The 115343-nt window shown below is 73.5% G+C and carries 95 protein-coding genes and 2 pseudogenes (2 of these 97 running past the window's edge); 46 read left to right on the top strand and 51 right to left on the bottom strand.

The features are described 5' to 3' along the window. The 3 genes from ACFYOU_RS04315 to ACFYOU_RS04305 all read right to left on the bottom strand — a co-directional run. Positions 1-217, bottom strand: partial view of an ATP-binding cassette domain-containing protein gene (locus ACFYOU_RS04315; RefSeq protein ID WP_391303781.1) — the start only. It extends 572 nt beyond the left edge of the window; the window shows 217 of its 789 coding nt (coding positions 1-217); the start codon lies at positions 215-217; its stop codon lies beyond the left edge, outside the window. 83 nt (positions 218-300) lie between these two features. Next, complete coding sequence (locus tag ACFYOU_RS04310; protein ID WP_391303472.1) at positions 301-1416, bottom strand: iron chelate uptake ABC transporter family permease subunit; 1116 nt, start codon at positions 1414-1416, stop codon at positions 301-303. Positions 1417-1462: 46 nt separating this feature from the next. Further along, the gene (locus ACFYOU_RS04305; protein ID WP_391303470.1) at positions 1463-2455 is read right to left on the bottom strand and encodes an iron chelate uptake ABC transporter family permease subunit; all 993 of its coding nucleotides are present in this window, start codon (positions 2453-2455) and stop codon (positions 1463-1465) included. A gap of 153 nt (positions 2456-2608) precedes the next feature. On the opposite strand from ACFYOU_RS04305, the gene ACFYOU_RS04300 reads away from it, so the two are divergent. Together ACFYOU_RS04300 and ACFYOU_RS04295 are read left to right on the top strand one after the other, a co-directional pair. Then, on the top strand, positions 2609-3286 hold the full coding sequence (locus ACFYOU_RS04300) for a haloacid dehalogenase-like hydrolase (protein ID WP_391303468.1): 678 nt from the start codon (positions 2609-2611) through the stop codon (positions 3284-3286). A 74-nt stretch (positions 3287-3360) separates the two neighbouring features. Next, positions 3361-4392, top strand: coding sequence for a phosphotransferase (locus ACFYOU_RS04295; protein WP_391303466.1), 1032 nt, complete (start codon positions 3361-3363; stop codon positions 4390-4392). Here ACFYOU_RS04295 and ACFYOU_RS04290 read toward each other — a convergent pair. Further along, positions 4389-4652, bottom strand: a complete 264-nt coding sequence (locus ACFYOU_RS04290) for a hypothetical protein (RefSeq protein WP_389765794.1) — start codon at positions 4650-4652, stop codon at positions 4389-4391. The two genes, ACFYOU_RS04295 and ACFYOU_RS04290, sit on opposite strands and share 4 nt — an antisense overlap. 561 nt (positions 4653-5213) lie before the next feature. Here ACFYOU_RS04290 and ACFYOU_RS04285 point away from each other — a divergent pair. Continuing rightward, positions 5214-5738 carry a GtrA family protein gene (locus ACFYOU_RS04285; RefSeq protein ID WP_391303463.1) on the top strand — a complete coding sequence of 175 codons (525 nt, stop codon included), beginning with the start codon at positions 5214-5216 and terminating at the stop codon, positions 5736-5738. Positions 5739-6140: 402 nt separating this feature from the next. Then, a complete protein-coding gene (locus tag ACFYOU_RS04280; protein WP_385489543.1) occupies positions 6141-6524 on the top strand; it encodes a cold-shock protein in 384 nt (127 codons plus the stop codon). Positions 6525-6564: 40 nt separating this feature from the next. Here ACFYOU_RS04280 and ACFYOU_RS04275 read toward each other — a convergent pair whose 3' ends face one another. The 4 genes from ACFYOU_RS04275 to ACFYOU_RS04260 all read right to left on the bottom strand — a co-directional run bounded on the left by ACFYOU_RS04275 (position 6565) and on the right by ACFYOU_RS04260 (position 10206). Next, a complete protein-coding gene (locus ACFYOU_RS04275) occupies positions 6565-7461 on the bottom strand; it encodes a 1,4-dihydroxy-6-naphthoate synthase (protein ID WP_389765790.1) in 897 nt (298 codons plus the stop codon). Further along, entirely contained in the window at positions 7458-8189 is a 732-nt protein-coding gene (locus ACFYOU_RS04270) for a futalosine hydrolase (RefSeq protein ID WP_391303460.1), read from the bottom strand. The genes ACFYOU_RS04275 and ACFYOU_RS04270 overlap by 4 nt, the downstream gene beginning before the upstream one ends. A gap of 13 nt (positions 8190-8202) precedes the next feature. Then, positions 8203-8721, bottom strand: a complete 519-nt coding sequence (locus ACFYOU_RS04265; RefSeq protein ID WP_385489536.1) for a DUF2771 domain-containing protein — start codon at positions 8719-8721, stop codon at positions 8203-8205. Positions 8722-8820: 99 nt separating this feature from the next. Further along, positions 8821-10206 carry an MFS transporter gene (locus ACFYOU_RS04260; RefSeq protein WP_385489533.1) on the bottom strand — a complete coding sequence of 462 codons (1386 nt, stop codon included), beginning with the start codon at positions 10204-10206 and terminating at the stop codon, positions 8821-8823. 419 nt (positions 10207-10625) lie between these two features. On the opposite strand from ACFYOU_RS04260, the gene ACFYOU_RS04255 reads away from it, so the two are divergent. The 9 genes from ACFYOU_RS04255 to ACFYOU_RS04215 all read left to right on the top strand — a co-directional run bounded on the left by ACFYOU_RS04255 (position 10626) and on the right by ACFYOU_RS04215 (position 23231). Beyond that, positions 10626-11609 (top strand): DUF3027 domain-containing protein, encoded by a 984-nt coding sequence (locus ACFYOU_RS04255; RefSeq protein ID WP_391303458.1) that lies wholly within the window; start codon positions 10626-10628, stop codon positions 11607-11609. 826 nt (positions 11610-12435) lie between these two features. Beyond that, positions 12436-15711: a sacsin N-terminal ATP-binding-like domain-containing protein gene (locus tag ACFYOU_RS04250; RefSeq protein ID WP_391303456.1), complete on the top strand. Its 3276-nt coding sequence runs from the start codon at positions 12436-12438 to the stop codon at positions 15709-15711. A gap of 243 nt (positions 15712-15954) precedes the next feature. After that, on the top strand, positions 15955-16725 hold the full coding sequence (locus ACFYOU_RS04245) for a calcium-binding protein (protein WP_391303454.1): 771 nt from the start codon (positions 15955-15957) through the stop codon (positions 16723-16725). A gap of 336 nt (positions 16726-17061) precedes the next feature. Then, entirely contained in the window at positions 17062-17916 is an 855-nt protein-coding gene (locus ACFYOU_RS04240; RefSeq protein WP_391303452.1) for a calcium-binding protein, read from the top strand. A 255-nt stretch (positions 17917-18171) separates the two neighbouring features. Then, on the top strand, positions 18172-18987 hold the full coding sequence (locus ACFYOU_RS04235) for a calcium-binding protein (protein ID WP_391303450.1): 816 nt from the start codon (positions 18172-18174) through the stop codon (positions 18985-18987). A gap of 283 nt (positions 18988-19270) precedes the next feature. After that, the gene (locus ACFYOU_RS04230) at positions 19271-20059 is read left to right on the top strand and encodes a calcium-binding protein (protein ID WP_391303448.1); all 789 of its coding nucleotides are present in this window, start codon (positions 19271-19273) and stop codon (positions 20057-20059) included. A gap of 255 nt (positions 20060-20314) precedes the next feature. Continuing rightward, positions 20315-21160: a calcium-binding protein gene (locus ACFYOU_RS04225; protein ID WP_391303446.1), complete on the top strand. Its 846-nt coding sequence runs from the start codon at positions 20315-20317 to the stop codon at positions 21158-21160. Positions 21161-21408: 248 nt separating this feature from the next. Then, positions 21409-22239 (top strand): calcium-binding protein, encoded by an 831-nt coding sequence (locus tag ACFYOU_RS04220; RefSeq protein WP_391303444.1) that lies wholly within the window; start codon positions 21409-21411, stop codon positions 22237-22239. Between the two features lie 191 nt (positions 22240-22430). After that, positions 22431-23231: a calcium-binding protein gene (locus ACFYOU_RS04215; RefSeq protein ID WP_391303442.1), complete on the top strand. Its 801-nt coding sequence runs from the start codon at positions 22431-22433 to the stop codon at positions 23229-23231. Between the two features lie 342 nt (positions 23232-23573). Here ACFYOU_RS04215 and ACFYOU_RS04210 read toward each other — a convergent pair whose 3' ends face one another. Then, positions 23574-25988, bottom strand: a complete 2415-nt coding sequence (locus ACFYOU_RS04210) for an HAD-IC family P-type ATPase (RefSeq protein WP_391303440.1) — start codon at positions 25986-25988, stop codon at positions 23574-23576. A gap of 156 nt (positions 25989-26144) precedes the next feature. After that, entirely contained in the window at positions 26145-26471 is a 327-nt protein-coding gene (locus ACFYOU_RS04205) for a DUF2530 domain-containing protein (RefSeq protein ID WP_391303438.1), read from the bottom strand. A gap of 209 nt (positions 26472-26680) precedes the next feature. On the opposite strand from ACFYOU_RS04205, the gene ACFYOU_RS04200 reads away from it, so the two are divergent. Further along, complete coding sequence (locus tag ACFYOU_RS04200; protein WP_389765763.1) at positions 26681-28135, top strand: NCS2 family permease; 1455 nt, start codon at positions 26681-26683, stop codon at positions 28133-28135. Between the two features lie 578 nt (positions 28136-28713). Here the strand turns inward: ACFYOU_RS04200 and ACFYOU_RS04195 are convergent. After that, a pseudogene (locus ACFYOU_RS04195) lies at positions 28714-28884 on the bottom strand (ribbon-helix-helix protein, CopG family); the annotation flags it as partial. Between the two features lie 141 nt (positions 28885-29025). On the opposite strand from ACFYOU_RS04195, the gene ACFYOU_RS04190 reads away from it, so the two are divergent. From ACFYOU_RS04190 to thpR, 3 genes are read left to right on the top strand one after another with little or no spacing between them, the layout of a single operon-like run. Further along, positions 29026-29463 (top strand): MarR family winged helix-turn-helix transcriptional regulator, encoded by a 438-nt coding sequence (locus ACFYOU_RS04190; RefSeq protein WP_387010770.1) that lies wholly within the window; start codon positions 29026-29028, stop codon positions 29461-29463. A 25-nt stretch (positions 29464-29488) separates the two neighbouring features. Then, entirely contained in the window at positions 29489-31036 is a 1548-nt protein-coding gene (locus ACFYOU_RS04185) for an MFS transporter (protein WP_391303435.1), read from the top strand. Between the two features lie 43 nt (positions 31037-31079). Further along, on the top strand, positions 31080-31661 hold the full coding sequence (gene thpR, locus ACFYOU_RS04180; protein WP_391303433.1) for an RNA 2',3'-cyclic phosphodiesterase: 582 nt from the start codon (positions 31080-31082) through the stop codon (positions 31659-31661). Positions 31662-31838: 177 nt separating this feature from the next. On the opposite strand, the gene ACFYOU_RS04175 is transcribed toward thpR, so the two are convergent. Together ACFYOU_RS04175 and ACFYOU_RS04170 are read right to left on the bottom strand one after the other, a co-directional pair. Then, complete coding sequence (locus ACFYOU_RS04175) at positions 31839-32828, bottom strand: aldo/keto reductase (protein WP_391303431.1); 990 nt, start codon at positions 32826-32828, stop codon at positions 31839-31841. Positions 32829-32904: 76 nt separating this feature from the next. Beyond that, positions 32905-34506: a protein kinase gene (locus ACFYOU_RS04170; RefSeq protein WP_391303429.1), complete on the bottom strand. Its 1602-nt coding sequence runs from the start codon at positions 34504-34506 to the stop codon at positions 32905-32907. A 266-nt stretch (positions 34507-34772) separates the two neighbouring features. On the opposite strand from ACFYOU_RS04170, the gene ACFYOU_RS04165 reads away from it, so the two are divergent. Continuing rightward, positions 34773-35993 carry a helix-turn-helix domain-containing protein gene (locus tag ACFYOU_RS04165; RefSeq protein ID WP_391303427.1) on the top strand — a complete coding sequence of 407 codons (1221 nt, stop codon included), beginning with the start codon at positions 34773-34775 and terminating at the stop codon, positions 35991-35993. A gap of 111 nt (positions 35994-36104) precedes the next feature. On the opposite strand, the gene ACFYOU_RS04160 is transcribed toward ACFYOU_RS04165, so the two are convergent. Continuing rightward, on the bottom strand, positions 36105-36860 hold the full coding sequence (locus tag ACFYOU_RS04160) for a GDSL-type esterase/lipase family protein (RefSeq protein ID WP_391303425.1): 756 nt from the start codon (positions 36858-36860) through the stop codon (positions 36105-36107). Between the two features lie 123 nt (positions 36861-36983). Here ACFYOU_RS04160 and ACFYOU_RS04155 point away from each other — a divergent pair, with 123 nt between their 5' ends. Continuing rightward, entirely contained in the window at positions 36984-37991 is a 1008-nt protein-coding gene (locus ACFYOU_RS04155) for a WD40 repeat domain-containing protein (RefSeq protein ID WP_391303423.1), read from the top strand. Positions 37992-38033: 42 nt separating this feature from the next. Here ACFYOU_RS04155 and ACFYOU_RS04150 read toward each other — a convergent pair whose 3' ends face one another. Then, positions 38034-38801 carry a TetR/AcrR family transcriptional regulator C-terminal domain-containing protein gene (locus ACFYOU_RS04150; protein WP_391303421.1) on the bottom strand — a complete coding sequence of 256 codons (768 nt, stop codon included), beginning with the start codon at positions 38799-38801 and terminating at the stop codon, positions 38034-38036. Between the two features lie 130 nt (positions 38802-38931). On the opposite strand from ACFYOU_RS04150, the gene ACFYOU_RS04145 reads away from it, so the two are divergent. Together ACFYOU_RS04145 and ACFYOU_RS04140 are read left to right on the top strand one after the other, a co-directional pair. Beyond that, positions 38932-39945 carry an ATP-binding cassette domain-containing protein gene (locus ACFYOU_RS04145; RefSeq protein ID WP_389765746.1) on the top strand — a complete coding sequence of 338 codons (1014 nt, stop codon included), beginning with the start codon at positions 38932-38934 and terminating at the stop codon, positions 39943-39945. Beyond that, a complete protein-coding gene (locus ACFYOU_RS04140; RefSeq protein WP_391303418.1) occupies positions 39942-40823 on the top strand; it encodes an ABC transporter permease in 882 nt (293 codons plus the stop codon). The genes ACFYOU_RS04145 and ACFYOU_RS04140 overlap by 4 nt, the downstream gene beginning before the upstream one ends. 79 nt (positions 40824-40902) lie before the next feature. On the opposite strand, the gene serC is transcribed toward ACFYOU_RS04140, so the two are convergent. From serC to ACFYOU_RS04110, 6 genes are all read right to left on the bottom strand, one after another. Then, positions 40903-42021: a phosphoserine transaminase gene (gene serC / locus ACFYOU_RS04135; RefSeq protein ID WP_391303416.1), complete on the bottom strand. Its 1119-nt coding sequence runs from the start codon at positions 42019-42021 to the stop codon at positions 40903-40905. A 148-nt stretch (positions 42022-42169) separates the two neighbouring features. Next, entirely contained in the window at positions 42170-43423 is a 1254-nt protein-coding gene (locus tag ACFYOU_RS04130) for a cytochrome P450 (RefSeq protein ID WP_391303414.1), read from the bottom strand. Then, positions 43420-44028, bottom strand: a complete 609-nt coding sequence (locus ACFYOU_RS04125; RefSeq protein ID WP_391303412.1) for an ATP/GTP-binding protein — start codon at positions 44026-44028, stop codon at positions 43420-43422. The genes ACFYOU_RS04130 and ACFYOU_RS04125 overlap by 4 nt, the downstream gene beginning before the upstream one ends. A 133-nt stretch (positions 44029-44161) precedes the next feature. Next, positions 44162-44521, bottom strand: a complete 360-nt coding sequence (locus ACFYOU_RS04120; RefSeq protein ID WP_389765738.1) for a DUF742 domain-containing protein — start codon at positions 44519-44521, stop codon at positions 44162-44164. Beyond that, positions 44518-45003: a roadblock/LC7 domain-containing protein gene (locus ACFYOU_RS04115; RefSeq protein ID WP_391303780.1), complete on the bottom strand. Its 486-nt coding sequence runs from the start codon at positions 45001-45003 to the stop codon at positions 44518-44520. Before ACFYOU_RS04115 ends, ACFYOU_RS04120 begins: the two co-directional genes overlap by 4 nt. A gap of 107 nt (positions 45004-45110) precedes the next feature. After that, positions 45111-47339: an ATP-binding protein gene (locus ACFYOU_RS04110; protein WP_391303409.1), complete on the bottom strand. Its 2229-nt coding sequence runs from the start codon at positions 47337-47339 to the stop codon at positions 45111-45113. 846 nt (positions 47340-48185) lie between these two features. On the opposite strand from ACFYOU_RS04110, the gene ACFYOU_RS04105 reads away from it, so the two are divergent. Further along, entirely contained in the window at positions 48186-51056 is a 2871-nt protein-coding gene (locus ACFYOU_RS04105; protein ID WP_391303407.1) for an FAD-linked oxidase C-terminal domain-containing protein, read from the top strand. 50 nt (positions 51057-51106) lie between these two features. Here the strand turns inward: ACFYOU_RS04105 and ACFYOU_RS04100 are convergent, their stop codons facing one another. Further along, positions 51107-52048, bottom strand: coding sequence for a LysR substrate-binding domain-containing protein (locus ACFYOU_RS04100; protein ID WP_391303405.1), 942 nt, complete (start codon positions 52046-52048; stop codon positions 51107-51109). Positions 52049-52233: 185 nt separating this feature from the next. Between ACFYOU_RS04100 and ACFYOU_RS04095 the strand changes: the two are divergent. Continuing rightward, a pseudogene (locus ACFYOU_RS04095) lies at positions 52234-53223 on the top strand (DMT family transporter); the annotation flags it as partial. 639 nt (positions 53224-53862) lie between these two features. Next, positions 53863-54900, top strand: coding sequence for an isopenicillin N synthase family dioxygenase (locus ACFYOU_RS04090; RefSeq protein WP_389765934.1), 1038 nt, complete (start codon positions 53863-53865; stop codon positions 54898-54900). Positions 54901-54985: 85 nt separating this feature from the next. Here ACFYOU_RS04090 and ACFYOU_RS04085 read toward each other — a convergent pair whose 3' ends face one another. Continuing rightward, on the bottom strand, positions 54986-56089 hold the full coding sequence (locus tag ACFYOU_RS04085) for a citrate synthase (protein WP_391303403.1): 1104 nt from the start codon (positions 56087-56089) through the stop codon (positions 54986-54988). A gap of 427 nt (positions 56090-56516) precedes the next feature. Here ACFYOU_RS04085 and pdxH point away from each other — a divergent pair, with 427 nt between their 5' ends. Further along, the gene (pdxH, locus tag ACFYOU_RS04080; RefSeq protein WP_389765933.1) at positions 56517-57161 is read left to right on the top strand and encodes a pyridoxamine 5'-phosphate oxidase; all 645 of its coding nucleotides are present in this window, start codon (positions 56517-56519) and stop codon (positions 57159-57161) included. 21 nt (positions 57162-57182) lie between these two features. On the opposite strand, the gene ACFYOU_RS04075 is transcribed toward pdxH, so the two are convergent. Together ACFYOU_RS04075 and ACFYOU_RS04070 are read right to left on the bottom strand one after the other, a co-directional pair. Then, entirely contained in the window at positions 57183-57344 is a 162-nt protein-coding gene (locus ACFYOU_RS04075) for a hypothetical protein (protein ID WP_391303401.1), read from the bottom strand. Then, positions 57341-57619 carry a hypothetical protein gene (locus ACFYOU_RS04070; RefSeq protein ID WP_391303399.1) on the bottom strand — a complete coding sequence of 93 codons (279 nt, stop codon included), beginning with the start codon at positions 57617-57619 and terminating at the stop codon, positions 57341-57343. The genes ACFYOU_RS04075 and ACFYOU_RS04070 overlap by 4 nt, the downstream gene beginning before the upstream one ends. Positions 57620-57923: 304 nt before the next feature. Here ACFYOU_RS04070 and ACFYOU_RS04065 point away from each other — a divergent pair, with 304 nt between their 5' ends. The 5 genes from ACFYOU_RS04065 to ACFYOU_RS04045 all read left to right on the top strand — a co-directional run bounded on the left by ACFYOU_RS04065 (position 57924) and on the right by ACFYOU_RS04045 (position 62611). Continuing rightward, positions 57924-59135: a helix-turn-helix domain-containing protein gene (locus ACFYOU_RS04065; RefSeq protein ID WP_391303397.1), complete on the top strand. Its 1212-nt coding sequence runs from the start codon at positions 57924-57926 to the stop codon at positions 59133-59135. A 418-nt stretch (positions 59136-59553) separates the two neighbouring features. Then, positions 59554-59919 carry a hypothetical protein gene (locus ACFYOU_RS04060; RefSeq protein ID WP_391303395.1) on the top strand — a complete coding sequence of 122 codons (366 nt, stop codon included), beginning with the start codon at positions 59554-59556 and terminating at the stop codon, positions 59917-59919. 104 nt (positions 59920-60023) lie between these two features. Further along, positions 60024-60767, top strand: a complete 744-nt coding sequence (locus tag ACFYOU_RS04055) for an ATP-binding cassette domain-containing protein (RefSeq protein WP_389765724.1) — start codon at positions 60024-60026, stop codon at positions 60765-60767. 3 nt (positions 60768-60770) lie between these two features. Continuing rightward, positions 60771-62036 carry a hypothetical protein gene (locus ACFYOU_RS04050; RefSeq protein ID WP_391303392.1) on the top strand — a complete coding sequence of 422 codons (1266 nt, stop codon included), beginning with the start codon at positions 60771-60773 and terminating at the stop codon, positions 62034-62036. After that, positions 62033-62611 (top strand): hypothetical protein, encoded by a 579-nt coding sequence (locus ACFYOU_RS04045; RefSeq protein ID WP_391303390.1) that lies wholly within the window; start codon positions 62033-62035, stop codon positions 62609-62611. Before ACFYOU_RS04050 ends, ACFYOU_RS04045 begins: the two co-directional genes overlap by 4 nt. Before the next feature lie 10 nt (positions 62612-62621). Here the strand turns inward: ACFYOU_RS04045 and ACFYOU_RS04040 are convergent, their stop codons facing one another. The 3 genes from ACFYOU_RS04040 to ACFYOU_RS04030 all read right to left on the bottom strand — a co-directional run bounded on the left by ACFYOU_RS04040 (position 62622) and on the right by ACFYOU_RS04030 (position 66724). Continuing rightward, positions 62622-63149, bottom strand: coding sequence for a hypothetical protein (locus ACFYOU_RS04040; RefSeq protein ID WP_391303388.1), 528 nt, complete (start codon positions 63147-63149; stop codon positions 62622-62624). Between the two features lie 107 nt (positions 63150-63256). Beyond that, complete coding sequence (locus ACFYOU_RS04035; RefSeq protein WP_391303387.1) at positions 63257-64114, bottom strand: alpha/beta fold hydrolase; 858 nt, start codon at positions 64112-64114, stop codon at positions 63257-63259. A 1917-nt stretch (positions 64115-66031) separates the two neighbouring features. Beyond that, complete coding sequence (locus ACFYOU_RS04030; protein ID WP_387009671.1) at positions 66032-66724, bottom strand: metal-dependent transcriptional regulator; 693 nt, start codon at positions 66722-66724, stop codon at positions 66032-66034. 368 nt (positions 66725-67092) lie between these two features. On the opposite strand from ACFYOU_RS04030, the gene ACFYOU_RS04025 reads away from it, so the two are divergent. Further along, a complete protein-coding gene (locus ACFYOU_RS04025; RefSeq protein ID WP_391303384.1) occupies positions 67093-67905 on the top strand; it encodes a sugar isomerase domain-containing protein in 813 nt (270 codons plus the stop codon). Between the two features lie 64 nt (positions 67906-67969). On the opposite strand, the gene ACFYOU_RS04020 is transcribed toward ACFYOU_RS04025, so the two are convergent. Both ACFYOU_RS04020 and ACFYOU_RS04015 read right to left on the bottom strand, forming a co-directional pair. Then, a complete protein-coding gene (locus ACFYOU_RS04020; RefSeq protein ID WP_391303382.1) occupies positions 67970-69391 on the bottom strand; it encodes a PAS domain-containing protein in 1422 nt (473 codons plus the stop codon). A 670-nt stretch (positions 69392-70061) separates the two neighbouring features. Then, positions 70062-70721, bottom strand: coding sequence for a bifunctional DNA primase/polymerase (locus ACFYOU_RS04015; protein WP_387009665.1), 660 nt, complete (start codon positions 70719-70721; stop codon positions 70062-70064). A 358-nt stretch (positions 70722-71079) separates the two neighbouring features. On the opposite strand from ACFYOU_RS04015, the gene ACFYOU_RS04010 reads away from it, so the two are divergent. Then, entirely contained in the window at positions 71080-72462 is a 1383-nt protein-coding gene (locus tag ACFYOU_RS04010) for a transcriptional regulator (protein WP_389765709.1), read from the top strand. Positions 72463-72831: 369 nt separating this feature from the next. Continuing rightward, the gene (locus ACFYOU_RS04005; RefSeq protein ID WP_391303379.1) at positions 72832-74628 is read left to right on the top strand and encodes a hypothetical protein; all 1797 of its coding nucleotides are present in this window, start codon (positions 72832-72834) and stop codon (positions 74626-74628) included. A gap of 39 nt (positions 74629-74667) precedes the next feature. Here ACFYOU_RS04005 and ACFYOU_RS04000 read toward each other — a convergent pair whose 3' ends face one another. Next, entirely contained in the window at positions 74668-75996 is a 1329-nt protein-coding gene (locus ACFYOU_RS04000) for an ABC transporter substrate-binding protein (protein ID WP_391303377.1), read from the bottom strand. Positions 75997-76177: 181 nt separating this feature from the next. On the opposite strand from ACFYOU_RS04000, the gene ACFYOU_RS03995 reads away from it, so the two are divergent. After that, on the top strand, positions 76178-76615 hold the full coding sequence (locus ACFYOU_RS03995) for a hypothetical protein (protein WP_389765706.1): 438 nt from the start codon (positions 76178-76180) through the stop codon (positions 76613-76615). Between the two features lie 48 nt (positions 76616-76663). Continuing rightward, entirely contained in the window at positions 76664-77533 is an 870-nt protein-coding gene (gene purU, locus ACFYOU_RS03990) for a formyltetrahydrofolate deformylase (RefSeq protein ID WP_389765705.1), read from the top strand. A gap of 119 nt (positions 77534-77652) precedes the next feature. Here the strand turns inward: purU and ACFYOU_RS03985 are convergent, their stop codons facing one another. Genes ACFYOU_RS03985 through ACFYOU_RS03975 form a run of 3 tightly spaced genes read right to left on the bottom strand, consistent with a single transcriptional unit; the run spans position 77653 to position 79720 of the window. After that, positions 77653-77892: a type II toxin-antitoxin system VapB family antitoxin gene (locus ACFYOU_RS03985; protein ID WP_389765704.1), complete on the bottom strand. Its 240-nt coding sequence runs from the start codon at positions 77890-77892 to the stop codon at positions 77653-77655. Between the two features lie 26 nt (positions 77893-77918). Then, entirely contained in the window at positions 77919-79142 is a 1224-nt protein-coding gene (locus ACFYOU_RS03980) for a zf-HC2 domain-containing protein (RefSeq protein WP_391303373.1), read from the bottom strand. Next, positions 79139-79720, bottom strand: coding sequence for a sigma-70 family RNA polymerase sigma factor (locus ACFYOU_RS03975; RefSeq protein ID WP_385494053.1), 582 nt, complete (start codon positions 79718-79720; stop codon positions 79139-79141). Before ACFYOU_RS03975 ends, ACFYOU_RS03980 begins: the two co-directional genes overlap by 4 nt. A gap of 470 nt (positions 79721-80190) precedes the next feature. Between ACFYOU_RS03975 and ACFYOU_RS03970 the strand changes: the two genes are divergently transcribed. The 4 genes from ACFYOU_RS03970 to ACFYOU_RS03955 all read left to right on the top strand — a co-directional run bounded on the left by ACFYOU_RS03970 (position 80191) and on the right by ACFYOU_RS03955 (position 83987). After that, positions 80191-80565: an STAS domain-containing protein gene (locus ACFYOU_RS03970; RefSeq protein WP_389765931.1), complete on the top strand. Its 375-nt coding sequence runs from the start codon at positions 80191-80193 to the stop codon at positions 80563-80565. Positions 80566-81092: 527 nt separating this feature from the next. Then, positions 81093-81605, top strand: a complete 513-nt coding sequence (locus ACFYOU_RS03965; RefSeq protein ID WP_389765702.1) for an EF-hand domain-containing protein — start codon at positions 81093-81095, stop codon at positions 81603-81605. A gap of 533 nt (positions 81606-82138) precedes the next feature. Then, entirely contained in the window at positions 82139-82597 is a 459-nt protein-coding gene (locus ACFYOU_RS03960; RefSeq protein ID WP_385494051.1) for an ATP-binding protein, read from the top strand. Between the two features lie 115 nt (positions 82598-82712). Then, entirely contained in the window at positions 82713-83987 is a 1275-nt protein-coding gene (locus ACFYOU_RS03955; protein ID WP_391303369.1) for an MFS transporter, read from the top strand. Between the two features lie 77 nt (positions 83988-84064). Here the strand turns inward: ACFYOU_RS03955 and ACFYOU_RS03950 are convergent, their stop codons facing one another. Then, the gene (locus tag ACFYOU_RS03950; protein ID WP_391303367.1) at positions 84065-84940 is read right to left on the bottom strand and encodes an alpha/beta fold hydrolase; all 876 of its coding nucleotides are present in this window, start codon (positions 84938-84940) and stop codon (positions 84065-84067) included. A gap of 160 nt (positions 84941-85100) precedes the next feature. After that, positions 85101-86144, bottom strand: coding sequence for a helix-turn-helix domain-containing protein (locus ACFYOU_RS03945; RefSeq protein ID WP_391303365.1), 1044 nt, complete (start codon positions 86142-86144; stop codon positions 85101-85103). Between the two features lie 53 nt (positions 86145-86197). Here ACFYOU_RS03945 and ACFYOU_RS03940 point away from each other — a divergent pair, with 53 nt between their 5' ends. Next, positions 86198-87586 (top strand): MFS transporter, encoded by a 1389-nt coding sequence (locus ACFYOU_RS03940; protein WP_391303363.1) that lies wholly within the window; start codon positions 86198-86200, stop codon positions 87584-87586. Positions 87587-87689: 103 nt separating this feature from the next. Further along, positions 87690-88757, top strand: a complete 1068-nt coding sequence (gene dapF, locus ACFYOU_RS03935) for a diaminopimelate epimerase (protein WP_391303361.1) — start codon at positions 87690-87692, stop codon at positions 88755-88757. A gap of 27 nt (positions 88758-88784) precedes the next feature. Here the strand turns inward: dapF and ACFYOU_RS03930 are convergent, their stop codons facing one another. Continuing rightward, positions 88785-89138, bottom strand: a complete 354-nt coding sequence (locus ACFYOU_RS03930; protein WP_387009638.1) for a YybH family protein — start codon at positions 89136-89138, stop codon at positions 88785-88787. Positions 89139-89200: 62 nt separating this feature from the next. Here ACFYOU_RS03930 and ACFYOU_RS03925 point away from each other — a divergent pair, with 62 nt between their 5' ends. Beyond that, positions 89201-90208 carry a WYL domain-containing protein gene (locus ACFYOU_RS03925; RefSeq protein WP_391303358.1) on the top strand — a complete coding sequence of 336 codons (1008 nt, stop codon included), beginning with the start codon at positions 89201-89203 and terminating at the stop codon, positions 90206-90208. A gap of 31 nt (positions 90209-90239) precedes the next feature. Here ACFYOU_RS03925 and ACFYOU_RS03920 read toward each other — a convergent pair whose 3' ends face one another. From ACFYOU_RS03920 to ACFYOU_RS03900, 5 genes are all read right to left on the bottom strand, one after another. Beyond that, a complete protein-coding gene (locus ACFYOU_RS03920) occupies positions 90240-91805 on the bottom strand; it encodes an alpha/beta fold hydrolase (protein ID WP_391303356.1) in 1566 nt (521 codons plus the stop codon). A 163-nt stretch (positions 91806-91968) separates the two neighbouring features. After that, complete coding sequence (gene erm / locus ACFYOU_RS03915; RefSeq protein ID WP_391303354.1) at positions 91969-92829, bottom strand: 23S ribosomal RNA methyltransferase Erm; 861 nt, start codon at positions 92827-92829, stop codon at positions 91969-91971. 248 nt (positions 92830-93077) lie between these two features. After that, positions 93078-94721: an ATP-binding cassette domain-containing protein gene (locus ACFYOU_RS03910; protein WP_391303352.1), complete on the bottom strand. Its 1644-nt coding sequence runs from the start codon at positions 94719-94721 to the stop codon at positions 93078-93080. Between the two features lie 80 nt (positions 94722-94801). Further along, positions 94802-96436 carry a ribosomal protection-like ABC-F family protein gene (gene abc-f / locus ACFYOU_RS03905; RefSeq protein WP_391303349.1) on the bottom strand — a complete coding sequence of 545 codons (1635 nt, stop codon included), beginning with the start codon at positions 96434-96436 and terminating at the stop codon, positions 94802-94804. A gap of 297 nt (positions 96437-96733) precedes the next feature. Continuing rightward, the gene (locus tag ACFYOU_RS03900; RefSeq protein ID WP_391303347.1) at positions 96734-97924 is read right to left on the bottom strand and encodes an NAD(P)-binding domain-containing protein; all 1191 of its coding nucleotides are present in this window, start codon (positions 97922-97924) and stop codon (positions 96734-96736) included. A 214-nt stretch (positions 97925-98138) separates the two neighbouring features. Here ACFYOU_RS03900 and ACFYOU_RS03895 point away from each other — a divergent pair, with 214 nt between their 5' ends. Together ACFYOU_RS03895 and ACFYOU_RS03890 are read left to right on the top strand one after the other, a co-directional pair. After that, positions 98139-98747 (top strand): GNAT family N-acetyltransferase, encoded by a 609-nt coding sequence (locus ACFYOU_RS03895; protein WP_391303344.1) that lies wholly within the window; start codon positions 98139-98141, stop codon positions 98745-98747. A gap of 36 nt (positions 98748-98783) precedes the next feature. Continuing rightward, on the top strand, positions 98784-99344 hold the full coding sequence (locus tag ACFYOU_RS03890) for an SMI1/KNR4 family protein (protein WP_389765677.1): 561 nt from the start codon (positions 98784-98786) through the stop codon (positions 99342-99344). A 244-nt stretch (positions 99345-99588) separates the two neighbouring features. Here ACFYOU_RS03890 and ACFYOU_RS03885 read toward each other — a convergent pair whose 3' ends face one another. The 3 genes from ACFYOU_RS03885 to ACFYOU_RS03875 form a co-directional block, all read right to left on the bottom strand. Further along, on the bottom strand, positions 99589-101655 hold the full coding sequence (locus tag ACFYOU_RS03885; RefSeq protein WP_391303342.1) for a hypothetical protein: 2067 nt from the start codon (positions 101653-101655) through the stop codon (positions 99589-99591). A 94-nt stretch (positions 101656-101749) separates the two neighbouring features. Then, positions 101750-103858 (bottom strand): hypothetical protein, encoded by a 2109-nt coding sequence (locus ACFYOU_RS03880; protein WP_391303340.1) that lies wholly within the window; start codon positions 103856-103858, stop codon positions 101750-101752. After that, positions 103855-105333, bottom strand: coding sequence for a hypothetical protein (locus tag ACFYOU_RS03875; protein ID WP_391303338.1), 1479 nt, complete (start codon positions 105331-105333; stop codon positions 103855-103857). Before ACFYOU_RS03875 ends, ACFYOU_RS03880 begins: the two co-directional genes overlap by 4 nt. A gap of 241 nt (positions 105334-105574) precedes the next feature. On the opposite strand from ACFYOU_RS03875, the gene ACFYOU_RS03870 reads away from it, so the two are divergent. Further along, entirely contained in the window at positions 105575-106498 is a 924-nt protein-coding gene (locus ACFYOU_RS03870) for an NAD-dependent epimerase/dehydratase family protein (RefSeq protein ID WP_391303336.1), read from the top strand. Between the two features lie 24 nt (positions 106499-106522). Here the strand turns inward: ACFYOU_RS03870 and ACFYOU_RS03865 are convergent, their stop codons facing one another. Continuing rightward, positions 106523-106666, bottom strand: coding sequence for a hypothetical protein (locus ACFYOU_RS03865; protein ID WP_389765669.1), 144 nt, complete (start codon positions 106664-106666; stop codon positions 106523-106525). A gap of 186 nt (positions 106667-106852) precedes the next feature. On the opposite strand from ACFYOU_RS03865, the gene ACFYOU_RS03860 reads away from it, so the two are divergent. Next, positions 106853-109144, top strand: coding sequence for a tetratricopeptide repeat protein (locus ACFYOU_RS03860; RefSeq protein ID WP_391303333.1), 2292 nt, complete (start codon positions 106853-106855; stop codon positions 109142-109144). Between the two features lie 11 nt (positions 109145-109155). On the opposite strand, the gene ACFYOU_RS03855 is transcribed toward ACFYOU_RS03860, so the two are convergent. The 5 genes from ACFYOU_RS03855 to ACFYOU_RS03835 form a co-directional block, all read right to left on the bottom strand. Continuing rightward, positions 109156-110394, bottom strand: coding sequence for a serine hydrolase (locus ACFYOU_RS03855; RefSeq protein ID WP_391303331.1), 1239 nt, complete (start codon positions 110392-110394; stop codon positions 109156-109158). Between the two features lie 235 nt (positions 110395-110629). After that, positions 110630-111310 (bottom strand): pyridoxal 5'-phosphate synthase, encoded by a 681-nt coding sequence (locus ACFYOU_RS03850; protein ID WP_391303329.1) that lies wholly within the window; start codon positions 111308-111310, stop codon positions 110630-110632. Positions 111311-111371: 61 nt separating this feature from the next. Then, a complete protein-coding gene (locus ACFYOU_RS03845) occupies positions 111372-111833 on the bottom strand; it encodes a hypothetical protein (RefSeq protein WP_391303327.1) in 462 nt (153 codons plus the stop codon). 76 nt (positions 111834-111909) lie between these two features. After that, positions 111910-112569, bottom strand: coding sequence for a peptidase inhibitor family I36 protein (locus tag ACFYOU_RS03840; protein ID WP_391303325.1), 660 nt, complete (start codon positions 112567-112569; stop codon positions 111910-111912). A 558-nt stretch (positions 112570-113127) separates the two neighbouring features. Beyond that, positions 113128-115343: the 3' portion of an FtsX-like permease family protein gene (locus ACFYOU_RS03835; RefSeq protein ID WP_391303323.1), read on the bottom strand. Its footprint extends 451 nt past the window's final position; only the last 2216 of its 2667 coding nucleotides appear in the window; its start codon lies beyond the right edge, outside the window — the gene reads right to left on this strand; the stop codon is at positions 113128-113130.

The following is a 115343-nucleotide window of genomic DNA, read 5'->3' as shown; positions in this document are numbered from 1 at the left end:
CGATCCGCTTGGTGGGCAGCTGGGCGAGGGCGGTGCCGTCCAGCAGCACCGAACCGCCGCTGGGCTTGAGCAGGCGGCCCAGGGCGCGCAGGGTGGTGGACTTGCCGCAGGCGTTCGGCCCCACGATGACGGTGACCTTGCCGTCGGGCACCGCGAGGTCCAGCTCGTGGACGACGGTGCGGTCGTCGTAGGCGAGCGTCAGCTCACGGGCCCGCAGTCGTGCGCCCGCGTCGGCGGCCTGCGCGGAGGGACCCCCGGTGGGGGAGGGGGACTGCTTGCCGGTCAGGGACGGTGACTGCGTCACGAGGTGCCTCCACTGCGGCTGCGGATGATGAGCCAGATCAGGTACGGGGCGCCGACGGCCGCGGTCAGCACGCCGACCGGGAGTTCCGTCGGCGCGAACAGCCGCCGGGCCAGCAGGTCGGCCGACACGACGACGACGGCACCGAGCAGCGCCGAGCACAGCAACGGGATCTGTGCCGTGCGGGTCAACCGGCGGGCGATCTGCGGGGCGAGCAGGGCCACGAAGTCGACCGGTCCGGCCGCTCCCGTCGCCACCGACGCCAGCACCACGCCCAGCGCCACCAGTCCGAGGCGCACCCGGCCGAGCCGGACGCCCAGGGCGGTCGCCGTGTCGTCGTCGACCCCGACCCGGCGCTGTGCGTGGGCCGCCCACAGCACCGCCGGCAGCAGCACCAGCAGCGTCCAGCCGAGCGGTGCCACCTCGGACCAGCCCCGCCCGTTGAGGGAGCCGGTCATCCACACCTGGGCCTGCTGGGCGACCAGATGGTCGCCCTTGGTCATGAACAGGCTCGTCACCGAACGCAGTGCCACCGCGAAGCCGATGCCGATGAGGACGAACCGGGTGGCCTGGAGACCGCCCCGCCAGGCGAAGAGGTAGACGAGGACGGCGGCGAGGATGCCGCCCGCGACGCTCAGGTACGGCATCACGGTGTACGAGGTGATGCCGAACGTCATGGCGCCGACGGTGACGGCCCCGGCGCCCTGACTGATCCCGATGATGTCCGGGCTGGCCAGCGGGTTGCGGGCGACCGTCTGGATCAGTGCCCCGGCGATGCCGAAGGCGGTGCCCACCAGGAGGCCCACCACCAGGCGCGGGGCCCGTAGCGTCTCCACGACGAGTTCGTTCTCCGAGGGTGCGCCGCTGAGGACCCGCAGCACCTCGGCCGGTGCCACGAAGGACTCGCCGACCGACAGGTAGAGGACGGACACCGCGGCGAGCAGCACCGCCAGTCCCGTGGCGGCGACGACGGCCCGCCGGTGCACCAGGAACGAGGCGTGCGCGCCGAACCGGACGGGGGTGTACCCGGCCGGGCTGGTGGTCCCCCGCGCGGGGAGCGCGACCGGTGCGCCGGTCGGGGCCGCGGGGGTGCCGTCCGCGGTGCGGAGCTTCATCGGCGTCTCGCCTCTCGGGTCGCTCGGCGGGGTTCGGCCTGCGGGTTCACGCGGCGACCGCCTTCCTACGGACCAGGGTGATCAGGAACGGCACGCCGATCAGGGCCGTCATCACCCCGACGGGGACCTCGCTCGGCGGGAACACGATCCGCCCCACGGTGTCCGCGACGAGGAGCATCGCCGGACCGAGCAGCGCCGACATCGGCAGCAGCCAGCGGTGGTCGCTGCCGACGATCGCGCGGGCCAGGTGCGGCACCGCGAGGCCCACGAAGGCGATCGGGCCGGCCGCCGCGACACCCGCACCGGTCAGCAGGGTCGCGCCGAGGCCGGCCACCACCCGTACCTTCCCGACGTTCTGCCCGAGGCCCTTCGCCACGTCCTCGCCGAGCGCGAGCGCGTCCAGACCGCGGGCCGCCGCGACCACCAGAACCGTTCCGACCAGCAGGAACGGCCAGATCTGACCGATCAGCTCCGCGTCCCTGCCGGACAGCGAGCCCACCTGCCAGAACCGGAACTCGTCCAGTGCGGCGGCCCGGGTGGTGAGCACCCCGGTGAGCACGGAGACCAGCAGCGCGTTGAGTGCGGCGCCGCCCAGAGCGAGTTTGATCGGGGTCGCGCCGCCCCGGCCCCGGGCCGCGATCGCGTACACGGCGACGGCCGCGACGCCCGCGCCCGCGAACGCGAACCACACGTATCCGGTCAGGGTGTGCACCCCGGCGAACGCGATCGCCAGCACCACGCCGACCGAGGCGCCCTGGCTGATGCCGAGGATGCCGGGGTCGGCGATGGGGTTGCGGGTGATGCCCTGGAACGCGGCGCCGGCGAGCGCGAGCCCCGCGCCGACCATCAGGCCGACGACGGTCCGCGGCACCCGCAACTCCCGGACGACCACGGCGTCCTCGCTGGTCCCGCCGTTCAGCAGCGCGTCGAAGACCAGGGACGGGGCGATCGCCCGGGCACCCACGGCGAGGCTCAACACCACTGCGAGCAGCAGGACCGCGGCGGCCGCGAGCATCGCGGCGACACGTCTGACCGACATGGGCGGGCACTCCCGTGGCTGCATGGGTTGGTTAGGCTTGGCTAAGTGTAAGGGGCGGTGTTTTCCGGCCGTACGGATGGTGGTCGGCCCGCCGGTGGTCGGCCCGCCCGTCCGGTTCGCCGCCGGGGCCGCCCCGATCGCCGGCCGGGCACAATGGAGTGCGTGACCTCCGCGACGCGACACCCCGGACGACCCGAATCGGCCCTGACCGGCGACCCGGTGGACGGGGCCCCGCTCGTCGTCGGATTCGACCTCGACATGACCCTGATCGACTCCCGGCCCGGCATCAAGGCGTGTTACGACGCCCTCGCCGCGGAGACCGGCGTCGCCATCGACACCGCACTCGTCGTCAGCCGGCTGGGGCCGCCGCTCGTCGAGGAACTGGCGAACTGGTTCCCGGCCCAGCGGGTCCCGGAGATCGCCGACCGCTACCGGGCGATGTACCCGCAGTGGGCCATCGAACCGACCCTGGTCATGGACGGGGCGCGGTCGGCCGTCGACGCGGTGCGCGCGGCCGGCGGCCGGGCGGTGGTCGTCACCGCGAAGTGGGAGCCGAACGCGCTGCTGCACCTGCGCCACCTGGGGATCGACGCCGATGCGGTGATCGGGGACCTGTGGGCCGAGGGCAAGGCCCGGGCCCTGCGGGAGCACGGCGCCGCGGTGTACGTGGGCGACCACGTCGGGGACGTGCGGGGGGCCCGGGCGGCGGGCGCGGTGTCGGTCGGGGTCGCCACCGGCCCCTGTTCGGCGGCGGAACTGCGGGACGCCGGCGCGGACGCCGTCCTCGCGGACCTCACCGCCTTCCCCGCCTGGCTCGCCGACCACGGCTGACGGCCCGCGGGGCCGCGGCGGGGGTGCGTAAAAACGATTGCTCGGGGCCGTCGCGCCATGGGCTGATGACACCCATGATGCCTCTCGTAGAGATCAACGACATGGCCCACGCCGTGGACGACGACACCTGGTGCAGCCCGGTGGCCGACGCGGTGGCGCACCACTGGGGGTGCGAGCCGGGAGCGGCGAAGTGGTGGCGCTCCAGCGCCTCCCACGTCTTCGTGGTCCCCGAGATGCCGGGCACCGGACTCCGCGCCTATCTGCGGTTCGTCCCCGCCTCCTCCCGGGCGTTCGACCGACTGGAGGGCGTGGCGGAACTGATGGACCGGCTCGCCGACCGGGGGACCGCCGTGGTGCGCCCGCTGCGGACGACCACCGGGGAACGGGTGGTCACCGCGAAGACCCCGGCCGGCACCGTGCGGGCGATGTGCGTGCCGGCCGCTCCCGGGGAGGAGGTCGAGGTCGACGGGCTCAGTCGGGACCGGGCCCGGTGTTGGGGCGCCCTGCTCGCCGAGGTGCACGACAGATCCGTCGACCTCGGCGGCGGGCTGTCCGACCTCCACGCCGAGTTGCCGCGGGCGGGCGAACTGTTCGGGGACGACACCGCACTCGTCGGGGCCGTGGAGACGCTCCGCGCCCACCTCACGCAACTGCCGCGCGACCCGGCGCGGTACGGGGTCGTCCACGGTGACTTCGAGCTGGACAACCTCGCCTGGCGGGGCGACCGGGCCACCGCCTTCGACTTCGACGAGGCGGCCCGCTCCTGGTACGTCGCCGACATCGCCTCCGCGGTACGGGACCTCACCACCGCCGGCGAGGCGTGTTCGGCCCGGCACGCGGACCTGCTGGACGCGTTCGTCACCGGCTACCGGGCGGTGCGCCCCCTGTCGGACGAGGACCTCGCGCTCCTGCCCCTGTTCACCGCGGTGAACGCCGCCCTCGGCCTGGTCGGGCTGCACGGGGTCCTGGACGCCCCCGACGACGGTCGCGAGGACAAGCTGAGCGACCTGCGCCGGAACCTCCTGACGTACCGGGCCGAGCAACGCGCGACGGTCCTGACGGTCACGGCGGGCCTGGACCTGGCAGGGGCGGGCGGCCCGGGCTAGCGGGGTGCGCCGGCGGTGTGGGCGCGGGCCTGGCTGCGCTGGGCGGCGATGGTGCGCAGCACGCCGGCGCCCGCGATGGCGAAGCCGACGCCCATGAGCATGCTCAGCCAGAACATGTACGTGGGGAACGGGGTCGTCCCGAGGAACAGGGGGGCGACGGTCACCAGGGTGGCCGCCGCGCCGAAGAAGAAGACGATCGCACCGGCGCGGACCAGTCCGTCGCCGGGTGCCGTGGAATTCGCTGGGGTTTCGTCGCGCACACCACCAGGGTAGTTCCCCGCGCACCCCCGTCGTGTGCGCCGTGGTCGCCCGCGCAGTTCCCCGCGCCCCTGAGGTGCGCCCACCTCGGCGTGCACTGTCCGGCGGGGCGCGTTCCGCTGGGCGTGTGCTGTCCGGTGGGGGCGGGCGGATCTGTGATGGGGCGGCGTGCCCCGATAGGGGCGCGGGGAACTGCGCAAAACGACCGCGCACCCGCACAGGGACAACGCACGCCCACCGGGGCGCACCGATAGGGGGCGCGGGGAACTGCGCGGGCAACCACCGCGCACCCGCACAGAGACAACGCACGCCCACCGGGACGCACCGATAGGGGGCGCGGGGAACTGCGCGAAACCGGGACGCACCCCGCAGGGCATCGCACGCCCACCGGGACGCACCGACAAGGAGCACGGGGAACCGCGCGGGCAACCGCAGCGCACCCGCACGGGACAGCGCACCGCGGCCGCAGCCCACCCCGAACGGCGCCACCAACCCCCACCAGAGCCCCGCGCAGCGCTTAGCATGCGTTCCCCACGACCGAATCGCCGGGAAGGCTGTGCACGATGGGGAACGCGCCGTCCGGATCCCGACGCAGATTCGGTTCGCTGAGCGCCGAGATCATCCGATTTGGTACGGTCGGGGCCTTCGGGTGGATCATTGACGTAGCGGTTTTCAATTTCTGCCTGCACGTCCTGGAACTCCAGCCCGTACGGTCCGGGGTGATGGCTTCGGCAGTGGCGATCTGCGTCAACTACCTGGGAAACCGGAACTGGACGTACCGCGACCGGAGCGGCGGTCGGCGCACTCGTGAAGTGACCCTGTTCTTTGTTTTCAGCTTTGTGGGAACGGGAATTCAGAACGGCGTCCTGGCTGTTTCCCACTACGGCCTGGACCACACGTCCGCACTGAGCGACAACCTCGCGAAGAACGTCGTCGGGCTGGCGATGGCGAGCCTGTTCCGCTTTTGGGCCTACCGGACCTGGGTGTTCCGGACGCCCGCCGAAGCCGCGGTGCGGCAGCCCGAACCGGCCAACTCCTCCGCGCCCGCGTCCCCCGCGTCCGAAGGCGAGAAGGTCGCCGGCCACTGAGCGGAATGCGGACCCGGCTCCCGCGCACTCCGGCGCATTCCACCTCCGTCCGGCGCGCAGGGCCCGTCCCATTCCCTTCCGCGCGCCGGCTCCGGAGGCCGGCACCACCGGCCGTAGGTCCACCTGGTGTTCGAGGTCGCGCCCCGCAGGACGCGGGTCTCCCGGCGCGGAGCCGAGGTGTTCCGCGCGCGGTCGGCGAGACGGGAGAACAAGGCCGGCGGAACCCGAGAAGCGGCTATTCCGCAAGCCCCCCGGACGGACAACGGCTGAAACCCTCCACGCCCCCCGAGCCCTTACCCGATCAGGTGGGGGTTCTGGCTGTTTTCTCGGGTGATCGAATGGGGAGAGCCCCGGTAGGCTGGTCCAAACGTTGGCCTTGTGGAGCGGAAGTAGGTGTGTACTTTGCCGACTGGCAAGGTCAAGTGGTTCAACAGCGAGAAGGGCTTCGGCTTCCTCTCCCGCGATGACGGCGGCGACGTCTTCGTCCACTCCTCCGTACTGCCCGACGGGGTCGACGCCCTCAAGCCGGGCCAGCGCGTCGAGTTCGGCGTCGTGGCCGGTCAACGCGGCGACCAGGCCCTGTCCGTGACGATCCTCGACCCGACCCCGTCCGTGGCCGCCGCCCAGCGCCGCAAGCCGGACGAACTGGCCTCGATCGTGCAGGACCTGACCACCCTGCTGGAGAACATCACCCCGATGCTGGAGAAGGGGCGCTACCCGGACAAGGCGTCCGGCGCCCAGATCGCCGGACTGCTGCGGGCGGTCGCCGACCAACTCGACGTCTGACCGACCCACTCGACGCCCGGTCGACTCCGGCCGACTCCGGTCAGGGGAACGCCAGCGCGTCCGGGCCGAGGGGCGGTACGAGTCCCTCGGCCGCCGCACGCGTCAGCAGTGCCCGTACCGCCGCGTACCCCTCGTCCCCCAGGTCGGCGGTGAACTCGTTGACGTACAGCCCGATGTGCTGGTCGGCGACGGCCGGGTCCATCTCCTGCGCGTGCGCGAGGACGTAGTCACGGGACGCCGACGGATCGTCCCAGGCGGCGCGCACGGAGGCCCGGGCGCTCTCGGCGAGGCGGCGCAGCACCGCACCGCCCAACGCGCGCTTGGCGATGATCGCACCGAGCGGGATCGGCAGCCCGGTCGTCGCCTCCCAGTGCTCGCCCAGGTCGACCGCGGCGTGCAGCCCGTAGTTCCGGTAGGTGAAACGGGCCTCGTGGATGACGAGCCCCGCGTCGACCTCGCCGTCCCGCACCGCCGGCATGATCCGGTCGAACGGCATCACCACGACCTCGCCCACCCCGCCGGGCACCTGCTCCGCCGCCCAGAGCCGGAACAGCAGGTACGCCGTCGAACGTTCGCTCGGCACCGCGACGGTGCGCCCCGCGAGGTCCGCACCCGGCTCCCGGGTCAGCACCAGCGGACCGCAGCCCCGGCCCAACGCCCCGCCGCACGGCAGCAGCGCGTACGTGTCCAGCACCCACGGCAGCACCGCGTACGACACCTTCAGCACGTCCGACTCGCCGCGCTCGGCCATGCCGTTGGTGATGTCGATGTCGGCGAACGTGACGTCCAGGGCCGGGGCGTCCGGCAGCCTGTCGTGCGCCCAGGCGTCGAAGACGAAGGTGTCGTTGGGGCAGGGGGAGTAGGCGATCCGCAGCGGTACGGGGTCCGTCGATCCCGTCGGTGCCGGGTCGGCGGGGTTCGTGATACCGGTCGTCATGCCCGTTCCCAACGCTCCAGGGCCGGCGCGCATTTCCCGAACGCCGTCGTCAGTGCGGCCAGTGCGTCCCCGATCCGCCAGGCGTCCCGGTCCCGCGGGCCCACCGGGTTGGAGACCGCGCGGACCTCCAGGACCGGACGGCCGTGCGCGGCGGCGGCCTCGGCGACCCCGAAGCCCTCCATCGCCTCGGCCAGCGCCCCGGGGTGCCGGGCGCGCAGGGCGGCGGCCCGACCGGCGGTCCCGGTGACCGTGGACACCGTCAGCACGGTCCCCGCGGGGCAGCCGATCGCGGCGGCGGCCTCCCGGACCAGGTGCGCCGGCGGCAGATGGGTGACCGTGCCGAAGCCCAGCGCGGTCACCGGCAGGAAACCGTCCCCGTCGTCGTCGCCCTGCGCCCCGAGGTCCGCGACGGTGATCGCATCGGCGACGACCAGGGAGCCCACCGGGGCCAGCGGGGCGAAACCGCCCGCGATCCCGGCGGACACCACCAGGTCGTAGGGGGCGCCGTCGAGGTCGGCGGCGGTCAGCGCCGAGGCGGCGCCGGTCGCGGCGGCCGCCGGACCGACGCCCGCGGCCAGCAGGTCCCAGCGGGCGCCCGCGGTGGTGATCCGACGCAGGTCGACGCCCGGCACCCGGACCTCGCGCTGCTCGGACAGGAACGCGAGGGCCACCGCGTCCCGCTCGGCGGGTACCGCGGTGGCGACCAGGACGCGGACGGGCCGGGTCATCGTGTTGACGCCGTCACTCGGCCTTCTTGAGGCGGAACGACCACAGCCCGGTCACCTTGTTCTCGCCGCCCTGGGCGATGCTCACGGTGGTCGAGGTGCCGCCGCTGGCGCCGTACTGCTCGTTGAAGAAGACGCTGCCGGGGACGGCCAGGTACGTCTTCTTGGTGTAGTCGGTCAGCCGCTGGCCGTCCAGGAGGACCGTCCACTCCTTGTCGGCGATGCCCACGTCCACGCCGAAGCGGACGGTCTCGTCCGGGTCGACGGTGATGGACTTGACGTCCTTGTCCTTGAGGCAGTCCGCCACCTCGGCGGGCTTGATCGCCTTGCCGTCCTGGTAGCAGACCGCCTCCGAGTTCACGGACTCGTCCCCGACGGTGACGGTGGCGACGGCGGTCGGCTTCTCGCAGGCCGACAGGACCAGCAGGCCGGCACAGACGACGCCGGTGACGGCGACGGCCCGGCGGTACCGACGGGGGCGCTCGGCGGCCGGGGCTGACTTCAGGTGCGGCTCAGCCGCGGACAGGGACGTCATGGCGGAAAGGCTAGCGGGCGACCCGTACGCGTGTGTGACGCGGGTACGGCGCGCCGTACCGGTGCCGGGTGGTGCTGGTGGGGGGTCGGTGGGGCCGGATCAGGCGACGCGGGGCCGGGGGGCGCCGCCCCGACGGGCCGCGTCGAGCAGCCCCCGCGCCGTCGACAACCAGCCGACGGCGACGATCCCGGCGGCGACGAAGAGCCCCAGCGTCCCGTTCAGCGGCAGACAGATCCCGATGGCGCCGCCCACCACCCACGCCATCTGGAGCAGCGTCTCCGAACGGGCGAACGCCGAGGTGCGGACGAACTCGGGCACGTCCCGCTGGATCAGCGCGTCGAGCGACAGCTTGGACAGGGCCTGGGCGAAGCCGGCGACCGCCGCCAGACACGCCACCAGCACCGCACCGAAGAACACGGCCGCCGTGATCGCCATGGTGAGCACCCCCGCGATCACCGTGACGATGATGACCTCCGGCGCCCGGGTGCGCAGCCACGCCCCCACCGTGGTGCCCAGCGCGTTGCCCGCCCCCGCGGCGACCCCCACGATCCCCAGGGACACCGCGGCGCTCTGCCCCGTCATCGGGTGCTCGCGCAGCAGGAACGCCAGGAAGAAGATGAGGAACCCGGACAGGCACCGCAGGGAGGCGTTCGCCGCCAGGGCGTGCGTCACCGCGGGGCCGACGGTGCGCAGGCCCGGCCGGCGGTCCTTGCGGTACGGGTGCCGCAGCCGCTCCGGGTCCGCGGTGAGCAGCGCCCGCGCCTCGCCCTTGGCCGAGTCGACCTTGGGCGGCATCCGGAAGGACAGGAACGTGCCCGCGACGAACAGCACGAACGCCCCGTACAGCGGCCAGCGCGGGCCGACGAGCTGGAGCCCCGCGCCGATCGGGGCGGCGATGCCGGTGGCGAGCAGCCCGCCGAGGGTGACCCGTGAGTTGGCGCGCACCAGCGAGAAGTGCGGCGGCAGCAGCCGGGGCACCACGGCGCTGCGCACCACCCCGTACGCCTTCGACGCGACGAGCACCCCGAGCGCCGCCGGGTACAGCTCCAGACCGCCCGTGATGACCGCCCCCGACAGCAGCAGCGCGAGGACCGCACGGGCCAGCATCGCCCCCGCCATCGCCGCGCGCCGCCCGTGCGGGAGCCGGTCCAGGAGCGGGCCGATCACCGGGGCGAGCAGGGTGAAGGGGGCCATCGTGATCGCCAGGTAGAGGGCCACCCGGCCGCGGGCCTCGTCGGTGGGGACGGCGAAGAAGACCGTGGAGGCGAGCGCCACGGTGATCATCACGTCGCCCGCGCCGTTGACCGCGTGCAGTTCGATCAGTTTGCCGAGCCCGGACTCGCCGGCGCCGTGCGCATGGGTGGCCTTGCGGATGCCCCGGGCGGTGCCCGTGAACGGGAGGTGCAGCGCGCGACCCACCGCGCGGCCGGCCCGTCGCACGGGGCCGGGCTCGCCCGGACCGCGGGACGACCTGGCTGCTGCCACCCCGTCATAGTGCCCCCAACCGGGTGCGCGTAGTGCGGATACGGCGTCCACCGGACGTGGCGTGGCCCACGTGTCACCCTGTTCGGAGGGGGGTACCGGAGGCGGCCGGGACGGTGCGCGGCACGGCCGGGCGGGGCGCACGGAGGTCTCGGCCCGGGAACGAACGCGTGCCGCACCGTACGCCGGTGTGGGCGCGGGCCGCCGGAGAGGGTAGCGTGCGTTACGCGCCTGCGGTGATCGGTCCTGGCCGCGCGCCTCTCGCTCATCACGCAGAATGGATGACACAGGTGCGCCCGGGTGGCCGGGCGCGGACGTCGACGCGGCCCACAGGTCCGCTCCGTCCGCGTTCCCGGTGGAACCGGTCCGCCGCCCGACAGGAGGGCGCACCCGTCAGTCGGCGTAGGAGAGAAGCGATACCCGTGACCGCAGCGACAACGCGAAGCCGCACCCCCGACCGTCAGTGCGCCGAGGCGGTCGACCTCGCCCGCACCGCCGCCGAGGAGGCCGCCGCGCCGGGAGTGGTCGGCGCGCACGTCGGGACGGTCGTCGAGGGCGACCGGGTGCTCACTCACCTGTTCGAGTGCAAGGACCCCGGCTACCGGGGCTGGCGCTGGGCGGTCACGGTGGCGCGCGCGTCCCGCGCCCGGATCGTGACCATCGACGAGACGGTGCTGCTGCCCGGCCCGGATTCGCTGCTGGCACCCGAATGGCTCCCTTGGAGCGAGCGGCTGCGCCCCGGTGACCTCGGCCCCGGTGACCTCCTGCCGACGGAGGACGACGACCGGCGGCTGGAGCCCGGGGTCCCCGAAGCGGTCGGGACGGAGCCGCAGGTCCCCGCGGAGGAGGCGCCCGGGGCGGCCGGTGACCCGCGGCTCGCCGGTGGGTGGACCGGGGCGGACGAACCCGCGCCGAACTCCGTCCGCTCGGCGGACGCCGAGGAACTCGCGGCGGCCGAGGACGCGGCCCGGGCCGCGGGCGGCGTCGACGGACCGCCGCCCGCCGTGCCGGTGGCGCCCTCGCGGGCCGCCGTCGCCTCGGTCGCGCGGGAGCTGGGGCTCGGACGGGCGCGGGTGCTGTCGCAGTACGGGTTGCGGGAGGCCGCGGAGCGGTGGGACCTGGCGTTCGGCTCGGCCACGCCGATGGCGCAGGCCGCGCCCGCGAACTGCGGTAGCTGTGGTTTCCTCGCCCCGCTGGGCGGGACGCTCGGTCAGGCGTTCGGCGTGTGTGCGAACGAGTTCGCTCCTGCGGACGGGCGGCTGGTGTCCCTCGCGTACGGGTGCGGGGCGCATTCCGAGGCGGCGGTCGTTCCGCGGAGTGTTCGGCTGGGTACGCCGGTGCTGGACGAGACGCGGGTGGAGGAGTTCCCCCTCCACCCGGTCGTGGACGGGCCCGACCCCGCGTAGCACGGTACGCCGCGCTGCGCTGCGGTTCCCCGCGTGCCTTGGGCGTGCGCTCGCGTGTGTTGCTCCCGTGCGGGTGCATCGTGGTCGCTCGCGCAGTTCCTCGCGCCCCTGTCGGGTGCGATCTGGCGGGTGTGCGCGGTTCTTGTGCGGGTGCGCTGTGGTCTTGCGCAGTTCCCCGCGCCCCTGTCGGGGGGCGACCTGGTGGGCTGGGCCCTGCGGGTGGGCTGTGGTTGCTCGCGCAGTTCCTCGCGCCCCTGTCGGGTGCGATCTGGCGGGTGTGCGTGGTTCTTGTGCGGGTGCGCTGTGGTCTTGCGCCGTTCCCCGCGCCCCTGTCGGGGGGCGACCTGGTGGGCTGGGCCCTGCGGGTGGGCTGTGGTTGCTCGCGCAGTTCCTCGCGCCCCTAGCGGGGCGCCCCGGTGGGTGAGGGACGGACCTGCGACGGCGAGCCGCACCCCGACAGGGGCGCGGGGAACTGCGCGAAGCGACAGCGCACCCCCACAGCCCAGCGCACGCCCACCAGGTCGCACCTGACAGGGGCGCGGGGAACTGCGCGAGCGACCACGACGCACCCGCACAGGAACCGTGGACGCCCACGAGATCGTGCCCCGACAGGGGCGCGAAGCGACAGCGCACCCGCACGGGGACCGCGCACGCGCAGCGGAACGCACCCGAAGGGGGCGCGGGGAACTGCGCGGGTAACCACAGCGCACCGCGCAGCGCAGCGCACCCCCCTGAGGGCCCCCGCCCCAGGGAAGACGGTACGTTCGGGCCCGCACGCCCGGAGCCACTGGCCGCGGGCCGAAGGACCAAGGACAAGGAGCCCCCCGTGACCCCGTTCGCGAGCCCCGCCGCCCCGGGACCCGGAGCCCCGGACCCCTTCGGCACGACCCGCCTCCGCCAGGAGGTCCTCACCGCGTGGCGCACCACGCCCACCCGCTTCCGCGAGGACGCCAACGCGGAGGAAGACCTCGCCCTCGGCGGCCACCGCGACCGCCTCATCGTGGAACTCGCGCAGAACGCCGCCGACGCCGCCGCCCGCACCGGCGCCCCCGGCCGCCTCCGCCTCACCCTCCACGACGACGGCACCCCGCACGGCGCCCTCGCCGCCGCGAACACCGGCGCCCCCCTCGACGGGGCGGGCGCCCTCTCCCTGTCCACGCTGCGGGCCAGCGCGAAGCGCGACACCCCGGCGGACGGCCCCGCGGACACCCCCGCGTCCGGCGCCGTCGGCCGCTTCGGCGTCGGCTTCGCCGCCGTGCTCACCGTCACCGACGAACCCGCCGTGCTGAGCCGCACCGGCGGCGTCCGCTGGTCCCTCGCCCAGGCCCGCACCCTCACCGAGGACACCGCCGCCGGCGACACCGCCCCCGGCACCCTCGCCGACGAACTCCACCGCCGCGAGGGCCATGTACCGCTGCTGCGCCTGCCGTTCCCGGCGGAGGGCACCGCGCCCGAGCCGTACGACACGGTGGTCCTGCTGCCGCTGCGGGACGCCGCCGCCCGGGAGCTCACCGAACGCCTGCTCGCCGGGGTCGACGCGGCCCTGCTGCTCACCCTCCCCGGCCTGGCCGAGGTCGTCGTGGAGACCCCGGACGGCACCGTCCGCACCCTCACCCGCCGCGCCGAGGCCCCGTACACGGTGATCGAGGACTCCCGTGACGGCACCACCCGCTGGCGCACCGTCAGCCGCAGCGGCACGCTGACCCCCGACCTGCTCACCGGGCGCCCCGTCGAGGAACGACTGCGCCCGCACTGGTCCGTCACCTGGGCCGTCCCGGTGGACGACGAGGGCGCCCCCCGCCCGCCGCGCACCGCGCCGGTGGTCCACGCGCCCACCCCCAGCGACGAACCCCTCGGCATCCCGGCCCTGCTCATCGCCTCGTTCCCGATGGACCCGACCCGCCGCCACACCGCCCCCGGCCCGCTGACGGACTTCCTCACCACCCGCGCCGCCGACGCCTACGCGGAACTGCTGGCCGCCTGGCGCCCGGTGGGCCCCGGCGTCATCGACCTGGTGCCCGGCCCGCTCGGCCGCGCCGAACTCGACGGGGCGCTGCGCGCCGCGATCCTGGAGCGGCTGCCCCGCACCGCGTTCCTGCCGCCGGTCGCCCGGACCGCCCCCGCCCCCGATCTGGACCTGGACGAGTGGGGCGGCGACGGGGAACGGACCCCGGAGGACGGACACGCCCTACGCCCCCGGGACGCCGAACTGGTCGAGGGCGCCGGCTCCGACACCGTCCGCGTGCTGGCCGAGGTGCTGCCGACGCTGCTCCCGGCCGGCCTGGAGCGCCGGGCGGAACTGCGCACCCTCGGGGTGGCGCGGGTGGCGCTCACCGACGCCGTCGACCGGCTGGCCGGCCTGGAACGCGACCCCGCGTGGTGGTGGCGGCTCTACGACAGCCTCGCCGGGGTCGACCCGGACCGGCTGACGGGCCTCCCGGTGCCGCTCGCGGACGGCCGGACGACGATCGGACCCCGGCAGATCCTGTTGCCCGTACCCGGCCAGGGCACCGGCACCGTCGAGGGACCGGACACGCCCGCCGCCCTGGCCCGGCTGGGCCTCAAGGTGGTCCACCCCGACGCCGCCCACCCGCTCCTGGAGAAGCTGGGCGCCCTGCCCGCGACCCCGCGCGCCGTCCTCACCACCCCGCAGGTCAGGGCCGCGGTCGCCGCCTCCCTGGACGACGAGGCGTGGGACGACCCGTACCTGCTGGACGACCCGGACCAGCCGGGTGCCGACGGGCCGTGGGGCGCGGAGCAACTCGCCGAACTGGTGCTCGGGTTGGTCCGGGACGCCCATCTGGACCCGGGCGACGAACCGTGGCTCGGTGCGCTGGCCCTCACCGACGAGGACGGCGAACCGGCGCCGGCGGCTGAACTCGTGCTGCCGGACAGCCCGTTCGCCCAGGTCATCCGGGAGGGCGAGCTGGCCGCCGTCGACGCGGAACTCGTCGAGCGGTGGGGCGAGCAGCCGCTGACCGCCTGCGGGGTCCTCGCCGACTTCGCCCTCGTGCGGGCCACCGACGTGGTGCTCGACCCGGACGAGTTGGAGCCCCGTGACGGGGACTTCGCCGAGCCGGACGACGCGGGTCTGCTGGACGCGGTCGACGTGTGGTGCGAGGACGTCCTCGACCGGCTCCCGCACACCCCGGTCCCGCCGGTGGCCACCGAACTCGTCGCGGTGCGCGACCTCGACCTGGTCGACGACGACCGCTGGCCGCAGGCCCTCGCCCTGCTGTCCCGCCCGCCGCTGCGCGACGCGCTCACCCAACCGGTGCGCGTCCTGCTGCCGGACGGCACCACCGAGTCCGTCCGCCCGTACACGGCCTGGTGGCTGCGCGGGCACCCGGTGCTGGAGGGCCGGCGCCCGGCGGGACTGCGCGCGGCCGGTTCGGACCCGCTGCTCGCCGGTCTCTACGAATCGGCCGACGCGACGGGCTTCGAGGACGCCCAGGTGCTGCGGGCCCTCGGGGTGCGGACCTCGGTGGCCGCGCTGCTCGACGAGCCGGGCGGCGCCGCCGAACTCCTCGACCGGCTGGCGGACCCGGAACGGGACGTCACCGCCGCCCAGTTGCACGCCCTGTACCGTGCGTTGGCGGAGCTCGACCCGGGGCAGGTGACCCTTCCGGAGGAACTGCGCGCCGTGGTCGACGGCCGGGTGACGGTGGTGGACGCGGCGGACGCGGTCGTCGCCGACGCCCCGGACCTGCTGCCGCTGGCCGCCGGGTTGCCGCTGCTCCCGGTGCCCCCGGCCACGGCCGCCGCGCTCGCCGAACTGCTCCAGGTGCGGTTGTTGGGCGCGGTGGTCGAGGCCGGCGTGCCGGACGACGGGGTGGTGCGGACGGTGCCGGAGCCGGTCCGTACGCTGCTCGGCACGGCGACCCCGGCCACGTACACGGAGCACGAGGAACTGACCGTCGGGGGCGCGGAGGTCGACTGGCGCCGCACGGCGGACGGGACCGTGCACGCGGCGACCCTGGAGGGCGTGGCGGCGGGTCTCGCCTGGGCGGCGGGCCAGTGGCCGCGACGGTTCGAGGTCGCCGCGCTGCTGGAGGACCCCTCGCGGACGGACGAGTTGGCGCGGGACCGCTGGTTCGACTAGACCGGTACGCCCCGTCTTGGGCTGATTCGCCGGGCGGGGCCCGGGCGAGAAATTCTTGTTAACGCGGCTCACACGGGAAAAAAGTGTGGACGACCGCAATCGTTCAATGGCATGGTGTGTGTTGTCAGTTGAGCCGACCGGCTCCGCAGACCAAGACGAAGTCGGGCTCCCGTAAGGCCCCGCGCCCCAGAATTGGGGGGTGGCGTGGAAGGCCCCGGGAGCCCCCGAACACCTGGGGAATCCATGCGCAAGCGCGTATCCGCCGTCGTGGCCACCGGCGCACTCGCCCTGACCGGCCTGGCCGTCCCGGCCGCGCACGCCGCTCCGGCCGCCGCCGAGGCGATCGAGCTCACGAACATCGAGGTCAACGGCGGCAAGGACGTCGTGATCGGCACGGGGAACAAGAAGTTCACCATCAAGTTCGACGCCAGCCACAGCTCGAACATCCAGGCCGACCCGTCGATCTCGGCGTGGAGGGGCGCGGACGGCATCCTCCTCCCGGACGGGTTCCTGCGCGACCAGTGCAAGTCGACCTCCCCGACCACCTCCTCCTGCACGGCGACGTTCAACGTCAACCCGCAGGACTACGACATCTTCAACGACGAGGCCGGGTCCTGGAAGACCGAGGTGTACATCACCTCCAAGGACTACGAGTCGGTCCTCGACAAGGACAACATCAAGAGCTTCAAGGTCCTGCGGGCGTCGAAGCTGACGGCCAACGCGTCGCCGGAGCCGATCAAGAAGGGCAAGACCCTCACGATCACCGGCGCCCTGACCCGCGCCAACTGGGACGAGGCGAAGTACGCGGGCTACACCAGCCAGTCGGTGAAGCTCCAGTTCCAGAAGAAGGGCACCACGACCTGGAGCACGGTGAAGACGATCAAGTCGGACAGCCGTGGCAACCTGAGGACCACGGTCAAGGCCGAGCGTGACGGTTCGTTCCGCTACGTCTTCGCCGGCACGTCCACCACCCCGGCGGTCAACTCGTCCGCCGACGCCGTGGACGTCACCTGATCTGACCCGGGGGTGACCGGTCCGGCGGCGCGGGCAAGCATCGGCCCGCTCCACCGGGACGGTTCCCCTTCGGCACGGTGACACCGGGCGCCGTCGCGGCGCCGGCCCCCGGCTCCGGCCGGTGGCGGGGAGCAGCCGCGGCGGCGCTCCCGCCGGTGAGGTGCCGGCGGGTCGAACGGGTGCACAGATTCGTACAACCATTCTCCTGGGTGGTGGGTCTGTTGGGGTGGAGTCATCGGACTCCGCGACCGACCGGGCCTGCGGGAGGCGGCACGCCCCGTGATGTGGGGGGTTGGTGTGCCGCACCGCCGGCCTATGAGCAAGTGGGGAAAACACATGCGCATCCGTGCCTCTGTCGCCGTGGCCACCGGCGCTCTGGCCCTTTCCGCCCTCTCCGTCCCGTCCGCGCAGGCCGCGGACGGCGGAGTGGACCTGCCGAAGGCCCAGGACATCGTCAAGTCCCTCGGCCCGTCCGCCTTCAGCTCGGGCGCCGGCAAGATCACCAAGGTCACCATCAACGGTGGCAAGAACATCGCCGTCGGCACCGCCAAGAAGAAGTTCAGCGTCGAGATTAGCGCTACCGACAAGAAGGGCGTCGAGTTCGCCCTCGGCTTCCTGTGGCGCGGCACCACCCTGGAGAACGCCACCGCCTCGCTGGGCCCCGAGGAGCCCACGAGCGAACCGTGCAAGTACACGGCGACCACCGCCACGTGCAAGTTCACCTACGTGGCGGACCCCAAGGCCGACCTGACCAACAAGGACGCCGGCAACTGGAAGTTCCTCGCCCTGGCCTTCCGTCCCACGGACCCCCAGAACCCCGATGACGACGGTCTCATCGCGGCGGAGGAGAACTTCAAGTCGGCCAAGGTCCTGCGGGCGGCGAAGCTGACGGCCAAGGCGACGCCGGACCCGATCAAGAAGGGCAAGACCCTGACGATCGGCGGCGCACTGACCCGCGCCAACTGGGACAACCTGAAGTACGCGGGCTACACCGCCCAGCCGGTGAAGCTCCAGTTCCAGAAGAAGGGCAGCGAGACCTGGACCACGGTGAAGACGATCAAGTCGGACAGCCGTGGCAACCTGAAGACCACGGTCAAGGCCGAGCGTGACGGTTCGTTCCGTTACAGCTTCGCCGGAACTTCGACCACTCCGGCGATCAACTCGTCCGCCGACGCCGTGGACGTGCGCTGACCTAGCGGCACCGGGCGCCGTCGCAGTGCGCTCCGGGCTCCGGCCCGGGGCGGGGAGCACTGCGGCGGCGCTCACGTGTGTCCGGCATCTGTCGGGAAAAGATGCATGAATTACTACAACCTTTTCCCGGGGTGCAGGTCTGTTGGGGTGGAGTCATCGGACTCCGCGACCGACCGGGCCTGCGGGAGGTGGTGCGCCCCGTGATGTGGGGGTGGTGCGCCGCACCGCCGGCCTATGAGCAAGTGGGGAAAACACATGCGCATCCGTGCCTCCGTCGCCGTGGTCACCGGCGCCCTGGCCCTTTCCGCCCTCTCCGTCCCGTCCGCGCAGGCCGCGGACCGCGAACTGGACTTCCCGGGAACCCCCGGCCCGTCCGCGTACAGCTCGGGCAGCGGCAAGATCACCAAGGTCACCGTCAACGGTGGCAAGAACGTCGCGATCGGCCTCGGCAAGAAGAAGTTCACCGTCGAGGTCAGCGCCTCCAACAAGGGTGGCGTCGGCGCCGCCGTCGCCGTCCTGTGGCGCGGCAGCACTCCCGAGACCGCCAAGAACTTCCTGGAGCCCCAGGATGCCGGCGACATCCCGTGCAAGTACACCCGGACGACCGCCACCTGCAAGTTCTCCTTCGTGGCCGACCCCAAGGTCGACCTGTCGAACGGTGACGCGGGCAAGTGGAAGGTCTGGGCCATGGCCGTCGACGGCAACGGGGACACCGTCGCGCTGAAGGAGAACTACAAGTCGGTCACCTTCCAGCGGGCGGCGCAGGCCACGGCCAACGCGACGCCGGAGCCGGTCAAGAAGGGCAAGACCGTGACGGTCACCGGCTCGTTGACACGTGCGAGCTGGGACAACAACAAGTACAACGGCTTCGCGAGCGGTTCGGTGAAGTTGCAGTACAAGAAGCTGGGCACCAGCCAGTGGAAGACGCTGAAGACCGTGTCCGCGGACAGCAGCGGCAAGGTGAAGGCGACCACGACGGCGACGAGCGACGGTTACTACCGCTTCCAGTACGCCGGTTCGACCACCACGGGTTACGCGGCTTCCGTCGCTGACAAGATCGACGTGCGTTGATGCTCGCCCACGCGGGTTGAGCGGCCCGTGACGGAGGGTTCCGTCGCGGTGGAGTGAAGCCGAGCGCTGTTCGGGGCGGGGCCCTTCGTAGGGGACCTCTGCCTGCCCCGGGCGGCGCTCCGGCGCATCCAGAGGGCGCGTACAACCATTGCGCGCGCCGGTGTGTCTATCCCGCGGAGCCCCTGGCTCCGCTCTCAAGTCTTCGGCCCCCGCGGCCGCACGCCCCCGGTCCCCGGGCACTGCGTGCGCTGCGTTCCGTGGGCCCACAGTGACAGGAACATGCATGAGAACTCGTGCCTTCGTCGCGCTGACGACCGGCGCCCTCGCGCTCACCGCCGTGACCGTTCCGGCCGCGCACGCTGCTGGCGGGTCCACCGGCCCGAAGATCAGCAACGTCTCGGTGAACGGCGGCAAGGACGTGGTGGTGGGCGTCGCCAAGAAGACGTTCAAGGTCAAGTTCACCGTGAAGCACAGCTCCCCCATCTACGACGCCATCGCGGCCATGTGGCGCGGCCCCAATGAGGCCGTGCCCGAGCGGATGATGTTCCCGGACATGGGCCTGGAGCACCCGTGCAAGAAGGTCAACAGCACCACCTCCACGTGCTCCTTCAAGCTGGTCGCCAACCCGAAGGAATCGTTCCCCGAGGGCGACCTCAAGAACGTGGACACGGGCCGCTGGAACCTCATGGCCCTGGTGGAGGACAGCAAGGAGAACGAGACCCAGAAGATGAAGGCCGCGACCGCGCTGGTGAAGCGTGCGGCGAAGGCCACGGTCAACGCGTCGCCGGAGCCGGTCAAGAAGGGCAAGACCCTCACGATCACCGGCGCCCTGACCCGCGCCAACTGGGACACCAACAAGTACGGCGGCTTCGCGAGCGGTGCGGTGAAGCTCCAGTTCAAGAAGAAGGGCACCAGCCGGTGGACGCCGGTCAAGACGGTGTCCGCCGACAGCCGGGGCAAGGTGAAGACCTCCGTCAAGGCGTCGGCCGACGGCAGCTACCGCTTCACCTACGGCGGTTCGGCCTCCACCGGTTCCGCCACCTCCACCGGGGACTTCGTCGACGTCCGTTGACGCTCACTGCTGCGGTGACGTGAGCCGGGCGCCGTCCGGGGCGGGACCTCTTCGGGGGACCTCTGCCGGCCCGGGCGGCGTTCCGGCGCATTCGGGGGCGCTCGTGCAACCATTGCGCCCTCTGGGATGTCTGCCCCTACGGAGTCTCGACTCCGCTGTGTCAGACCCTTGGGCCTCCGCGACCGCACGGCTCGAAACTGCCGGGGGGCAGCGTGCGTTCGTCGCGATGACGGCCCCACAATGACAGGAACACCTATGCGAACTCGTGCCTTCGTCGCTCTGACGACGGGTGCCCTGGCGCTCACCGCCGTGGCCGTTCCGGCGGCGCACGCCGATGACCGTCCCACCGGGTCGGCCCTGCCGTTCAGCTCCGCGTCCGCCGCTGCGGCCGCCGGCGGCCCGAAGATCAGCAACGTCTCCGTCAACGGGGGCAAGACCGTCACGGTGGGCGTCTCCAAGAAGACGTTCACCATCAAGTTCACCGCGAAGGACCCCAGCGGCATCAAGGAGGGCGTGGCTGCTCTGTGGCGCGGCGGCCCCGATGCGGACCGGGCCGAGAAGCTGCTGTCCCTCGCGGAGTACACCAACCTGGCGAACCTGTGCAAGCGGGTCAACTCGACCACCTCCCACTGCACCGTCAAGGTCCTCGCCGACCCGAAGGCCGCGTACCCCGAGGACGATCTCGACAACACGAACGCGGGACGCTGGAACACCGCCGTCTACGCGAAGGACAAGGACGGAAGGACGACGGAGAACCAGAGGTACGGGACCCACTACGTGAAGCGCGCGGCCAAGGCGACGGCCAAGGCGACGCCGGACCCGGTCAAGAAGGGCAAGACCCTGACGGTCGCGGGTTCGCTGACCCGGGCGAACTGGGACACCAACAAGTGGGCGGGCTTCGCCGGCCAGTCGGTGAAGCTCCAGTTCAAGAAGAAGGGCACCGGGACCTGGACGACCGTCAAGACGGTCTCCTCGAACAGCCGGGGCAAGGTCGAGGCGACGACCAAGGCGTCGGTCGACGGGAGCTACCGCTTCACCTACGGCGGTTCGACCTCGACGGGTTCCGCATCGTCCAAGGCCGACGCCGTCGACGTGACCTGACCGTCGCGGTGGCGTGAGCCGGGCGCCGTCCGGGGCGGGACCTCTTCGGGGACCTCTGCCCGCCCGGGCGGCGCTCCGGCGCATTCGGGAGGGGCGCGTGCAACCGTGGCGCCCCCTGGGATGTCTGTTCTTGCGGAGCCTCGTCTCCGCTGTCCCAGACCCTTGGGCCTCCGTGACCGCACACCTCGAACTGCCGGGGGCAGCGTGCGTTCGTCGCGATGACGGCCCCGCACCGACGGGAACATCTCATGAAGGCCCGCGCCTCGATCGCTTTGACGACCACTGCCTTGGCGCTCACCGCCGTGGTCGTTCCGGCCGCCCACGCCGATGACCGGCCCACCGGATCGGCCGCCGCTGCCGCGCCGAGTGGCCCGAAGATCAGCAACGTCTCCGTCAACGGGGGCAAGGACGTGACGGTGGGCGTCTCCCACCGGACGTTCACCGTCACGTTCACCGTGCGGGACCCCGAGGGGATCAAGGGGGGCATCGCGGCCCTGTGGCGCGGTGGCCCCGATGCCTACCGGTCGGACAAGCTGCTGGGTCCCGCGGACTACGCCACCCCGGAGAGCCAGTGCAAGCGGGTCGACTCGACCACCTCCCGCTGCTCGGTCAAGCTCCACGCCGACACGGACGCCCCGCCCGAGATGCCCGAGGACAACCTCCAGAACGCGGACGCGGGTCGCTGGAACCTGGTCGTCCGCGCAGAGGACCGGGCCGGAAGCGTGACCGAGAACCACAAGGTCACCACTCACCTCGTGAAGCGTGCGGCGAAGGTGACGGTCAACGCGTCGCCGGAGCCGATCAAGAAGGGCAAGACCCTGACGGTCGCCGGTTCGCTGACCCGGGCGAACTGGGACACCCTCAAGTACGCGGGCTTCGCCAGCAGCACGGTGAAGCTCCAGTTCAAGAAGAACGGCGCGACTCGTTGGGAGACCGTCAAGACGGTGTCCGCGGACAGCCGGGGCAAGGTCAAGGCGACGACCAAGGCGTCGGTCGACGGGAGCTACCGCTTCACGTACGGCGGTACGACCTCGACGGGTTCCGCGTCCTCCAAGGCCGATGCCGTCAACGTGACCTGACCGTCGGGGTGGTGCGGCTCGGGCGCCGTCCGGGTCCCCACACCCCTGTACCTCTCAACCATCGTGTCCCCCGCGGGGTCTTGGGACAGGGAGCCGTCCGGCTCCCTGACTCGACCGTCGGCCCCGGCCGTGCGCCCCGGAGCGGGGGGTGGCGTACGTCCCCGGTGGCCTGCACCGACAGGGGAAGAACGATGAGAAGTCGCGCCTTACTCGCACTGACGACGACCGCACTGGCGCTGACCGCACTGGCCGTACCGGCCGCCCACGCCAACGACGGCCCCGCAGCCGTTCCGGCGCCCGGCGAACCGCAGATCACCGACGTGTCCGCGAACGGCGGCCAGGAACTCGTGGTCGGCCTCACCCGCAAGACGTTCGACGTCACGTTCACCGCCACCGACGACTCCGGCATCGCCTACGGGCAGGGCGCCGCTCTGTGGTTCGACGCGGGCAGCCTGTACCGGGTGCTCCTGCCGTACGGCGTGCAGCCGATCTGCACGGAGGTCAACGCGACGACCTCCACGTGCGTCACCCGCAACATCGCCGACCCGAACCACCCCGACGACCGGCGCGACCTCACCAACGAGTTGGCGGGCCGCTGGGACGTGTACGCCGCTGCGCAGGGCCGCGACGGCGGAGTGACCGAGATCCCGCAGGCCGCCACGGTGACCTTCAAACGGGAGGCGAAGCTGAGCGTGGACGCTTCGCCGGAACCGGCGGGGCCCGGGGACGTCCTGACGGTCACCGGGGCCCTGACCCGCGCCGACTGGGACGCCAACAAGTTCCGTGGCTTCGCCAGTGGCGCGGTGGACCTGGAGTACCGCAAGAAGGGTACGGATGCCTGGACCACGGTGAAGACGGTCCAGGCGGATGCCCAGGGCAAGCTGAAGACGACCGTCAACGCGTCGGAGGACGGCTACTACCGTTACGTCTACGCCGGTTCACGGACCACCGCGGCGGTCGTTTCCCCCGCCGACTTCGTCGACGTGACCTGACGGTTCCCGCGCAGCCCCCAACGGGGCGTTCAGCTGGCGGTGCGCTGCTCGGTGCGGGTACGCGGTGGTCATCCGCGCAGTTCCCCGCGCCCCTATCGGTGCGTTCCGCTGAGCGTGCGTTGTTCGGCTCGGGGCGCCGTGGTGTTGCGCAGTTCCCCGCGCCCCTATCGGGGCCGTCCCGGCGGTGACGCCGTTCAGGGGCGCGGGGAACTGCGCGAAGGCGGGACGCACCCGAGCTGCACCGCGCACGGGAGCTGGACGCACCGAAGGGGGCGCGGGGAACTGCGCGGGTGAGCACAGCGCACCGCACCGAGCAGCGCACCCGCAGGGAGCAGCCGCGGCCTACGGGGGGAACCGCCGGTCGACCCACCGCCACGTACCCTCCAGCACCGCCCCCGCGACCCCCGCGATGCCCACCGCGGCCCACGGCATGGCCACCCCCACCAGGTCCAACGCGAAGAACCGCTGGAGCCACGGCACCACGAGCACCAGCCCGAACCCGCTCGCCATCGCGACGACCAGCCCCACCCGCCACCAGGTGTACGGCCGGGCGATGATCGCCAGCACCCACAGCGACACCAGGAAGAGCGTCAGGGTCGCCGCACTGGTCTCGGCCTCCAAGGACCCCGCCCCGGTGTAGTGGCTCCGGGCCAACGAGTACGTCACGAACGTGGCCGTCGCCGCGATGATCCCGCCCGGGATCGCGTACCGCATGACCCGCCGGACGAAGTGCGGCCTGGCCCGTTCCGTGTTGGGCGCGAGCGCGAGGAAGAAGGCGGGCACGCCGATGGTGAGCGTCGACAGCAGCGTCAAGTGCCGCGGCAGGAAGGGGTACTCGACCTGCGAGACCACCACCAGGATCGCCAGCAGCACCGAGTACACGGTCTTGACCAGGAACAACGTGGCGACCCTGGTGATGTTGCCGATGACCCGGCGGCCCTCCGCGACGACGGACGGCAGGGTCGCGAAGCTGTTGTTCAACAGGACGATCTGCGCGACCGCCCGGGTGGCCTCCGAACCGGACCCCATCGCGACGCCGATGTCCGCGTCCTTGAGGGCCAGCACGTCGTTCACCCCGTCGCCGGTCATCGCCACGGTGTGCCCCCGGGACTGGAGCGCGCCGACCATCTCCCGCTTCTGCTGCGGGGTGACCCGTCCGAACACGGTGTGCTCGTCCAGCACCGAGGCCATCGCGTCCCGTTCGGCGGGCAACGTCCGGGCGTCCACCGTGGCGTCGGCGCCCGCGAGCCCCAGCTTGCCGGCGACCGCACCGACCGACACCGCGTTGTCCCCGGAGATGACCTTCGCCCGGACGTCCTGTTCGGCGAAGTACCGCAGGGTGTCGGCGGCATCCGGCCGCAGCCGCTGTTCCAGGACGACCAACGCGGTGGGCCGGGCCCCTTCGGCGACCGCTCCGTCCTCCGGGGCGTCCAGTTCGCGGACGGCCCGGACCAGCAGCAACACCCGTAGGCCCTGCCGGTTCAGCTCCTCGGTCGCGGCGAGCGAGGGATCGCCGGCCGGCAACAGCACGTCCGGCGCGCCCAGCAACCAGGTACTGGACTCGCCGTCCTCCTCGTCGAAGCTCGCCCCGCTGAACTTCCGGGCCGACGAGAACGGCAGGGACCGGGTGCAGCGCCAGCCCGCGGGCACCGGATGCGTCGCGACGATCGCCTGGAGGGACGCATTGGGCCGCGGGTCGGACTCGCCGAGCGCGCCGAGCACCCGACGCACGTACGCCGGGTCGGCGCCGCCCAGCACCCGCAGTTCCGTGACGTCCATGCCGCCCTCGGTGAGCGTGCCGGTCTTGTCCAGGCAGACCGTGTCGACCCGGGCGAGCCCTTCGATCGCCGGCAACTCCTGGACGAGGCACTGCTTGCGGCCCAGCCGGATCACGCCGATCGCGAAGGCCACCGAGGTCAGCAGCACCAGCCCTTCGGGGACCATCGGCACGATCCCGCCGACCGTCCGGGCCACCGAGTCCTTGAAGTCGTTGTTCCGTACGACGAGTTGGCTGATGATCAACCCGGTCGCGGTCGGGACCATCATCCACGTCACGTACTTGAGGATCGTGGAGATCCCGGAGCGCAGTTCGGAGTGGACCAGGGTGAAGCGGGACGCCTCCTCGGCGAGCTGCGCCGCGTACGCCTCCCGTCCGACCTTGGTCGCCGTGAACGCGCCGCCGCCCGCGACGACGAAACTGCCGGACAGCACCGCGTCCCCGGGCCGCTTCACCACCGGGTCCGCCTCCCCGGTCAGCAGCGACTCGTCGATCTCCAACCCGTCGGCCTCGACGCACGTCCCGTCCACCACGACCTTGTCCCCGGGCCCCACTTCGATGAGGTCACCGAGCACGATGCGGGAGGTCGGCACCTCGACCGCGGCGCCGTCCCGGCGGACCGTCGGCCGGGCCTCCCCGATCACGGCGAGCGAGTCCAGGGTGCGTTTGGCCCGCAGCTCCTGGACGATCCCGATGCCGGTGTTCGCGAGGATCACGAAGCCGAACAGGCTGTCCTGGATGGGCGCGACCACCAGCATGATCGCCCACAGCACCCCGATGATCGCGTTGAAGCGGGTGAGGACGTTCGCCCGGACGATCTCCGCGAGCGAGCGGCTGCTGCGCACCGGGACGTCGTTGACCTCGCCCCGGGCCACCCGTTCGGACACCTCGGCCGAGGTCAGTCCGCCGGCCCGGACCCCGCCCGGGAGCGGAACGGGGTGCACCGGGTCGAGTTCGGCGCCCGCATCGATGTGCGTCATGGTCCGACGGTACGGAAGGAAGGCGCTCCGCACCCGTCGGGCACGGCAAAGGGCCGAGAACGATCCGCGGTCCGGCCCACCGGGTCCGGTCGGGCCGGGCGCTCGGAGTCGCGGGGGTGCGCGTCACGGGCCTACGAGGGCGTGCGCGCCGGCGTGTCAGCCCTGATCGTCCTGCACGGAGGTCCCCGCCGCGTCCCCCGGCGCCGCGTCCCCCGCCCCTGCGGCCTGCCGCGCCGCGTGCCGCTTGAGCGCGGCGTCCCGCTTGCGCACGTACCAGATGCCGATCAGCCCGAGGCCGGCGCCGGCCAGGCACGTCCACAGCCACCACAGATGGCCGTGCTCGTCGAACCAGCCGTAGAAGGGGAGCTGCACCAGGAAGAGGACGAACCACAGGATCGTGCCGCCCGTGATGGTGCCGACCACGGGGCCCTCCAGGGGCTCCGGAGCCTCGCGCTGGGGGGAACCCGCAGAAGGATCGGACATGCGGGGAGTTTATCGGGGGCGCCGCGACCCGGTCCGCGGCGTCCGGGGCGTCCGGGGCGTCGTCCGGGGACGGGGAGCGGGTAGGGCCCTACGGGTGGCCACCAGGTTGTCTACGCGCGGAGATAGCGTTCATGTGCCTCATATGTTCATACTGAAACGGTTCTCGACCGGCCCGTTTTATTCGTAGGAATCTACAACTGAGGTCCCGTATGTCCCCCTCGGCCACCGCTCAGGTCGACGCGTCCGGAGATTCTCCGGCCCCCAAGCCGCCGACCAACGGCCTTGACCGCTACTTCCGGATCTCGGAGCGCGGTTCCAGCCTGCCGCGCGAGATCCGCGGCGGCTTCGCCACCTTCTTCGCGATGGCCTACATCATCGTGCTGAACCCGATCATCCTGGGCAGCGCGAAGGACATGTACGGCCATCAGCTCGACAACGGTCAGCTGGTCACCGCGACCGCGCTCACCGCCGCCTTCACCACCTTGCTGATGGGGGTCATCGGCAACGTCCCGATCGCGCTGGCCGCCGGGCTCGGCGTCAACACGGTCGTCGCCCTCCAGCTCGCGCCCCGCATGTCCTGGCCGGACGCGATGGGCATGGTCGTCCTCGCCGGCTTCGTGGTGATGCTGCTGGTCGCCACCGGTCTGCGGGAGCGCGTGATGAGCGCCGTGCCGCTCGGGCTGCGCAAGGGCATCGCCATCGGCATCGGCCTGTTCATCATGCTGATCGGCCTGGTCGACGCCGGCTTCGTCTCCCGCATCCCGGACATCGCCCAGACCACCGTCCCGCTCACGCTCGGCAGCGGTGGCCACCTCATGGGCTGGCCGGTCCTGGTCTTCGTGCTCGGTGCGCTGCTCACCCTGGTGCTGATCGTGCGCAAGGTGCCCGGGGCGATCCTCATCTCGATCGTGGCGATGACCGTCGTCGCCGTGATCATCGAAGCGGTCGCGGACGTCCCGTCCTGGGGCCTCACCACCCCGAAGTGGCCCGGCAACCCGGTCTCCACCCCCGACTTCGGGCTGATCGGCGAGGTCAGCCTGTTCGGCGGCTTCGAGAAGGTCGGCATCCTCACCGGTGTGCTCTTCGTCTTCACCGTGCTGCTGTCGTGCTTCTTCGACGCGATGGGCACGATCATGGGCGTCGGCGACGAGGCCAAGCTGACCGACGCCAAGGGCAACTTCCCCGGCATCAACAAGGTCCTGTTCGTGGACGGCATCGCGGTCGCGGCCGGCGGCGCCTCGTCCTCCTCGGCCACCACCTGCTTCGTGGAGTCCACGGCCGGGGTCGGCGAGGGCGCGCGCACCGGGTTCGCGAACGTCGTCACGGGCAGCCTGTTCGGCCTGGCGCTGTTCCTGACCCCCATCGCCACGATGGTGCCGTCCCAGGCGGCCACCCCGGCGCTGCTGGCGGTCGGGTTCCTGATCCTTTCGGGCTCGATCCGGTCGATCGACTGGGACGACTACACGATCGCCATCCCCGCGTTCGTGACCATGGTGATGATGCCGTTCACCTACTCGATCACCAACGGCATCGGGATGGGCTTCATCACCTTCACCGTGCTGCGGGTGGCCGCGGGGCGCGCCCGTGAGGTCCCGGTCGCGATGTACGTGGTGTCCGGCGTCTTCGTCTTCTACTACCTGATGCCCGCGCTCGGGCTGCTCTGAGTCGGTTCCGTCCGTGCGGGACGGTAGAGGCCGGTGGTCGCCCTGGTGGCGCCACCGGCCCCGTTCGTTCCGGGGGCGGTCCGCGCGGCGGCGTTGCGCAGGGCGGTGAGCGGGCCGCCCGTTCCCGTGCCGCTGACGGTTCCGCCGTTCGCGCGGGGGGCGGTGCTCGTGGCGGACCCGGTGGCGGGTCTCGCCCCGGCGCCCGTGGTCGGCCCTCCGCGCGGGGCGGACTCCCTGCCCGGTGCGGACCCCGGACTCCTAGCGGGCCCCGTACCCCCGGCACTCCCGGCGGACCCCGTACTCCCGGACTGAGTACTCCTGGCGGACCCGGCGTCCGCGGTCGAGCCGGCACCCGGGTGCGGGCCGGGACCCGGGGCGGAGGCGTGCCCCGCGGTGGAGCCGGGCCCCGGGGCGGACCCGGCAGCCGGGGCGGAAACGGCACCCGCGGCGGAACCGACAGTCGCAGTGGCGCCGAGGCCAAGGGTGGCGCCGGAGTCAGGAGGGGCGCCAGGGGCTGGGGCGGTGCCAGGGGCGGCGCCGGGATCGGGAGGGGTGCCGGGGGGCGGGGTGGCGCCGGAGTAGAACCGTTCCGTCTCCTCCACCGCCGAGCGGAACCTTTCGTCGAAGTCGTCGCGCACGAGCGTCCCCATCACGTAGTCCTGAACGCTCATGCCCCGTTTCGCCGCATGGCCCCGGAGCCGCTCCAGGAGCTCCCCGTCTATCCGCAGGCTCAGTACGTGTGTCCCCATGGTGTGAGGGTCCGGGCCGAGGGGGTAGGTTGTATCACTTTCCGGCATGCGCTCACCCGTACGGGTGACGAGTAGGCGGCGTGTCCGGGATCACCGTGTAGACAGTGGTGTTTAGGTAAGGTAATGAGTTACGCTAACAACATGCCTGACCTTACCCATGGCGACGATGCGGCGGCGGTCAACGCCCTCCGCTCGTCGGTCATGCGACTGTCCCGGCGGCTCAAACACCAGCGGGTCGACGAGTCGCTCAGCCCGACGGAGATGTCGGTGCTGGGCACCCTCGCCCGCTGCGGATCCGCCACCCCCGGCGAGCTGGCCCGCAAGGAGCACGTCCAGCCGCCCTCGATGACCCGCATCGTGGCGCTCCTGGAGGCCAAGGGCCTGGTCAGGCTGGAGCCACACCCCGACGACCGCCGCCAGAAGGTGGTCACCCAGACCGAGCAGGCCGAGGCCATGCTCGAAGAGAGCCGCCGCCGGCGCAACGCCTGGCTGGCCGGTCTGGTCGAGGGCCTGGACGAGGACGAACGAGCCAAGCTGCGCGCCGCCGCCCCCGTACTGGAGAAGCTCGCACACCTGTAGTACCGAGCCGAGGAGGCGAATCTTTTTGAGTACGGGATCCGGAGCAGACTCCGCCCCCGCACCGCACACCCACTCCGACCCCGCCGCTCCTCCCGGTACCCGACGCACCCCCGCCCGTGCAGGCAGGTTCGGGTTCCGGATCCGGCGACCGTCGCGCCGGCCCGCCGCCGGACGACTCATATCCCGTACCGCCCCCGCCCCCCACGCGCAGCGGCCCGCCGCCGATGCCGCCGACGGGGCACCCGTGTCCCTGGTCAAGGCCACCGAGCCCACGGGGGCCGCCGGAGCGGACCGCGGTCGGGGCGGCACCTTCTCCTCCCTCGGCATCCGCAACTACCGGCTGTTCGCCATGGGCGCCGTCGTCGCCAACGTCGGCGTCTGGATGGCCCGCATCACCCAGGACTGGCTGGTCCTCAGCCTCACCGGCTCCTCGACCGCCGTCGGGATCACCACGGCGATGCAGTTCCTGCCGATGCTGCTGTTCGGCCTCTACGGCGGGGTCATCGCCGACCGCTTCCCCAAGCGGACCGTGCTCTTCCTCACCCAGGGCGCGATGGGGCTCGGCGGACTGTTCCTCGCCGCCCTCACGCTGAGCGGACACGTCCAGGTGTGGCACGTGTACATGACGGCGCTGTTCACCGGACTGGTGACCGTCGTCGACAACCCGACCCGGCAGTCGTTCGTCTCCGAGATGGTCGGCCCCGGGCAGGTCCGCAACGCCGTCGGCCTGAACTCCGCGAACTTCCAGTCCGCACGGCTGGTCGGCCCCGCGGTCGCCGGCGTCGTGACGGCCGCCTTCGGCCCCGGCTGGGCGTTCCTCGCCAACGGCCTGATGTTCCTCGCGCCACTGCTCGGACTGGCGCTGATGCGCACCTCCGAACTGCACCCCACCCCGCGCCGGCCGCGCGGCAAGGGCGAACTCCGCGAGGGCCTGCGGTACGTCTCGCGGAACCCGGAGCTGATCTGGCCGATCGTCCTGATCGGCTTCGTCGGAACGTTCGGCTTCAACTTCCCGATCTGGCTGAGTGCCTATGCGCACGACGTCTACGACGGCGGCTCGGGCATGTACGGACTGTTCAACACCCTGATGGCGTTCGGCTCGCTGGTCGGCGCGCTGCTCGCGGCCCGGCGCGCCAGCACCCGGCTGCGGATGCTCGTCGCGGCGGCGGTGCTGTTCGGCGCCCTCCAGATCGTGACGGCGTTCGCCCCGTCGCTGTGGACGTTCCTGCTGCTGCTGGTGCCGATCAGCATGCTGGGCCTGACCGTGAACGTCACCGCCAACTCGTTCGTGCAGCTCGCCACCGACCCCGAGATGCGCGGCCGGGTGATGAGCCTGTACATGATGGTCTTCGTCGGCGGCACCCCGCTGGGCGGCCCGCTGTTCGGCTGGCTCACGGACGCGTACGGGGTGCGGTTCAGCTTCGCGGTCGGCGGCCTCGTCTGCGCGGTGTCCGCCCTGTTCGTCGGGCTGATGCTGGCCCGCGCCGCGGGGCTGCGCGTCCAGGTCGACCTGCGCCGCGGCCACCAGCACGTCCGGTTCGTGCCCCGACGGGAGCTGGCCACCGCGGCGTGAGCGCCCGTTCCGGAGGCGGGCCGGGCCGGCGACACTGGGGCGCATGAGACTCTACGCCGGCGTACTGCCCCCGCCCTCCGTGACCGACGAGCTCGGCCGGGCGGTCGACGCGCTGCGGGGCCTGCCCGGGTACGAGTCGCTGCGCTGGACGGGACGGCCCGGCTGGCACCTCACCCTCGCGTTCTACGGCGAGGTGCCCGAGGAGTCCGTCCCCGAGCTGACGCAACGGCTCGCCCGGGGCGCACACCGCTCGGAACCGTTCACCCTGGCGCTCACCGGGTCCGGCACCTTCGGCGGACGGTCTCTGTGGGCCGGGGTGAGCGGCGACACCCGGGCGCTGCGGCTGTTGGCCGACCGGGCGGAGGCGGCGGGGCGCCGGGCCGGGCTGTCGCTCCGGGAGCACCGGCGGTTCCGCCCCCACCTCTCGCTCGCCCGGAACCGGGACGGCGCCGCCGCGGGCGTCGACCTCGCCCCGTACCTCGACGGGCTCGCCGACTTCGCCGGTGCGGCGTGGACGGTGCGCGAGCTGACGCTGGCCCGCAGCAACCTGCCCACCGGCGGCGTGCCCGGGGCGCGGCCCCGGTACGAGACGGTCGCCGCCCTGCCCCTCGGCGCCGCCGGTTAGGCTCGGGGGTGTGGACCCGAAGACCCGAAACCGGATCATGGCCGGTGTGCTCGTCGTGATGTTCCTCGTCGTCGCCGTCGCCTCGGCGGTCGGCGGGTAACGAGCCGTACCCCGGCGGTGGCCGCCCGTGCGGGGTTGCGCGCGGGCGGCTCCGGCGTGCGCGGGTCGCGGTGAGCGTTACCAGGCGAAGGCTTCCGGGGACGGGCCCGGGCCGGGGAACAGGGACTCCAGGGACTCCAGCAGGTCGTCCGGGAGCTCCAGGGACGCCGCCCGCAGCGCCGACACGAGCTGTTCGGAGGTGCGGGGGCCGACGATGGGGCCGGTGACCCCGGGGCGGGTCAACAGCCAGGCGAGGGCCGTGTCACCCGGTTCCAGACCGTGCTTGTCGACGAGGTCCTCGTACGCCCCGATCCGTTCCCGCACCGCCGGGTCCGCGAGGGCCTGGGCCGCCGTGCCGGACACCCGGCGACCGCCCTCGGCCTCCTTGCGCAGCACCCCGCCGAGCAGCCCGCCGTGCAGCGGTGACCAGGGGATGACCCCCAGGCCGTACTCCCGGGCGGCGGGGATCACCTCCATCTCGGCGCGCCGTTCGAACAGGTTGTAGATGCACTGCTCGCTGACGAGCCCCAGCCGGCCGTGGCGGTCCGCGGCCTCGTTCGCCTGGGCGATCTTGTAGCCCGGGAAGTTGGACGAACCCGCGTACAGGATCTTGCCCTGGGCCACCAGGACGTCGATGGCCTGCCAGATCTCCTCGAACGGGGTGTTCCGGTCGATGTGGTGGAACTGGTAGAGGTCCAGGTAGTCGGTCCGGAGGCGCTTCAGGCTGGCGTCGACGGCGCGCCGGATGTTGAGCGCGGACAGCTTGTCGTGGTTGGGCCACGCGGTGCCGGGGTCCTGGCTCATGTTCCCGTAGACCTTGGTCGCGAGGACGACCTTGTCCCGGCGGTCCCCGCCCTTCGCGAACCAGTTGCCGATGATGCTCTCGGTGCGGCCCCTGGGCTCGCGGCCGTACGCGTTGGCCGTGTCGAAGAAGTTGACGCCCGCGTCCAACGCGGCGTCCATGAGGGTGTGGCTGTCGGCCTCGTCCGTGTAGGGGCCGAAGTTCATCGTCCCGAGGACCAGCCTGCTGACCTTGAGTCCCGTGCGTCCGAGCTGCGTGTACTCCATGGTTCACCAGCCAACGCGGTCGGGGCCGCTCCCCGCAAGGGCGCCGTGCCGCGGGGCGTCGACGGGGCGGGGCGGGTCAGACCCGGCAGTGGGCGATGTTGACGACTTCGCGATAGTCCGAGACCACGGGGCTGGCCATGGACTCGCGGTGCACGACGACCACGCGTCCGTAGGGCCAGGTGAGGTCGGTGCGCAGCTTGTGGTTTCCCTGGGTGCACCCCGCGAACATGATGCTGCGTCGCAGATCGGTGTGGTCGAGGCCCTCCTCCCCGGTGTTCACCAGGGGGCCCATGGTGAGGAACATCGTCTGGGCTTCGGGGTTGAACGTCACGTGCAGACCGTCCGGCGGTTCCTGGACCCTGCGGAACGACTCGCTCGTCTCCTCGGAGAGGGAGGCGGCGATCTTCCGCTCGGAGGCCGTCATGGCGTCGCGGGCGTCCGACCACTCCTGGAGGCTGGGCTCCGCCCGGTCACTGCGGGTGTAGGCCGGCTGCGGTTCTGCGGGGGGAGCGGCCGCCGTGGCGCGGTCGTCGGCGACCGTGGCCGCGGGGCTCGGCACCGTTCCGAGCGGAGACGAGGAGGCGGACGCCGCGGGCGCCACTGTGGTGGTGGGGGACGTTCGATCGCCCCGGGACGCGGGCTCCTTCTGGGGCGGGAACGCGAAGACGGCGCCCGCCACGACGCCTGACAGGCCGATCGCCGAGGCACCGACGAGGGTGAACCGGCGGGCTCTGCCCGATGACCCGGGCGCGGGCCAGGCTTCCGCCTGCTGGAGGGGAACCGGGTGCCAACCGTCCGTCACCAGGTCGTCGACGGGCGTGGGTGACGCGCCCTGCCGAGGCAGTACGTGCGTGTCCTGGGCTTCGAGGAGCCGTACGCAGTCCTCACGCAGGGTGGGTGCGGCGGGTCGGTCCTCCGGCTCCTTCGCCAAGGCGCGTGTCAGGACGAGCCGTAGGTCGTCGGGGAGGCCGGAGAGATCGGGGTCCTGTGACATCACCCGGAAGGCGACCGCGTCCGGCGCGCCGGTTCCGAAGGGGTGACGTCCGGTGCCGGCGTAGGCGATGAGCGCGCCCCAGGAGAACACGTCCGACTCGGTACTGACGGCGCCGGTCCGGTACTGCTCGGGACTGATCCACCCCGGGGTCCCCGTCAGTACGCCGGTGCGCGTCACGGACGTTCCGTCGAGGGCGTGGGCGATCCCGAAGTCGAGCAGACGCGGACCGTCGGGGGAGAGGATCACGTTGCCCGGCTTGATGTCCCGGTGGATCACGCCCGCTTCGTGGACGGCTGCCAGCGCGGCGGCGGTTCCCACGGCCAGGGCGTGCAGCGTCGCGCCCTCGACGGGTCCGTGTGCGGTGACGTAACGCTGGAGCGTCGGGCCCGGTATGTAGGCAGTGGCGAGCCACGGCCGTTCGGTGTCGCAGTCCGCGGCCAACACCGGCACGAGACACGGCCCGCTCACCCTGCTCGTCAGCGCCACCTCGCGCCGGAACCGCGCACGGAACTCCTCGTCCTCGGCTTGGGCGGGGTGCACGACCTTGACCGCCAGGCGGCGCCCGCTGCCGTCCAGGGCGGCGTGGACGGTGCCCATGCCACCGGAACCCAGACGGCCCACGATCCGGTACGGGCCGATGCGGGTCGGGTCTCCGGGGAGGGCGGGGAGGACACGGGCGGTCATAGGGGTTCCTCTCAGGCGCCGGAGCCCACGGGACGTGGCGTGTGCAGAGAGAAGTATGTATCGCAAGCGCGCCGGAACGGGTCGGAACGTCCGAGGTCATTCCGATCGCCCTGAGCGTCGCGTCCCCTCGGGCAACGGACGTGGACGGAACCGTCGTTGACGGGGGGGGAGGGGGGCCTGTTCCTCCGGGACTCGGGGTCGCCGCACCACCTCGGCGTGACGTTCCGTAGGGGTACCGTTACTGGCGAGAGGGATCGGAGGGGCCCATGTCCCAGCAGGAGGAACGCGTCGGCGCGCGGATCGCGTCGAACCGGAAACTGGCGGGCTACACGCAAGCGGGGCTGGCCACCGAGGCGCACGTGTCCCTGGGTGCGGTGCGCAAGGTGGAGCGGGGGGAGCGGTTGCCCACGCACGGCTTCCTGATCGCGGTGGCCCGCGCGCTGCGGGTCCCGGTCGAGGAGCTGACCGGACAGCCGTACCGGGCCGAAACGCCCACGGAGCAACGTACGCACGCCCCCGTCCAGGGCATCCGCACGGCGGTGCGCAGGTTCGACCTACCGGCGGACTGGTACACGGAGCCGAGGCCGATGGAGGAGCTGGCACGGGACGTGCAGACCGCCGCCGCCCATCGCGCAGCGGCGCGGTACGCCCAGCTCGGTGCGGTGCTCCCGGGTTTGCTTGAGGAGCTGACCGCCGGGGTGCACCTGACCGCCGGGCGGCAACGACGGGTGCACGCACGACTGTTGGCGTCCGCCTACTACATGGCGCACGGGCTGGCCCATCGGCTCGGGTACAGCGATCTGATCGGACAGCTCGAAGACCGGATGCGGTGGGCCGCGGGGCTGTCGGGAGATTCGCTGATGCGGGCGCTGGCCGAGTGGACGCGGTCCTACTCGTTCGACGCGTTCGGTGACTACGACGGCGGGCTACGTGTACTGGCGGCGGCCCGGGCGGAGTTGGAGGGCGCTGCGGACGTGGCGGGAGGCGCCGAGCTCCCGCGGATCGCGCTGTTGGGCAGCCTGCACCTGCGTGAGTCCACGTTCGCTTCGCTGGCGCGCGACGAGGCGGGCACGGAGCACCACCTGGCCGAGGCGCGCCGGTTGGGCGATCGGGTGCCCGGTGGGCGGGACCAACTCCACTACCACATGACCTTCGGGCCGGCGAACGTCGCGGTGCACGACGTCGCCGCTTCGGTCGAGTTGAAGCGGCCCGAGGACGCGGTGCGCAAGGCCCGGGGGCTGCGCTTCCCCTCGGACATGGCGCGTACCCGGCAGGGGCACCACCATGTGGCGGTGGCTCGCGCGCACGTGGACCTGGACCGGCGGGAGGACGCGTTGAGGCACCTCCAGAAGGCGCGACGCCTCGCCCCCGAGCTGACCCGCGTCCACCCGACGGCCCGGGAGACCGCCCGCGTCCTCACGCACAAGTACCGCCGCACGACGGAGGAACTGCGCAGCCTCGCCACCTGGTTCGGGGTCCAGAAGTAGCGGTCGACGTCAAGGCGCAAGGCGGCGGTGCGGGACCTCAGTGCGGGGTAGCCGTCCCGGCCGGGGTGGCCGTCCCGGCCCCGTCGGCCGCGGGGACCGTGCCGGAGCCGTTCACCACCCCGAGTGACCCCAGTGCTCCGCGTGGCCGGAGTACCCCGTGCTCCCCGCCCCGCGGGAGTCCTCGGCGGACGCGTACGGCTCGCCCCAGCCCCACTCCTCGTGCAGGGCACCGGCGAACGCGGCGGCCAGCTTGTGTGCGCCGGAGGCGCCCGGGTGGGTGCCGTCGTGGGTGTCGGTGGCGAGGTCGTAGTCGGTGGGCGGCGCGGCGAGCAGGACGGGGGAGCGGGGGGTGTCCAGGTCGGCGGCGGTCTTCGCGAGGAGTTCGTTGAAGTGGGCGAGCTCGGCGCCGAAGGGGGTGTCCGTCTGCGCGCGGACGTTCGGGATGACGGGCAGGATCAGGAACCGTACGCGCGGGTTCGCGGCGCGGGCCTCGGTGACGAAGGCGCGGACGTTCGCCGCGGTCTGGTCGGCGTCGGTGTAGAAGCCGAGGTCGATCAGTCCGAGCGAGACGAGCAGGACGCCCGGGCGGTGCGCGGTGACCGCCTCGCGGATCAGCGGGGCCATGTGCAGCCAGCCCTCGCCCCAGCCGGCGAGGTGCGCCCGGGGGAAGGCGGGGGCGGTGTCCGGGGGGTACTCCAGCGAGACGGGGGCGTCCTGCGCCGTGTCGTACAGGGTCTCGCGGGGGCCCACGAACCGGAACGGTGCGTCGAGGGTGTCCCGCAGGTGTTCCCACAGGCGGTAGCGCCAGGTGTGTTCGCCGGCGCTCCCGATGGTCTGCGAATCTCCGACGCACATGAACCTGAGCATCCGCTCATCATCGCCGATGGGCAGGTGGGGCGGGGTGTGAGGTCCGGCACCCGGGCGGTGTGCCGGGACGGTGTTTGCCGGCGGCCGGAGTGAACCGCCCTGCGGGGTGGCAGTCTTGAGGGCATGCGTTCGTTTTCGTCGGTGGCCGGTGCCGCCTGCCTCGCCGTCCTGACCACCGTGCTCACCGCGGGACCCGTCTCCGCCGCCGGACCCGCCTCGGCCGGGGACGTCGGTGCCGAGGGGTTCACCATCGAGGACCCCCGGATCAAGGAGTCCAGCGGGCTGGCCGCGTCCCGCCAGCACCCGGGGATCTACTGGACGCACAACGACAGCGACGACGGCGCGTTCCTGTACGCGGTGGACGCCCGCAGCGGCAAGACCGTCGCCACGCTCACCCTGACCGGGGTCGGCCGCCCGCGCGACGTGGAGGCGATCTCGCTGGGCCCGGACGGGAACCTGTACGTCGGCGACATCGGGGACAACCTCGGCGGCACCTGGAACCACGTGTGGGTCTACAAGGTGCCGGAGCCGAAGAAGCTGGTCGACCGGACGGTGAAGGCCACGCAGTACGTGGTCAAGTACGCGGACGGGCCCCGGGACGCCGAGGCGCTGATGGTCCACCCGAAGACGGGGCGGGTCTACATCACGGACAAGAAGGACGACGGGGCCACCCTGTACGCGGGGCCGGCGAAGCTGTCGCCCTCGGGCACCAACGTGTTCCGCCGGGTCTCGGACATCGACCTGTGGGTCACCGACGGGGCGTTCTCGCCGGACGGTCGGCAGCTCGCCCTGCGCGGCTACCTCGGCGGCGTCCTCTACGACTGGAAGGGCGACAAGCCCGAGCGCGTGGACCGGCTCCGCATCCCGCTCCAGCGCCAGGGCGAGTCCCTGACCTGGACCCCGGACGGCAAGACGCTGCTGTACGGGTCCGAGGGGCTGGGCAGCGACGTGGAGCCGCGGAAGGCGCCCGGCGGGTCCGGGGGCGGGCGAGACGGGGACGGCTCGGACGGCTCCGCCGCGGGCGACGGCGGCGAGGGCGACGGCGGGGGCTTCACCCAGGGCGCCGCCCTCCTCGTCGTGCTGCTCGTGGCGGTGTTCGGGGTGCGGCGGCTGCGCCGCGGCAAGGGCTGAGCCGGGGCCCGTCCACTCCCCTCGGGCAGGTGGTGGGCGGGCTCAGGCGTCGGCCGCCCGCGCCGCGGCCCGTCGTTCCACCAGGACCTCCAGGCCCTCCAGGATGCGCTGGAGCCCGAACGCGAAGTGGTCGAAGTCCATGCCGAAGGTGTCCTCGGACAGGCTCGCCATCACGGGGAAGCGTCCGCTCTTCATGACCCGTTCCAGGTAGGGGGCCTGGGCCGCCCAGAAGTCCTGGTCGGTGAGGCCCGTCCGCTTCTCCGCCTCCACGGCGTGGACGTTGGTGCGGGCGACCCCGGACACGTAACCGTCGACCATGATGATCACGGACAGCAGCTCGGGGTCGGTGAGGCCCATCGGACGGATCCGGCTGAGCACCTGGTCCATGGTGGCGAGGGTCGCGGGTCCGAGGACGGGGCGCACCTGGTTGACCTGGAGCAGCCAGGGGTGGCTCTGGTAGAGGGCGAGCGAGTCGCGGGCCATGGCCTCGACGGCGTCCCGCCACGTCCCGGTGGGCGCCTCGGTGTCGAGGGGGGACTCCTGCACCCGGTCGAGCATCAGGTCGAGGAGTTCCGCCTTGCCGGGGATGTACCGGTAGAGCGACATCGTGCCGGTGCCCAGTTCGGTGGAGAGCCGTCGCATCGACACGGCGTCCAGGCCCTCTTCGTCGGCGACGCGGATCGCGGTCAGCACGATGCGGTCGACCGTCAGGGTCGGTTTGGGCCCTCGGCTCGGCCTGCGTTCGGGCTCCCAGAGCAGTTCGAGAGTGCGCTGGATGTCGCCGCTGCCGCTGGTCTCGGTGCTCTCCATGCTGCGCATTTTAGTCTCACCCTTTAAAACTGAGTACACCGTACCCGACATGAGGTACGCTGTACTCAGTTAGCCGGACGGCACGGTGTCGGAGCCGGGTCGAACGGGCGCGGTCACGGGTGGAGGGGTCATGAGCACGTACGCGGTACAGGCCGAGGGACTACAGAAGAGGTACGGCGAGAAGCACGCCCTGGCCGGCTTCGACCTCGCGGTCCGACGGGGGACCGTGCACGGACTGCTGGGGCCGAACGGCGCCGGCAAGACCACCGCCGTCCGCATCCTGTCCACGCTGGTCAAGCTGGACGGCGGCCGGGCGACGGTGGCCGGGCTCGACGTACGGAAGGACGCCCGCGCGGTCCGCGCCAAGATCGGACTCACCGGCCAGTACGCGGCCGTGGACGAGGTGCTGACGGGCCGGCAGAACCTGGAGATGTTCGGCCGCCTCTTCCACCTCGGCGGGAACGGCGCCAAGCGCCGGGCCACCGAACTGCTGGAACGGTTCGACCTGCTGGAGGCGGGCGACCGGGGCGTCGACAAGTACAGCGGCGGCATGCGCAGACGGCTCGACCTCGCCGCCTCGATGATCCTCACGCCGGACGTCCTCTTCCTCGACGAGCCCACCACCGGGCTCGACCCGCGCAGCCGGGGCGAGGTCTGGGACTCCGTCCGCGCCCTGGTGGCGGACGGCACGACCGTCCTGCTCACCACCCAGTACCTGGAGGAGGCCGACAAGCTGGCCTCCCGGATCACCGTGATCGACCGCGGCCGGGCCATCGCCGACGACACCCCCGACGGGCTGAAGGACACCGTCGGCGGCGACCGCATCGAGGTCGTCGTCACCGATGCCGCCGACCTGGAGCACGCGGTGCAGGTCGTGGCCCGGGTCGGTGAGGGGCAGCCGGAGACCGATGCGGCCGAGCGCCGGGTGCACGCCCCGGTGATCGACCGGGTGGCGGCGCTCACCGAGGTCGCCCGGACCCTCCAGGACGAGGGCGTCCAGGTCGAGGACATCGGACTGCGCAGGCCCAGCCTCGACGACGTGTTCCTGCGGTTGACGGGACACCGCGTCGAGAAGCAGCAGGAGCCGTCGACGGCGGACGCCGGGGGCGACCGGAACGAGCCGAAGGGGGGCGGTCGACGATGAGCACGACCACCGTGACCACCGAGGAGCACACCACGAGCGGGGCCGCCGCGCCCGTCCCGTCGGGGGGCGGGACGGACGCGGTGGACCACTCACGGGTCTACTGGGTCTTCGCGGACTGCTGGAACGTGGTCCGCCGCGGCCTCACCCACTACCAGCGCCAGCCCGTCAACATCGCCTGGCAGCTCGGCTTCCCGATCCTGTCCGTGCTGCTGTACGGGTACGTGTTCGGCAGCGCGATGACGGTGCCGGGCGGCGGCGACTACCGGGACTTCCTGATGCCCGGCATGTTCGCGATGACGATGACCTTCGGGTTCATCAACACGGCCACCGTCGTGGTCTACGACGCGACCAAGGGCGTCATCGACCGGTTCCGCTCCATGCCGATGGCCCCCTCGGCCGTCGTCGCGGGCCGCGGCGTCACCGATCTGATCGTGGCCTGCGCGGAACTGACGATCCTGATGCTCACCGCGCTCGCCATGGGCTGGCGGCCCGACGGCGGGATCGGCGGCGCGGTCGGCGCCTTCGGGCTCCTGCTGCTGCTCCGCTTCAGCCTGATCTGGCTGGGCGTGTGGCTCGGGCTGATGGTGCCGAACCCGGAGGCCGCGGGCGGCCTGTTCGCGGTCGCCTTCCCGCTGACGATGATCTCCAGCATCTTCGTCGCGCCCCAGCTGATGCCCGACTGGCTCGGACATGTCGCCGCCTGGAACCCGATCTCCTCCACCGTCGCCGCCTCCCGGGAACTGTTCGGCAGCCCCGTCGGCGGCGGTGGCTCCTGGGTCGAGCAGAACGCCTTGCTGATGGCGGTCGTCTGGCCGCTGGTGCTCACTGCGGTGTTCCTGCCGCTGGCCGTGCGCCGCTTCCAACGACTCAGCCGCTGACGACCCCGCCCCGTGCCCCCACGCGACTGCGCCTCCTCCCGCTCGGCGGGAGGAGGCGCAGTCGGTGCAGGTGCAGGTGTCAGAGCTGCTCGATGACGTAGTCCACGCAGGCCGTCAGGGCCTCGACGTCGGACGGGTCGATCGCCGGGAACATCGCCACCCGCAGCTGGTTGCGACCCAGCTTGCGGTACGGCTCGGTGTCCACGATGCCGTTGGCGCGCAGCACCTTCGCCACGGCGGAGGCGTCCACCTCGTCCGCGAAGTCGATGGTGCCGATGACCGCGGAGCGCTGCGCCGGGTCCGCCACGAACGGGTTGGCGTACTTGCTGGCCTCGGCCCAGCCGTACAGGGTCCGCGCGGAGGTCGCGGTGCGGCGCACCGCCCAGTCCAGACCGCCCTGGCCGTTGATCCATTCGAGCTGGTCGGCCAGCAGGAACAGGGTCGTCAGCGACGGCGTGTTGTACGTCTGGTTCTTGCGGGAGTTGTCGATCGCCGTCGGCAGCGAGAAGAACTCCGGGATGTGCCGCCCCGAGGCGTGGATCCGCTCGGCGCGCTCGATCGCGGCCGGCGAGAACACCCCGAGCCACAGTCCGCCGTCCGAACCGAAGGACTTCTGCGGCGCGAAGTAGTAGACGTCCGTCTCCCGGACGTCGACGGGCAGGCCGCCCGCGCCGGAGGTCGCGTCGACCAGCACCAGCGCGCCCTCGTCGGCGCCCTCGACCCGCTTCAGCGGCATCGCGACGCCCGTGGAGGTCTCGTTGTGGGTGTACGCGTACACGTCCACGCCCGCCTCGGCGACCGGCAGCGGGTGCGTACCCGGGTCCGACGTCACCAGGGACGGTTCGCCGAGCCACGGGGCGAGCTTGGCCGCCTTGGCGAACTTCGAGGAGAACTCGCCGAAGGTGAGGTGCTGCGAGCGGGACTCGATGAGCCCGTGGGTCGCGATGTCCCAGAAGGCGGTGGAGCCGCCGTTGCCGAGGATCACCTCGTACCCGTCGGGCAGGTCGAAGAGTTGGCTCACGCCGTCCCGGACCCGGCCGACCAGGTTCTTCACCGGGGCCTGTCGATGGGAGGTGCCGAGCAGTGACGTACCGGTGGCGGCCAGGGCGTCCAGCGCCTCCGTCCGCACCTTGGAGGGGCCCGCGCCGAAACGGCCGTCCGCGGGCTTGATGTCAGCGGGAATCTGGATCTCAGCCACGTGCGGAGCCTAGCCCGTCGCCGAACGCTCCCGGGACGGGTGTCCGGCGGCTGAGACGCGATCTCCGGATCTTGGACGGTCACCCCGGTGCGCGACGGTCGCCCCGGTACGCGGGTACGCGGGTACGCGGGTACGCGACGGGTGCCGGTCAGCGGCGGGGGCCGATCGCTGCCGCGGGGGTGAAGCGGACCGGGAGCCGGGACACCCCCCGCAGCCACGGGGACGGCCGCCGCGTCAGCTCCCGGGGCGCGAGGTCCAGATCCAGGTCGGGCAACCGGTCGAGGAGCACCTCCACCCCCGCCCGTGCCACGACCTCCGCGATCTCCCGCGCCGGGAACGGACAGCGGTGCTCCCCGTGGCCGAAGGAGAAGAACGCGTTGTTGCCGCCGGTCAGCGCGGCCCGGTCGGCCCGCACCTCCGGGTCCGAGTTCGCCGCCGCCAGGCCCAGGACCACCAGGTCACCGGCGCGGATGTGCCGCCCCCCGAGCACCGTGTCCCGCGCGGCCCAGCGCCCGGGAACGTTCTGCGCGGGCGGGTCCTCCCACAGCACCTCGTTCATCGCCTCGACCACGCTGCGGCGCCCGCCGGACAGGGAGGCCGCGAACCGTTCGTCGGTCAGCATCAGCCGCAGCGAGTTGCCGATCCAGTCGGTGGTGGGCCGGTGCCCCGCGATCAGCATCAGCGTCAGGTCCCGGGCGATCTCCTCCTCGGGCGGCCCCGCCGGATCGGCCAGCATCCGCGAGGCCACGTCCTCGCCCGGCGCCCGACGACGCTCCGCCACCAGTTCGCCGACCGCCGCCGTGAGCCGCCGCCGTCCGTCCACCGCCCCCTCGCGCCCGCCCGCGACGGCGTTCAGCGCCGCCTCCAGCTCCGGGGCCGACGCCTCGGCGAAGCCGAACAGCCGCGCCAGCACCCGGACCGGCAGCGGCACCGCGTACTGCCCGATCACATCGGCCCCGCCCCGGGTGCAGAAACCGTCGACCAACGCGTCGGCGAACCGCTCCGCGTGCTCCCGCAGCCGGTACGGGCCCTGCGCGGTGAGCGCGTGCGCGATGACCGCCGCCCGCTCGGTGTGCCGCGGCCCGGTCGTGTGCAGGACGGTGGTGTGCGGGGCGGGCGGGACGTCCCGTCCGACGTCCGGGGGCAGCGGCCAGCCGTCGGGGATCGTGCCCGGCCGGTTCCACAGCGCCGGGTCCCGGCTGAACAACTGCGGGTCCGCCGTCACCTGGTGCAGTTCGCGGTAGCCGAGGACCAGCCAGGCCGGCACCCCGTCGTCCAGCAGCACGGGCGCCACCGGTCCGTGGGTGCGGCGCAGTTCGTGGTGGAGCGCGGCGCTGGCGCCGGGCTGCCGCAGCCGACCCAGCGGGACCGGGGGCGGACCCCCGGGGACCGCGGACGTCACGGCGCACCGCCCGGACGCCCGTCGGGCCACGGGCCGTCCAGCGGGCCGGTGGACGAACCGAACCGGGTCGTCAGGAACTCGACGAGGGTGATCAGGACCCGGGCCGCGGACTCCCTCGACCGGGCGTCGCAGTCGATCACCGGAACGTCCCTGTCGAGGTCGAGCGCCTCCCGCAGTTCCCGGGGCGTGTACGGGGGCCCGCCGAAGTCGTTGCGGGCGACGATGAACGGCGTGCCCGACTGTTCCAGCCGGTCGATCGCGTACCAGCAGTCGTCGACGCGCCGGGTGTCCACCAGGACGACCGCGCCCAGCGCCCCCGTGAACAACTGGTCCCACAGGAACCAGAACCGGGGTTGGCCGGGCGCCCCGAACAGGTACAGCACGTGGCGGGGGCCGAGCGTGATGCGGCCGAAGTCGAAGGCGACGGTCGTCTCCGACTTCGCCTTCACCCCGGTGAGGTCGTCCACCTCCTCCCCGGCGGAGGTGAACGTCTCCTCGGTGGTCAGCGGGCGGATCTCGCTCACCGAACGCACGAGGGTGGTCTTGCCGACGCCGAAGCCGCCGACGACCACGATCTTCAGACCGGTCTCGGCGGTCGGTTCCAACGCCGGACGGTCCTCCGGGCCGGAGGGGTACGGCCCGGAGGAGTACGGCCCGGTGGCGTACGGCCCGGTGGCGTACGGGCCCGGCGGGGTGGTGCCCCGACGGGCGGACGGACGTCTGCGCGCCTGGGATGCTTCAGATCCTTCGGAGTCCAACGAGCACCTGCTCCAGGAGTTCGAAATCGGGAAAGCTCTCACGCGGCACCGGCGGCCGGGGGTGCCGTGCGCTGACCCGGCCCGCCGCCAGCAGATCGGACAGCAGCACCCGCGTGATGCTCACCGGGAGCCGCAGGTCCGCCGCGATCTCCACCACCGCCATCGGCAGCCGGCACATCCGCAGGATCGCCGCGTGCTCCGACTGCATCCCGGGACGCGGTGCGGACTCCGCGACGATCAGCGTCACCAGGTCGAGCGGGGTGTCCGTCGGGGACCTGCTGCGTCCGCCGGTGAGCGTGTAGAGCCGGTCCGGTACCTCGTCCCGGCCGGGCCGGCTCACTGGCCGGGCGCGGTGCGCGGCCCCTCCGCGGCCCGGGAATCGTCCACCGCGTCGTCCACCGCACCGCCCTGGGGGGCGAGGTGCGCGCCGAGTTGCCCGACGAGTTCGCTCATGTTGTGGCCGATGATCCCGGCCTCCGCGTCCTCGTCGGCGATCACCGCGACGTGGGCGCCCTGCCCGGCCTCCACGATGAACAGCACCCCGCCGTGGAACTCCGCCATCGCCGAGCGCACACCGCCCCCGCCGTCGCCGAACTCCACGGAGGCGCCGTGGGACAGCGAGTGGATGCCCGCCGCGATGGCCGCGAGCTGGTCGGCCTGGTCCACGGAGAGTTCCGGGGTGCGGCACAGCTTGAGGCCGTCGCGGGACAGCACCAGCGCGTGCCGGGCGCCCGGGGTGCGGGCGAGCAGCCCCTCCAGCAGCCAGGCGAAGGTGTCGTCCACGGTGGTCGTGGCGTCCGGCGCGGGGGACTGGTGCGCCATGCCCGCGTGGTACGTGGCCATCGGGTAGGCCGCGTCGAACGCGTGGAGGGAGCCCGCGCGTTCGGCGTCGTCGGCGGAACTGGTCGGGTGCGAACGGGCGGTGCCGGTCATCGGGTGGTGTCGCCTTCCTGGTGGTGCGGGCCGTCGACCTGGTGCGCCGGTGGCGCCGGCGCCGGGTCGGGGGTCGGGGGAGCGGGGCGCACGGCGGCGCGGAAACTGCTGAAACGGGCTGCGCGGGCGGCGACGTCCACGGGGTCGGCCGCACCGGCGCGTTCGGCCTCGGCGCGCCGGGCCTCGGGGGCGGGCAGGGTGCGGCCCCGGGGGCGTCGGGGCAACGGCTGCGGGCGGGCGGTGGCCTCCGCCGCGCGGACGGGCGCCGGGTCCCGGCGGTCGGGACCGGGACGGACCTCGACCGCGCCCGGTTGTCCGTGGGACGGCAGCGGCTCCGGGTCCACGCCGTCCTCCGCCAGGGCGCGGGCGGCGGCGTACGAGAACGACAGCGGGTGCGGCGGTACGGAGGCGGGCTGCACCTCGTCCGCGGGGGCCGGCTCCGGTCGGCTCCGGTGCGCGGGCCCGTCCGCGAGGGGTACGGGGCCGTCCGCGTAGCCGGCCCCCGTCTCGTCCGCGGGTGGTCGGGCGGGCGGGAGCCCCGCGTACCGTGCGGGCACCGCGTCCGGACCGGTCAGCAACTCCCGCGGGACCATCATCACCACACCGGTGCCGCCGCGCGCCGAGGGGCGGAACGAGACGGTCAGCCCGTGCTTGCGCGCGAGCCGTCCCACCACCGCAAGCCCGAGCCGGTTGCCGGACAGGCCGCCCAGCTCCGAGGAATCGCCGGACACGGCCCGTTCGGCGCGCCGGAGTTGGTGGTCGCTCATGACCAGCCCGCTGTCCTCCACGGAGATGACCGCCCCGGCCGGCACCTCCTCCACGTACACGTGGACCTCGGCGTTCGGCGGGGAGAAGTTCGCGGCGTTGTCCAGGAGTTCGGCGAGTGCGTGCATGACGCCCTCGGCGGCGTGGCCGGCGACGGCCGTCTCGCTGGTGGAGTGGAGGTGCACCCGCTGGTAGGCGCTGATGCGGCCCATCGCACCGCGCAGGATCGACTCCATCACGATCGGACGTGCCCAACGGCGGCCGGAGCGCGCGCCGGTGAGCAGGGCGATCGAGTCGGCGAGACGACCGGTCTGGGCGGTGCGGTGGTCGATGTGGAGGAGGTCGGCGAGCACGTTCTCGTCGCCGTGTTCGTCCTCCATGCGGCGCAGGTCGGCGAGGGTGCCGGTGGCCAGGGCCTGGAGTCGCCCGGCGGCGTTCGCGCAGGCGGCGAGGGTGGCGGCCCGATCGGTGGCGGCGCGGTCGGCCAGCTCGGCGAGGCGGTCCGTCTCCGCGGCCAGGCGCTCGCGCTCACGGGTGAGTTCACCGTGCAGCCGGTCCCGTTCCGCGGCGAGCGCGGCGGCCGCGCGCGCCTGCTCGGTGCGCAGTTCCGCCCCGTGCCGGGCGCGTTCGCCGGCGAGGTCGTCGGCGAGGGACGCGGCCTCGTCGTGGGTCCGGTCCGTCTCGGCCCTCGCCGCGGCGAGGTGGGCGCGCAACACGGCGGCGGTGCGCAGGGCGTGGTGGACGAGGGCGAGGGCGACGGCCAGCAGCAGGGCGCCCGCCGCAGCACCGCCCAGGGCGACCGCGCCCCGGGCGTCGGCGGGTGTGGTCCGGGCGGCGACGACCGCGGCGGCTGCGGCGAGCAGCAGGGCGAGCAGTCCGCACAGGGCGGAGACGAGCGGCCGGGGCCGCGCGGGCACCGGGCCGGGCGCCGTGCCGGGCGCCGTGCGGGGGGCGGTGGTGCCGACCGGGGGAGTGGGGTGGGACAGCCGGTACGGGACGGGGTGGGCCGCGAGGGCCGGAGTGGGCGCGTCGTCGGCGACGGGCGTCGACGGCGTCGACGGGCTGGCTGTCGAGGGGGTGGGCGACGCCTTCGTCGGGGTGGGTCCGGGGTGCCCCGGCGTGCGCCGGGGCGTGGATATCCGGGGGGTCGAGGACAGTCGGGCGGCGGGGAACTGGCTGCTGGGCGCGGTGGCTCCTTGGTCGGAGGGGCCGGGGGCGGTGGGGCGCGAGGCGCGGGCCGGGGCGGACGGGGCGCCGCCGGGCGGGGGTGCGGGGTGCGGCGCGGGGGACGGGGGTGCGGGCCGGGGCCCGGACGCTGCGGGGGACGGGGGCGCTTCGGTGAGCGGGGACGTCGAGGTGCGGGGACGGGGCTGCGCCGCGGCCGTGCGGTGCCGGTCGGTCGCGGGCGCGGGGCGCGGCCGGTCTGTCGCGGGACGCGCGTGCGGCGGGGGCGCGGTCATCAATCGTGTCCTCGGGTCATGTCCTCGGTGGGCGAGTCCACGGGCTGGTCAGTGGGGGTGGTGCGGGTGGCGCGTGCGCTGGGGGGACGAGGGGCGGATGGGCCTGGGGCGGGCGCCTGCGCGGGGCCGCCACCGGTGTGCGTCACGGGCGGGCGCCACGGGTGGGGGCGTCGCCCGGGGGGCGTCCCCAGCGGGTCGGGCCCCGAGGTGGTGGGCCGCTGAGGCGGGTGAGGAGTGGGCCGGTGTGTCCCTCTGCCCCGGGAGGAAACACGCTGCGCTCAACTTGCCGTCACTATAGGAGAGTTCCTGATCCGATTGGGAAGATTCGACCGGCGCAATACGGGATTTCCCGGGGGCGTGTCAGGGAATTGGTCTGCACCACAGTCGCCCTTGTGGGGTTCTTGTGTGCGCCATGAGCGACCCGTGGGGTGGGGGTGATGCCCCGGTGACGGGGTCCGCCGAACATTTCCCCGTCGTCCACCGGTCGCACGGCCGTGGTCAGCCGCACGTCCCGCCTCGCCACGGCGCTCGTGCCGCCGATTCGCTCACCTCTCACCGTGCCACCCCCGTCCCACTCGTTTCCTCCGTAGCTTGTTTCTCTTCCGTTTCTCGCTATCCCTCCCCCTCCCCATCCGGCGGCTCTGTCATGCGGGACATACCGACCGCCTCGTATACGGCGATCGGATTCCCCGTCCGGACCGAAGTGGACGGCCCGACTACGTACATGGCCGTTGGCACGTCGTGCCATTCCCCGCAACGCCCCCTATCCCACGCGCGCGACGCCCTCCCGTCCGCGCACCGACCCGCCTCCCCCGCCCGGGAAGTCCGGCGGGGGATGCTGGAGCCATGACGGATCACGGCACCCGGACCGAACCCGACGGCCTCAGGGCGGCGCTGCGCGCGGAGGTGGCCGGCGGGGTCGACTTCGGGACCACCGCGCGCGCCCTGACCACGATGGACGCGTCCAACTACCGTCGGGTGCCGCTGGGCGTGGTCTCGCCCAGGGACGCGGACGACGTCGTCGCGGCGCTCGCGCTCTGCCGGGAGTACGGGGTGCCGCTGGTCGCCCGGGGCGGCGGCACCTCGATCGCGGGCCAGGCCACCGGCACCGGCGTGGTCCTCGACTTCACCCGGCACATGAACCGGGTCCTGGCGCTCGACCCGGCGGCGCGCACCGCCACCGTGCAACCCGGTCTGGTCCTCGACCGGCTCCAGGAGGCCGCCGCACCGCACGGGTTGGCGTTCGGACCCGACCCGTCGACCCACGGCCGCTGCACGATCGGCGGGATGATCGGCAACAACGCCTGCGGATCGCACTCGGTGGCCTGGGGCACCACCGCCGACAACGTCACCGCCCTGACCGCCGCCCTCTGCACTGCCCCTGGCCGTGCAGCCGGCCTCAGCCGGCTCGGGCGCGACTGGGCCGGCGCGCCCGCCGGTCTGCGCCCCCTCGTGGACTCGCACCTGGCCCTGCTGCGCACCGGCTTCCCCGCCCTGCCCCGTCGCATCTCCGGTTACGCCCTCGATGCGCTGCTCCCCGAGAACGGGGCCGACGTCGCGCGGGCGTTCTGCGGTTCCGAGGGCACCCTGGGACTGCTCACCGAGGCCACCGTACGACTGGTGGAAACCCCGGCGGCCCGGGCGCTCGCGGTCCTCGGTTACGCCGACGAGGGCGCCGCTGCGGACGCCGCGCCGGGGCTGTTGCCGTACGCCCCGCTCACCGTCGAGGGCATGGCGGCGGACCTGGTGCCCCGTGCCGCGGTGGGCGGGCTGCCCCGGGGCGCGGCCTGGCTGTTCGTGGAGACGGGCGGCGAAACGCGGGCCGCGGCACGGGCGGCCGCCGACCGGATCGTGGGCGCCGCCGACGCGCTCGACGCCCGGGTGGTCACCGACCCGGTCGCCGGGCGGGCGCTGTGGCGCGTCCGGGAGGACGCGGCCGGCACGGCGACCCGGATGCCGGACGGTTCCGAGGCGTGGCCCGGATGGGAGGACTGCGCGGTGCCCCCGGCCCGACTCGGCGCGTACCTGCGGGAGTTCCGGGCGCTGCTGTCCGCGCACGGACTGCGCGGCGCCCCGTACGGGCACTTCGGCGACGGCTGCGTCCACGTACGGATCGACTTCGACCTGCTCACCCCGGAGGGGACCGCCCGCTTCCGGACCTTCTCCCAGGAGCTGGCCGACCTGGTCGTGGCGCACGGCGGGTCGCTGTCCGGGGAGCACGGCGACGGCATGGCCCGCGCCGAGTTGCTGCCGCGGATGTACGGGGCCGAACTGACCGCCCTGTTCGCGCGGGTGAAGGCGGTGTGGGACCCGCCCGGTCTGCTCAACCCGGGGGTACTGGTCCACCCGGCGCGCCTCGACGAGAACCTGCGGTTCGAGGTGCTGCCCCGCGCGCCGGTCCCGGTGGAGTTCGGCTACCCGCAGGACGGCGGGGACTTCGCCGCGGCGGTCCGTCGCTGCGTCGGCGTCGCCAAGTGCCGGACGACGACGCCGGGTCAGGACGTGATGTGCCCCTCGTTCCGGGCCACCGGCGAGGAGGAACACTCCACCCGCGGCCGGGCCCGACTGCTGCACGAGATGCTGGCCGGCCGGGCGGGCGCGCCCGACGCGGTCGTCGCGGACGGCTGGCGGTCGACCGAGGTGCGCGACGCGCTGGACCTGTGCCTGTCCTGCAAGGGCTGCCGGTCGGACTGCCCGGTCGGCGTCGACATGGCCACGTACAAGGCGGAGTTCCTGCACCACCACTATGCCGGCCGGGTCCGGCCCGCCGCGCACTACGCGATGGGCCGCCTCCCGCGGTGGCTGCGGCTGGCGGCGGCCACCCGGACCGCCCCGCTGGTGAACGCGCTGGCCGGCCGCGAGCGGTGGGCGGCGCTCGGCAAGCGGTTGGCCGGCGTGGCACCGGGGCGGCAGCTGCCCCGCCTCGCCACGCAGCCGTTCAGCCGCTGGTTCGCCCGCCGCCCCGTACCCCCGGGCACCCGCATCCTCTCCTCCGACCAGGTCACGTTCCTGTGGCCGGACACCTTCACCGAGCACCTGGCGCCCGGGGTGGGCCGGGCGGCGGTCCGGGTGCTGGAGGCGGCGGGGCAGGCGGTCCGACTGTCCCCGCCGGGGGTGTGCTGCGGCCTGACGTACGTCTCCACCGGCCAACTCGACCTGGCCCGCAAGGTCATGACCCGCACCCTGGACCTCCTGGACGCGGACGTCGGCCCGGGCACCCCGGTGACCGTCCTGGAACCGAGCTGTGCGGCGACCCTGCGCACCGACCTCCCCGAACTCCTCCCCGACGACCCGCGCGCCGCCGAACTGGCCGCGGCGGTCCGTACGTTCGCGGAAACCCTGGAGGCCCGGGCGCCCGACTGGCGTCCGCCCCGGCTGGACCGGCCGGTCGTCGGCCAGACCCACTGCCACCAGCACGCCGTCCTCGGTGACGCCGCCGACCGCCGGCTGCGCGAGGCGGCCGGGCTCACCGGGACGCTCAGCGGCGGCTGCTGCGGTCTCGCCGGCAACTTCGGCTTCGAGCGGGGCCGCGGCCACTACGAGGTGTCGGTGCGGTGCGCCGAGGACCAGTTGTTGCCCTCGGTGCGCTCGGCGCCGGCCGACGCGGTGGTCCTCGCGGACGGCTACTCCTGCCGCACCCAGCTCGACCAGCTCGCGGGGGTGCGGGGGCGACACCTGGCCGAGATCCTGGCGGACGCACTGCCGCCGGGCCCGTGAACCGACCGAGGAGCCGACACCTGGCTGACCGCTGACCGGCGCACCGGCGGTCACTCGGGGCGCTGGGCGACGACTTCCCGGGCCAGCGCCAACAGGTCCCGTACCGGCGGCCCGTCCGTACCGGCGCGCCAGGCGAGGAACACCGGCACGGGCGGCGCATCGACCAACGGGACGTAGGTGACGCCCTGGTGGGGGTGCATGTCCGCGGTCCCGGTGGCCGAGACCCCGACCGCCCGGTCGGCGGCGATGGCGCTCAGCCAGTCGTCGGTGTTGGCGACCGTGATCACCGAGCCGGGGCGGATCGCGTCGGGCCACAGGTCCAGGGACGTCAGCCCGGAGACGGTGTTCAGGGCGATCGTCCGGTCCGTGAGGTCGGCGAGCCGCAGCGCGTCCCGTCCGGCCAGCGGCCCGTCCGAGGGCACCGCGGCGACCTGGCCCTCTTCGTACAGTCGGGTCCACTCCAGGCCGGGCGCCCGTACCGGCCCCCGCAGGAACGACGCGTCGACCAGCCCCCGGGTCAGCCCCGCGGTGCGGTCGTCGATCCGCAGCAGTTCCAGGGGCGTGTCCGGGTGGTCGGTGCGCCAGCGCCGCAGCAGCGGGGTCGTGTACGGGCCGAGGGCCGACCAGGGGTGGCCCACCCGCAGGGGGCGCGGGGTGCCGCGCCCGGCCGTCAGGGCGTCCTCGAAGGCGGTCACCGCGGCCCGCGCCCGGTCCCGGAAGGCGCGGCCCCGGGCGGTCAGGGCGAGGTGGTGCGTCGAACGGTCGACGAGCCGCACGCCGAGCGCGTCCTCAAGGGCCGCGAGGGTGCGGGACACGGCCGGCTGGGTGAGCCGCAGCCGGGTGGCCGCACGGGTGATGCTGCCCTCCTCGGCGATGGCGAGGAAGCAGCGCAGGTGCCGGACCTCCAGGGTGCGCAGACTGCCGGGGCGGCCCGTTGGGGCACCGTCGCCGGAGTCCTCGGGGCGTGCTCCCGCACCGCTGTCAGCGCTCATGTCGGTGAAGCATAAGCGGGGACCGATCGGCATTTCACGGGCGCGCGCGGGGCGCCTAGCGTGGGGTGGAGGACCGGCGGGGCGGACCGTCCCCCGTTCGGTGCGTTTCGGCCCGTTCGGTGCCCGGACAAACGAGTGTCGCGCCACCCATGAGTGCATTATGGTGCACTGAACGGTTCATTGTGATGATCTATGGAGGGAGTCCCGTGGACGTCCTGCCCGCCCGCGGAGCCGCCGACGGAAGCCCGGCTGCTGCGACCACCTCCGGCGCCGCGCCCGGCACCCCCGGTCCCGAGGGCGCCGCGCCCGGCGGCCTCGCGGCTCGCTTCGGCTCCTTCGGCCCGGTCGGGCTGGTCCTCGCCGGCGGGGTCTCCGTCCAGTTCGGCGCGGCCCTCGCCGTCGGGCTGATGCCCCGCGCGGGCGTGTTCGGCGTGGTCACCCTGCGCCTGGTCGTCGCGGCGCTGATCCTCGCCGCGGTGTGCCGCCCCCGGCTGCGCGGGCACTCCCGCGCCGACTGGGGCACGGTCATCGCCTTCGCCGTCGCCCTCGCCGGCATGAACGCCCTCTTCTACCAGGCCGCCGCCCGCATTCCCATCGGCGCCGCGGTCACCCTGGAGGTACTGGGCCCGCTGGCCCTCTCGGTGATCGCCTCCCGCCGACTGGTCAACCTGCTGTGGGCCGGCCTCGCGCTCGCCGGAGTGTTCCTGCTCAGCGGCGGCGGCTTCGGCACCCTCGACCCGGTCGGCATGGCCTACGCCCTCGCGGCGGGCGTGATGTGGGCGGCGTACATCGTCTTCTCCGCGCGCACCGGCCGCCGCTTCCCCAAGGCCGACGGGCTCGCCCTCGCGATGCTCGTCGCGTCCGTGCTGATCCTGCCGTTCGGGATCGTCGACTCCGGCGCGAAGCTGCTCGACCCGTCGATCCTGCTCCTGGGGTCGGCCATCGCCGTACTGTCCTCGGTGCTCCCGTACACGCTGGAACTCCTCGCGCTGCGCCGGCTGCCCGCCTCCACCTTCGCCGTCCTGATGAGCCTCGAACCGGCGATCGCCGCGGCGGCCGGCTTCCTCGTCCTCAGCCAGACCCTGACGGTGTCCCAGTCGGCGGCCATCGCCCTGGTCATCGCGGCGAGCGTGGGTGCGGTGCGCACTCAGGTGGGGCGCGGGAAGGGGCGCGCGGCCCGGGCCGACGGTCCGCGGCGGTGGTCCCGGATCGTCCGCACGTCACGGCCCGCGCAGCCGCGGTCCGCGCAGTCGGGCCCCATCGAGCGGCAGCCCGGTGACTCCCGGTACGACGAGCCCCGCTCCGGTGAGCCGCAGCCCGCTGAGCCGCGGCCCGCCGCATCACGGCCCGCCCAGGAGTGAGCGGGCCTGCCGATCCCCTGGAACGCGCCCACCCGCTGGGGTGCGCCCACCCGCTGGAGTGCGCCCCCGCACCGGAACGCCCCCGCCCACCGGAACGTCCCAGCCGATTGCGCCGGACGGGTGGCCCCGGAGTGCGCCCCGGGGACACCTGCCGCCCCCTGTGACCCACGGCACCTCCGGAGCGTCCTGCTCCGCAGTACGCTGGCGACATGTCTCCGCTCGTACGCCGTCGCCACGTGGACTACGTCCGGGTCACCAGCACGAGCTGTCGGTCCTCCGCCTGACTCCGGCCCCCATCAGCTCAGGCAGCCGGTGCTCGCCCCACCCCGGCGCAGCACCGTGCCGTACCCCAGCGGACACACCATGACGCACTTCCCCAGACCCGTGCTCCCGACCCACCCGTCGACCGAGGCCACGGCGCCGCACGCACACCAGCTGACCGATCTCCCCGCGATGGACGATTCCCCCGGCGCGAGCGAGTCCCCCGTCGTGACCGATCTCCCCGTCATCGACCTCTCCGCGGCGGACCGCGGCCCCCAGGCCCGCGCCCTGCTGCACGCGCAACTCCACGACGCGGCCCACCGCGTCGGCTTCTTCCAACTCGTCGGGCACGGGATCACCGAGGCCCGCACCACCGCACTCACTTCCGCCGTGCGCCGGTTCTTCGCCCTCCCGGAGGCCGAACGCCGAGCCCTCGACATCGTCAACTCGCCCCACTTCCGCGGCTACACCCGGACCGGAGACGAACGCACCGGGGGCAGCCGGGACTGGCGCGACCAACTCGACATCGGGGCGGAACGACCCGTCCGCGCACCGGCCCCCGGCGAGCCCGCGTACTGGTGGCTCCAGGGCCCCAACCAATGGCCCGACGCCCTGCCCGAGTTGCGGACCCTCGCCCTGGCCTGGATGTCCCACCTCGGGGCCGTCGCGGACCGGCTGCTCCGGGAACTGCTCACCGCCATCGGGGCGCCGCCCGACTTCTACGCCCCCGCCTTCGGGCCGGGCGCCCACCCGCAGTTGAAGCTGGTCCGCTACCCCGGCAGCGCCGACGACGGCACCGACCAGGGCGTCGGCGCCCACAAGGACTACGGGTTCCTCACCCTGCTGCTCCAGGACCAGGTCGGCGGGCTCCAGGTCCAGCGCGAGGACGGGGCCTTCCACGACGTGCCGCCGATGCCGGGCGCCTTCGTCGTCAACCTCGGCGAACTCCTCGAAGTCGCCACCGACGGCTACTTGGTGGCCACCCGGCACCGCGTGGTCAGCCCGCCCGGCGCCACGGAACGCTATTCCGTCCCGTACTTCCACAATCCGCGACTGGACGCCCGGATCGACCCGCTGCCGTTCCCGTACGCACCGTTCGCACCCGGGGTGACGACCGACCCGGCCAACCCGCTGCACGCCGAGTTCGGCCGCAACGAGTGGAAGGGCAAGCTGCGCGCCCACCCCCAGGTCGTCACCCGGCACCACACCGGGCTCCTGGTCCCCGCGTAGGGCCGCCGGAAGAGGACGCCACGCGTTCCGAGGCACTCAGTGCCTCGGAACGCACGAGCCTCGGAACGCGCGCCGGCGCGCCCGCTCAGCCCGTCGCGACGTCCGCGTACCCGTCCACGCCCCGCGCGCTGCGCACCCCGGGGCCCACGTAGTGCGCGGACGGTCGCACCAACCGTCCGGTCCGCTTCTGCTCCAGCACGTGCGCCGACCAGCCGGCCGTACGCGCACACGTGAACATCGACGTGAACATGGGCGCCGGAACCTCCGCGAAGTCCAGCACGATCGCCGCCCAGAACTCCACGTTGGTGGCCAACACCCGGTCCGGCCGGCGGGCGTGCAGCTCCGCCAGCGCCGCCTTCTCCAACGCCTCCGCCACCTCGAAGCGCGGCGCACCCAACTCCCGTGCCGTGCGCCGCAGCACCCGCGCCCGCGGGTCCTCGGCCCGGTACACGCGGTGCCCGAAGCCCATCAGCCGCTCGCCCCGGTCCAACACGCCCCGGACGTACGCCTGCGCGTCGCCGGTCCGCTCGATCTCCTCGATCATGCCGAGCACCCGGGAGGGCGCCCCGCCGTGCAGCGGTCCGGACATCGCGCCGACCGCGCCGGACAGGGCGGCGGCGACGTCGGCGCCGGTGGAGGCGATCACCCGCGCGGTGAACGTGGAGGCGTTCATGCCGTGCTCCGCGGCCGACGTCCAGTAGGCGTCGACGGCGGCCACGTGCCGGGGGTCGGGCTCGCCGCGCCAGCGGATCATGAACCGTTCCACCACGGAACCGGCCCGGTCCATCTCGCGCTGCGGAACCATCGGCAGCCCCTGGCCCCGCGCGGCCTGCGCCACGTACGACAGGGCCATCACCGTGGTGCGCGCGAGGTCGTCACGGGCCTGCTCGTCGCTGATGTCGAGCAGGGGTTTCAGCCCCCACGCGGGCGCCAGCATGGCCAGCGCCGACTGGACGTCCACCCGGACGTCACCCGAGTGGACGGGGATCGGGAAGGGCTCCGCCGCGGGCAGCCCGGGGGCGAACGCCCCGTCGACCAGCAGGCCCCAGACGTTCCCGAAGGACACGTGCCCCACGAGATCCTCGATGTCGACGCCCCGGTAGCGGAGGGCGCCGCCCTCCTTGTCCGGTTCGGCGATCTCCGTCTCGAACGCGACGACTCCTTCGAGTCCGGGTACGAAATCGGACATGAGGCGGCTCCTCTGTGTGGACGGCGCACGGCCGCGGGGGTGCCCCGGGGGTGGCCGTGCGGATGACCGTGTGCGGCGGCCGGGCGGGGTACGCGACGGCCGGGGGATCGTGCTGCGCGCTATGAAAGTGCTGGTGGACGGCGGTGGCGGGGTCCGTCGTCGGTTCCACGGCCGTCCCGGGGCGCACGGAACCGACCCGTCCTCCCGGTGATGCCCCGTGGAGGGGGCCGTCCAACCGGTTCGACAGGAAGACCGTATCTCTTGGTGCCACCAAACGGGAGAGTTTGCGGCACTGAGTGCCATGTTCTTGTTCCGGGGCGGCCGGTCCGTCCCGCCGGCGCCCCGCCCCCTCGTACCGTCGCCCGCCCCGGTACGGCAGGATGACGGGGTGAACCGCGACTCCGTCGATCATCCGAACCCGGCCGTGATGCGCGAGCACTACCGAGCCCGAGGTCTCGACGAGGCCGAACTGGCGGCCCACCCCGTGGACCAGTTCGCGCGCTGGTTCCGGGACGCCGTCCGCACCGCGGACGAGGGCTCCCTGTACGAGCCCAATGCCGTGATCGTGTCCACCGCGGACGCCGAGGGCCGCCCCAGCTCCCGTACCGTCCTGCTGAAGCAGTTCGACCACGAGGGCTTCGTCTTCTACACGAACTACGGCTCCCGCAAGGCCCGCGACCTGGACGCCAACCCGCACGTGGCGCTGCTCTTCCCCTGGCACCCGATGGCCCGGCAGGTCCACGTCACGGGTACGGCGACCCGGACCGCCCGTGACGAGACGGCCGCGTACTTCCGCACCCGACCGCACGGCTCCCAACTCGGCGCCTGGGCGAGCAGCCAGTCGACGGTGGTCGCCTCCCGCGCCGAGCTGGACCGGGCGTACGAGGAGCTGGCCGCCCGCTACCCCGAGGGCGAGCAGGTCCCCGTACCGCCGCACTGGGGCGGCTTCCGGGTGGTGCCCGAGACGGTCGAGTTCTGGCAGGGCCGCGAGAACCGGCTCCACGACCGGCTCCGCTACGTGCGCGGTGCCGCGGGCGGCGATGCGTGGCACGTGGAGCGCCTCAGCCCTTGAGCCCCCGGGCCGCCGCCCGCCTCAGCTCATCGCAGCCAGGGCGAGCACCCCGCCGAGCACGGCGAGCAGACCGACGCCGAGCAGCGCCACGAGCAGCGGCCCGCCCCCGGCGCGCGCCCACCCGGCCAGCCGTCGACCGCGCCGGTGCGGGGCCCGCCGGTGCCGGACGGGTGCCCGGGTCACGCGTCGCGCGCCGTTCGCTCGGTCCCGTCCGACCCTGACGCCGCGGTCAGTCGGGCGCCCCGGCTGTCCGCGATCCGGGTCACTTCCCGCAAGGACGTGCGCAGTTGGTCGGCCAGGAACCGCAGTTCGCGTCTGTCGGCCCGCTGGTCCGCGATCAGCTCCCCGGCCCGGTCCAGCAGCACGGTGGCGTGTCGGAGGTGCATGCGTTCCAGGTCGTCCGCCATCCGTCCGAGCACGCTGTGCCCGCCGTCGGTCGCACCGCCCGCATCGCTCACCAAGAAGCACGGTTTGCCCTGGTCGGTACTCCAGGGCAGCAACCGCACGAGGCGTGGTCCGTTGTCGGCCGGTGGCCCTGACCTGCTCGTTTCCTCGGTGTCTCGATCCACGTTGTCGACTCCCTTTCAGGATGACCGACCCGAACCGGTGACCCCGGTCGCCGGGTTGTGTTCGATCGTGTACAGATAGTCAACGGCGCCCCGAAGTGGCCGGACTTGCACATGGGTTGCACAAGGCTCGTGGGTCGGGAAAGCGGTCCATGACCATGGGGTGAGTACGCACATCGCGAGGAGGGTGGAAGTCATGAGCGCACCGGGCCACTCCGAATTCACAGCAGGGCTGGCGCCCGGCGAGAACCTGGCGGTCCTGCGCAAGGCGCACGGGCTGACACAGGCCCAACTGGCACGACGAGCCGCAGTGTCGCTCTCGCTCTTGTCCAAGATCGAGGTGGGGGACAGAGCCCTGACCCCCGCGGTTGCCGCTGCGCTCGGCAAGCCCATGGGGTTGACCGTCGCGGAGGTGCTGGGGGAGGCCGCTGTGCACCAGGAGGCGGAAGAGTCGCTCACTGATCTGCGCTCGGCGTTGCGTGACTACGACGTACCCACGGAACGGACGGTGACGGATAGTGACCTGCGCGATGGGGTGATGCGTGCAAGTGCCCTTCGCGACGCCTTCGACGTGGCCCGCCTGACGCAACTGTTGCCGAACCTGCTCCGGGACGCGACGGCCCACGCGTTCGCTGTGCATTCGGCCGAGGCGTGGAACTCGCTGGCCGAGGCGTACAGCGCCGTCTACTGGTTGGCGGCCCGACACCGCTGGATGGACATGGCGGAGCTGGCCGTCACTCGGCAACGCTGGGCCGTGCACCAGCGCGCCGATCCGTTGGGGGCGGCCATCGCTGACCGGGACCGGGCCGGGGCGTACCTGAATGGAGGCGACTACGAGGGAGGGCTGTCCTTGGTGGAGCGCGCGATCGTGGCCGCCCAGTCGAGTCCGTCGCTCTCCGGACGGGAGCGGGCCTTCGCGGTGGGCGTCCTGAACCTGCGGGGCATGACCCTTGCGGGCCGGTTGGAGGACAAGAGCGAGGGCCGGCGGGAGGCCGAACGGCACATCAGGTCCGCCTGGAACGCGGCTGAGGAGCTTGCGGGGGTCGAGTGGCACCGCCACTCCATGATCTTCGGCGTGCGGAACACCACCACACACGTCCTGGCCACGAGGTTGGACCTGGGCAGTCCCCGGGAGGCCCTGGCGATGGCCGCAGACGTCGACGCCGCGCTGGCCGATCTGACTCCGACCCGGGTGGCCGCGACCCGCATCAACCTGGCTCGGGCGGGACTCGACGTCGGCGACCGGGACGGGGCGTTGACCAACCTCCGGATCGCCTGGGAGACCGCCCCGCAGATGGCCCGGACGAACCCGATGGGACGCGAGGTGTTCCGGGTCGTGTCCTCCCTGCACCGGCGCAGCAACCCGGAGTTGCTGCGCACGGCGAAGCTCGCCGGCATCCCCCTCTGACCCCCCTGACCCGCCGCCGGGCAGCAGACGGGAGCCGCCCGGCGCGGCAGCACCCCCGACCGAGCACCGCGCACCGTACTCGTGGAACCGGCCAACCGCCCGCGAACGACCCCTTCCCGGGGTATTCGTACGGCCCGTTCCTCTGAGCCGCGGGTATTCAGATCAACTTCTCTTCATACAAGTTAATTCATGATCCACACACCTCCCCGCATTCGGTCATTCATGAGAGGTCATCTCATGCGAGGTGTTCGAGGCGGATAGTGTCGATATGCAATCGTCGGCGCAGAGTTGTGCATGCGTCATCCGGGGGGAGGCGAGTGCACCCTTCCTCCGCATTTCCAGGCGGTTCCGCCCGGGATCGCCAGACAGGGGGAAAGGCATGAGTGCGAAAGTGCGACGTGTTGCGCGTGGTGTGATCGTGAGCGCCGTGCTGCTGGGGGTCGCCGGTGTGGTCCCCGCGCACGCCGAGGGGAGCTTCTCCTCGTACATCTCGGCCTGGCAGCCGGGGGACGAGTCACGCCGCTGGACGGACGGCAACCGGGACTCCGTCAAGACCTCCGTCCGCTTCCGCGGCTGCGAGTCCGACGGGGGCGGCGGCTTCCGGAAGGCCCAGCTGAAGTTGTGGCGCGACGTCTTCGGGCCGGACAAGAACCAGGGAACCAGGACCAACACCTGCAAGACAGCCACCTGGAAGGACGTGTCGAAGGGCACCTACTACTTCGAACTCTGGGGTGTCTGGAACGGGGGCTTCCTCTGGGTGGATTCCGTGACGACGAAATACTGATCCCGCCATACTCGGGACGTCCCGGAGCGAGTCGGCAGCCGGGGCGTCCCCCCCTTGCCGCTGACTAGCCGCCTCCGCCGTGAGGTCGGCGGATTGTGCGACCCATGGCCTTGGTATTTCGTGATCTTTCCTTTCGCTACCACCGGAACGCGGAGGTGTTCTCCGGCCTGAACCTGTGCCTCGCGGGTCCGTCCACGGTGCTGCTCGGACCCAACGGCGCCGGCAAGTCGACCCTGATGGCACTCGCCGCCTCGCAGTTGCGGCCCCCGCGCGGGACGGTCACCTGGGCGGACGAGGCACCCACCGGTCGACGGGCCACGGCCCGGTACCGAAGGGCGGTCGCCTGGATCCCGCAACAGGTCACCGCCGTACCCGGATTGACGGTGCGGGAGCAGGTCGCGTACGCGGGGTGGCTGAAGGGCCTGTCGCGCGGGGCGGCGTGGGAGGCGTCGAGCCGGGCGCTGGAGCGGGTGGGGCTCCAGGCGTTGGCGGACCGCAAGAGCCATCAGGTCTCCGGGGGGCAGCTGCGGCGCATGGGCATCGCCGCGGCCCTGACCCACCGCAGCGAGCTGATCCTGATGGACGAACCCACGGCCGGCCTCGATCCCCAACAGCGCGGCGTGTTCCGCACGTTGGTGGAGGAGCTGAGCGCCACGGTGCAGGTCGTGGTGTCGACGCACCAGACGGAGGACCTCGCCGCGCTCTACGAACAGGTCGTCGTCCTCGACCGGGGACACGTCCGCTTCCAGGGCACCACCGCCGAGTTCTACGCCCTCGCCGCCGCCGACCCCTCCCCGCGGGAACGCGCCGAGGCCGCCTACGCCCAACTCGTCGGACGGGAGGTCTGATCCGTGCTGCTGCGCACCGCGCTCCGGTCCTCCGCGGCCACCTGGGCCCTGCCCTTCCTGATCGGCTTCGTCCTGCTGGCCCTGGGCGACGACCTGTCCTCCTGGGTCACCGTCGGCTACTGGCCCTCCGCCACCGCCAACGCCACCTTCGCCCTGCCGTTCGTCAACGCCGTCTGCGCGGGCGTCGCCGCCTGGGAGGTCGCCCGCTTCACCCGCGGCCGGGTCTTCGACCAGACCGCCGCCCGCGGCCCACTGGCGATCACCGCCCCCGTGCTCCTCCCGGTCGCCGTCCTGGGCCTGCTCGCCCTGCTCGCCGCGCTGTTCACCTCCGTCAGCGCCGCCGGGGTGGGCCCCGGACTGCCCCAGCCGGGCGTGCTGCTGGTGATGGTCGGGCTGCTGCTTGCGAACATCCTGGTCGGCTCGGTCGTCGGCCGGGTGCTGCCCGGGGTGCTGGCCGCGCCGCTCGCCCTCGTCGGCAGCTTCGTCGTCAACGCCTACCCCGCCGCCCTCACCCTCTGGTGGCCCCGGCACCTCGTCGCCGGCGGCCTGGACGGCTGCTGCGCGGTCGACGAAACCCTCGACCCCAGCGCCCTGTGGAGCGCCGGCGCCTTCGCCGCCTCGGTCAGCCTCGGCGCGCTCGCCCTCATCCGTTTCCGCGGCCGACTCCCCGCCCTGCTGACGGCCCTGGCCCTGACCGCGGGCGGCACCGCGCTCGCCGCGCACCTCGCCCGCGACCTCACCGACACCGTCGTACGCCCCCGCCCACCGGCCGCCCTGCACTGCACGGGCAGCCGCCCCACCGTCTGCCTCTGGCCCGAAGTCCGCCACCCCGCCACCGTCCACCGCGCCACCCGCACCGTCGTCGCCCGACTGGAACGCGCCGGCGTACCCGTCCCCGACACCCTCACCATGGCCGCCCGACCCGGCCCCGGCGCCAGCAAACTCGGCATCCCCACCGACGCCACCGCCGCCGACGTCCCCGCCGGCGTCGCCTCCGGACTCCTCCCCGAACCCCCCGCCTGCGCCCTGCGCGGCGCCCCCTACCCCGCAGCCGACGCCGAACTCCCCCTCGCCGCCTGGCTCTACGCCACCGCCGGCGAACCCCACCCGGTCGTCGCCGGCCGCTTCGGCGCCCCCGAAGCCGCCCTCGCCCGCAAGGTCAGGGACCAGCCCCGCGACGTCCAACTCGCCTGGTACGAACGCAACCGCGCCGCCCTCACCACCTGCGGCACCCGACCCGACCTCGACCCCGGGAAGGGCACCCGATGATCTGGTGGCTCAAGATCCGCGCCGCCCACGCCCTCGCGATCGGCACCGCCGCGACCTGGCTCCTCGGCCTCTTCATCGGCACCGCCCACCTCCCCCTCCCCGCCCTCACCGGACAGGCCGGGGACTTCCTCGTCGGCCACCTCATCACCCTCACCCCCGCCGTCCTCCTCATGCACGGCGCCGCCCGCGCCGACCACCCCACCGAGAACGTCGCCGTCCGCACCCCGCGCCACCTCGACGTCGCCCTCGCCCTCACCCTCGCCGCCACCGTCCTGACCGCCGCACTCCTCCTCCACCCCACCGACATGGCCGTCGTCCTCAGCCGCAACATCGCCGGCTACATCGGACTCGCCCTCCTCCTCCACCCCTGGGTCGGACACCGCGCCGCCGGCGCACTCATCGCCGTGGCCCCCCTCGGCTGCGCCGCCGCCGGCTGGGGACCCGGCGGCCGACCCGAACGCTGGGCCTGGGTCCTGCACCCCGCCGACTCCCGCACCGCCCTCGCCCTGGCCCTCGCCACCCTCCTCCTCGGCACCACCACCGCACTCACCCACCGGCCCTCCACCACCCCCTGAACCCGGAGCGCTAGCCCACCCAACTCCGCAGCAACTCCTCGCGCTCCGCCGCCCGCGGCGTGTCCCCGTCCTGCTGGCGACCCCACTCGGACATCGCGGCCAGCGTCGTCACCAGCGTCGCGGCGCCCTCCGTGAGCCGGGACAGCAGGGCGCGGGAGAGGACGACCTCCGTCGACGAGTAGCCGGCGGCCGCGGCGACGTGGGCCGACAACTCGTGCTCGCCGTCGGGCGTCTCCACGCGCACCGTCATCAGCGCCGGGGCCTCGTACGGCCCGCCCGGGGCCCCGGCCATCGCCAGGCTGAGCACCGTGTCCAGGACCAGGTCCTTGACCGCGCCGACCTGCCGCACCAGGGTCTTCGCGGGGACGTCCACCACCGTCAGGGCGTGCACGTCCTCCCACAGGTGGAAGCCGGGCTGCCCGTCGCCGAGGGGCAGCACGCCCTCGGGGGTCAGCCGCACCCCGGGAGCCGAACCGGACGGCTTCGCGCCCACGTACACATCGCCCTCGGCGATCCAGAACAGGCCCACCATGGCCATACGGTGCTCACTCCTCCCGACGTCGACCGCGCCGCCGTCGGGTCATCCGTCACACGTCACACGATCAGATCGTCCTGGCAACGCGCGGCCGGGTCGGTGGGTTCCCGTCAGTCCGGTGCGAGGTCCTCCAGGAACGGTTCGATCGCCGCGCGCCACGCCTCGGGCTGGTCGTAGTGGACGAGGTGCGCCGCATCGGCGACCTCCGCGTACCGGCCCTGCGGCAGCACCCGCACCATCTCCTGCGCCTCCGCCCGCCCCAACTCGCCGTCGAGTCCGCGCACGACCAGGGTCGGGCACCGGACCTGCGCCAGTTCGTCCCAGTGGGCGTGGTGCGCCCAGGCCGCGCGGGAGGCCAGCATCTGCGCGGGGTCGAAGACGGGCCGCCAGCCGTCCGCCGACTCGGCCATCACCTCGGCGTAGAACGCGCCCCGCGACGGATGGGGCCGCTCCACCCACGGGTCGTCCTCGCCGAACCACTTGTGGACGTCGGCGAGGGTCGCGAACGGCAGCGGCCAGGTGCCGAACCAGTGCTCCCACTCGCGCTGCGACGCCGGTCCGAGCGCCGAGGCGCGCATGTCGCAGACGACGACGGCCCGTACGAGGTCCGGCCGGCGCGCGGCGAGCTGCCAGGCCGTCAGCGCGCCCATGGCGTGGCCGATCAGCACGGCGGGCGCCAGGTCGAGCTGCTCCAGCGCGGCCACGGCGTCCGCGACGTACGCCTCCCGGTCCCAGGGGCCGTCGACGGGCTTGTCGCTGCGGCCGTGCCCGCGCTGGTCCAGGGCGATCGCGCGGTGCCGCTCGCCCAACCAGCGGGCGGTGTCCGCCCAGTGGGAGGCGCGGCCCATCAGACCGTGCAGTAACAGCACGCCCGGCGCGTTCCGCCGCCCCGGCTTGGGCGGGTCGGCGAAGTCCCAGGCGGCCAGGCGCACACCGCCCGCCCCGGTCACGTCGATTCGCCTCGCCATTGCTCCGGCACCCCCTCGATGGCGGCCCGCCGGGCCGCCTGCACGCTCTTCTGGGCTGTTGCGGGTCTTGAGTGTGAGCGGGACGGGGCGGATGCGGTGGTCTGGCGACCCGCCCTGCGCCCGGTGGACCTACGGACGTCAGATTATCGAACCCTTGTTCGGATGGATGGTCTTCGTCCGCAACATCGCTCGTTCGGGTGATGGGTCCCGAGGATTGCTCGCCCCGGTCCTGGGGAGATCTTTCCCGGGAGGCGGGCCGCTCGGGGATCACGGTCCGAAGGGGATGACCCTGGGAGCTCGGGGCTCCGGGTCGTCGAGGGGGAGGGCAGGCCCCGGCGCCGTACGGCGCCGGGGCCGGTTCCGGTCGGTGCGAGGTGGGCGGCGCCGCTCTGGCCTGTGCCCTTCGTCTCCGCACCGAACGCATCCGTCCCCGTGTCCGGGTTCCCTGTGCCTGCGCCGAGGGCCCTGGCGCGCGGGTCCCTCGTGCCCGCCCCCGCGTGGGTCCCGCCCGTGCCGCGGTTCCTCGCAGCCGTACCCGTACCCGTCCCCGTGCCCCCGGCGCGGCCGGTACTCGTGCCTGCGACCGGACGCCGCGTCCCCCGAGCCGCTCCAGGAGCCTTCCTGCCGGTGACCACGGCCGTACCCGTGCCCGGGTCCCGCGCGGCCGTGCCCGTACCGGCGGCGGGACCGGGACCGGTACTCGTCCCCGCGGTCGGGCGCGGCGCACCCCGGCCCGTACCAGGGCCCTTCGCGCCGGTGCCCACGGCCGTACCCGTGTCCCCCGTGGACGTACCGGTACCTGCGGCCGGGGCTCCGACTGGGTGCCTGGTGCCCGGGGCGGTCCCCGTACCCGTAACGGCGGCCGGGGTCTTCGCGGCCGCGTCCCCCGTGACCGTGCCCACGGCCGTGCCCGTACCTGCGGCGAAACTCCCTGCGCCCGCGTCCCCTGTGGACGTACTGGTGCCCGGGGCCGGGGCTCCGACTGGGTGCCTGGTGCCTGGGGCGGTCCCCGTACCCGTGGCCGTGGCGGGGGTCTTCGTGCCCGTACCCGGGGCGGGGCCGGTGCTCGTACCTGGGACCGGGAGCCCCGTGCCCGAAGCAGGGGCCCGCGTGCCCGTGCGCCACCTGTCCGCGTTCGCGTCGGCGACCGGGTGCCATGTGCCTCGACCCGTACCGGGGACCTGCGTGCCAGTACCGGCGGCGGGACCCCTTGCGCCCGCGTCCCCTGCGGCCGGGGCCACGACCGGCGGCCTGGTGCCTGGGGCGGTCCCCGTACCCGTGGCCGGGGTCGGGCCTGCCGTGTCCGTGGCGGGGGCCTTCGTGCCCGTACCCGCGGCGGGGCCCGTGTTCGTACCCGCGACCGGGAGCCTCGCGCCCGCGCGTCCCGCGCCCGCGTGCTCCGTACCCGGGTCGGGGACCCACCTACTGGTCACCGTGCCCGGGGCCGGGCCGGGGCCGGAGACGTTCGCGCCCGCGTGCGCGACCAGCGCACCCGGGCGCACACGGCACCGTGCGGCGTGGCCGGGTGCGTCGCGCCGGTCGTCGACCGGACGTGCCGCCCCGTGTTCGCAGCGCATCGCTCGCCCCTCCCCGGCCGAGCGGCCGGACCCTCCCGCGCGGTCCCGAGCCTTCGAGTCATATGCCTGACGCACAGCCTGGCACGGGAACGGGACGGCCGCTGCCCTTCCACACACAGAATCCGAATCCGGTGTGAACGTGAACGCCCAGCGGCCCACTCGTCCACCAGGTCGTCCCAACCGTCCCAGCAGATGGGGGCCACGGGGCCGGCGTGTCCGGGCGCACGGGTACGGGGCGGGGCGCAGGGGAACGAGGCGGGGCGCAACCGTACGGGGCAGGGCGCGCAGCCCCACCCCGCAACCCCCCGGGATCAGGCCGGCGAACAGGCCGGCCGGGTCGTCACTTCTTCGCCACGAACACGTGGGACGCGACCTCGGCGTCCAACTCCGCGGCCTCGCCGCCGCTGCCGACCAGGACCCCGCCCGCCGACTCCGTGACGCTCACGACCGCACCGGGCTGCACCCCGGCCCGCCGCAGCGCGTACATCAACTGCGCGTCCGTCTGGATCGGCTCGCCGATCCGCCGGACGATCACGTTCTTGCCCTCGCTGCCGGGGTCCAGCTCGGCGAGGGACACCATGCTCGCGTCGAGGAAGGGGTCGGCCGCGTCCTTCTCGCCCAGCTCCTCCAGACCCGGGATGGGGTTCCCGTAGGGCGACTCGGTGGGGTGCCGCAGCAACTCCAGCACGCGCCGCTCCACCGCCTCGCTCATGACGTGCTCCCAGCGACACGCCTCCGCGTGGACCTGCTCCCACTCCAGGCCGATCACGTCGACGAGCAGGCATTCGGCGAGCCGGTGCTTGCGCATCACCCGGGTGGCCAGCCGGCGGCCCTCCTCGGTCAGCTCCAGGTGGCGGTCGCTGGCGACCGACACCAGACCGTCGCGCTCCATGCGCGCCACCGTCTGGCTCACCGTCGGGCCGCTCTGGTCCAGCCGCTCCGCGATGCGGGCGCGCATGGGGACCACACCCTCCTCTTCGAGTTCGAGGATGGTGCGGAGATACATCTCTGTGGTGTCGATCAGTCCGGACATACGTACGTGCCCCTCGTTCGGCTTTGCTAGTGCCGCACTAGCGAGTGCGCTGGCCCCTGGCCCCAATTCTGACGCATCGCGCCGACAACCGGGCCCCACCCGCCGAACGGCGGCCCCGGCCCCGTCGCCGCCCCGCCCCACGGCCCCCGTACCGGGTCCTTCGGCGGGTCGTCCGCGACGGCCCGCGGAGCGTATTGACAGCGTGGCGGTGCGCGACGCACGGTGATCCGCGACACGCGCGCGGCACCGCTCCGCGCGGGACCGACCACCGGACGTGCGGGGTTTCCCGCGGGCCGGCGGTCCGCCCGGGGGACGGCGGACGCACCTGCCCGCGCGCAGCGACGACCGTGGACGAAGGGGAATCGGCGATGAGCGACAGCAGGGCCAATGGGGTCGGGGACGCACAGGGCGCACAGGGCCGGGGGGCGGCTGCCGGGGCCACGCTCGCCGACCGGTTCTTCGACGCGGCCATCGAACTGCTCCAGCAGGTCCGCGACCGCGACGCGGCGGAGATCACCGCGGCGGGCACCCTCGTCGCGGACACCGTCGACGCCGGCGGACGGCTCTTCGCCTACGGCGCCGGGCACTCCTCGCTCGCCGCGCAGGACCTCGTCTACCGGGCCGGCGGTCTCGCCCTGATGAACCTGCTGACGGTGCCGGGCGCCGTCGTCGACGTCCAGCCCGCCACCCTCGGCTCCGCCCTGGAGCGCGTCGACGGACTCGCCACGGTGGTCCTGGACACCAGTCCGCTGCGCGCCGGCGACCTGCTGGTGATCATCTCGCTGTCCGGGCGCAACCCGCTGCCCGTCGAGATGGCGGTGCACGCCCGTTCCCTCGGCATCAGGGTCATCGGGGTCACCTCGGTCGCCTACGCCACCGAGACCCGGTCCCTGCACGCCTCCGGCGGCTTCCTCAAGGACCACTGCGACGTGGTCCTGGACACCCGCATCCCGCTCGGGGACGCCACGCTGGTGCACGAGGGCATCGACGCCCCGTTCGCGCCCGCGTCGACCGTCGTCACCAGCGGGGTGCTCCAGGCGGTGATGGCCACCGCCGCCGGTGTGCTGGCGGAGCGCGGCGTCCAGCCCCCGCTGCTGCGGTCCGGCAACGTCGACGGCGGCCACGACTGGAACGGCAAGGTGATGGACGAGTACCGGGACCGGATCTTCCACAGCCGCTGACGGCCCCCGGCGGTGCGCGCCCGTCCGGCGCGGGCCGCGTACGCCCGGCGCCCCGGCGCGGGGTTCAGCCGCGGGGGGCGTCCAGCACGCGGGCGAGGTCCACCGCGGCGGCGATCCGGGTGACGACGCTCTCCGCGTAGGTGGCGTCCAGCCGCTCGAACCGGGGGCGGCTCGACGCCCGCAGGAAGGTCACCACGCCCAGCGTCCGCCCCCGGCTGCGCAGCACCGAGCACAGGGCGTGCACCGAGTCCTCGGGCCACTGCCGCGACCGTGCCCACTCCCGGGCGCGGCCCGGCGGGTCGGTCGGCGCGCTGGCCCGCACCGAACTGGTGCGCTCCACGCTCTGCAACGCCGGGTGCCCGGACGCGTACCGCAGCGGCAGCCCCGACCGGAACGCGGCGAGGCCAGGCCCGGGGGTCCCGGACGGGGTGGTCAGCGCCCGCACCAGGCGTACGGGGGCCGCGCCGTCCTGGACGTCCGCCCGGTGGCCGCCGGCGGGTTCCGGTTCGCCGTCCCCGGTGAGCAGGTCCAGCAGGACGTGATCGGCGAACCCGGCGAGCGAGAAGTCGAGCTGCACGGAGACCGCTTCGGCGGGGTCCTCGCACTCGCCCGCCGCCCGGGCCGCCCGGTGCAGTTGGTTGCCGCGGAAGCGCAGTTGGGCCGCTTCCTGCTCGGTCTGTTTGGACTCCGTGACGTCCTGGAAGAGCCAGCCGACGCCCAGCGGCACGGGTTCCTCGGCGAGCGGGGACGACAGCCGGACGAAACCGCTGCGCCAGCAGCGCCGGACGTCCCCGCCGGGCAGCCGGACGGTCACCCACAGATCGGCGGGGGCCGGCGGGGCGCCTTCGGCCAGCACGTGGGCCAGCGAGCCCTCCAGGTCCTCCACGCCCTGGGCCAGGAACTCGCCGAGGGGGCGGCCCAGCAGGGCGGTGCGCCCGCTGCCGAGCGCGGTGGCGGCGTGCGCGTTGGCGGCGGCGGGCCGCAGGTCGGCGTCGACGAGGACCACGCCGAAGGCCGCGTCCTGGAACAGCGCCTCGCTCAGCGCGATGGACCGCTCCAGGTCGATCTGTGCGTGCACCTCGCTGAAGGCGCAGTACACCCCGGCGGGCTCGCCGTCGGGTCCGCGCACCGCCGCGGACTGGACGCGCACCAGGACCCGGCCGCCGTCCTTGGTGAGCAGGGCGAACTCGTGGACCTGCCGGCCCCGGGCGCGCATCGCCCCGAGCAGCCGTTCCTCGATCCCGGCGGCGTCGCCCGGTCTCGCCGCCCAGCCGGAGAACCCGTGGCGGCCGACCGCTTCGGCCGCGCTCCAGCCGAGGACCCGTTCGGCCTCGCGGTTCCAGTGGGTGACGACCCCGTCCGCGTCGAACGCGCACAGCGCCGCGTCCATGCCGTCGAGCAGCGCCGCGAGCAGATCCGAACCGTCCCGTCCGGGTCCGCTCGGTCCCAGCTCGTCGGTGGCCCCGCTCCGCCGGGAAGCACTCACCTGGCACCCCCTGTCCGCGGAAACCGGCCGGTACCGCGTCGTCTCGGTCGTCTCGGGTCGTCTCGGTGGGGTACGCGTATCCACTGCGTCGGGTACGTGCACCGCGTTCCAGATCATTGAACTCGAACGTGACCCACCCCACACAGTGTTCACCCAAAGAGGCCGCGCGGGGAAATGTTCGAGGGCCTTCCGGGGGCACTGGGGGCGGCTTCCGTGCAGGTGGGGGCGCATGGGGGCAGATGTCGATGCGCGCGCGCCGGCGCCCGGCCCGGGGGTCCGTCGCGCCCCGCGTTAATTCGGTTGAACGGGCCGGGGGAGGTGCCTAGCGTGGGGGGCACACAGAAGGGAGGTGGTTCGCAGCATGAGCGAGAACCGGACCAGTGAGGTGGCTGCGGGCTGAGGCCCGTCACCACACCGAGTGCGGTGCCGGACCAGCACGAGATCGTGCGTGCGACCGGCCCAATCCACGCAGTCGCCCGACCCGCAGGCCGCCGGTGAGTCCGGCCGGCTTCCGCCGCCCACCGCGGTGGGACCACGGCCTGCGGGTCGTCTGCGTTCCTCCCGGACCCAACCGGTCGCCCGGTGCCCGTCGACGCGGTGCGACGCGGACCGTCGGCGGGCGGTCATCCGCCCGCCGGGGCCCGGAGCGACGAGGGGCGCACGAGGGCGCCTATCGGCGTGCCTCCCGCGCGCAGGCGTAGGCCAGCGGACTGACCAGCTCCTCGGCGTCCGGCAGCCAACGGTTCGCGGCGGTCGGACGGTTCGCCCACTGGACGGCGCCCTTGGTGCCCAACCGGGTCGGCGGGGCCGCGATGTACGCACCCTCGCCCAGGGTCAACAGGTCCAGCGAGGACGGCGGCCAGCCCAGACCGCGGACGAGGTCGGGAACCTTGGCGCAGGCGCCCGGCAGCACGAAGAACCGCAGCCGGCGGTCGGGGGTGCAGAGCACCGGACCGAGCGTCAACTCCATGCGCTCCATGCGGGCCAGGGCCAGGAACCCGGCGCTGTCGGGCACATCGATCACGTCGAAGGTGCGGCCCGTGGGCAGCAGGATCGACGCCGTGGGCTGGTCCGCCCACAGGCGGCGCGCGGTCGACGCGCTCCCGGTCGCCTGGGCCGCCCAGTCCTTGCGCGTGGGGTGCGCCCCCGGCGCGGCGCAGTCGGCGGCGCCGCAGGAGCACGTGGGGACGCCGTCGATCGACTCCAGCCACGTACCGGGGAAGACGTCCCAGTGCCGTTCCTCGGCGTACCGCACGGCGGTGTCCAGCGTCGCCTCGCCGCGCTGCTGGGGGATCTGGGCGGTCGATGTGACTCCGATGGTCTCTTCCACGTGCTTCTCAACTCTCGCTTTCTGTCGGGGTTACGACCTCTCGCGCGCGCGGGCACGGTGCACCCGGGCCCACGGGTGGGGCGCATGGGTGCACTGACAGGGGCGCGCAGAGGGTCGAGCCGCGGCTGTGGGTAACCAGGGTAGGGGCGGACTACCGGCTGTTACCCCGGCATTTCTCGTATGTCCCGCATCTTCCGTTTGTCGCCGGGGCATTGATCAGCGAGAAGTCGCCGAGACCGACGACTGAACAGTGCGAAAGCTACTCGAACCGGACGCGATGTCAGACAAGACCCGGACACGACCCAGACCAGACGAGGCGGCGCACTGGCTGACGCCGCAGCAACAGGGGGTTCACCTCATGGCCGCACGGCCTCTCGTCGCGCGACAGCCGAACGAACGGCTGCAAGCGCTCATCCAGGAAGCCGCCTGCTCCAATGCCGGACTGGCACGCCGCGTGAACATGTGCGGCGCGGAGCACGGACTCGACCTGCGGTACGACAAGACCTCCGTGGCCCGTTGGCTACGGGGGCAGCAGCCGCGGGGCAGGGCGCCCGCGATCATCGCGGAGGCCCTCGGCCGCAAACTCGGCCGTACGGTCACCATCGACGAGATCGGCATGGCCAACGGCAAGAACCTCGCCTCGGGCGTCGGCCTCCAGTTCTCGCCGACCGTCCTCGGCGCCATCGAGCAGGTCTGCGAGCTGTGGCGCAGCGACGTGGGCCGCAGGGACTTCCTGTCGGGCTCGTCGGTGGCCGCGTCCGCGCTGGTGGAACCCAGCCGGGACTGGCTCATCTCCACGCCGGACGCCCAGGTCGCCCGGCAGGCGGGGCCACGGGTGGGAACCTCCGACGTGGCCGCCGTCAGAGCGATGACCCAGGCGCTCGTCGACCTCGACCACCAGTACGGCAGCGGCCACGTACGGCCCGTCGTCGTGCACTACCTCAACAGCGTGGTGTCCGGGCTGCTCGCCGGTTCCTACCGGGAAGCGGTGGGGCGGGAGTTGTTCGCCGCCGTCGCCCGACTCACCGAACTGGCGGGCTACATGGCCGTCGACACCGGACAACCGGGACTCGCCCAGCGCTACTACATCCAGGCGCTGCGGCTCGCCCAGGGCGCGGGCGACCGCGGCTACGGCGGGTACGTCCTGGCCGCCTCCATGAGCCACCTGGCCGCCCAACTCGGCAACCCGCGCGAGATCGCCCAGCTCGCCAGGGCGGCGCAGGAGGGCGCACGCGGACGCGTCACCCCGCGCGCGGAGGCCATGTTCCACGCCGCCGAGGCCCGGGGGCACGCCCTCCTCGGGGACGCGCGCTCGGCCCAGGCGGCCTCCGGGCGGGCGGTGTCGGCGATGGAGCGCGCCGAGTCCGCCGCGGGCGACGACCCCGTCTGGATCGCCCACTTCGACGAGGCCTACCTCGCCGACGAACTGGCCCACTGCCACCGCGACCTCGGACAGTCCGAGGCCGCCGCCCGCACCGCACAGGAGGCGTTGGACAAACACCCGCCCACCCGGGCCCGCCGCCGGGCCATCGCCCTGGTGCTGCTCGCGACCGCACAGGTGCAGCAGCGCGAGGTGGAACAGGCGTGCCACACCGGGTTGCGGGCCGTCGAACTGCTCGGCACCCTGCGCTCCCACCGCGGCAGCGAGTACCTGGAGGACTTCCACCACCGGCTCGAACCCTTCCGTGACGAGGCGGTGGTGCGGGAGTTCGGAGCCCGGTTGGAACTCCAGGCGGCCTGACGGCCGGCCGATGCAGCGCTGACGCCCCGGCGCAGCGCTGACGCCCCCGCCGCGCACGGCGATCACAACGGCGCGGGACGGGTCACGGAAGCGGCCCACCGGTGTGCTCACCGGGGACCGCTTCCGTGCCCCGCCGAAGCGCCCCGCCGAACGCGCGCGCCCCGCAGCACTGCGCGGCGCCGACCGGCGGCCGGTCCCCACGGACGGTCAACTGCGCCCGCGCCAGGGCGAGAACGGTTTCCCCAAGGTGATTGCGATATTCCGCCCCGGTCGCCGGGGCCCGGCCCGGGCCGCTTCGCGCCCAGGTCACCGCACCCGGTAGCGTGGCCGGTCTGTTCGGAAGTTCCCTCATCCGAAGGAGACCACCCGGTGACGCAGAGCGGACAGGGCGAGGACGCGCATCCCTCCCCGGCACGACGGCCCCACGAGGGCATCGTGCTGCCCGCCGACGGAAGCGGGCCGCTCCTGCCTCCCGGCTCGACCCCGCCGGGGTCGAGCCCGGCCCCCTGGGGCGCCCCCCTCGCCGGCCCGCCGCCGCCCGTCGTGGGCTGGGACACCGCGCAGCCCGCCGGCTACGGTGCGGGTCCGCTGCCCCCCGAGAACGGCGCCGGGGCCCCGCCCGCCGGCCCGGACGCCCAGGCCACGGCCATGCTGCCGCCGGTCCCGTCCGACCCGCACGCGCCGCCCCCGTACCCGCCCGCCCCCGCCGGCGCCCATCCCGGATTCCCGCCGGCCACCCCCGGGGTCTACCCGGCCACCCCCGGAGGGTTCCCGCCTGCCGCCGGGGGGTTCCCGGCCGCCGCCGGAGACGATGCGCCCGCCACCCAGTACCTCCCGCCGGTCCCGGCCGGCCCCGGACCCGGTGGGCCGTCCCCCCTCGACGCCGCCCCGACCGAACTGATCGCGCCGATCCCCGCCGCGCCCGGACCCGGGCCGGGGCTCGGCAGCCCCGACGCCCAGGCCACCCAGCTGATCCCGCCGGTCCCCGCAGCGCCCGACGGCGACGCCGAAGCCACCCGGTTCATCGCGCCCGTACCGTCCGCGCCCGGCGGCCACCTGGACGCCACGCAGGTCATTCCGCCCGTGCAACCGGGTGCCCTGCCGCCCGAGATACCCACCGGCACCCCGCCCCCGGGGGCCCGCGGGCCCGCCGAGGACACCCACTACCTGGGCGCCGCCCCGCCCGACGTCCACAACGCGCCCACCCAGCACCTGCCGCAGGTGCCGCCCGCCCCGCCCGGTGCGCCCTTCGGCATCCGCCCGGGCACGCCCGGCGAACGTCCGCCGCCGTCCGAGTTCGACGCCCTGTTCCGTGACGGGAGCCCCGGCGCGGGCCAGCCCGGACGTCCTCAGCCCGGACGGGCCCAGCCGCCGGGCCCCCGAGCCCCGCGCCCCGCACCCCCCGGACCCGGCGCCCCGCACCCGGGCGCCCCGCCGCACGGGGCTGCGCACGCGGCCGCCCCGCACCAGGGCCGGGCGGCCAACCGACGGGCCGCCCGCCCGTCCGCGAAGCGCTCCAAGGTCCCGCTCCTGGTGGCCATCGGCGTCGCCCTGGTGGTGATCGGCGTCGGCACCGGAGCCCTGCTCGGCGGCGACGGCGAAGGGGACCCGTCCGGCGCCGGCACGGACAGCACCCCCGTGTCCGCGACCGAGTCGACCGGCGGCGAACCGTCCGAAGCGGCGCCGTCCCCCTCCACCGAGGCGCCCGACGAGGCCGGGGCCCAGGCCAAGGCGCTGGACGGGCTCCTCGCGGACAGCGGCGGCAGCCGCGCCACCGTCATCAGCGCCGTCGCCGACATCAACCGGTGCGAGGACCTGGACGACGCCGCCGACGACCTGCGCGAGGCGGCCCGGGAGCGGAACGACCTGGTGACCAGGTTGGGCGAGCTCTCCGTCGACGCGCTGCCCCGGCACGCCGAGCTGACCGGTGCGCTGAACTCGGCGTGGAAGGCGTCCGCGGAGGCCGACGAGCACTACGCGGACTGGGCCGACCGGGTCCGGGGCAAGAAGGGCTGCCGCGGCGGCAAGGCCCGCCAGACCAAGGAGGCGGGGGCGGGCAACCGGGCGAGCGGCGAGGCCACCGAGGCCAAGAAGAAGGCGTCCCGCCTGTGGAACTCCATCGCCGCGAAGTACGACCTGACCCCCCGCCAGCCCACCCAGCTCTGACGACCCCCGCACCACGGGACCGCACGGACCGCACCGGGCTCAGTCCGGTGCGGAGGCGCCCTCCAGCGTCTCGGCCATGCTGACCGACCCGGGGCGCGCCGCCACCAGCCGACCGGCCCGCACGGTCTGGAAGGTGACGTTCGCATTGACCACCCGGGGGTAGTCCTTCACCGCCAGCATGTCCTCGAACCGCCAGCTCAGCGTGGGTGTCAGCCCGCCCGTCCCGACCTTCAGACCGTCGTCGAGGGCGTTGCGCACGGCGCGTGCCGACACCGTGCGCCCCTCCAACGACTCGATCACCTGTCGCAGCACGGTGTAGGCGATCCACGTGGTCTGCACTCCCGCGTCCGACGGGTCGATGCGGTTGTCGTCGAAGGCGTGCTTCCCGATCACCCGGCGCATCTCGGCCCAGCGCGGGTCGCTGCTCACCGGGTACCACCCGGTGACCTGGGCGCCCTCGTACGGGCCCGACCTGCCGCCGGTGCTGTCCACGGTCGACTGGTCCACGCTGCCGAACACCGCTCCGACCCGTACCGAGGGGTCCGGGTGTTCGGCGGCGTGGATCCGCCGGAACGAGTCGAAGAACGTCCGGGTGCGGTCGCCGAGGGCCGCCGCGACGCAGCCCCGTCCCCGGGGCGCCGCACCGACCTCCGCCAGGGCCTCCCGCACCTGCCGGGTGTAGTCGGTGGCCTCCTCCGCGGCCCGCACGTCGACGGTGGACGCCCGGCGACCGGCGGGCAGTCCCGCGGCCAGCAGCAGCGGCAGCGAGTCCCCGGCGAAGGTGTCGGGCCGCACCAGCGCCACCGCGGAGCAGCGGTCGGCGAGCTGGCGTCCCATCCCCGCCACCAACGCGGGCTGGCCCCCGTTGACCGGGTACGACAGCGGGCTGGTGAACTCCCCCTCGGTGACGCCGTAGCCACCGATGTACGGGATGCCCGCCATCTCCAGCGGGCTGAGGAAGGACCGCGTGTGCTGGCTGTAGGAGCCCACGACGGCGACCACGTCCTCCGCCACGGCCCGGCGCGCGCACGCGGCGGCGCCCCCGGAGTCGTTGTGGTCGTTGCAGGTGATCACCTTCAGTTCGCGGCCCGCGATCCCGCCCTCGGCGTTCACCCAGCGGGCGTAGGCGCGGGCCATCGCCGGGACGCCCGGCAGATTGGTGGCCCTGGTGTTCTCCGGGGCCCAGGTCATGACGGTGATCGGGGAGTCCGAGCCGTCGGAGGTGCCGGGCAGCACCCCGCAGCCCGCGGCGAGTGCGGCACAGACGGCGAGGGCGGCGGCCCGCAGCCGGGCGGGAGCCCGCCCGGCGGCAGCGGCGGCAGGGGTGGCAGGGGTGGCAGGGGTGCGTGTGCGGCGTCGGCCGGTCATGGTTCCGCACCCTCGTCCCGCCCGGCCAACCCCGGAGTGTCGCGGGATCAATACGGGGTGACGCGGAGGTGAATTGAGGGGGAGGCCGCGGACCGTCCGGAGCGGGAACGTACGATCGGGAACCGTGCAAGGTACGGAGAACCCTTCCCGTCGAGGCCGCCGCTCCTCCACCATGGGCGGTATGCCGCTCAACGACATGCCGTGGTGGCGCTGGCGCAGCAACGTGCGCTCGGCGCTGCACATGCTCTCCGACCCCGTCTTCCAGCACGAGTGCTGGCTCGCCGGGCGCACCGAGTACGGGGACGTCACCGACGCCGTGTACCGGCTGGTGGAGGACACCTGGCTGGACAACTGGTCCGCCGAGAAGTACGTGGGGACGATCTTCCGGGACGCCGAGGAGGCCGTCCTGGTGGACGCCGCGGTGCTACGGGTCCTCAAGATCATGCACCAGGTGGGGCCGGACGCGGCGGTGGCCGTGTACCTGGAGCACCCGGGCTGGCCGGAGGCCGTGCACGCCGCGCGCGAGGCCCATCTGCGGCTCGCCACCGGCGACGGGGACGACCCGGACCAGCCTCCGCGGACCCTCGAAGTGCTGCGGATCATGACCAGGACCGGCTGAGCGGCGAGGAACGCCCCGGCGCGGGCACCGTATGGGACCCTGGACCGCATGAACGATCAGGCTCCCGCCCCCGAGCAGTACGTCCTCACCCTGTCGTGCCCCGACAAGCAGGGCATCGTGCACGCCGTCTCCAGCTATCTGTTCATGACCGGCTGCAACATCGAGGACAGCCAGCAGTTCGGTGACCACGACACCGGGCTGTTCTTCATGCGGGTGCACTTCTCGGGAGAGGCCCCGGTCACGGTCGACAAGCTGCGGGCGAGCTTCGCGGCGATCGGCGACGCCTTCCAGATGGAGTGGCAGATCAACCGGGCCGACGACAAGATGCGGGTCGTCCTCATGGTCAGCAAGTTCGGGCACTGCCTGAACGACCTGCTGTTCCGGGCGCGGACCGGGGCGCTGCCGGTGGAGATCGCGGCGGTCGTCTCCAACCACACGGACTTCGCGGAGCTGGTCGAGTCCTACGGCGTCCCGTTCCGGCACATCCCCGTCACCCGGGACACCAAGCCCGAGGCGGAGGCGGCGCTGCTGGCGCTGGTCCGTGAGCAGGGCGTGGAGCTGGTGGTCCTCGCCCGGTACATGCAGGTCCTCTCGGACGACCTGTGCAAGCAGCTCAACGGGCGGATCATCAACATCCACCACTCGTTCCTGCCGAGCTTCAAGGGCGCCAAGCCCTACCACCAGGCCCACGCCCGTGGTGTGAAGCTGATCGGTGCGACCGCGCACTACGTGACGGCGGACCTGGACGAGGGGCCCATCATCGAGCAGGAGGTCGAGCGGGTGGGGCACGGCGTCACCCCGGACCAGCTGGTCGCGATCGGGCGGGACGTGGAGTGCCAGGCGCTGGCGCGGGCCGTGAAGTGGCACGCGGAGCGGCGCATCCTGCTGAACGGCCGCCGCACGGTCGTCTTCCCGTAGGGCCCGTCCCCCGGGGGACCTGCGAGCCGGTCGGCGGTCGCCGCGATGAGGAACCTCCGCCCGCACGGGCGGTTCGCCCCGCCGGGCCGGCGTCGACGTGCCGATGAGGTGGCGCCCCTTCACACCGTCGGGGCCCCGCCTTCGCGCTTCAGCGAGCCGTCCGGATTCCGCGGCCCCGTCTGCGACCGGATCTCCGCGAACACGTCCTCGAACTCACCCTCGTCAATGGCGTCGAACAACTCCCTGCGCAGCCGCAACTTCACTCCTTCCTCCATAGCCGCCCGCACTGCCGCGGCCTTCGTCTCCACCCCGTACAGCCGCATCGCCTGTTCGACGATCTCCTCATCCAGATCGATCACCGTCCTGGCCTTCCGCCGTGTGGACCTCACAGGCGGCTCAGGGAGGCCGTGGCGGCGAGCACCTCGTGGATGGCGCGGGTGTCGCCCTCGCGTCCCGCGGCGGCCTCGTCGGGCAGGACGTGCCCCGCGACCAGCCGACAGAACTCCGTGGCGTCCAGCGCCACGTGCGCCACCTCGTGCTCGGCGGAGCCCACGGAGCCGGGCGAGTCCAGCGGGATGTGCCAGTCGCCGCCGCCCGAGCCCTCGATCTCCAGCCGCAGACTGCGTCCGGGGGCGCCCACCGTGCCCAGCCGCTCCGGTGGCGAGGCGAGTCCCGAGCGGCGCCGCTCGGCGAGCGCGCCGGGCAGGACGCGCACCCCCTGGGCGACGAGCTGCCGCAGATGGCGCGGCGCCGGCGGGGCGTACGGGTAGGTGACCGCGTCGGCGATGTCCGTGGCGTGCACCCAACACTCGAAGGCGCGGTCCAGCATCGCCTCCCGCAGCGGCAGCGTGAAGTCCCCGTACGGCACCGGGAGCCCTCCGGTGCGTCCGCCGCGGGTGGCGCCGCCCGCGGCGAACGCGGCGGTCCGCACCAGGCCGTGGGCCTGCTGCCGCCAGGGGGTGCGCACCTCGGGGCCGGGCGGGGAGCGCAGGGCGTTCCAGTACGCCTCGGTGCGGGCGGCGGGCCCGACCACCTCGCTCACCGAGGCGGCCGGTGCGCCGTCCGCGGTGTCGCGCAGGTACGTGCGCAGCGGGTCGTCCATGCCGAGGGCGGCGGCCACCAGGCCGTCGACGGTCAGGAGGTGCGCGATGACCCCGGCGACCGTCGTGGTCCGGGTGCGCTGCCCGTCGTCCTGGTACCAGCGCAGATGGACGGGGGTGTGCCACTCCGCTTCGCCGAAGTCCTGGAGGAGCGCGTCGAGACGGGCCGTCTCCGCGTCGTAGGGCGCGGCCCACTCGGGGACGGGGATGCGGGGCGGGCGGCGGCCGAGGCAGCTGGCGAGCACCTGGGTGCGCAGCGCCGGGTCGAGGTCCAGCGGTTCGGCGGGGTGCAGCAGGACCACCGCGTCCCGCAGCCGCAGCGCCTCCACCGCGCAGGGTCCGCACGCGCCGAGGTGGTGCTCCACGGCGGTGGTCTCCGTGGCCGAGCAGGCGTTCAGCGCCCATGCGCCGAGCAGCGACTTCAGGACCTCGTGGGTCAGCGATCCATCGTCGCCGTCGCCGTCGTCGGCCCGTTCGGGCGGCTGCCAGCGGTCCTGGGGTGTGCTCACCGGACGCTCCCGGGTTCCGGAGGGGTGCCCGACGTGTCGTGGGCGGTGGCGAGGAGTTGCAGGCCGAGCCGGAGCCTGCGGCGGGCTTCGTCGGCGGTGACCCCGAGGTCGGCGGCGGTCGCGTGGTAGTTGCGCCGCTGGAAGTACGCCTGTTCCAGTGCGGTGCGCAGCGGCGGGGGCATCGACGCCACGATGTAGTCGGCGCGGGCCGTCGCCGAGGCGTGGCGCACCTTGCGTTCGAGTTCCGCGGTGGAGGCGGCGGCGTCCGCGGCGCCGTGGGCGAGGGCGGCCGTCTCGGTGTGCCGCAGCCGTTCGACGGCGAACCGGTGGGTGAGCGCGGCGACCCAGGTGCGCAGCGGTCCCTGTTTCGGGTCGTAGGAGCCGGGGTGCTCCCAGACGTGGGCGAAGACCTCCCGGGTGATCCGGTCGGCACCGGCCTCGTCGCCGAGCACCCGGTGGGCGAGTTGGTGCACCAGGGCCGCGAACCGGTCGTAGAGTTCGCCGAGCGCGGCGGCTTCGCCGCGGGCGAGCCGCTGTTGCATCTTCCGGTCCCAGCGCGGTGGAGCGTCCTTCGCCATTCGGCCCCCTCACTACGGTCCCGCGGTGCGTCCCGACCCGTCCCGGAAGGCGCGAAGTCCGCGCTCCGTACCCTCGAATGTAGTCGTCCCGGGCGGTCGCGTACGTCCCTTTGCCCTATGAGATTTCCTGTAAATCCGCAGATGGCGACCGGGTGTGGACGGATTTTCGGCCCAAGTGGCGTAAGGGGAACGGGCATGGAAAACACGTGTCCGAATGTGATCGTGACAGCGCGAATACTTCTCTTCACGATTCTCCATACCCGTGTTTCACGGCGGGTGTTCCGGGCAGTCGGCCCAGGAAGCGTAAGAACCGCTTCCGGATGGTGGTGCGGCGTGCGGTCACGGCCCGGCGAGTGCGGGCGGTGGGCGCGCGGGGCGCGGCCGGCGCGGTGGGCGGTGCGGCGGAGGGCAAGGGCGACGGCGGAGGATTCCGGACGGATTCGACGGTTCGGCGGACGAAGGGCTGGGGCGTGGCGTTCAGGGTGACCGAGGACGAGTGCGGCGAGTGGACCGTGCTGCGGGTCTCGGGCGAGTTGGACTTGATGACGTCGCCGGTACTGCGGCAGCACGTGCGGGACGTCGTGGCACAGGGACGGCACGGCCTCGTGCTGGACCTGTCCGAGGTGTTCTTCTGCGACTCCAGCGGGGTCGGGGTGCTCATCGCGACGCGGCGTCTGATCCGTTCGTGCCGCGGGCGGTTGCGGCTGACGCTGCCGGCGCGGGGCGCGGTGGAGGGCTCGCACGTGAACCGGGTGCTCGCCGCGCTCGGGGTGCGTCGGCTCTTCGACGTGTACCCGGACGTGGAGACCGCGGTGCGCGAGCAGGCGCACCCCCTCTCGGCGTAGCCCGCCCTGGTGGCCGGCCCTGGTGGCCGGCCGTCACGGTGCGCCCCGCGGGCGTCGCGGTGCCGGGCCCCTGCGTGCGCCCTGACGGCCCCGCGCGGCCCGTACGCTCCCGCGCCCCCCTGTGCGTCCCGTACGGGCCGGGGCGGGCCCGTACGCCCCCGTCCCGTCCGCACGGTCAGCACGCCCGCGTGCGATCCGTACGACCCGTACGAGCTGTGCGGTCCGTGCGAGCTGTGCGACCCGTGCGACCCGTGCGGGCTGTGCGGTCCGTGCGAGCTGTGCGACCCGTGCGTCCTGCGCGATCCGTGCGCCCCGTACGGCCCGTATGACTCGTACGACCCGTACGGCCCGTGCGGCCGGATGGGCTTCGCGTCCCGCGCGGACGGGTCGGCGGGCGTTCGGGTTCCCCGCGTTCACGTGCTGGTTGCGGCAAGAGCGACGGGTTCCCCGCCCGGCGGAGCCCGCGAGGACGTACGCTCCCGATCGGAAGCAACCGGAACCCGTAACGTGAGGCGGTCCGAGAACACATGGTCAGCACCGAGAGCGAGCGTAGGATCGCCGCCCGTTTCGCCACCTTCGACCAGGACGGCAACGGCTACATCGACCGCGCCGACTTCAGCTCCGCGGCCAAGACGCTGCTCACCGAGTTCGGCACCACGGCCCGCTGCGACAAGGGCCAGGCCCTGTACAACGGGGCCGAGGCGTTCTGGCAGGGCATGGCCGGGATCGCCGACCGCGACGGTGACCAGCGCATCACCCGCGACGAGTTCGTGCACGGGGCGGTGAAGCGACTGCGGGACAACCCCGACCGGTTCGCCGAGATCGCCCGCCCGTTCCTCCAGGCCGCGCTGGCGGTGGCGGACGCCGACGCGGACGGCGCGGCCACCGTCCAGGAGACCGCACGGGTGCTGCGCTGCCTCGGCATCGCCGAGGACGCGGCCGACGCCGTCGCCACGGCGCTCGACGGCGACCGGGACGGCCGGGTGACCGAGTCCGAGGTCGTCACCGCCTTCGCCCGGTACTTCACCGTCCCCGAGTAGCCGTCGCCCCGTCGACGATCGCGGCGCGCCCCGGCCGGACCTCCCGCCGGGGCGTTCGTGCGTCGCCGCCGGCCACCGTCACCCCGGGTGCTGACGCTGCGTGTTGGGGGTGCCCGGAGCCGGACCGGGGTATGTCACTCAGCGTCGATGGTGTGGGGTGGGGTGCGTCGGGTTTACCGGGTTGTGTCCTTCACGTGACTCGTCACAGTGCGGTGTGAACCGGTCACTCCGGTACCGTGTGAGGGATGCGAGTGGAGCTGAGGCCGAGCCATGCCGGTGTTGCCCCTGGGGCGGCTCCGTGGCTGGTGGCATGCCCCGCCGCTCGTACAAAAAGCGGTCTGACGCCCGCTTGTTCGACCCCCCGCGGTGAGCGTCGCACAGTATGCCGCACGGGTACTCCTTCGCGCTGGAATATGCCCGAAGCGCTTGTTGGGGTGACTGAACGTCAACCATGCTGTCTCGCAAGGGAATCACGTTCCGTGACTCTTGGGAGGCGCGAGGCGATGTGTCCGCCGGTTCGGATGGTGTGAGCGGTGCAGGTGCTTCAGGTTCAACTGGAAGTGCGGCCAGACCCCGCGGAGGTGGGGCGGGCCCGGAGGTGGGCGCGGTCCCGGCTCGCCGGTTCCGGTATAGCCGCGGACGAGCCGGTGGCGGAGACCCTGATCCTGTTGGTGTCGGAACTCGTCACCAATGCGGTCGTGCACGCCGGGTGCCCCGCGGTCCTCAGGCTGTTGCTGTCGTCGGGGCGCGCCGAGACCGCCCCCCTGACGGTCCGGGTGGAGGTCGCGGACTCCTGTGCGCGCCCGCCGCGCCCGCGCCGCGCGGACGGCGAGGAGACCGGTGGACGGGGCCTCGAACTCGTCGACGGGCTCGCTGACCGGTGGGGCTGGCAGCAGGAGGGGTCCGGCAAGCGGATCTGGTGCGAGGTCGACCGCTGCGACACCCCCGCCCCCGCGCCCGGCGGCTACGGCTGCGCCTACGAGGCCGTCTGACCCCCGCGACCCGTTGCGGCCTCCCGGGACGACTCCGGGAGGCCCCGGTGGCGCAGCCGAAAAGTTGTCCACAGGGTGGGGGTAACCCGTCGGCGGGGTTCGTTAGCGTCGGGACATGAGCTATCGCGAGGTCCTCTCCCCCCGGATCGGCGTCTGGGCCGTGGTGGCCGTGGCCGCGCGACTGCCCGTCGCCATGGCCCCGCTGGCCTTCGTCTTCCTGGTCCGCGAACGGCCCGGCGGTTACTCCCTCGGGGCGGTGCTCGCCGCCGTCTACGTGATCGGCGAGATCGTCGGCGCCCCCCTGCTCGGCATGCGGCTGCGCCCCGAGCGGGCCCGGCCGCACCTCGCCGCCGGGCTGGTCGTCGGCGGACTCGCCTTCACCGCGGTCGGTCTGCTGCCCGACGCGCACGCCCTGCCGCTGGGCCTGCTGGCCTTCGTCGCCGGCGCGGCTCCGGCCGCCGCCCCGGGCGGACTGCGCTCCCTGCTCACCGCCCTGGTCCCGGACCGCGCGGTCACCCGGGCGCTCTCCGTCGAGTCGATGCTCACCGCCGGCATCTGGGCGTTGTCCCCGGCCGCCGTCGCCGGACTCGCGCTCGGGGTGTCCCCCGGGGTGCCGATGCTGCTGGCCGGGGTGCTGATGACGGCGTCCGCGGCCGGACTGCGGCTGCTGCCGCCCGGCTGGGCCACCGACCCGGCCGACCGGGACGGCCAGCCGATGCTCCGGCTGATGCTGCGGGCCTGGCCGGTGTACGTGATGGGTGCGGCGGGCCTCGCCCCGCTCGCCCTGGCCGAGTTGGTGCTCCCCGCACTGCTGGAGCACCGGGGCGTCGGGGTCGGCTGGTCGGGTCCGCTGCTGGCCGGGCTGTCCCTGGGGTCCGCCGTGGGCGCCTACGTCTACGGGCTGCGGAACTGGCCGGGGCGGCTGCACCTCCAGGGGCTCGTCCTGCTGTGCGGGTTGCTGGTCTGCACGGTCACGGTGGCGCTGGTCCCGCACCCGGTGGCGCTGGCCGCCGCGTTGGTCTGCGGCGGCTTCCTCCAGTCCAGCGCGATGCTGGTGCGGAACCTGTCGCTGCGGGAGGTCCTGCCGCCGAGCGCGGTGGCCGCGGGGTACTCGGTGATGTACGCGGCGGTGGGCGCCGGGTACGCGGCGACGGGGTCCCTGGCGGGTGCGCTGCTGGAGGTCACCACCCCCTCCGGGGCGGTGCTCGGCGGGGTCGCGCTGCTCGCCGTGCTGATCGCGGTGGCCGCGGTGGGGGAGCGGCGCACCCGGTCGGTGCCCCGGCCCGTCGGCGGCCCGACCCGCAGCGGCGGGAAGCGGCCCCCGCCCGGACCCCGTTCGACCGGCGTGCGCGGCACGGGCGACCCCGAGAGCACCCGCAAACGCCCGTAGGTACCCGAACGCGTCCCGTGGACACCCGTGGGGGCCGGGGCGGTTCGGCCCCGGCCCCTCGACGGGCGCCGCTGCGGCTACTGCGCCTCTTCGGCGGTGGCGTGGGCGGCCTTGCGGATCTGGTCGGCCACCAGGTCCGGGTGCGACATCATCGCCACGTGCGAGGAGTCGACCTCGACGGTGTGCGACCCGGCCCGCTTCGCCTCGAAGCGTTCCAGGTCCGGGGCGATGGCCTTGTCGTTCTTCGCGACGATGAACCAGGACGGGATCGTCTTCCACGCGGCGGCCGTCGCGTTCTGCGCGAACCCGGCCTGGGCGACGGGCCGTTGTTCGACCGCCATCACCCGCGTCTGCGCTTCGGGCAGGTCCGCGGCGAACACGGAGTGGAACTTGTCGTTCTGGATGTACAGGTCCGTGCCGCTGGTCGTCCCGTCCGTGTACGGAACGGGCCGCAGCGCGGTGCCCAACTCGCTCCCCGTGAACTTCGTGGACAGCTCCGCCGGGTTCTCCCCCACGTCCGGCATGAACGCCGACACGTACACCAGCGCCTTCACGTTGTCGTTCCCGGCGGCGGCCTGGCTGATGACCGCACCGCCGTAGGAGTGGCCGGCCAGCACGATCGGTCCCTCGATGCTCTTGAGGACCGAGGCCACGTAGGCGGCGTCGCCGAGCACCCCGCGCAGCAGGTTCGGCGGGGCGACGACCGGGTAGCCCCGCCGCTGGAGCCGCTCCACGACGGCGTTCCAGCCGGAGGCGTCCGCGAACGCGCCGTGCACCAGGACCACCGTCGGCTTCACGCCCTGCCCCACCGGTTCGGGATTGTCGGCGCCGGACGGGTCGCCACCGGCCAGGGCCGGGGTGGTGAGGAACACGGCCGCCGTCAGCGACAGGGTCAGCGCGGTCGCCCGGCCTATGCGGCGGCGCGCGGGGGAGGGGGGAGGTGACACAGCCATGGGGGGTCTCTCTTCCGTTCGGCGGGGAGGCTGTCGCCCCAGCGTCGACCCGGCCGTGCGGTGCCCGCCTCCCCAACGGGGCGGGTGGGTGAACGCCCCGCGTCCGCCCGGGTGACGCCCCTACCGCGGGCGACCGCGGGCGCGCCGGCCAACTGCCCGGTCAGGGGCCCGCGTTCCGGATGCGGAAGGTGCGCCGGTACGCGGTGGGGGTGACGCCCAGGGCCGTCTGGAGGTGCTGGCGCATCGACTGGGCGGTGCCGAACCCCGAGGCGTCCGCGACCTGCTCGATGCTCAGGTCACTGGACTCCAACAGGTGGCGGGCGCGCTGCACCCGCTGCTGGACCAGCCACTGCCCCGGACTGATCCCGACCTCCTCGCGGAACCGGCGGGTGAAGGTGCGCACCGACATGGACTCCCGGTCGGCCAGGTCCCGCAGCCGGAGCGGTTCGTGGAGCCGGGTCAGCGCCCAGGACCGGGCCGCGGCGGTCGTCGACAGCGCCGGCTCGGGCACCGGGCGCTCCACGTACTGGGCCTGCCCGCCGTCGCGGTGCGGGGGGACGACGGTGCGGCGGGCCACGTCGTTGGCGACGGCCGCGCCGTGGTCCCGGCGGACCAGGTGCAGGCACAGGTCGATCCCGGCGGCGACCCCGGCGGAGGTGAGGACGTCGCCGTCGTCGATGAACAGCACGTCGGGGTCGACGCGGACCCGGGGGAACAGCCGCTGGAAGTGTTCGGCGGACGACCAGTGGGTGGTGGCGGGGCGACCGTCCAGCCAGCCGGCCGCGGCCAGCACGTAACCGCCGGTGCAGATCGACACCAGCCGGGTGCCGGGACGGATCAGGGCGAGCGCGGCGGCCAGCGCCCCGGTGAGCACCCCGCGTTCGTACACCGGGCCCAACTCGTACGAGGCGGGGACCACGACCGTGTCGGCGGTGGCCAGCGCCTCGGGGCCGTTCTCCACCAGGACCGAGAAGTCGGCCTCCGCGCGCACCGGGCCCGGCGGCCGGACCGAACAGGTGACGACCTCGTACGGGAGGTGCCCGTCGGCGGTCCGGGCCCGCCCCAGGATGCGCTGCGGGATGCCCAACTCGAAGGGCAGCACCCCGTCCAGGGCGAGCACGACGACCCGGTGCCGGGGCCGGGTCGGCGGGTCGGTCGGGCCGGACGGGTCATGCGGGGGCGGGGGGAGCGCGACGACGGCCATGGCCCGATCCTAGTGAACGCTGTCCTTCGGGCCACTCGTTCGGCGGACCGCGGATGCGCCAGCCTGACCGGGTGACCCACACCGCGTCCTCACCGGCCGAACGGACCCCCGACCACGACGGACCGCCCGCCCCCGAGAACCCCGAGAACCCCGGCCCCGGCCCCCGCGCCGGGCGCCGCCGCGTGCACCGGGCGTGGTTCGTTGCCGCCGTCGCCTTCGTGACGATCATCGGCGCGGCGGCGTTCCGGTCGCTGCCGGGGCTGCTGTTCGACCCGTTGGAGGCCGAGTTCGGCTGGTCCCGCGGCACGGTCGGCCTCGCCGTCTCCGTGAACCTCGCCCTGTACGGACTGACGGCCCCCTTCGCAGCGGCCCTCATGGACCGGTTCGGCATCCGCCGGGTGGTCGCCGTCGCCCTCGCGGTGATCGGGGTCGGCTCGGGCGCCACCGTGTGGATGACCGAACCCTGGCAGCTGGTCGTCGGCTGGGGCCTGCTGGCGGGGCTCGGCGCGGGCACCATGGCGCTGGCGTTCGCGGCCACCGTCGTCAACCGCTGGTTCACCGAGCGGCGGGGGCTGGTGACCGGCGTCCTCACCGCCGCCGCCGCGTCCGGACAGCTGGTCTTCCTGCCGCTGCTGTCCTGGATCGTGGAACACCACGCCTGGCGCCCGGCCGCGGTGACGGTGTCCCTGGCGGCCTTCGCGGTGGTGCCGTTCGTCTGGCTGCTGCTGCGCGACCACCCCGCCGACGTGGGCGTCGCCCCCTACGGGTCCCCCGCCTTCGTACCGAAGCCGCCGCCCGTGCCCGGTGCCGCCCGGCGCGCGGTGGCGGCCCTGCTGTCGGCGGCCCGCACCGGACCGTTCTGGCTGCTCGCCGGGTCCTTCGCGATCTGCGGGGCGTCCACCAACGGGCTGATCCAGACGCACTTCGTGCCGGCGGCCCACGACCACGGCATGCCGGTCACGGCCGCCGCCTCGCTGCTCGCCCTGATCGGGATCTTCGACGTGATCGGCACGATCGCCTCCGGCTGGCTCACCGACCGCTACGAGGCCCGCCGGCTGCTCGCCGTGTACTACGCCCTGCGGGGCCTGTCGCTGCTGCTCCTGCCGATGCTGATGGCGCCCTCGGTGCGTCCGCCGATGCTGTTCTTCATCGTCTTCTACGGCCTGGACTGGGTCGCCACGGTCCCGCCGACCATCGCCCTGTGCCGGGAGCACTACGGGGAGGACAGCGCGATCGTGTTCGGCTGGGTCCTCGCCTCGCACCAGCTGGGCGCGGCCCTGGTCGCCTTCTTCGGCGGGGTCGCCCGGGACGTGTTCGGCTCGTACGACGTGGTCTGGTACGCCTCGGGGGCGCTGTGCGCGATGGCGACGCTGATGGTGTTGGTGATCCGCCGGGTGCCGCCCGCTCCGGGGCCCGCCGGCGTACCGGCGGCACGGCCCTAGACTTGCGGACACGGGGTGGTGCGGGTCGGGCCCGGGCGTCGGACGGGGCGCGGTGTCCGCCGCCGCCCCCGCACCACGGCTCACGGACGAGGAACGGAACACCATGGCTCTGTCGATCACCAAGACGCACGGCAGTCTCAATGACATCCTCGTCATCGATGGCGCCCCCACGGACCACTTCGCGCCGGCCGACGTCGAGCGGGCGGTACGGCTGCTCTGCGACCGGGACCGGGGCCTGGGCGCGGACGGCGTCTACTTCATCGCCGACGACGGCGACGGCACCGCGCGGGCGTACTTCTACAACCCCGACGGCTCCGCTTCCCTGCTGTGCGGCAACGGCATGCGCGGTGCGGGCCGGCTGCTGCTGGACCGCCACCAGGCCGAGTCGGTGGTGCTGCACACCGGCCCGTACGCGTTCACGGTCCGGGCGGCCGGGACCACCGGGCACGGGGTGCGGCGGGTGTCGGTGGAGCTGCCGCCGGTGGACTTCGCCCCGGCGCAGCCGATCGTGGCCGGCGCCGACGGCCCCTTCGTGGACGGGGCGCTGCCCGCGTACCACCCGGCCCGTCGGGTCTCGGCGGTCGCCGTGCCGAACTCCCACCTGATCACCGTCCTCGGCGGCCAGGACGCCCCTGACGCCCGCGACGCCGGGGACGGCCGCGACGCTTATGACGCCTACGACGAGGCCGAGCTGATCGCTACCGGGACCCGGGTCGCCGAGGCCGCGGACGCCTTCCCGATCGGCGCCAACGTGTCGTTCGTGCGGCCCCTCACCGCCACCGAGGTATTCGTACGGACGTTCGAGCGCGGGGCGGGGCTCACCCCCTCGTGCGGTTCGGGCGTCGCCGCCTCCCGGGCGGTGCTGTCGCGCCTCGGCCTGGTCGACCCGGAGCAGCCGGTCGTCGTCCGCAACCCGGGCGGCGTGGCCCGCAGCTGGATGCAGGTCCACGGCGACCGCTGGCAGCCGGTGCTGGAGGGCAACGCCACGAACGTGTACGCCGCCGAACTCGATCCGGCGGTGCTGCTCGGCGAGGGGCCCGTCCGCGTGGAGGGCGAGCCCTTCGCCGAGGAACTGCACGCCTTCGCCGCGTTCAACGCGGAGAACCTCGCCGAGCTGAAGGAAGCGGGCGTCGAGACCACGCTGCACGCCCCGTCCCCCGCAGGCCGCTAGGGACGGGAGCGCGCCACCGCGACCCCATTACGGTGCGAGCGCCGGTTGGTCCGCGGCCCACAGCCACGAGCCGTCCGGCTGGCGCCGCGCGACCTCCACGGACACGTCCCCGTTGCTCTGCGTGGCCGCGGTGAGCGCCAGGTCGCCGGTCACCAGCGCCGGGTGCTGCCGGCCCGGGGTGAGCACCGGCGCGACGGCGACGAACTGCTCGAACACCGCACGGATCTCCGCGTGTCCGGTGCTGAGGCTGCCCGGCGGGAACGCCAGCACGGCGTCCGGCTCGTACAGTGCCACCAGCCCGTCCACGTCGCCCGCGTTGGCGCGCTCGATGAAGTACCTGCCCAGATCGTTCGGCTCGGTGGCCGTTTCCTTGTTGGTCATGTGGAGGAGCCTCGCAAGGAATGTGCGACACCTCCTGTCATGTATTGCTTCGGAGTTCTCCCGTGCGCGCTGACCGCTTGGTGTCCCTGGTGCTGCTGCTGCGGCAGCACGGTCGACTGTCCGCGACCGCGCTGGCCCGCGAGTTGGAGGTGTCCACCCGCACCGTGCTGCGCGACGTCGAGGCGCTGTCCGCGGCCGGCGTCCCCGTCTACGCCGAACGCGGTCGGCACGGCGGCTTCGCCCTGCTGCCCGGTTTCCAGACCGAGTTGACGGGGCTGAGCCATGACGAGGCGTTGGCCCTGGTGGTCGCCGGATCACGGCGCGGCGCCCAGGTGTTCGGACTCGGCACGGCGCTCGCCTCGGCCATGCGCAAGGTGGTGGACGCACTGCCGGAGAGCTACCGGGCCACCGCGGCCGGCGCCGCCCGGCGCCTGCTCGTCGACCCGGAGGCCGACCTCCTCGCGCGTCGACGGGTCACCGAGGAGGTGCCGGACGCCGTCCTGACCGAGGTGCGGCGCGCGGTGTTCGCCGGGCACCGGCTGCGCCTCCACTACGCGGCCGTGGACCGGGACCCGACCTGGCGCACGGTGGACCCGATCGGGCTGGTCACGGTGCGCGAGCAGGGCTATCTGCTGGCCACCCGGGACGGCGCGGACCGCACCTACCGGCTGTCGAGGGTGCTGGCCGCCGAGGAACTCGCCGAGCCGGCCCGGCGGGCCGACCGGGTCGACCTGGACCGGGCGTGGCAGGAGCGCAGCACCCGGTTCCGGACCGGCGGCGACCAGGTCGCCGTGCTGTTGCGGACGGACCCGGCGCGACGGGCGGAGGTGGTGGGCACCGCGCTGGCCGTCCTCGCCGAGGAGGTCGACGCGGACGGCCGGCTGCGGCTGGAGGTGACCTTCCAGGACGCGCGGCACGCCGAGTGGGCGCTGTGGCGGCTCGGTGCGGACGGTGAGGCGCTGGCCCCGCAGTGGTTGCGGGACTCCCTGCGCGAGCAGGCCGCCGCGATCGCCGCCCGCTACGGGGCGCCGTCCCGGGACGGTGGTGCCCCCGGGTGCCGGCCGTCGTGACCGGGGGAACCGGTCACGACGGCCGGACGGGTCAGCGACCGCCGAAGGGCTGCCGCGGGCCCGGGAGGTGCGGTGCGCCGGGTGCAGAAGCGCGGGCGTCGGCCGTCGGGGCCGGGGCCGCGTTGACCGCGCAGGTCACGTTCTTCGACGGGAGCCGGCCCGTGGTGAGGTACCGGGTGGTCAGGTCCTCGGCGCAGGCGCTGATTCCGCGCCCGTAGACGCCGTGCCCCTCGCCCTCGTCGACCAGGACGTACCGGGAGCCCTTCAGGGCCCGGTGCAGACCGCGGGCGGCGACCGGGGGCGTCTGGGAGTCCCACTCGTTCTGGACGATCAGCGCGGGCACCTTGTTGTTGACCACGGTGGTCGGCTCGACGGGGGGCTTCCAGAAGGCGCAGGGCACGATGTTGGACACCGAGTCGCCGAAGAAGGGGTACCGCGCGCTGTCCCGGCGGGAGTCCGCCTGGTACACCGCGGGGTCGGTGGGCCACTGGGTGTCACCGCAGGTCGCGGCCACGTACGCGGAGAGTTCGTTGTCGGTCGGGACGTACGGGGGGTTCGGCTCGACCGGCTTGCCGGCGGCGGCGTCCTTCAGCTTCACCACGAACTCGGCGCCCAGCTTCGGGCGGTACATGTCCCAGCGCATCCAGTCGCGGATCTCGGCGCCCGTGTACGGGTGGCCGCCCAGGTCCAGCGGGGTGCGGTCGGCCTGCTCGACGAGGGCGTAGAAGGTCCGCTTGACCTCCGCGGGGGTGTTCCCGAGGCCGTACGTCGTCGCGCGCTCGGCGGTCCAGCGGGCCCAGCGGTCGAACGCGGGCTCGGCCTCGGACGCCCACGCCTGCACCATGCCCCGCCACACGAGCTTCGGGTCGACGGCGCTGTCGAGGACGAACCGGTCGGCCCGGCGCGGGAACATCTGGGTGTACACGGCGCCCAGGTACGTCCCGTAGGACAGACCGAAGTACGAGATCCGCCGCTCGCCGAGGGCCGCCCGGATGCGGTCCATGTCCCGGGCCGTGTTGCGGGTGGTGAAGTGGTTGATGTCCGGGTTGTTGGCCCGGCACTTGGCGGCCACGTCCTTCGCCCAGGCCACGTCCTTGGCGAAGGTCGCCTCCGTGTACGGCCGGAAGGTCAGCCGCTCGTTGCGGGTGGTGGTGCCGCAGTTCAGCGGGCTGCTCGTGGCGACGCCGCGCGGATCGAAGCCGATGAGGTCGTAACGGTCCTTGACGGACTGGGGCAGGGTCTCGGCCATCCACAGGGGGTAGAAGAGGCTGGGGCCGCCGGGGCCGCCCGGGTTGAACAGCAGCACGCCCCGTCGCTTGGCGGGGTCGGCGGCCTTGATCCGGGAGACGGACAGCTCGGTCGTCCGGCCCTTCGGCTTGCGGTAGTCCACGGGGACGGTGAGCGTCGCGCACTCCACGGTCGTGGTGGGCAGGTTCGGGTCGCAACTGCCCCAGCTGAGTTGCTGGGCGGCGGCCGCCGGTGCCGCGGCGGTCGCGCCGGGGCGGACGTCCTGGCCGGACGCGACGGCGGGGAACGCGGGGGCGAACATCGCGGTGACGCCGAGGGCTATCACCGGAACTCTTCGTCGGGTGCGCATGGGGTGCCTTCGTTAGCTGGGATCGAGACAGGGGGGAACAGCGCTGGTCGAAGGCCCGGAGGGACGGACCGTGGGGTTGGCGCACAGGGTAACGGCCCCTGGCCGAAAAGGAGTTCGGTTGTCAAAAATTTCCCGCGCAGACCGAAACGCCGCCGCTCGGCGATCAGCGGACGCCGCGCCCGCCGTCCAAGAGGTACAACTCAACCCACTGACGGTCCGTCAAGTCCTTGGGGAGGGCGCCGCCCGGCACCCCGTTGCGCCGTGCCCAGTCCCGCACCGCGCGCCGGGAGGTCGTCGGCCGGACGGTGGTGACGATCTGCTCGATGCCCCGGCCCCGCCCGGTGAACGTCCGCCGCACGAAGTCCCGGTACGCCGTCCGCTCGTCGACGGGGAGCAGCGGACGGGGCCGCCGGGTGATCGTCAGCAGCCCGCCGTCGACGCCGGGGCGGGGCCGGAACGCGGCGGCCGGGACCCGGCGGGCCAGTCGGAACGCGTACCAGGGCCACCACTCGGCGGTCATCATCGTCGCCCCGCCGACCCCGGCCCGCCGCCGGGCGACCTCCCACTGCACCAACAGCACCGCATCGGTCCAGTGCGGGGCGGCGAGGATGCGGCGCAGCATCGCCGTGGTCGCGTGGAAGGGGAGGTTGCCGACGAGCACGTGCGGGGCGGCCGGCGGCCTGTACCGCAGGAAGTCGGCGCGCACCAGGGTGGTGTCGGGGCCGGTGCGGCGTCGGAGCCCTGCCACCCGGCGGGGGTCGATCTCGACGCCGGTCAGGGGCCGCCGCAGTTCCTGGAGCGGCAGGGTCAGTGCACCGTCGCCGGTGCCGATCTCGACGATCGGGCCCTCGGTGCGGGCGACGAGGTCCACCACCGCGCGGATCACCGCACGGTCCACGAGGAAGTTCTGCCCCAGCTCGTGGCGTCCGCCGGGCGGGGCGTCGAACTGCTCGGCGGCGGGGGCGGCTTCCCCGTGCGGGAAGCGGGCGGTGCGGCGGGAGGAGGGCTGGTGGTGCCTGGGCATGGGTGGGAGCTCCGCGGCTTTCGAGGGAGCCGGGCGGCGCGGGGCCGCCCGGCGGGACGCTCGGGGCGGCGGTACGTCTCGGGGCGCGCAGGCACGGACCGTACGGGCCCGGTCAGGGGCGACGGACGGTCGCGGCGCGGCGCGGTGGGGAGGGTGCCGCCGCTATGCGCGGCGGGTGCGGGTCGAGGCGACGCCCGCGCAGGAGATTCCACTCATGCCGCGAGTGTAGGCAGCACCCTCCCCACCGGTCACCCGGTTTTCCCGGCCGCCAGCCGGACCTCCCGGCCCCGCCAGCGCCCGCGCAGCCAACGGTCGTGACTGGCCAGCACGATCGCACCGGGCCCGGGTCCCAGGGCGTCCTCCAACTCGTCGCACAGCCGCGGCGACAGGTGGTTGGTGGGCTCGTCCAGCAGCACCAGGTGCGGCGGTCGGGCCACCAGCAGCGCCAGCGCGAGCCGGCGGCGCTGCCCGACCGACAGGTGCCCCACCGGCTTGCTCAGCTCGGCTCCGCCCAGCAGCCCCAGCGAACGCAGGGGCACCGCGTCCGCCAGGTCGGCGCCGAGCACCTGCGCGTACAGCGCGTCGGCGGTGCGCTCCGGACGGTCGAAGACGGTGTCCTGGGCGAGCAGCCCGACCGTCAGCCCGGGCCGTCGGCGAAGCCGCCCCTCGGCGGTGAGGCGGCCGGCGAGCACCGCCAGCAACGTGGACTTGCCCGTCCCGTTGCCGCCGGTCACCAGGAGCCGTTCGCCCGCCGCCACGTCGAGCCGGTCGAGCACCAGTCGACCCGGTACCCGCACCTCCCGCAACGACACCAGGGCGCTCTCCGGTTCGGCCGCCTCGACCGGGGCCCTCGCGGCGAGCGCGGTGCGCCGCAGCCGCAGCGGCTGCGGCGGCTCGCCGACCTGCTCGCGCTCCCGCGCGTCCAGCCGGCGGGCGGCGTCCCGCACCCGCTGGGACACCTGCTTCTCCACCCGGCCCGCACGCCGGCCGTACCCCATCTTGTTGCCGTCGGGACGGGGGCGACCGTGCGCGACCCGGTGCGCGGTCACCCCGGCCGCGTGGCGCAGCGCTGCCAACTCCGCCTGCTCCTCGGCGTACTGCTGCTCCCAGCGCGCCCGCTCGGCGCGTTTGGCCGCCTGGTAGGCGCGGTAGCCGCCGCCGTACCGCACCGGGCCGTCCACCGCGGGGTCGAGGTCGATCAGATCGGTGCAGACGGCTTCGAGGAACGCCCGGTCGTGACTGGCGAGCACCACAGCCCCGGGCAGGGCCCGCAGATGCTCCTCCAGGAAGGCCGCGGCAGCGTCGTCGAGGTGGTTGGTGGGCTCGTCCAGGAGCAGCGCCGCGGGCCGGCGCAGCAGCAGTGCGACCAGCGCCAGCCGGCCGCGCTGCCCGCCGGAGAGCGACCCGAGGGGCCGGTCCTGGGCGAGTGTTCCGAGGCCGAGTCCGGCGAGCACGAGCGCGGCCCGCCGGTCGGCGTCCCAGGCCTCCCGTTCCCGGGCGCGTTCGAGTCGCCGGCCGTAGGCGTCGAGCAGCGCGGGGTGCGCGGGGGAGTCCTCGGGGGTGTCGGCGAGCCGTTCGGTGAGGCGGGCCAGGGCCGCGAGGTCGTCGCGGGCCTCGCGCAGCGCGTCGTCCAGCACGTCGGCGAGGGTGGCGGCCGGGTCGAAGGGCGCTTCCTGGTGGAGGAAGCCCAGGTCGGCGGGGCGGTTGACGGTGCCGCCGTCGGGTTGGTCGACCCCGGCGAGCACCCGCAGCAGGGTCGACTTGCCGGCGCCGTTCTCCCCGATCAGCCCGATGCGGCGGCCCGGCGGGGCGGTGAGGGAGACGCCGTCGAGGACCCGACGGCCCCCGAGCACACGGACGACGTCTTCGGCGAGCAGGGGCGGTTGCGGCATGGGAGGTCCGTCCGACGTGAGCGGTTTCTCGGCCCGCCGGGACGTGCCTCGGGCGCGGGCGCGGTCATCACGTCGGCGGATCACCCCCGGGGGGCTCCCGTCTCCGTGAGCCGTCCGTCGGCCAGCCGCAGCCAGCGGTCCACCCCGATCCGGTCGAGGAACCGCTCGTCGTGGCTGATCACCACGAACGCGCCCTGGTAGGAGCCGAGGGCGCCCTCCAACTGTTCGGTGCTGACCAGGTCCAGGTTGTTCGTCGGCTCGTCCAACAGCAGCAGGTGCGGCGCGGGTTCGGCGCACAGGACGCAGGCCAGGGTGGCCCGCAGCAACTCCCCGCCGGACAGGGCGCCGACCGGGAGGTGGGCCCGGGCGCCCCGGAACAGGAAGCGGGCCAGCAGGTTCATCCGCTCGGCCTCCGTCCGGTGCGGGGCGTAGACGGTGAAGTTCTCCGCCACGGTGCGCTCGGGGTCCAGCAGGTCCAACCGCTGCGACAGGTACGCGGTCCGCCCGTCGGCGTGCCGGCTGCGCCCGCCGTCCGGCACCAGGTCGCCCTGGACGAGACGGAGCAGGGTGGTCTTGCCGGCGCCGTTGGGGCCGGTCAGGGCGATGCGCTCGGGACCCCGCACCGTGAGGTCGACGCCGGCGCCGGCGAACAGCGCCCGCTCCCCGTGGTGGACCTGGAGGGACTCGCCGAGGAAGAGGGTGCGCCCGGCGGGGACCCGGGTGTCGGGCAGGTCCACGGTGAGCCGCTGTTCGTCCCGCAGGGAGCGCTCCGCCTCGTCGAGCCTGGCCTTGGCGCCGCTGACCCGGGCGGCGTGCGTCTGACCGGCCCGGCCCGCCGACTCCTGCGCGCCGCGCTTCATGTTCCCGGCGAAGATACGGGGCAGTCCCGCGTCCTTCAGGCCCCGGGCGGCGTTGCTGGCACGGCGCTCGGCCCGTTCGCGGGCCTGCTGCAACTCCCGCTTCTCCCGCTTGAGTTCCTGCTCGGCGTTGCGGACGTTCTTCTCGGCGACCTCCTGCTGCGCCCGCACGGCCTCCTCGTAGGCGGTGAAGTTCCCGCCGAACAGCCGCAGTTCCCCGTGGTCGAGTGCGGCGATCCGGTCCATGCGGTCGAGCAGCGCCCGGTCGTGGCTGACCAGCAACAGGGTGCCCGACCAGTCCGCCAGCACCTCGTACAGCCGGTGCCGGGCCCCGGCGTCCAGGTTGTTGGTGGGTTCGTCGAGCAGCAGCACGTCGGGGCGCCGCAGCAGTTGGGCCGCCAGCCCCAGGGAGACGACCTGACCGCCGCTGAGGGTGCCCAGGCTCCGGTCGAGGGCGAGGCCGCCCAGGCCGAGCCGGTCCAACTGGGACCGGGTGCGCTCCTCGACGTCCCAGTCGTCGCCGACGGTCGTGAAGTGCTCCTCGCGCACGTCCCCCGACTCGATGGCGTCCAGGGCGCGGATCACCTCGGCGACGCCCAGCACCTCGGCGACGGTCAGACCGGCGGTCAGCGGCAGGGTCTGCGGCAGGTAGCCGAGGGTGCCGGCCACCGAGACGGAGCCCGCGGTGGGCCGCAGCTCACCGGCGATCAGCTTGAGCAGGGTGCTCTTGCCGGCGCCGTTGGGCGCGACGAGACCGGTGCGGCCCGTGCCGACGGTGCAGGACAGGTCCTGGAAGACGGGGGTGTCGTCGGGCCAGGAGAAGGACAGGTTCGAGCAGATGACGGTGGCGTCGGACATGCGGAGACCTCGCGGGAGGAGGGCGCGGCACACCCGCGGCACACGGGGCGCGTGGAAGGCGCGGCAGCGTGCGCGGTGGCGGGCTCGCCCTCGACAGACAGGGACGTGGGGGGACGACTGCGCGGGCCACGGCGACGGCGCTCTGCTGCGCCCGTCGTGGCCGGTCAGCCCCGGGTATCACCCGGAGATGTCGTCGTCACCCGCCATGTCTGCACTCCTCGGGAGGGGTCACTGGTCCCGCCAGCGTAACAGCGGCCGGGGCGGGGGGCTCGTGGATTTTGGGGCGCCGGGGGGCGTTCAGCGGGTGCTGACGGGCAGGCGGCGGGCGACCGCCTTGGCTATCCGCGGGGCGTCCCGGGCGAGTTCCCTGAGCATGCCGCTGAGGGGGTTGGTGAAGCCGGTGAAGTACAGGCCCGGCGCGCTCTTGGCGCACCGCCGCCCGTGCACCAGCGGCCGCCCGTCCGGGCCGAGCACCCCCAGGTGCCCGACGAGCGGGGTCAGGGCGCGGTCGTAGCCGGTGGCGGCGATGACGGTGTCCGGTGCGATCCGGCTGCCGTCGCGCAGGACGACCGCGTCCACGTCGAACGACTCCACGGCGGCCACCACCTCGACCCGCCCGCCCCGCACCGCCTTCACGAAGCCGACGTCCTGCACCGGGATCGCCCCCTGCCGCGCCCGGGTGTACAGGCCGGTCCGGGGCCGGGGCAGTCCGTGCGCCGACAGGTCCGGGACGCTCACCCGGGCCAGGAGCCGGGCCAGCCGGTCCACCACGGGCGCCGGGACCCGGCGGACCAGGACGGCGGTGGCCTGCGCGGGCCAGCCCAGCACGGACCGGCGGACGATGTGCGGAACGGTGCGGATCGCGATCCGCACCCGGGTGGCGCCGCCCTCGGCCAGGTCCAGCGCGATCTCGGTACCGGTGTTCCCGGCGCCGACCACGAGCACGTCCTGTCCCGCGTACGGGGCGGGCTCCCGGTAGCGGGAGGCGTGCAGCAGCGTGCCGGCGTACGTCTCGCGGCCCGGCCAGTCGGGCTCGCGCGGGGTGTGGCTGTGGCCGGTGGCGACGACGACGGCGGCGCCGGCGAGTTCCCGTCCGCCGGTGGCGCGCAGCACCCAGCCCTGACCGTCGGGCGCCGGGTCGACCCGGGTGACCTCGACGCCGGTGACCACTTCCAACGCGTGGTGCTCGGCGTACTTCTCCAGGTACCGCACCAGGTCGGCGCGGGCCACCCAGCGGCCGAAGACCCGGGGGATCGCCAGTCCGGGCAGCGCGGAGCGGCGCCGGGTGGTGTGCAGCCGCAGCCGCTCGTAGTGCCCGCGCCAGGAGGCGCCCACCGCGTCGGACTTCTCCAGCACCACGGCCCGCACCCCCCGGGAGCGCAGCGCGTACGCCACGGCGAGGCCGCCGGGGCCGCCGCCGATGACGTAGACCGGGCGGTCGTCCGTGCGCAGCAGGGCGGCTTTGTCGTGGTCTGTGGTGACGGCCATGAGCAGCGAGCGTAATCCCGTCCTGAGTTGATTGGTCTCGGTCAAGACCGAAATGCGTTGCGAATTGATCACGAGGGGCGTTCGTGGGCCAGGAGGGGCCGTCCACCGGCCATTCACCGGCCATCCGACGGCCACGAGCTGCCATGCGACGGCCACCGGCCGCCCGTCCGGTGGCCGCTCGTGGCGGGCGGGCGCATCGGTGTTCAATGAACGTATGAGTGAGACGCGCGGTACCGGGAACGACACGACGGCGGCGACCCCGCTCCTGAGGGGCGCGGGACTGCTGCTCCGCTCCTGGGACGCCGAGGCGCCGGCCGACGTCGACGCCTGGGTCCTCGGTCACACCGACCCGGAGTTCCTGCGCTGGAACACCCCCGTGATCGGCATCACGGGCCCGGCGGACGCCCGCCGGTCGATGGCCTCCCGTGCGGAACAGGTCGAACGGGGCACCGCGGCCTCCTTCTGCGTCACCGACGAGCGGACCGGCGCGATCCTCGGCCACCTCGGCATCAGCAACATCAACGACGCGATGCGGGTGGCGATCGTCGGTTACTGGACCTTGCCCGAGGCCCGGGGCCGCGGTGTCGCGAGCCGGGCCCTGGCGCTGGCGAGCGGCTGGGCCTTCGCGCAACGGGGTCTGCACCGACTGGAGTTGGGCCACGCCCCGGGGCACGAGGTATCGTGCCGCATCGCCGAGCGGGTGGGCTTCCGCGCCGAGGGGACCCTCCGGGGCGCGATGTACGAGGCGGGCCGGCGCGACGCGTTCCGTGACGTCCATCTGCACGGACGGCTCGCGACGGACCCGTACCCGCCGCTGCCCTGAGCCGCCGGCAGCCGGGCCGACACCACGAGGAGCCCCGTGCACCCTGCCGAGACCACGCCCGCCTTCGACGAGCTGCGGGAACTGCTGGGGGAGCCCGGCTTCACCGGTGCGGACCCGGCCGCCTGGACCGCCCTGGAGCGGGAGTTCGGCCTCGTCCTCCCCGCGGACTACCGGCACGTCCTGGACGCCTACGGCGCGATCCTGATCAACAACCAGCTCACCCTGTTCCACCCCGCGACCCGCTGGTTCAACCTGGCCGAGCAGATCCGGGACGAACCCGAGCGGTGGGCGGACGCCGACCCGGAGGTCCTGCCGCCGCACCCGTTCGGCACCGGTCCCGGCGAACTGTTCCCCTGGGGGCACTCGGCCTGCGGCGCGCGGGCGTACTTCCGGCTGCCGCGCGATGCGGCGGACGCCTGGGCCGTCGGCGTCATCGACCGGGTCGAACTCGACTACCTCGAAAGTCCGTTGACGTTCACGGCGTGGCTGCTGGCGTACCTTCGCGGTGAGGACCCGGGGCTGAACTCCGCGCACTTCGCGCCCGGGCGGCCGTTCTTCCGCGTATTGCCGCAGCCCGACGATCCCGGGAGCGGCTGAGGTCGGGTGCCTGCCCCGACCGGTTCCCGTCACGGTACCCCCGGGGGTGCGTCGTTGCCTGCGGGTGGGCGGTGGTTGCTCGCGCAGTTCCCCGCGCCCCTTTCAGGGGCGCCCTGCTGGACGTCCGGGCGACAGGGGCGCGGGGAACTGCGCGAACAGCCACGACGCACCCGCAGGGATCCGCACACGGCGGGGCCCGCGCTGCTGGATTGCGGCGCGGGCCCGGGCGGTGCACTGCGTCAGCTCACGGGGTCTCCTTCGTGACCTCCAGGTCCGCCATCGGCTTCTTCACCGTGCCGCCCGGCGTGCCCGTCGTACTGCTGTTGTTGCCGCTCACGGGGTCCCGGGTCGGCGAGTGGACGGTCGCCGTGTTCCGGATGTCGGTGCCGTCGCCCGTGTAGTCCGGCGCCAGCTTGACCCGGAAGACCCAGGTCACGGACGCGCCGGGGGCGAGGGTCGGCAGCGGGCCGCAGACCACCGTGTCGCCCGACAGACAGTCGTCGTCGGAGGCGACGTACGTCAACGCGGTGGGCAGCACGTCGTGGATCGCGACGTCGTCCGCCTGCGACGGGCCGTTGTTGGTGACCGTCACCTGGTACTCGAAGGTCTCGCCGGGCGCCACCGGGGTCGAGGTGACGGGCCGTTTGACGACCCCGAGGTCCGCCGAGGGCGCGGCGACCGTACCGCCGGGCACGGTGGCCGTGTCGGTGTCGTTCTCGCTCGCCGGGTCGATGTTGTCGGCGGTGACCCGGGCCGTGTTCAGCAGATCGCTGCCGTCGCCCTTGTACGCCGGGTCGACCCGGACCGTCAGCACGTACTCGACCGTCTCGCCGACCCGCAGCGGGGTCGTCCGGCGGCAGGAGACCGCCTGGCCGGACACGGTGCAACCGGCCGGCGACGAGGACACGTACGTCAGTCCGGCGGGCAGGTCGTCGGAGAGCCGGACGTTGAACGCGTCCGCCGAGGGCCCGCCGTTGGTGACCTCGATCCGGTAGGAGAACTGCTGGCCGGGCACCGGGGAGACGCTGCCGACGGGCTCCTTGGTGACCGACAGGTCCGCGTACGGCTGGTTCACCGCACTGCCGGGGAGACCGGCGGCCGGGCTGGTGTTGTTCGCGGGCACCGGGTCGTCGGTGTCGGTGTCGACCACGGCCACGTTCCGGATGTCGGAGCCGTCACCGCGGTACGCCTCGTCGAGCCGGACCGTGAACCGCCAGGTCTTCGACGCGCCGGGGGCGAGCGTCACCTGGGGTCCGCAGCTCACGGCCTGCCCACTGGCGGTGCAGCCGTCCGGCGAGGAGACGAAGGCCAGCGGCCCGGGGAGGGTGTCGGTGGCGGTGACGTTCACCGCGCGCGAGGGGCCGTCGTTGGTGACGGTGACCGCGTACTCGAAGGTCTCGCCGGGCGCGATGACGGTACTGGTCGTCGGCCGCTTGGAGACCCAGATGTCGGCCTGCGGCCGGCTGACCCCGCCGGGCGGCAGGACCGGCGGAGAGGTGTTGTCCCCCGGGTTCGGGTCCTCGGAGTCGGACGTCGAGGTCGCCGTGTTCCGCAGGTCGGTGCCGTTGCCGGTGTACGCGTCGCTCAGCTTCACCCGGAACGTCCACGTCACGGTGTCCCCGGGCGGGAGCACCCCGAGCGGGCCGCAGGTCACGCGCTGCCCGGAGGCCGTGCACGGGTCGCTGGAGGAGACGAACGCGAGGCCGGCGGGCAGGTCGTCGGTCGCGGTGACGTTCCGGGCGTCCGAGGGGCCGGTGTTCTCCACCGCGATCCGGTACTGGAACTCCTCGCCCGGCACGGTCGGCCCGGTCCCGATCGCCGTCTTCACGGTGTTGAGGTCGGAGACGGGGTCGAACGGCCCGGTCGGGGACACCGGGTCGGTCTTGTTGTTGTCGGGGTCGGGGTCCACCGACTCGGAGGAGCCGGTGGCGGTGTTCCCGAGGTCCGAACCGTCGCCCTGGTAGGAGGGGGAGATCCGGACGACGAAGGTCCACGTCTTGCTCTCGCCGACGGTCAGGTGCGGCTCCGGGCCGCAGGTGACGGTCAGCCCGGCGGCCGTGCAGCCGTCCGCCGACGCCACGAACTCCAGCCCCTCGGGCAGGGTGTCCGTGGCCACCACCTCACGCGCCACCGACGGCCCGTTGTTCCGCGCGGTCAGCGTGTACGTGACCAGCCCGCCGGGCGGGGTCGGGGCGGCCGACGCCGCCGGGGCGAGGGTGCCCAGCGAGGTCACCACCCGGGCGGGCGCCGCGCTCGCCGCACCCGCCCCCCACAGGGGCAGGGCGGCACCGGCCAGGACGGCGGCGAGCACGGTTCTCCAGCCGGGTCCCGGGCGCCGCCGCCCGCTTCTGCTGCTCGATCTCATCGCGTATCGGGTCCGTTCCTCAAAGAGTCGGGAGGGGGGCTCAGGCGGTGCCCTTGGTGAGGGTCACGTCGGAGGTGGGCGGGGTGACCCGGGCACCCGGCACGCCCGCGGTACCGCTGTTGTTGCCGGGGTCCGGGTCCCGGGTGGTCGCCGTCGCCGTCGCCGTGTTCCGCAGGGCGGTGCCGTCGGCCGCGTACTCCGGGTCGATCCGGACGCGGAACGTCCAGCGCACCGTGGCGCCGACGGCGAGCGCGGCCACCGGGCCGCAACTCACCGTCCGCCCGGCCGCGGTGCAGCCGTCCGGGGACGACACGAACGTCAACTGCTCGGGCAGCGGGTCCGTGATCCGGACGCCCCGGGCGACCGAGGGGCCCGCGTTGCCGACGGTCACCAGGTAGTCGAAGGTCTGACCGGGGGACACGGGCGCCGTGGTCAGGGGCTGCTTCGCGGTGCGCAGGTCGGCGCGCGGTTCGGTCACTCCGCCGGGCGGGGTCACCGCCGTCGAGGTGTTGTTGGCGGTGTTCGGGTCGGCGACGGCGTGCCGCACGGTCGCCGTGTTGCCGAGGTCGCTCCCGTTCCCGCCGTAGGTGTCGGCCAGCTTCACCCGGAAGGTCCACGACCGGGAGCCGCCCGCGGGCAGGGTGGCCAGGGTGGGACAGGTGACGGTCTGCCCGCTCGCGGTGCACCCGTCGGGCGAGGCGACGAAGGTCAGCCCCGCGGGCAGGGTGTCGGTGATCGCGACGCCACTGCTGGCGGAGGGCCCCGCATTGCTCGCCGTGACCCGGTAGTCGAAGTTCTGGCCCGGGGTGACCGGACCGGTGCCCAGGGCCTCCTTCGTCACCGACACGTCGGCCAGCGCCGTCACCGTGGTGGTCGTGGAGGCGCTGTCGTTGCTCGCGTCGGTGTCGGTCCGGTCGGCGGGGGCGTAGACGGTCGCGGTGTTGGTGAGCGGGCCCGGGGTGCCGGGCGCGGTCCCGCGGATCGTGTACGTCGCCGACCCGCTGCGCAGCAGGTCGGCGGAGGCGGAAACGGCGTTGCCGCTGCCGGAGGGCTGCACGCACCGGCTGCCGGTGGTCGCCGTGCAGGTCCAGGTCACGTTGCTCAGCCCGGGCACGGCGTCCCGGAGCACGGCGCCCAGCACGTTGTTGGCGGCGCTGTTGGAGACGGTGACCGTGTAGGTGACGGGATCGCCCGCGCGGACGGTGGCGGGGCTGCCGGTCTTGGTGACGGACAGGTCGGCCGGCACGTTGATCTTCAGATCGCCGATCTCGTGGATGTTGGTGGCGCCGCCGGTCCCGCCGGAGAACCCGACCTTCAGGCTGGACGGCAGGGCCGGCTGGTTGGCGATGGTGGTCACGTCGTAGTCGGTGACGAGCTGGGTGAGGGCGGTGCCGGGGCCGGTGTCGGACCAGAGGGAGACCAGCAGCCGGCCGCCGCTGGGGGTGACGGTGACCCGCACGGTCCGGTAGTCGCCGCGGCCCCGGGTCTCGACCGTGCCGCCGGGCCCGGCGACCGAGGTGCCGAAGCGGTAGCCGGTGGTGCCGTTGCCGCCGCCGCGCAGCACGATCCGGTTGGCCTGGCTGCCGGGCCCGCCGTTGCCGACGCCGGGGGAGGAGAAGTTGCCGAACTCGTCCAGCCCGATGCCGAGGAACGCGCCGGGCACGCCGGACCGGTTGCAGGGCGGCCCGCCGCCGCACGCGTAACCGAGGGAACCGCCGGGCGCCCCGGTGCCGTTGACCGCATTGCCGTCGGCGAGGAAGAAGGCGAGGCCGTCGCCGCGCCTGCCGTCGAAGGCGGTGCCCCCGTAGGTGGCGTAGGTGAACTCGGCGACGATCCCGAGGTTGGTGGAGAAGGAGTCGTTCATCTCCCAGCCGCCCGCCTGGCTCGCCGCCGCGCTGGTCAGCCGGAGCCAACCGCCGCTCTGGTAGCTGGCGTTGCCGGTGAGGCTGCCGAGGTTGCCGGTCGCGCTGTCGAACGGTTCGTGGACGGGGAAGCTGAGGGCGCGCGGGGCCGCCGCATGGGTCGGCGACGGGGCGAGCAGCAGCGCCAGGACCGTCGTCAGGGCGGTGGCCAGGGCGAGGGCGAACGCCGAAGGGCTCCGGCCGGAGGCGATTCGGCCCCGGGCGGGTCGGCCGCTGGGGTGGCTCATGGCCGGGTGTCCCCCTCCGGGGTGCCGGGGCGCTGTGCGGCCCGCAGCTGTCGACGGGAGAACAGGACGAGGGCGACGCCGGTGCCCAGGGTCGCCCCGCCGGACCAGGGCAGCCAGCCGGGGACCGGCCGCCCGGTCTCCGCCAACTGGTCCGGCACCTGCGGCCGCTGCGGCTTGTGGGGCTTGTGGGGTTTCTGGGGCTTCTCGGGCTGGTGCGGGCCGGTGCCGGGGCGCTCCAGGTAGAGGGGGCCGCCGCCGGGGCCGGTGGTGCCGGGCCGGTTGCTGTTGTTGGCGGGCACGGGGTCACGGGTGAGGGAGGTGACGTGGGCGGTGTTCTCGATCTCGCAGCGACGGTGGTCCGTGTGGCCCCCGCTGCCGCCGCGGAGGGCGTCGCCCTCCCGTACCCGGACGAGGAGTGCGTACGTCACCGACTCCCCGACGGCGAGGCGGGCCCGTACCGGGCACAGGACCGTGCGGTCGTCCTGCGGGGAGAGCGCGCAGCCGTCCGGCGAGGAGACGAAGCCCAGCACGGCCGCGAGCGGGTCGGTGACCCGGACGCCGGTCGCCGCGGCGGGCCCGTCGTTGCGGACGGTGATGCGGTACGTGAACCGGTCGCCGGGCCGCACGGCGTCGGTACGGCCCGGGGGCAGCACCGCGGTCTTGGTCAGGGCGAGGTCCGCCTGACCGGTCCCGCCGGGGAGCGGGACGCCGGTGTGGGTGGCGGTGTTGTTCGCCCGGTCGGGGTCCTCGGTGTCGGAGGTGACGACGGCGACGTTGCTGATGTCGGAGCCGTCGCCGGAGTAGTCGTCGGCGGGGCGGACGGTGAGCAGCCAGGTGTGCGTCTCGCCGACGCCGAGCGCGGCCAGCGGCCCACAGGTGACCGCTCGCCCGACCGCCGCGCAGCCGCCGGAGGACTCGACCAGGACGAGCGCGTCGGGCAGCCGGTCCGTGACGACGACGTCCACGGCCCGGGAGGGGCCGTGGTTCACGACGGAGACGCGATAGGTGAACGTGAAGTCGGTGGCGGTGGCGGTCCCGGGTGTCTTGGTGCCCGTGCCCGGGCCGGTGGGCGTGGGCGCACTGCCCGTCCCGCCCTGCGCGCCGGGTCGTGCCGGGGCCCCGCCGTTCCCGGCGCCCGCCGCACCCGTTGCCGTACCGGACGGGTTCACCGCCGACTCCCAGCGGACCGCGAGATCGGCCCGCCCCGGCGCGCGGGACTGCGTACTGGGTTGTGCAGGGGGCTGTGCACCGGGTCGCGTTCCGCCGACGGGTGCGACGGGTGCGAGGTGCGCGCTCGGGGCGGCGCTGCTGGCGGTCCCCGGTGCCCTACGCGCGGTCCCCGTCGCGTCGGCGCTGCTCGCGGCCACGGGCGGGGCGAACGCGAAGAGCCCCACTCCCAGCGCACAGCAGACCGCGGTCAGCCCGCCGCCGCGTCGGTCGCCCGGTACGGGCCGTCGCCCGGGAATGCGTCTCATGAATGGTGCCCTCCGTGCTCACCGGTCCTTCGTCCACGGACTGCACCTTCCCTCACACCGGGTCATTTCGTCGTATAAACACCACTCAAGTACCCCTTTTGGCCCTCCCCTGACAGTCACTCAGGCGCCGCCCACCCGTGGGGCGACGGGAACTCCGCAACACCCGCAGGAACAAAAGCAGTTGGGGCCGAGGTTGCTCCGGAAGCGTGAACCGCTCACGCATCTACTCGGGGAGTTGGTCGTGCGCGTATTCGTCACGGGAGCGAGCGGGTACATCGGTGGGTCCGTCGCCACCCGCCTGGTCGAAGCAGGACACGAGGTGACGGGACTGGCCCGGACCGAGGACCGCGGGAAGGCGCTCCGGGAGAGCGGGATCACCCCGGTGTTCGGGACGCTGGACGACGCGGACGTACTCGCCCGGGCCGCGCGCGCGGCCGACGCGGTGGTCAACGCCGCGGACAGCGACCACCGCGGCGCGGTCGAGTCGTTCATCGAGGCGCTCGCCGGTACGGGCAAGGTCCTCGTCCACGCCAGCGGCTCCAGCATCGTCGGTGACGACGCCCGCGGCGAGGTCGCGGAACGGACCCACACCGAGGCCGTGCTCTCGCCCGAGGACCCGTGGCGACCCGAGCCCGACAAGGCGCCCCGGGTCGCCATCGACCGGCTGGTCCTGGCCGCGGCGGAACGCGACGTCCGGTCGACCGTGCTGTGCAGCAGCCTGATCTACGGACACGGGTACGGGATCTCCCGCGACAGCGTGCAGATCCCGCGCCTGGTGGACCAGGCCCGCAGGAGCGGGGTCGTCCGGCACATCGGGGCCGGCCGCAACATCTGGTCGACCGTCCACATCGACGACGTCGTGGCCCTGTACCTCCTCGCCCTCGCATCGGCGCCGGCCGGGTCGTTCTACTTCGTCGAGAACGGGGAGGCGTCCTTCGCCGCGATGACCGGCGCCATCGCGGACGCCCTCGGGCTCGGCCCGGCCCAGCCCTGGGACATCGACGCGGCGATCCGGGAGTGGGGGTACGAACCCGCCGTGTACGCCCTCGGCTCGAACAGCCGGGTGCGCGGTACGGGGGCCCGGGAGCAGTTGGGGTGGAAGCCCGAGCACGCCTCCGTCACCGACTGGATCCGCGGGCGTCTGACGGCCAACGAACCCGGCTGAGCCGATCGTCCGCGCGGGTCGGTGTCACCGGATGCCGAGCCACCACACTGCGGCGGCGACCACCGCGGAGCCGGCAGCGGTCCCGGCTCCGCGCACCGCCCCGAACAGCGCGGTGCGCGCCAGCCGCCGAACGGTCCGCATCTGCTTCTGCTGCTTCGTCCTCTTCACGGTGTGCCCCCTCGGGTGGTGTGCCCCGGCTCCGTCCGGCCGGGTGCCGAGCCGAGATTCCCGGCTGCCGGTGCGGGGTGCCCGAAGGAACTGACGGTCCGGCCGGACTGCCTCTAAGCTCGCAGGTCAACGAGGTGTCCGCCGGGGGCGGTACGGACACTGCGGACACGGTCGACAGGGGGGCCGGTGGCGGATCCGGCGCAGGAGCTGAACGAGCAGTTGCGCGCCCTGGAGCAGCGCGCGCAGGTGGCCCGCAAGGCCGCCGCGCAGCCGTGTTCGCGACGGGAGGCCGCGGCCGCGACGGCGCGGACGAAGTACGGGGTCGCCGTGCGCTTCCAGGCCGTCAGCGCCTGGCTCGCCGTACCGCCGAAGCAGGCGACGGTCCCCAGCGCGGCCAGCAGCGAACACGTCCTCGCACTGGTCCAGGTGTGGAGCGGGTGGGCCGGCGAGAAGCTCAACGAGCGGTACTGGCGGAACCTGCTGGACCGGGCACAGGCCCCGTCCGGGCGGGCGGTCCCCGGCGTCGACTGCGAGATCTCGAACGTCCCGGCCGCCGCGGGGTTCGTCGGCCGCACCGCGGCGCTGAACGCCTTGGACTCGGCGTTCGCCAGCCCCGGCGGGGTGGTGCTGCACGCGGTCCACGGGCTGGGCGGGGTCGGCAAGTCCGCGCTCGCCGCGCACTGGGCCGCGCACCGGGCGTCCGCCCGGGTGCGGTGGTGGATCACCGCGGACGGTCCCGAGGCGGTGGACGCGGGCTTGGCGGCGCTGGCCCGCGCACTCCGTCCGGCGCTGGGGGAACTGCCCGCCACCCTCCAGGTCGAGCACGCGGTGCAGTGGCTCGCCGCGCACGACGACTGGTTGCTCGTCCTGGACAACGTCGACCGCGTGGACGACGTCCGGGTCGTGGTCGACCGGCTCCCCGGGCGCGGCCGGGTCCTGGTCACCACCCGGCGCGCCACCGGTTGGCACCGGTACGCCGCGACCGTCCACCTGGACGTCTTCGAGCCGGCCGAGTCCGTCGCCCTGTTCACCGGGGTACTGGCGCACCACGGCACGGACGACGTGGACGGCGTCGAGGACCTGTGCGCTGAGCTGGGGCACCTGGCCCTGGCGGTGGAGCAGGCCGCCGCGTACTGCGCGGAGACCGGGACGAGTCCTCGCGCCTACCTCGCCATGTTGGCGCAGTGGCCCGGTGCGATGTTCGCCGCCGCTGCGGAAGGGGGCGATGCGGAACGCACGGTCGCGCGGGTCTGGCGCCTGACCCTCGACCGTCTGACCGGTACGCCCCTCGCCGGACACCTCCTCCGCGTCCTCGCCTGGTACGCCCCCACCGGCATCCCCCGGGACCTGCTGGACGGCTGCGCCGAACCGCCGCCCGAACTCGCGACGGCGCTCGGCCGCTTGGTCGCGTACAGCATGGTCTCCGACCATCGCGACGGCACCCTGAGCGTCCACCGCCTCGTCCAGGCCCTCGCCCGTACCCCCGACCCCGACGACCCGCACCGCGATGCGGACGCCATCGCGGTCGCCCGTGACCAGGCCGCCGCCCTCGTCGGGGGCGCCTTCCCCGCAGCTGTCGGAGATCCCGTGAACTGGCCCAGGTGCCGGGCACTGCTCCCGCACGTCGACGCCCTCAGTGGTCACCACGGCCCCGAACTCGACACCGTTCACACGGCCCGCGCACTCGACCGCGGAGCCATCTATCGTAAGGGGCAAGGCGTGTTCGCCCCTGCGCTCCCCGCTCTTGAACGTGCCCTCGGCACCCGTGAACGGCTCATGGGCACCGAGCACATCGACACCCTGGTGTCCCGGAACAACCTCGCCACCGCCTACGACTCGGCGGGGGATCCGGGGCGGGCCGCATCCGTGCACGAGCGCTGTGTGGAGGACCATGAGCGGGTGTTGGGCGTCGACCATCCGAACACGTTGGTTTCTCGCAGCAACCTTGCGGAGGCTCTGAGGGCGGTCGGGGATGTGGAGCGGGCGCTGTCCTTGCACGAGGGGGTGCTCCGTGACCGGGAGCGGGTGTTGGGTGCGGATCACCCCGACACCCTGGTGTCCTGGAACAACCTCGCTGGCGTGTACCGAGCGGTGGGTGACCTGAGGCGTTCGCTAGCGCTGTTGGAGCGCAGTGCGGAGGACCATGAGCGGGTGTTGGGCGTCGACCATCCGAACACGTTGACTTCTCGCAACAACCTCGCGGAGGCTCTGAGGGCGGTCGGGGATGTGGAGCGGGCGCTGTCCTTGCACGAGGGACTGCTCCGTGACCGGGAGCGGGTGTTGGGTGCGGATCACCCCGACACCCTGGTGTCCCGGAACAACCTCGCTGGCGTGCACCAAGAGGTGGGGGACCTGGGGCGTGCGCTGGCCCTGTACGAGCGCGCTCTGACGGGCTGCGTCAGGAATCTGGGCACCGACCACCCGCTGACCGTGCTCGTGCGGGGGAACCTGGAACGGGCGCGCGCCCAGCAGCCGTAGCGGGAACCCCGTCACCGCTTCGCGCACAGCGCCGCGTCGAGCAGCGCCTCGGTACGCGCATCGCGGTCCCCCCGTGCGAGGTTCGTGGACCGCAGCACGATCGCCCCGCGCTCGCCCTTCTCGCTGAAGGCGTTCGTGTTGAGGTGGCCGAGGGTCGTGCCGCCGTGACCCCAGGAGCCGCCGCCGCAGCTCAGCCCGCGCCAGAACACGCCGAGCCCCGCGCGTTCGTTCACCGCACTGCCCTCCACGGGCGCCGGCACCGTCTTCTTCATCTCGGCCAGCGACTTCGGTGCGAGGAGCTTGCCGCCGAGCAGGCCCTGCCAGAAGCGGGCGAGGTCGTGGGAGGTGGTGACGAGGTCGCCCGCGGAGTCGCCCCACGTCATGCTGAGCCGGGTGCTGTCGACCAGCTGCCCGCCCGGTTCGAACTGCTGGTATCCCCGGGCGTGCGGCTCGGGCAGCCCGAAGCGCTTGCCGGGGGAGTACGTGTTCCGCAGCCGCAGCGGTTCGGTGATCCGGGCGCGGACCTCCTCGTCCCACTCGTTGCCCGTCACCCGCTTGACGATCATGCCGGCGAGCACGTAACCGGTGTTGGAGTAGCTGAATCGTGCACCCGGTTCGAAGAGCGGGCGGTCCCGCATCGCGAGAGCCACCAGTCGGTGCGGGGTGTAGGCGTCGTACCGGTGCTGCTGGAACGATTCCGCGCTGCGGAGGGCCGGCACGTGGGCGACGTAGTCGGGGAGGCCGGCGGTGTGGTTCAGCAACTGGCGGACCGTGATCCTGTTGCCGTCGTTCCCGTTGCCCTGGACCACGCCGGGCAGCCAGCGTTCGACGGTGTCGTCGAGCCGCATCCTGCGCTCCTCGACCAGTTGCAGGATGACGGTGCTGACGAAGGTCTTGGTGTTGCTGCCCATCCGGAAGTGGCCCTGGTGCGGTACGGGACGGTCGGTGCCGAGTTCGGCGGTTCCGCTGCGCGCGTGGGTCCGCTGCCCGCCGTCGACGAGGGTTCCCTCGGCGCCCACGACCCCGTCCAGCCGGACGATGCCGTCGAGGCCCCGTTGGAGGTCGGCCTTGCCGAAGCCCCGGGTCCCGGTGTCCGAGTGGGCCGCGGCGGCGGTGGCCATCGGCATCGCGAGGGTCGCCAGGCCGACGACGGTCGCGACGGCTGCGCGGACGGTCCCGCGGCGGGCCGCGGAGGCCCGGCACCGGGTGTCAGGAGCGGGGTGGGGTATCGGCCTCGGTGTCCGGCTCATGCTGGTCGCCTCGCTGTGGGGAAGACAGGGTGGAGCAACGCCCGTGTGGGTGTGCGGAGTTGGAGCGTGGCGGGACGGCCGCCGCAAGATCATTCACTCATGGGAAGACGGTGTGGGGCGATGGAGGTTCCCCCCGGGCCGGAAGTGGAGCGAACCCCACCGCCCGACCGGGGGTCCGCAGCACCGTCCGCCCAGCCTCCGCGCCTCGCGTCCGCTCCGTCTCCGGGTTCTCCCGTCAGGGCCACAGCAACTCGCGCCGCCAACCGCCCCCGTCACGTCCCCCGCCGCCGTCCTCGCGGACGTACCGCAGCCGGACGTGCCTCCGGCGTACGTCACCCTGGAAGAACTCGACCTCGTACGCGTCGACCGCGTAGAGCGTCCAGGTCGGCGCGGGCGCATCCGGCCCGGTGAGGGCACGCTCCCAAGCCGCCTCGGATGCGTCGACCAACTCCGCGCGGCTGCCCAGCGGTTCACTCTGCCGTCCGGTCAGTGCGGCGGCGAGCGCCCCGGTGGAGCGGACGCGGAGGCTGTCCCGCGCCTCTTGCGCCGGCAGCACCGTGACGGGGCCGCGCACCCGGATCTGACGTGCCCGCGCCGGCCAGTAGAAGTCGAGCGCCGCGTAGGGGCGTTCAGCGAGCTGGCGGCCCTTGCGGCTGGTCGCGTGCGTGGCGAACAGCCAGCCCCGGGCGTCGACCCCGTGCAACATCACCGTCCGGACGTCGGGCAGACCGTCCGCGTCGGCCGTTGCCAGGGCCATGGTGTGCGGTTCCGTCTGCCCGGCCGCGACCGCGTCCGCGAACCACTCGGTGAACAGTGCGCGGGGCTCCGCGGGGCTCGCCTCCGGGTCGAAGTCCGGGAGTTCCGGCAGGTCCCAGACCCGCAGGGTCCTCAGCAGCGCGTCGAGATCGGTGTCCATGCCCCGAGTATGTCCGTCCGGTCGGAGTCGCTGCCGGACGGGGCGCACGGTGTCCGTGGGGTCAGAACGAACCCAGCGTGAGCGCGTTCCCGTTGACGTCGTGCACCGACACCGCCCCCTTGACCCCGTTCGCCGCGTCCTTCCACCGGTCGAAGGCGCCGGCGAGGGCCTTGGCGGCGCCCGTCGGGTCGGCCACCTCGGTCTTCCCGCCGTTGATGTCCGTCGAGATGTACGCCTCGGCGAGTTCGCCCTGCCAGTCGCCGAGGACCCGCTGTATCCGGGAGGCCGCCGCCTTCTGCTGCTCGTCCCCGTTCGCCTCGATCCAGGTGCGGAACTCGGCGGCCGCCTTCTTCGACCCCGCCGCGTCCGTGTCCTCGGGCAGCTTCGGTTCGGTGAGGGCGGGGGCGTCGGGGGCCTTTTCGCCCTTCGGCTTCGATTCGAGCGGATTGCAGCCGGTGGTGAGCCCGGTGACCAGAAGTGCGGTGAGGGCGCCGGAAGCGAGTCGGGTGAAGCGTGTGGACATGTGCTGAATTCTCCTCGGAAACCGTTCGCGCCCCGTCGGGGACGGGGCGCGAACAGAACGTCACATCAGGCCGCAATCAGAATTTGATGGCGTCGGCCTTGTCATTCCAGTTGCCGCCGTAGGGGTAATCGTAGTCCTTGAAATTCGAGTACAGGCTCCAACCCGAGGCCAGGATCAGGTGCGGGTCGGGCAGGCCGCTGCGGATGTCGTACAGCCACACGCCCCGCTGCGGCCGGTTGACGAACGCGGAGGAGGTCTTGTCGCGGAAGCTCGGCTTGTAGCGGTCCAGGTGCCGGGTCTTGGCGGTGTCGTAGGTGGGCCACTGGAGGCGACGGCCCGTGAAGTCGGCGTGCTCCCAGAGGCACACCCAGGTGCTCGGGCAGTCGCTGTACGCGTTCGTCCCCACGTTCCCCGCACCGGCGGCGGCCTGCGCCGCGCCTTCCCGTGCCGCCTGGGTGGGCGCGTGCTGGGCGAGGTAGGCGTTGGCCTGTGCGTCGGTGTCGAAACAGTGCATGGTCGCGTCCACGCCCACCTCGGCGCACACCTGCGCGGCATCGGGGATGTCCACGTTGTCGGGCACCAGAGCACCCTGGTAGTAGACGCTCGCCGGGTGGGTCGCGGAACTTTCGAGTTCCGCCTCCTCCGCCGGCGTCAGCGTGCCGGAGACCGGCGGCGCCGGATTCGGCACGGGGGCATTGGCGAATGACGGGGTGACGAAGATTCCCGTTGCAGCCATGGTGAAAGCGGCGGTCGTCACAGCAAATCGAGTTCGATTGCGCATGGTGATCCTTCGCTGGTCGGTGTTGGTCAGGCACCGCAAGGGAGTGAGGTCGCGTACGACACCACTCACTCGCCCGCATTCACTGCGCGCAGTTCGATGGAGAACGCGCGCAGGCGGGTCGGCCGTCCCCCACGGCCTCGGCCGTCCCCCACGGCCTCGGCCGTCCCCCACGACCGTTCCGCAAAGATGGCACACACACTCGTGGAATTCAGGGGCGGTGTGTCTTGAATGGCGCTTGACCGAAGCAGCCGGCGCCGCGGACGCCGCGGTACCGCCCGCTGCGGAAGGAACCCGTCCGGAGCGGCTGCCGCAACGCCGTGGCCGCGGAGCCCCCCGGAAGCCGCACACCCGCCCGACCGCAACCCTGTCCGGGGCCGTTCACCGCCCGCCGCCCCAGCCTCTTGCCGGACCAACGGGCGGCGGCCGGGCAGGACGCGACCACAATGGCTCATTGTGCGAACGGGGCCCCCGGCAGGTGGGGGAGCCGTACGACCAGCAGGTCGGGGGTCCTGCTCACTCCTCGGCGAGGAGCCGGGCGGTGGGGGTGCGGCGTTGGATGAGTACGGGGACGAGGGCAGCCGCGGCGGAGAGTGCGGTGCCGGTGGCGATGACTGTGGCGGCGGGGGTGAGGAGGTCGGTGGTGTTGCCGGTGGGTGCTAGCCAGAGGGTGGCGGTGGTGCCGAGGAGGGTTCCGGTGAGGGTGCCGAGGAGGCCGATGAGTGTGCCTTCGGTGAGGACGAGTCGGGTGGTGACGCGTTCGTCCCAGCCGACGGCGCGGAGTAGGGCGAACTCGGCGGCCCGGTCCTGCACCCCGAGGTAGATGACGTCCCCGACGGCGACCGTCGATAGCACCACCATCGTGATGACGGCGGCGGTGTCGGTGGAGCGCACTTGCACGGAGATCGTTTCCCCGAGCAGCGAGCCGGCCAACGTCCCCTGGAAGGTGTAGGTGGCGGCGAGGAGGAGGACGGTTGCGGCGGCGGCGGTGGCGACGGCTGCGGTGCCGAGGAGGGTGCGGCCCCGGGCGCGGGTGGCGCCGGCGAGGGCCATGCCGACGACTCCGGCGAACATCCGGGTGCGTCGCCCGGTGGTGACGGCGGGGCGCAGTGCGGTGACGGGGTGGACGCGGGATGCGAGCCAGGCGGGTATCGCGCCGCTGACTAGCGCAACGGCCAGGGCGACGGGGACGGCGAGGGCGGCCCGCGTGGGCGGTACGTCGATGTCGAGGACGATTCCCGCTGCCCAGGCCACACCGGTTCCGGAGATTCCGGCGATGGTGCCGAGGAGGAGGAGTTCGCCGAGGACGATGGTGAACAGGTGGCGGCGTTGCCAGCCCACCGCGGCCAGCAATCCCAACTCGCCGCGCCGCGACCGTACGGCCGATGCGGCTGCGTTCGCCACGAACAGCGTGCACACCACCAACACCAACACCAACAGCACCAACGACTTCGCGTCCGACGCCTCGATGATCCGGGTGGCGACGTTCTTCTTGCTCCACCACTCGGCGAGCTTCAATTCGGGGCGCCCGTTCTCCCCGGCGGGCAGGACGACGGTACGGGCGGTGGGCGAAGAGCCGAGCACGATGTCGACGTGCAGACCGGTGCGCTTCCGAACCTCCTCCGCCGCGATCCGCACCCGTTCCCGTGACACCTCGTCCGCGCCCGTCACCCCGGCCACCCGTACCCGGATCGCCGACACCGGGGCCAACGACTGCTTTCGCGTCATGTAGCCGTTGTCCGCCAGCCATTGCGTCGACGCCAACGACACCAGCATCAGCGGAGGTTGCTGGACGTAGGAGGCGGGGGAGGCGCCGGGGCGCAGTGCGTCTCCGTCCAGCAGTTTCCGGGAGCGGTCGTCGGCGCCGGTGAGGGCGGGTGCACCGTACGTACCGAGCGGGACCCGGCTCGCCGCGTCGAACTCCGGCAACCGTTCGGCGTCGAAGGTGCCGACGATCTTCGGATGTCCCCTCAGCTGCACCGCCTGCGACTGCTGCGGTACGAGCGTACGGAACCACAGGTCCTGGCCGTCGAGCGGCAGGATCGTCCGGGACAGCGGCGGGCGTTTCACCGAGCGGGGCCGCAGGGTGCCGTCGTCGGCCAGGTCGTAGGTGATCGGCCGGGTGGCCAGGAACCCGGGCAGGACCATGTCGCTGCGCTTGCCGATCGGGTGGTCCAACTGCCGGGCGCCGGCTTCGAACCGCTTGCGCAGGAGCGGTCGGTCCTCGCCGTGCCGGGTCAGGGTCACCCGCACCGCCAGGGCGCTCGCGGCGCGCTCGGACCGGAGCATCGGGAGGGTCGTCTCCACGGACTGGTCGGGCTTCGTCACATGGTGAGGGCCGGCGGGGCTCAGGTACTTGCCCTTGGTGACCGCCTCGTCGAGGCCGAAGAGCTCGGCTTCGGCGACCGGGTCGACGCCCGCGACGAGGTACGACACGGGGAAGTTGAACAGCATCTGGGTCCGGGGCCCCGGCTCGCTCTGCTCGAAGTCGGGCCCCGTCTCGGTGACCTTCGACCAGGACAGGCAGGTGACGGAACTGGACAGTCCGGCAACGTGTTCCGCCTTGCGCATCGTGCCCTTGCACACCTCGCGCCGCTCGCCGGAGGGGAGGACTTCGAAGAAGCGACTGGTGTGGTAGGTGACGGCGCCGCTCGCCTCCGTCTGCTCCACCTTGGGCCCGGGTTCGGCCTCCAGCGGGTGCGGGGTGATGAAGACGGTGTGTGCGCGTTGTT

This window comes from Streptomyces sp. NPDC005955 (assembly GCF_042871255.1).
GTDB lineage: Bacteria > Actinomycetota > Actinomycetes > Streptomycetales > Streptomycetaceae > Streptomyces.
The sequence above is the reverse complement of the archived record's forward strand: the minus strand, read 5'-3'. Positions and strand labels throughout refer to the sequence as shown.

Coding starts and splice junctions, on each gene's coding strand:
- ACFYOU_RS03995 (WP_389765706.1), top strand. CDS start 76,178: ATGCCGCTCAACGACATGCCGTGGTGGCGCTGGCGCAGCAACGTGCGC.
- ACFYOU_RS04275 (WP_389765790.1), bottom strand. CDS start 7,461: ATGACGACCGGTATCACGAACCCCGCCGACCCGGCACCGACGGGATCG.
- ACFYOU_RS04305 (WP_391303470.1), bottom strand. CDS start 2,455: ATGTCGGTCAGACGTGTCGCCGCGATGCTCGCGGCCGCCGCGGTCCTG.
- ACFYOU_RS04065 (WP_391303397.1), top strand. CDS start 57,924: ATGAGCGCACCGGGCCACTCCGAATTCACAGCAGGGCTGGCGCCCGGC.
- ACFYOU_RS04025 (WP_391303384.1), top strand. CDS start 67,093: ATGAGCGACAGCAGGGCCAATGGGGTCGGGGACGCACAGGGCGCACAG.
- ACFYOU_RS04300 (WP_391303468.1), top strand. CDS start 2,609: ATGGAGTGCGTGACCTCCGCGACGCGACACCCCGGACGACCCGAATCG.
- ACFYOU_RS04140 (WP_391303418.1), top strand. CDS start 39,942: ATGAGCACGACCACCGTGACCACCGAGGAGCACACCACGAGCGGGGCC.
- ACFYOU_RS04160 (WP_391303425.1), bottom strand. CDS start 36,860: ATGCTCAGGTTCATGTGCGTCGGAGATTCGCAGACCATCGGGAGCGCC.
- ACFYOU_RS04000 (WP_391303377.1), bottom strand. CDS start 75,996: ATGACCGGCCGACGCCGCACACGCACCCCTGCCACCCCTGCCACCCCT.
- ACFYOU_RS04145 (WP_389765746.1), top strand. CDS start 38,932: ATGAGCACGTACGCGGTACAGGCCGAGGGACTACAGAAGAGGTACGGC.
- ACFYOU_RS04105 (WP_391303407.1), top strand. CDS start 48,186: ATGACGGATCACGGCACCCGGACCGAACCCGACGGCCTCAGGGCGGCG.
- ACFYOU_RS03920 (WP_391303356.1), bottom strand. CDS start 91,805: ATGCGCACCCGACGAAGAGTTCCGGTGATAGCCCTCGGCGTCACCGCG.
- ACFYOU_RS04265 (WP_385489536.1), bottom strand. CDS start 8,721: ATGACGTCCCTGTCCGCGGCTGAGCCGCACCTGAAGTCAGCCCCGGCC.
- ACFYOU_RS04045 (WP_391303390.1), top strand. CDS start 62,033: ATGATCTGGTGGCTCAAGATCCGCGCCGCCCACGCCCTCGCGATCGGC.
- erm (WP_391303354.1), bottom strand. CDS start 92,829: ATGCCCAGGCACCACCAGCCCTCCTCCCGCCGCACCGCCCGCTTCCCG.
- ACFYOU_RS03895 (WP_391303344.1), top strand. CDS start 98,139: ATGAGTGAGACGCGCGGTACCGGGAACGACACGACGGCGGCGACCCCG.
- ACFYOU_RS04200 (WP_389765763.1), top strand. CDS start 26,681: ATGTCCCCCTCGGCCACCGCTCAGGTCGACGCGTCCGGAGATTCTCCG.
- ACFYOU_RS04090 (WP_389765934.1), top strand. CDS start 53,863: ATGGACGATTCCCCCGGCGCGAGCGAGTCCCCCGTCGTGACCGATCTC.
- abc-f (WP_391303349.1), bottom strand. CDS start 96,436: ATGTCCGACGCCACCGTCATCTGCTCGAACCTGTCCTTCTCCTGGCCC.
- ACFYOU_RS04310 (WP_391303472.1), bottom strand. CDS start 1,416: ATGAAGCTCCGCACCGCGGACGGCACCCCCGCGGCCCCGACCGGCGCA.
- ACFYOU_RS03950 (WP_391303367.1), bottom strand. CDS start 84,940: ATGGCTGTGTCACCTCCCCCCTCCCCCGCGCGCCGCCGCATAGGCCGG.
- ACFYOU_RS04215 (WP_391303442.1), top strand. CDS start 22,431: ATGAGAAGTCGCGCCTTACTCGCACTGACGACGACCGCACTGGCGCTG.
- ACFYOU_RS04170 (WP_391303429.1), bottom strand. CDS start 34,506: ATGACCGCCCGTGTCCTCCCCGCCCTCCCCGGAGACCCGACCCGCATC.
- ACFYOU_RS04205 (WP_391303438.1), bottom strand. CDS start 26,471: ATGTCCGATCCTTCTGCGGGTTCCCCCCAGCGCGAGGCTCCGGAGCCC.
- ACFYOU_RS04010 (WP_389765709.1), top strand. CDS start 71,080: ATGGCCGCACGGCCTCTCGTCGCGCGACAGCCGAACGAACGGCTGCAA.
- ACFYOU_RS04230 (WP_391303448.1), top strand. CDS start 19,271: ATGAGAACTCGTGCCTTCGTCGCGCTGACGACCGGCGCCCTCGCGCTC.
- ACFYOU_RS04100 (WP_391303405.1), bottom strand. CDS start 52,048: ATGAGCGCTGACAGCGGTGCGGGAGCACGCCCCGAGGACTCCGGCGAC.
- ACFYOU_RS03945 (WP_391303365.1), bottom strand. CDS start 86,144: ATGGCCGTCGTCGCGCTCCCCCCGCCCCCGCATGACCCGTCCGGCCCG.
- ACFYOU_RS04040 (WP_391303388.1), bottom strand. CDS start 63,149: ATGGCCATGGTGGGCCTGTTCTGGATCGCCGAGGGCGATGTGTACGTG.
- ACFYOU_RS03930 (WP_387009638.1), bottom strand. CDS start 89,138: ATGACCAACAAGGAAACGGCCACCGAGCCGAACGATCTGGGCAGGTAC.
- ACFYOU_RS03955 (WP_391303369.1), top strand. CDS start 82,713: ATGAGCTATCGCGAGGTCCTCTCCCCCCGGATCGGCGTCTGGGCCGTG.
- ACFYOU_RS03900 (WP_391303347.1), bottom strand. CDS start 97,924: ATGGCCGTCACCACAGACCACGACAAAGCCGCCCTGCTGCGCACGGAC.
- ACFYOU_RS04030 (WP_387009671.1), bottom strand. CDS start 66,724: ATGTCCGGACTGATCGACACCACAGAGATGTATCTCCGCACCATCCTC.
- ACFYOU_RS04175 (WP_391303431.1), bottom strand. CDS start 32,828: ATGGAGTACACGCAGCTCGGACGCACGGGACTCAAGGTCAGCAGGCTG.
- ACFYOU_RS03910 (WP_391303352.1), bottom strand. CDS start 94,721: ATGCCGCAACCGCCCCTGCTCGCCGAAGACGTCGTCCGTGTGCTCGGG.
- ACFYOU_RS04220 (WP_391303444.1), top strand. CDS start 21,409: ATGAAGGCCCGCGCCTCGATCGCTTTGACGACCACTGCCTTGGCGCTC.
- ACFYOU_RS04115 (WP_391303780.1), bottom strand. CDS start 45,003: ATGGCGCACCAGTCCCCCGCGCCGGACGCCACGACCACCGTGGACGAC.
- ACFYOU_RS04110 (WP_391303409.1), bottom strand. CDS start 47,339: ATGACCGCGCCCCCGCCGCACGCGCGTCCCGCGACAGACCGGCCGCGC.
- ACFYOU_RS03975 (WP_385494053.1), bottom strand. CDS start 79,720: ATGGCGAAGGACGCTCCACCGCGCTGGGACCGGAAGATGCAACAGCGG.
- ACFYOU_RS04235 (WP_391303450.1), top strand. CDS start 18,172: ATGCGCATCCGTGCCTCCGTCGCCGTGGTCACCGGCGCCCTGGCCCTT.
- ACFYOU_RS04285 (WP_391303463.1), top strand. CDS start 5,214: ATGGGGAACGCGCCGTCCGGATCCCGACGCAGATTCGGTTCGCTGAGC.
- ACFYOU_RS04295 (WP_391303466.1), top strand. CDS start 3,361: ATGATGCCTCTCGTAGAGATCAACGACATGGCCCACGCCGTGGACGAC.
- ACFYOU_RS03940 (WP_391303363.1), top strand. CDS start 86,198: ATGCGCCAGCCTGACCGGGTGACCCACACCGCGTCCTCACCGGCCGAA.
- ACFYOU_RS04055 (WP_389765724.1), top strand. CDS start 60,024: ATGGCCTTGGTATTTCGTGATCTTTCCTTTCGCTACCACCGGAACGCG.
- ACFYOU_RS04155 (WP_391303423.1), top strand. CDS start 36,984: ATGCGTTCGTTTTCGTCGGTGGCCGGTGCCGCCTGCCTCGCCGTCCTG.
- ACFYOU_RS03850 (WP_391303329.1), bottom strand. CDS start 111,310: ATGGACACCGATCTCGACGCGCTGCTGAGGACCCTGCGGGTCTGGGAC.
- ACFYOU_RS04190 (WP_387010770.1), top strand. CDS start 29,026: ATGCCTGACCTTACCCATGGCGACGATGCGGCGGCGGTCAACGCCCTC.
- ACFYOU_RS04270 (WP_391303460.1), bottom strand. CDS start 8,189: ATGACCCGGCCCGTCCGCGTCCTGGTCGCCACCGCGGTACCCGCCGAG.
- ACFYOU_RS04165 (WP_391303427.1), top strand. CDS start 34,773: ATGTCCCAGCAGGAGGAACGCGTCGGCGCGCGGATCGCGTCGAACCGG.
- ACFYOU_RS03845 (WP_391303327.1), bottom strand. CDS start 111,833: ATGTCCACACGCTTCACCCGACTCGCTTCCGGCGCCCTCACCGCACTT.
- ACFYOU_RS04035 (WP_391303387.1), bottom strand. CDS start 64,114: ATGGCGAGGCGAATCGACGTGACCGGGGCGGGCGGTGTGCGCCTGGCC.
- ACFYOU_RS04150 (WP_391303421.1), bottom strand. CDS start 38,801: ATGGAGAGCACCGAGACCAGCGGCAGCGGCGACATCCAGCGCACTCTC.
- ACFYOU_RS04245 (WP_391303454.1), top strand. CDS start 15,955: ATGCGCAAGCGCGTATCCGCCGTCGTGGCCACCGGCGCACTCGCCCTG.
- ACFYOU_RS04225 (WP_391303446.1), top strand. CDS start 20,315: ATGCGAACTCGTGCCTTCGTCGCTCTGACGACGGGTGCCCTGGCGCTC.
- ACFYOU_RS03875 (WP_391303338.1), bottom strand. CDS start 105,333: ATGAGACGCATTCCCGGGCGACGGCCCGTACCGGGCGACCGACGCGGC.
- ACFYOU_RS04085 (WP_391303403.1), bottom strand. CDS start 56,089: ATGTCCGATTTCGTACCCGGACTCGAAGGAGTCGTCGCGTTCGAGACG.
- thpR (WP_391303433.1), top strand. CDS start 31,080: ATGAGACTCTACGCCGGCGTACTGCCCCCGCCCTCCGTGACCGACGAG.
- ACFYOU_RS03880 (WP_391303340.1), bottom strand. CDS start 103,858: ATGAGCCACCCCAGCGGCCGACCCGCCCGGGGCCGAATCGCCTCCGGC.
- ACFYOU_RS04240 (WP_391303452.1), top strand. CDS start 17,062: ATGCGCATCCGTGCCTCTGTCGCCGTGGCCACCGGCGCTCTGGCCCTT.
- ACFYOU_RS04210 (WP_391303440.1), bottom strand. CDS start 25,988: ATGACGCACATCGATGCGGGCGCCGAACTCGACCCGGTGCACCCCGTT.
- dapF (WP_391303361.1), top strand. CDS start 87,690: ATGGCTCTGTCGATCACCAAGACGCACGGCAGTCTCAATGACATCCTC.
- ACFYOU_RS03855 (WP_391303331.1), bottom strand. CDS start 110,394: ATGAGCCGGACACCGAGGCCGATACCCCACCCCGCTCCTGACACCCGG.
- pdxH (WP_389765933.1), top strand. CDS start 56,517: ATGCGCGAGCACTACCGAGCCCGAGGTCTCGACGAGGCCGAACTGGCG.
- purU (WP_389765705.1), top strand. CDS start 76,664: ATGAACGATCAGGCTCCCGCCCCCGAGCAGTACGTCCTCACCCTGTCG.
- ACFYOU_RS03840 (WP_391303325.1), bottom strand. CDS start 112,569: ATGGCTGCAACGGGAATCTTCGTCACCCCGTCATTCGCCAATGCCCCC.
- ACFYOU_RS03965 (WP_389765702.1), top strand. CDS start 81,093: ATGGTCAGCACCGAGAGCGAGCGTAGGATCGCCGCCCGTTTCGCCACC.